A 115,343-nucleotide genomic window follows, 5' to 3' on the forward strand; every position below is an offset into this window, starting at 1 on the left:
ACGATAAGCGCTGGTCTACATAGGCCTTAATCAGATCTGGTGCCAAGACCTCCAGCGTACCGGAACCTTCTACATGTGGATACCCAGCGGCAGGTCTTCCACTCAGATCCAACAGATAGGTATGTCTTCCATCCGATGCGGAGGCAAGGCCGTTTTTGTAATTGCCTACTTCCCGATATACGAACTCCGTAAGCCTTCTGCCATTGGTATCTGCAATCGCGTATACAGAGCCAATATACGGCTGTTCGGGATTAATTGCTTGCCCCAGCGCATAACGATGCTCGCCTAGTTCGCGAATGTCATTAAACGCGGGTTGAATAATAAACGATCCTTCCGCATTAATGACACCATAGTTCGATTTGTAATCCTCCGCTGTATTAACAATCGCTTGGCCGCCGTTAAAAGGAAATGCCGATGAAAATTTGGGCTGAATACGAATATTCCCCCGTTCGTCGATGTAGCCATATTTGCCCGATACTTCTTTTTGAAAAGCCAACAGCCCATCCCCTAGTGGTCCCACATAGGCATATGGATATGTTGCTAGCCGATGTCCATTGCGATTAATGAGTGCATATTCATTGTCCTTAATCTGCACAACTGCTTTGCCATCTTGAAAATCATTCGCCGAAGCGAACTGTGCCGGAATCACCTCATTGCCCGACGCATCCAGATAACCGTACCGACTCATCGATCCATCTGCCTGACCAGGGTTTGAATCGTAAAACAACGCTCGGCCGTCGTTCATATTCGAGATATACGGGTACGCCCGTTTGGTCAGGACAGTACCTTGTTCATTAATCATCTTAAATCCTTGAGAATCAATTGTTATTGCGCGTTCTTCGGAAAAGGAATTGATGGAATCGTATACAGGTTGAACGACATATTGCCCCTGAAGATTAATAACGCCGGCACGACCATCCTTCACAACCACAGCCAATCCATTGGGCTGAAACTCTTGCGCGTCATCCAGTACAGGCTCAAGCCGAATGTGCCCTTGGGCATCCATATACCCCCAACGCGTCCCACTCGTGGTTCGAACGGAGACTGGATATAACCTTGTTGCTACCCTGGCATGGCTTATAGGGACCATCGCCTGCTCAATTTTCTTTTCCAGCTCTTGTAGTACTTCTCTGGAAGGATACGCTTCCGGGAAACTGAGTGCCTTCCGAACGGAAGCGAGTGCTGCAGGATACTGGCCCGCATGGTACTGAGCATCCGCAAGGTAATACCAGTAAAAGATATAATCAGGATATTGCTGGGTTAGTTGCTCGTAATATTGCACCACTTTTGGATAATAGGTTGCATATACGTCCGGTGCAGGAACCCATTTCCCATTCTGCCATCGGATAATCTCCACACGATAGGCTTCCCCTGTATCATGAATCCAGAGTGCAATCTCCACCTTGCCATCTCGACCATGTGTACCAGGCATATCTATAATCTCTGCATAGCTATAATATAGATCGTCAGGCGCCAGATCTTTGAGCCCTGATTCAGTCCACTCATATACAGCAAGCTTAGACCAAATAGAACCAATCCGCCAACCGATAATGAGATTGTTCCTTGCCGTTGAAGTTACAGGGGCAGCAGTCATTAAAGTCACCCCATACCCCAATCCCTTAATTAGTGCCATCTTGATCCAATGTCCTTGAACAAATTTCAGAATGAGCAAATACAGCTCACCATTCAACTGATAGACTGCAGCAATCTCCGGCATACCGTCACCGGTAAGATCTGCCGCATAGATCGCTGGATGTTGAACAGGTTTATCAATAGTGACGACCGTTGCACCAGCCGGAATATGTTGATTCACAATTTGCGTTAACAGCGGTTCGCTCATGGACATATCAGTTTCCTCCCTTATGACCGCATTCGCCTAATGGTATGCGTCATAAATCGGGATATGACATGTAATTCATTTTATATAAGTTTTACTATTTATATTATCTATCTTGCACAATCACTTTCTCTCCATTGAGTAGCAGGTAGCTCACATCGTTCACCGGAATGGTTGTAGGGGATATCCACTTAATGAGATCCTGATCCAGCTGGAGGAAACCAGATGCTCCAGACAACTTTGTACCATCCTTCAGGTGAACTTCAATACTCAAGTCCTCCACCGGAATCTTGCTCAGTGCCTCACCTGTAAGTGTGACGCCAACTGCGGAAAGGGTTACATTTGCCTGTGAGTCTCCATTTTCATCAAGCTGAACGTTTCCTGTTTTACTCAAAGCATTTTGACTTAAGTTAAAGGTCGTTTTCCATTTCCCTTGAACAACTTCACTAATACTCGTAAAACTGCCTTGAAGTCTCAGCTTATCTAAATCGTCAACAGCAGACAGATCATACACAAACTCCTCATAATCTCCTCCGTACCCGACCCCATCTTTCATGTAATGTCCATAGCTAACGGAATATTCAGGTATATCGAGCTTTTGACCTTGCTCATCCGTGAAGTAGAAATATCCATGATTATACTCGCCTATCTCATTATCCGGATTAATCTGAATGTGTAACTTGCCCTCCACAAAACCTATATTAGAAATATGCATCCAATCAATACCGGAAACGGGGACATTTGTTACATCTTGATGCAATACCGGAATTGGATCGGTTTCCATTTGAATATCAGTTTCACCTCCCCAGCCACTTATACGATCTCGATCCAGGATATCATAGCTATTGATTTGCTTTTCTTGTAGCAACTTCTCCCAGTCCACTTGTACGTTGTAACCATCTTGTCGAGATGTACCTGACATCAGCGTATTAATCTGAACGGTAATTCGATTTTTGCTGACTTTTCCTTGAATGAGGAATCGGACAATAGCCGTTTTATTAGCTTCATCATAATGAATAATCTGAGCGTTGTTTGCATTACCTCCGGTGACCCTGTAATCATATACATCCAGCGTCTCGTCAATAAGTTGACCCGTCAGATCTGACAAAGAAACATAGATTTCCGTTGTATCTCCGTCCCTGACAGCACCTATAACCTCCATTCGAATCCCTTGATCTTCACTCACCTGATGAACAGGCTGAAGAATGCCAATCCGATCTGCACCTAGAAAATGAAGAATAGAAGGCAGGTCAATGATGCCCACCGATGCAGCTGCACCCGTAACAAGACATAACGATAACGCAGCGGTTACAGGAATATAGATGGCTTTACGATACTTTCTTCCCCTATTCATGGACTTCTTGGTCTGTGCGGATGGATCGGATGGATATAATACAGGTGGATAAAAAGATGTATCTGAACTCGTAAGGGTCGGTGGTTCATTCATCGCCAATTTATCATAGAACAACTTTTTAATATTAAAGAGGTTCTGTTCAGTAAATTCTTTTTCGGATTTTCGCATTGGATCGCCTCCTTTATTTCCTGTTCATCCACCATGTCCTCAATCGTTGCCTGGAGCGATAAAGCTTGTTATGGACTTGCCTAACGTGTAGAGACAATGCTTCCGATATCTCATGGGGTCTCTGTCCTTCGTAAAACCGACGTTTCATAATCTCCCGTTCCGGTTCTGGAAAAGATTCAATCATGTGATTAAGTTCCGTATACGTCTCTTTAGTGATCACCTGAATCAACAAATCCTCCGTTTGCACCGAATGAATCTCCTCTTCATATGTAAGCTCAGATCTTCGATTAAGTTTCCGGTAGCGATCAATCGCTTTATGTTTCGTGATTGTTGCAAGGTAATTTTTCAGGCTACTTCGCCCAGACTGGAATGCATCCGGATTCTGCCAAAAAGCAAAAAATGTATCTGCTACGCATTCTTCAATCTCTTCTGTCGATGCATGATGTAGGATGGAATGAGCAATCTTCCATAACAAACCTGCGTAGTGGTTCATCACCCATTCCATGGCTTCAGGATCACGATTCGCTACTGCCTTCCGTATCTGTTCTTCTTCCACGATTAGATGTCCCCTCCCTTCCATGCTCATATCACGAATGTTTGTATTGATCCGTGCTACCTACCTATATTCGTTTAACAAATGACTTTTACTTACTCCACGATAAAAAAGATTTGCAGTGACCTTGTGGCCTGCTGCAAATCTTCTTATATTCTATAATACATCGTTATTTATTACATCATATCGCTTCATGTGCCTTCTCATGGAGTACTAACCATTATTACGCCTCTTCTTGCACACTGAGCTGTACATATTGGGTGAGACGACAATACTGAAATAACAGCAACTCTTCATTACTTTGTCCAAGAGCCACGCTACGCCCTTCCTTGATGAGGTGATTCAACAACTCATGCAGGAAACTCATCTGCAACCGCGAGGATTCCGCTGCGAGTTGCTCAAGTACCTCAATATCCCGGATCGTAAACTGGGATAACCCGCGCAGCAGCAACTCTTCTGACCAGCCGTTAATTCTCTGCATGAACTGATTATATTCTTCCAAGTCTGCCCATCCTCCCATTTCCGATATCCAGTTTCAGACTGAGCACCGTTTGGCCCTTCAGGAAACTAATTGGGCTAATCCGTTTTGGTTCCACACGCACAAAGGCATAGAAATGTTCAAGCGATTGGGAGCCATATCCTGACTCCAGTCTTTGGATCATCACCTGCCAGTCAGATGAATACGGGAGAGTGAGTGCCAATCGTTCTCCTTCGGTACTCTCAACCGTCAGGACAAGATCCTGCGTTTGTTTGACAAAGTTATGGTCCACAATTCGAGCAACTTTGATCACAACCAATCGTTCTTTGGGAGCAGCAAACAAGTCGAACGATCGCGATTCCTCTTGAAGTACAGACGTTACGTCTTGCATGGTTTTGCCCAGATTCAACGTTTCCACACCCGTTCGTGGCAAAATCGCAAGCTTGGCACCTTCCCCGGAAGAGATCCGGCGTTCTTCATTCACTTTAACTGAATGGAATTGAACTTCTTCACCGACGAACTGGCGAAAGGTCAGATTAGGCAGCCATGGTGTGAATGCACCATAATGCTCTGTATATGAGAACTGCTGATCATCATAATATACAGCACGTACATCGCTATAAGTGTAGATTTCCTCATCATCGAAACAATAGAAATAATAGGTGATTCCACGGAATGCGGATCGTGTCTCCCACGCATCAGCTCCCAGTCCATACAGGTGAAGTGAAGGAACCGTAAAGTATTTACTTCGAAAACTGCCAATGAGCTGACTCTGCTGAATGGCAGACACCTTTTCTTCTTCAAGAACCTGGAGTGCAAGATACAGCTTGCTTACCCGATCCAACATGGATTGCATGGAGAAACGTATATGTCTGTTGAAAAACAACTGTAGTTCCCCTTGAATCCCTCGTAAACTGCGTTCTATGTCAGGCAGGTTGCCACTATGAGCAGCGATTGCCAATGTCTCCAGTTGTGCCATATAGGACTGAGGAAGGCGGACCAGTCCCGTCTTCAACAATCCTGCCAGCATAACCCGACATTCCTGCACTGTCTGAAGAGAGAACTTGGCTTCGTACACCCGTCCACTTAATGCATCCGTATCATCCAGGCCTTTTAGGTTGCGGTACCGTAGCAAAGCTTCAAGCTTGGCCATTTTCCCAGCTGTCTGCTGCACCTTACATAGTGCTTTTGCAAGATTCGGTTCCTCAGTAAAAGACACCTCGATATTCTGGGTGGTCAGATGAACCGTAAGAAGTGAATCTTCAATGATCTTAATTTCCTCTGGGTATCTCAGTCGGAAGACAACTTCCTCAATCATGGAAGAACTATACGATTTAATTAACACGGTAAGGTCAGACTCAGTCATCCAGCGAAAACGAGACTCGATCTCACGAGAAACTGAATGCGGATCTTCGCTTGAATCATCCACATTTGATACTAAGTTTGATGCTGATTCTGTTACTGATACGTTTTTTGGTACGTCCAATGGATCATTATCCGATATCCCTGAGTCCTTATCCAGCGCATGCTTCTTGTCTGCATTCATTGAATCCTCTGCCGTATATTCCCGTTGATCATACAGAATTGCAATAAGCACATGCTTGCAGATATGATCGGCCGGGCAGGAGCATTCCCAATGATCCAGCGTATTTTCAAGCGTACATTGTGTCCCGTCACTGAGCTGACAACTCACAGATGATGCATTCCATGTGTACGTTACACTTACACCATTGTCCAACTCTTTCAAAGACCTTTTGTACAACCCCTTGTTGGCATACCGAATCAAATAATCCTCCGTACACTGCTTCGAAAAAATCCGGAATTTTTCCTTGAATCCATTCACGTCATCAACGCCCCGTTGCTCTCAGAATGTCGTAGATCGTTTCACTGAACACGCGACCTGGAACGTTTCCTAGAGCAATGGGTTTGTTGTCACCATAGTAATAATATTGCTTGTTATTCGGTTTGAAGAAATGAAGGGATTCCAGGGTAATGTCATCCAATCCCTCGTAATACGTGATGCTCGTACCGCTGAATTGCAATTCTGCAACAAGATCTCCGTACTCTTTATAAAATTCATGATACCAGCCGCCGTCCTGTGCCGGTCCTTTGATCCAACCGTATTTCTCCAGTGCTTTGGGGAAAGCCGTTGGTGAAAAATCAGACTCGGGCAGATGATCGTATTCATTCTTCGTTTTATCCTCATCTTCCGGCTGGTGAATCTCACGATTCAATTGCTCGAATGGCTGCTTGATCTCGTAATCCTCCAACTGCGTTGTCCAACCTTCAAGTGTCGCCTGATCCAGCTCCAACGGGTGTATAAGTCCCACTTGTGCACCTGAAGGCAGATCAACCTCGTCTTCATCCACGGAATTGAAGGTGCCGTCCTCCATATAACGGAACGTACTGATTAATGCGCCATCCTCATACGTTCCCCAGATCAGACCAACAGCAAATTTTTGCATGATTACATTTTGTACAAACAGTGCTTTCCACTCATCGGCAGACCACAGACGTTGCTTGGACAATGACTCTTCAAGACGCTGCGCCTGAATGTTAACCATGGATTTGAGATCTTTTTTCAGCTGTGTGAAACGTGCCTTGGACTGCGCTGCCAATTCAGGATCATCTTTCTGTGCAGGAGCAGGAAGACTCTTCACGGATTTTCCTGTTTCTTCATTTAAGACAACGACCTGTAAGTCTCCATTGACCTTAACCAGGAAGGAGCGCTCTCCGTAACTCAGCTGCATGGTTCCTTTTTCATCAAAACCAAGTGTAGTGACCAGCCGATCTTCGAGTTGTTCCGAGGTAAGTCCCATATTATCCGCTGCAAGCTGCAACGCTTCCTCGGCTGCACCTTTCACCTGACGGTTCTTCACCCCACGTTTGATTTTGTCAATCGCCATAAGAGCGGATGGATCTTTCAGATAAGCGAGCACTTTTACAGCATCTGCTGCAATCGCGCCACGACTGTTTTCTGTCCATTCCTTAATTTGCGGAGCCAAAATATTCACAATCTGAATATCACCAAAGAGTGCTGAAACATACATCACCCACTTTTCTTTCGCGGGGGCACCTTCTTGAATCCAGACCTGAAGCAATTCACTTGCAAAACGAGCGAGCGATGCCTCACTTACGTAATCTCGTAATTCATTCAACCGTTCATTAGGACCGGATGTATGATCCAATGATTGGACCAAAGCATACTGTTTAATCCGGTCATCTAAAGGCTGATTGTCTTCAATACGTATCAGTGAAGGGAGGTCTTTCAGAGACAACCAGCTTAATCTGGACAGCTTTTTGCTATCTGCCTGATCAGCGAGCGCAGCATGAGCATACTCCGGGCTCAGATCTGCGGTATCCAGCAGAATTTGGATCAAGCTCTTCCACTCATCGGACTTCTCTTTTTTCAAAAGCTCACCATACAGCTCCTTGCTGTTTTCCAAACTGCGGATCGCGGTCAAAGCCATCTCTTTGATCGCCACTTTTTTCTCCGAGAGGTATACGAGCGTATACAAGTCCTGATCCGGAATACGGTTGAATTCCGCTAACGCCACGCCGTTGGCCTTTTTGGAAGAATCCTGCAGTCCGGCACGAATCGCTTCAGCCAATATTTTCTTCGATAACTCATCACGCTGCTCAAAGGTTATCTCCAGAATTAAAATGCGCGTATCTGTTGGCAGTTTCTTGTACTGTGTCAGTGCATAGTCCAGATTCTGCTGAATGATTCGGCGGTATTCGTCATGCGGCATCGATTTGTATCTGTAGTCGGTCATGCCATTGAGTGAGATCAGGCTGGTTAGCAATTTCTCACGTTGCACCTCAGGGTCTTGCCCGTAACGTTGAAGCAGCTGCTCTCCACTAAAAGCGTATGAATTGTACATGTCCGAGATAATATCCAGTGTCCAATCGGGATGAGTGGTCAGGATTGCGAACCTGCGCATCGCCTCCGAATCCAAGGGCAGAAAACTAATACTAATGAGGTTGTGAACACGCTTCTTATCCCGATTCAGTTGATTAAACATCCCACGACTATTTGGGTCCTCCCAATATTCCTCCAGGGTGTTTTCCCCACTTAAGTATCTTGCAATCGCAAGTCCTTGACGTCCCCCGTCCAAAGGATGCCGAAGAGCGTTAAATACCGCTTGCTCCAGTGACCCCTCCGCATTAGGCAATGTCAATCCTTGATCCTCCATGAATTTCTGAATGCAGAGTTTGAGGAATGGCGGTTTGATAATCTCGTATGCTCGAATCGCTTGTTCAGGACGATTCGCGATCGCGGATTGTAACATGTTCCAAGATACCGTGTACGAATTAAGCTCGTCCCGCAACATTTCAACCAACTGATAAGGTTCATCCAGAGGCACAAGTCCAGCAAGCAGATCATTTGGACTCTTGGCTCTAGGGTCCATACTCAGCAAGTAACGGCGAACTTCAAGTGGATAAATCTCATGTAATTGATGTATTGTGTGAAGCAAAACATGTCCAATCTCACTGTTCGTATCAAGGAATCGTTGTTTACCTCCGCTAATGTTAATCAGGTACAACAAGGTACCACTCACAAGCACCATAGTTTGATGGAATACAGTGTGTGAACATTGCTCTTTTGAAGAGAAAGACGTATTGGGATACAGTTCAGCTATGAGCTGACTACGCTTCTCCTTGAGGAATTCATCCTTCAATTCTTGGAAAGATCCGTTATGTTTTCCTTGAATATTACTGACCACTACAGGTTCAATCAACGTATGTAGCTCGTCCCGCAACTTATCTGGATCATTAGCCATTACATGTTGAAACAACACTGGTAACGATTGAACAGAAGATTGAACCTCTGCAAGATGAGAAGCCGTGTCACTGAGTCTTGAATATAATTGCAGCAGCATTAATGCATTAATTACATCCCGGTAATCCCCTTGACTGTCCGCTTTTTTGGAATCAAAAAGCCACTGGGCACGCTTTAATTTACTCTTTAATTCAGTCAGAATTTCGTTCTCGCCTGCAAACTGTTTGATCTTCTCCAACCGGGCCAACAATCCATCCATGCGACCAGCGCTTTTACTCTTCCCGCTTAATCCGTAAGCTTCGGAGTCATTTCCCATACAGACAGTAAAGGCATCCGTTCTCCATGAATTTCTTTTGGAATAATTGGATTCCAGATATATCACAATAGCCCCGGCACGGTAAAAGATATCTCCATCGTCTTTTTTGGCAAGCTTCATGAGCAGATCAATCGTTTGATACACATAATGACTCGAATTTCCCATCATATCCGGGAACTTGTCTGTCGTTCCCAAGACGTAATCGATAATTTCGGAGCTGCGATCTGTTTTTAATGAATACTCGTTTGAACAGGTTACTGCGAATTTCTCCACCAAAGTTTCAACTGCGCGGTCTGCGGTAAGCATTACACATTCCTCCTTGAATTTAAGTGATGATCTCGCCAATCCAATCCGCGAGTTCGTTAGGCGTAATTGCGGCTACATGTGCGCCCATATTCGTTAACGTCTGTGCAGCATGTTTGTTATAGACTGAATCCCCGTTAAAATCGAGTGCAGTGAGAACCAGTAGCTTGCATCCTGTATCTATGATATCTTTACAGGCTTTGTACATTTGCGCGATCGGGTACCCTTCCTCCAGATCACTGACCAGAATAAAGATGGTTTTGCCTGGATTATCGATTAACGTCTCGCCATAACGCAGCGCTTTGGTAATATGTGTGCCCCCGCCGAGCTGTACATTCATGAGCACGTCTACGGGGTCTTCCAACCTGTCGCTCAGATCAACAACCTGCGTATCAAATATGAATAATTGGGTGCGCAGTGCATTCAAGCGATAGAAGATGCTGGCCATCACCGAACTGTAGATGACTGAATCCAGCATACTGCCACTCTCGTCCACACCAATGATGATGTTCCACTTGTTATGGGGCTGAATATTCCCATCGAAATACAGACGATCAATCACAAACCTGCGCTTGTTTTTATCGTAATTCTTCAAATTCTTGGTGATGGTTCGCTTGAAATTCAGATTGCGTAAGGATCGCACTGAACTGGAGGTATAGCGACTGCGCTTGCCCATGATACTCGCTCGGGTCTGAGATTCCAGCTTGCTGCGTAGCTCTTCAACCACGGTTCGCACAATATCCTTGGCGCTCTTTAACACCTCACCTTTCATCCGTCCTTTGAACTGCATAATGTTCTTGAGCAGATTCATGTTTGGTTCAAGGGATTCAAGCAGCTTTTTGTCCGTTAACAATTCTGTCAGCCCATAACGATCAAGCGCCTGTTTTTCCAATATTTCTACCGTTGGTTTGGGGAATAGATCCCTGACCTTGTGCAGCCATTTCGGTACAGTCAGGTTAGACGCACCGCGTCCTCCCTCTTTTCGATAACCTTGTTCTTCACCGTATTCACGGTTATAGAGATACCCCAGAATCTCATCGATTTCCGTATATTGAAATTCAGCCGAAGTGTATTGGTCTGTATTACACAACCCTTCTTCAGCGGATTCACCGAGAATCAGACGCCATCGATTTAAAGTTTCAGCAGAATGATGATCCCCTCGGTTTCTTCCATCCAGATTGGAGGGTTCATCTATTTCTCCGATTTCTTCCGTTGTCCGATTCGCTTCATTCATATTAGCTTCCATGCGGCAAACTCCTTTCGAAGCGCTTCGTCCCATGCTTTGGACTGGATCAGCATCTGCTCATCTACCGCAGGCCTCAACATTTCCTCTGGTTCAACCTGATGCAGACTCGCCACCCGCTCGGCAATCAAGCCCGTCTCCATGGGTGTAAAGTAGGTGAATGCCAGCCTTAATTCCGGTACCATACTGATGAAGTCGTCGTATGACAGCTGATCAATCAGATAGTTCAACTCGGACAACAGCTGATCTTCATACAAAAAAGCGTCACGTGCTACAGTGAATACTCCCTGTAAAAAAAGTGCCGTTTGACGGGTCTGATCCGGTGTACCATGGATATACCCACGAGCACGATCAACAATCTCATCCCTGGGCCTGTCACCGAGCCCTGAGGAAATAGCCACACACACACCCTCCAGCTGAGCCGGAAGCTGGTGATCCGACAGAAGCTCATTCAGATGTATTCGGAATGTCTCATCCTGAAAAGACCCCTCTGATGACTCCGCGAGCATGGCTAGCAGCTTCAATCCCTGAATAATGGCTTCATGTTCATCCGGATTGGCTCTGGAGAGCTGTAACAACTTGTCCACGGCGTTTCTATAAGCTTCGAATACCAGGTCAGGAAGATGTTGCTCGTCAAATAATCCCAGCAACCTGCGGTGTTGATGAATTCGGTTCAAGACATGCAGACTATTACATAGGGATAGAAAATTCCCGTCCGTTCTCAGCGCTGAGCGGACCTGTTCATAGAGTTTCATCGCTGTGTCCTGAAGCCCCATAAGTAACGCTTGAAGCATGAGTCGGGCAAGTTCACCGCTATGATGATCCGGTATTTCTTGCATCTGTTCTTCCATTTTGCGTGTAGCCGCTCCAGCAAGCGTTCCGCCATAGAGAGAGTTTTCTATCAATCTGGCTTCAATACGGGAGGAGTACATATAAATCCAGGTTTCGCGAACAAGATTCATATCACGCTCTGCGATCCAGTCCGGCCCCGATTGCCGTTTTGCGAATTCCGGAACCAGATAGGTGATGCACTGAATCAATTGACTTATCTGACGATGCTCCGGTTTTGCATACAGATCCAGCACTTTCTTGTGTTGTCCTGTTGTGCGGATCTGCAGTTTGTACTCTGTACAACGCGCCTTGAAGTCCTCCACGATGGGAATACTGAATGAATTGGGAGCCACGCTTCCAATGACGTCTCCTGTCAATAACTGCTGCAGCTCTTGCAGCGGTTTATCGGTCGCCAAGGTAAGTTCCCCCTTCACAAAGGAAGAGAGTGCTGCATCCATCAACTCATAGACGCCGCCTTCCCTTTTACCCCGAAGCCCGGCAAGACCTTGAATCATACTGTATGCCTCAATTGCATCACTGGTTGATACATGTTCGTGTCCGTCCCGTAATTGGCGCATCAGCCGGGATAACAAGTCCAGAGCTGTTAGATTATATGGTGTACTCTTTTTGCGAAGCAGCTGGTTCCAGATCTGATCGTAATAATTTACATAAGGCATGCCGCTCGCATATCCATTGAGCCGATCCGCTTCAGCAAAGGTATAGACCATCGGGTACATTTGTTGGTGAACCGTATCTGGATTCACCGCACTTTGTTGAGACGTACCTGGTTTACCTTGTCCATCCAAACGTTGGTCTGCATGCTGTTTATCCATTTCTGGCTGTTCCAATTGGGATTCATGTTTCTCTGACATCAACAGTCCATACGTATGAAATCCACCGGTAATGACAAGCACACGGTCATGTTCCTGCACCGCTTGATTAATATGTTGTTTCATATGTGATTCTCTTGCCAGATCACCTGAAGACTGTAATCGTTCCGTGGAATAACACATTCGGGATAAAGTACAATACGTGAATACATCCTGCACGAATTCCTCAGTAGATTTCTCCAGGCCACCGATCTCAAACATCTTTTCCCACAATTCATCAAAACTGCGGCAGTTTGTTTTTTGACACAACCGGTTAATGAAGTCAGACCCCGCAAGCAAGGTTTCGTCCTGGATGGAGATCTCCTTTTGTTCTGTCTGGCCGGATTTGGATGCACGAGTGGAGAAGTGTTGGTAGTCCAAGTCAATAAACTTCGCCGGAATATCCAACCGTTTTGCTTCTTTCAAAGCTACATATTCAGGCGAATACCGAAGCATCGGATAATAGCAGGCTTCTCTCTCCAATTCACTCTCGTAGGTATAGTACAGACTGACAGGAGGTAAGGTTGCCTCATCACTCAGCACCGGAATTAACGGATTGCCACTCTCTGGTCCTTCGATCAGAATGATATCCGGCTTGTACTCCCCGATTAATCGTAACAAGTGATATGAACATGCAGGGCTATGGTGTCGTATTGGATAATAAACCGTAGGATTACTCAGGTTATACACCTGGGATTCGAACAAGGATTGTAACTGCTCAACATCAGGGTCCAGAACTGCTGTTAACCGATCCATTTTCTCTCCTCATAATAGTCCTTCCACATTCCCTCTTCTCTGGAACGTTCTTTTACGACCTTGGAGAAGTAGGTTTTGAGAATGGACAGATCCTTGTCGTTTTCCTTCGCAATGGTGCCCAGCATGTTCTGCACCAACCGATCCAATGCAATAGCTTTATCTTCGTAATAATAGGAAGTCATCGCACTCTGAACATAGACAGACACTGCTTCCGCCGTACTCATGGATGCTTGAGGGGTGTCGAGCTTGTAGCCTTCCCGTGTCATGCCGGTGCGCAGTTCCATGAATGTTGTAGCCAGCAATTCAACTACGTCCGGGTTAATGTCAATATCAATTCCACTATGTAATAACAGGCTTCGTGCCTGGGACTCAATGATTTTGGCTTCCATCTTCACGTTATGAATGGGCTTGATCGTTTCGAAATTGAACCGCCGTTTCAATGCACCACTCATTTCGTTAACACCTTTATCCCGAATATTGGCTGTAGCAATGACGTTAAATCCCGGTTGGGCAAATAGTACACCACCATCCAGTTCAGGAATGCTCATGACCTTGTCACTGAGAATACTGATCAGACTATCCTGCGCTTCCGCGGGACAACGTGTAATCTCTTCAAAACGGGTAAGAATACCTTTCTTCATTCCGTTATATAACGGCGATGGTACAAGTGCGGCTTCCGAAGGGCCTTTATCAAGCAGCATGGCGTAATTCCAGGAATACTTGATCATATCCTCTGTTGTGCCTGCTGTACCTTGAATCGTGTTCAGACTGGTTCCGGAGATTGCTGCGGTCAGTAGTTCGCTAAGCATGGTCTTGGCTGTCCCGGGTTCTCCCACGAGCATTAATCCTCGATTGCCTGCCAGAGTAACCACTGCACGTTCAATTAACACGTCATTGCCATAGAATTTGCGGGTAATCGGGATCTCTTCTCCATTCAATAATGCAGGCTTATCCCTGCCTATAATAAAATCGCGCACATAGGCGGGAGATAACAGCCAGTTCGGGGGACGTTTGCCCTGATCTTCCTCTTGCAGCGCGCGTAATTCAACCTCGTATAATGTCTCGGCGGGTGGTTTAAGCATCTCCATCGTCAAGGTGTCTCCTCTCACATAAACAGATCGTATGTTCTTATTCCTATCATTTTATCACAGCACTCGAACAACTACCCGGTAAAACGATAAAAATGGTTGAAACGTCCTTCTTATCAGCACTCTTCCTAAGTCCATGGACATAGCCTCTAGCGCAAGTATGAAGGTGAACCATCCTTACAGCCGTGCCAACACATTGGTTTCGGATCCGATTCAGCATGCTTATTACCCATGTATACGCATTGTAGGCCATATGAGCTCAGGATTCATTACACTTTCGATCATGTGTTTCAACCAAATGAAGCCGAATATCACAAAGAAAACACAGGCCATTAGCTGCCTGTGTCTTCTTATATGTTCAAATTTCGCCCAACATCTATGAATTTTAATCGAAACTAACCAATCTCTCAGAAGTCTCTACTTACATTCTACGCCCACACGAAGCGGAATACAGCTTGTACCAATCATATCGGGTTAGCTCAACCTTTGTCGCGTCACGGCAGGCCAGAATCCGCTCTGGTCGAATTGAACCAATCACGGGCTGAATACCTGCTGGATGCTTCATTAACCAAGCCAATACGATGGATTCAGGTGTAACTCCACGCTCCTTAGCCATTCGATCAACCAATTGAGCCGTATGCTCAATCTCTGCGCGCTGTCCCTCAACCACCCTGCCAGTAAATCGCCCCTGAGCTAGTGGACCCCAAGCCTGCAGTTGAATATGCTCTGCCTGACAATATTCCATCGTGCCATAGGGAAAAATATTGTCTCTGGCTTGCGGCCGATTTACCGTCACACCAGCTTCTACGAATCCGATTTTGTCCAGACTCATCTCCAGCTGGTTCACAATCAGAGGTACTTTACTATGAAGCTGAAGAAGGCGAATCTGTTCAGAACCCATGTTGGACACACCAAAATGTCGTACTTTACCGGAATGATGCAGCTCAGCCAGTGCTTCTCCAATCTCTTGCGGATGCGCAAGTGGATCAGGACGGTGTAACAGCAAAATATCCAGATAATCGATCCCGAGCCGTTCCAGGATACCGTCCACACTCGCCAGGATATGTGCACCTGAGGTGTCATAACGCTGCGGTCCTTCATCATCACCTACAAGACGTATACCACACTTCGACTGTATAATGATCTGTTCACGCAAGCCGGGAGTTTCGGATAAAACTCGCCCCAAGACATGCTCTGCCTTACCACGTGTGTAAATATCAGCCAGATCAAAGTGATTAATGCCTATTTCGATAGCTGCTTCTACCGCTCGATGACCTTCTATTACAAGATCTGAAGTAATGGGGAGCCCATCCCATTCACCCCCAAACCGCATACACCCAAGAACAATTCGACTTGTCGGAATCTGGTGATGATGCAAAGGAAGTTGTGCGTAAGACATGTCAGCGTTCACCTCATTTTCATTTTTACCAAGCATAATAACCGATTCTCTCTACCATGTCTTCTTCCATCTTCCTCTATTTTCCTGCTCTATCATCCATATGAAGAAAAAACAAGGTTTCAAAAGCTTGTGTATTGAATATATAGAGGGTGCAGGTATTATGCAGGAATACGAGAGGAGATTTTGCATTTGAACCCGAATGAAGCCAACGAGTTCTCAAAGCCAGCTTTTTTCACGAAAGAATTCACGCATAACCCTTACCCTGTCTATGAAAAGTTAAGAAAAGATGAGCCCGTTTTCAGAATCATGTTTCCTCATGGCGAATTCGGCTGGATTATTACCCGATACGAGGACGCAGTCCAGATCCTGAAAGATCCTCGCTTCAGCAAAGACATGGTCCGACGTTACGGCGCTGAGAATCAAAGCATCTTCTCCAATAATATGTTGTTCTCCGATCCGCCGGATCATAAACGTCTTCGGGGACTTGTGCAGAAAGCATTCACACCCAAGCTGGTCGCAGACATGCGGAGCCATATTCAGGACATTGCTGATGAACTGCTGGACAACCTCCCGTCACAGGAAAAAATGAATCTGATCGATGACTTTGCCTTCCCGCTGCCCATCATTGTCATTAGTGAAATTCTGGGAGTCCCTCTTGAGGATCGTGACAAATTCCGCATCTGGTCCAATACGATTATTGATGCTTCCATAGCCGAGAGCGCCGAGCTGTTTGAGCAGCATGCCAGGGAGTTTACGGATTACCTGACGGCCTGGTTTGCGAAAGTTCGCCAAGATCCCGGCACTGATCTGATCAGCCAGCTCGTCATTGCGGAAGAATCCGGGCAGCAGTTAACTGAACAAGAACTGCTTGGCGTTGTCTCCTTATTAATTATTGCCGGTCATGAAACAACCGTGAATCTGATTGGAAATGGGATTCTCGCCCTGCTGGAGCATCCGGAGCAACGCGAACTGCTCATCAACCAGCCCGAGCTTATTCACAACGCCATTGAAGAGATGCTTCGCTATAACGGACCGGTGGAGTTCAGCACATCCCGCTGGGCTCTGGAAGATATTGAATTCCATGGACAACGTATCGCTCAAGGTGATCTTGTCATTGTTGCGCTTGATTCCGCGAACCGGGACGAACAGCAGTTTAAGGATGCTGATATTTTTGATATCACACGCGAGAAGAGTTCGCATCTGGCTTTTGGCAAAGGCATTCATCTCTGCCTGGGTGCACCGCTTGCTCGTCTGGAAGGTGAGATTGCAGTCAGCACACTTCTGAATCGTTTTCCAAATATACAGCTTCAGGCAGATGTGAATGAACTGGAATGGAGACCTGGTATGAATGTTCGTGGTGTCAAGGAAATCCCGGTTCAACTAAAATAATGGCTAAATATGAATAAATGAAAGTGAGGCACCTTACATCATGGAAATGAACACCTTGGTATGGATCGTTCTGCTGCTTCTTATCCTTGTGTTACTGGTCAGAGTCACCAGCCTGCAACGCCAATTGAATGAATTGAAAAGAGATGTGGAGCGTCTGGAGAACGGTTCAACCGCAGGCGCACGCTCCGACTTCAATTACACCTTGTCGCCGAAGGAAGCATCTCCTTCCCACACTAGCCAACCAGCCCAAACGGATCTGGATCAGGAACTGCTTACACTTATACAACAAGGGAAAAAAATTATGGCGATCAAACGACTGCGTGAAGCCAGAGGTCTTTCGTTGAAGGAAGCCAAAGACTATGTTGATTCCCTAGATCAGTAATATACAACTCACATAACTCTCGGGGGAAGTCACTCCAGACTTTCTGCTGTTAACACAGACGCAGTAGAAAGTATGGAATCTTCGTCCGAGAGTTTACTTTTCAAACGACATATGCTACTGTATTTCTATATTACTAGAAATAAGAAATAAAGACGAAAGGACCGATCATTATGCAATCAAACTCAAATGAGATTGAACAAGTCGTCAAAATTCATAAAGCGCTGGGCGAACAAACACGCTACAAAATCATTCAGATTTTATCGGGCGAAAGCAACCTGTGTCCCGCCGATCTGGAGAGCCGCCTTGTTACGGTTGCCCTATCGACTCTGTCTCATCACCTGAAACAGCTGTCCGATTGTGGTCTGCTTACATCGCAGAAGAAAGGTACCTATATCTACTACAGCCTAAACACGGAGACTGCACAAAAGTTTGTTCCCTATCTGCTAAATAAATAAAAAAATTTGAGTTATATTTCTATATAATTAGAAACATTGAAACAAGGCACAATATTTATTAGTAAAACTAGGTCACCTACGTTTACGCTTATAACAATATTCATTATCTAGGTTGTAGCATTACCATTCGCGCAGATGGGTTGCATTCAGAGCATTCATGTCTTGTTCTATCGTCTTTATTTCTATATTTCTAAAAATATAATAATTATAATCAGAAAGAGGTTATGTTTCCATGTCTTCTACGCTCAAAATCTATGTTCTTGCCTTGGTCAGTTTCCTTGTGGGAACGTCCGAATATGTCATTGCCGGTATTTTGGATCGTATTGCACATACGATGAATATCTCTTTAATCGCTGCCGGACAGCTCATTACGATTTTTTCACTCGTATATGCGCTCGGTACACCTGTCATTATTGCACTGACTTCGCGCTGGGACCGTCGCAAGCTGTTGCTGTACTTCCTTGGTCTATTCGTTGTGGCTAATGTTCTTGCCTACCTGTTGCCGGGTTATGGACTGTTCGTCGCAGCACGAGTATTGATGGCTTTGGGCGCGGGTGTTGTAGTTGTCACAGCATTAACGGTTGCTTCCCAAATAGCAGCGGAGGGCAAACAAGCTAGCGCAATCGCCACAGTAATCACTGGATTTACGGCTTCTTTGATCGTTGGCGTTCCGCTCGGAAGGCTTGTGGCTGCATCTTGGGATTGGAAGCTTGTTTTCGCCGGTATCGCCGTTCTTGGCATTCTCGCCATGCTGGTGATCGCGGCCGCCATTCCGCCTTCCAAAGCAGAAGCGCCTGTTCCACTGAAGAAACAACTGTCTTTGCTCAAACAGCCACGAATTGTATTGGCACTGCTGGTGACATTTTTCTGGTTAGGTGGGTATTCCATTGCCTACACGTATATTTCACCTTACCTTGTATCCGTTTCAGGAATGAGCGAAGCACTACTCAGTTCAGCTTTACTCGCATTTGGCATAGCAAGCCTGATCGGTTCAAAAGTTGGAGGATTCGGTGCTGACCGATGGGGTGTCAAACGAACGCTGATCACAGGCATGACTTTGCATATCGTGAGTCTGGTCCTATTGAATATAACGACAAGCTCTCATCTCGCTGTCTTCCTTGTTCTGATTTTGTGGTCTTTTGCCGCCTGGTCTTCGGGTCCAACTCAGCAATATAACCTGGTCACCATGGCTCCGGAATCCTCAGGCATTATGCTTAGCCTCAACAGTTCGGTGATGCAACTGGCGATGGCTGCCGGCGCAGGTATTGGCGGAATCGCGGTCAGCAGCGTTTCATTGTCATCCATTACCTGGATTGGCGCTGTCGGGGTCGCTGTTGCCGTCATCATCGTTATAGGCTCGTATCGTTCAGCATCTGTAAAAAGTATACAAACCAATACAACGCACAACGTTGCATAATATGCATTCCTAGTACAAAAAACAAACCAAAAAGAGAGGCACTGTATGTATACAGCAACCTCTCTTTAACCATTTTAACGGCTATTCTATTACCGATAAGCAAAACTCCTATTGGGCCGTAACTGCACCATCGATCGGATATACTGCACCATTGATATACGGCGCTTCATCTCCAAGCAGGAAGGAAACCAAATTCGCGATCTCTTCCGGTCTGCCCAGACGTCCGGATGGAATGCTATCAACGGTTGCCTTGAACACTTCAGGGTTGTCTTTACCGAACTGAATGACCATCGGTGTCTCAATTGTACCTGGGGCAATCGCATTTACACGAATGTTGTCCTTGCCATATTCAATCGCAGCTGTGCGGGTCAAGCCCACTACGCCATGTTTGGTTGCTGCGTAAGGTGCAACCGTGGGTACACCAACAATACCGGCTGTGGAGGCCGTGTTCAGAATGGAACCCCCACCTGTTTTGAGCATTTCAGTAATTACATACTTCAACCCGTAGAATACACTTCTCAGGTTAATATCAATAATCTGGTCAAACTGCTCAATTGTATGTTCAATCAGCTTAATACCAGGACCTGCAATACCTGCATTATTAAAGAACATGTCGATTCGTCCGAACTCTTCGACTGTTTTTTTTACATAATTCTCAACTTCAGGTGCTTTACTCACGTCTGCTTGTACAAAAATAGCTTTACTTCCCAGCTTCTCAATCTGCTTAACCGTTTCAAGACCTGTCTCTTCGACAAGATCCACAACGACAATGGATGCACCCTTCTCAGCCAGCTTCAGTGCTGCTGCTTGGCCCAATCCACTTCCTGCTCCAGTAATAATGGCTACTTTTCCTGCGTGACTCATTTTGATCTCCTCCATGTGTGTGTGTCATCTTGTGATTGGATCGATGAATACGATATGAAACGTACTTACATGTAATGATGCAATATGTAGGTCAAAAATGTCATAAAACCTTCCTGACTTTACCTATTCTAATAGACTTTCGACATAAAAACAAATCATATAATATGTATTAATACTATATAACCTGTCATATTTTCAGCATTTTTATTGAAGGAGCACACAACTATAACGTCTTGTTGCATGCTCCTCTTTTACATATACAATTTTTTTCAAGTCGGTATCTCTTCACTTCAAATGGTGCATATCTGCTTATCAAAACACTTTAACGCAGCAAATTGGTTTTTGCCAATTCAATAATTTCGTCACCGCGTCCGTTGAGCACGGCTTTCATCATCCATAAGGTGAATCCTTCCGCCTGTTTGATATCAATCTTCGGAGGTAAGGACAATTCCTGACGATTCACCACCACGTCAATCAACACAGGACCATCATGCTGAAGCGCACGCTGTACAGCTCCCTCCAGTTCATCCGGATCCTCAACCCGAATACCTTCCATGCCCATGGCTTGAGCAACCATCGCAAAGTTGGGATTGACAAGCTCTGTTCCAGATTCCAGGAATCCGGCAGCTTTCATCTCCAACTCAACAAAACCGAGCGCTCCATTATTAAACACCACAACTTTGATCGGCAGATTATGCTGTTTCAGTGTCAACAGATCACCCATCAGCATCGTAATACCGCCATCACCCGACAACGAGATGATTTGTCTGCCCGGATCAGCGACCTGAGCACCAATGGCCTGTGGCAAAGCGTTTGCCATCGTACCATGACTGAATGAACCGAGCAGCCTGCGATTACGAGACATCTCGATATAACGGGCCGCCCATACTGTCGGAGTTCCGACATCACAGGTGAAGATGGCATTTTCAGCTGCGACATCACTAATGACCTTGGTCAGGTACTGCGGATGGATGGGCTTTTTACCCGGTTTTCCAACGGCCAGCTCGTCCAGATCTTTGCGTACTTTCACATAACGATCCACACTTTTACGCAGATGTTTGTCACTGTGTTCCTCTGTCAGATAAGGAAGTAAAGTTTCAATGGTCGCTTTTACATCCCCACATACGCCGTAATCCAGCTTCGTGCGCCGACCCAGATGGGAAGATTGAATGTCGACCTGAAGGACTTTCGCATCTTCGGGATAGAATTGACGATATGGGAAATCCGTTCCCAGCATCAATAGTACATCACAGTCCATCATGGCATGATAACCGGATGAATACCCAATTAGACCCGTAAGACCCACGGAATAGGGGTTGTCATACTCCAAATATTCCTTGCCTCGTAGCGCAATAACCATCGGGGATTTCAAGCGATCACAGAGGAGCATAAGGGGTTCCCGAGCGCCTGCGCAGCCTGCACCGCACAATAACGTAATTTTCTTGCCTTGATTCAGATATTCCGCCAGTTTCACGAGTTCAGGCTCAGAAGGATGTACCACGGGATTGGTCGCATGATACACGTGCTCAGGCACAGGCAGATCGGCTGCTTCAAGTCCTGCTACATCCCCCGGCAATACAACCACAGACACACCTGAACGTGCAACTGCTGTCTGAATGGCCATCGTCAGAGAACGCGGCATCTGTTTTGCTGTTGTAATGACTTCACAATAATCACTACATTCCTGGAACAGATACTCCGGATGCGTCGCCTGAAAATATTCACTGCCAATCTCGTCACTTGGGATATGTGCAGCGATGGCGAGTACAGGAACACGATTGCGGTGACAGTCGTACAGACCATTAATCAGATGCATATTACCAGGACCACTGCTACCTGCGCAGACAGCGATACTTCCACTGACCTGAGCGTCCGCCCCAGCAGCAAATGCAGCTACTTCTTCATGACGTACATGAATCCATTCGATCTTGCCCGAACGACGAATGGAGTCGAGTACCGCATTCAAGGAGTCTCCAACAATGCCATATATGCGTTTGATGCCAGCGTTCAATAAGGATTCAACCAGAACGTCCGCGACTGTTTTTTTCATAAGTGATGGGTCTCCTTTAATTGCTCATTTTGATTATGTTTCCACTCTGTTAATATACCTATTCTTATACCCCAATCTTTCGAAAACCGAACCAACTCATATGTATGTCTGGATATATGAAACAAAACCGCACCCTTGAACCGTTATTTCATTGTTAGCAAAATGCCAAAAAATCCGTTTGTCGAATGACAAACGGATTACGGTTATACTCAGTTTATTCATTTTTATGCGAATTCCCGAATTCAAATCAGATACTAGATAGCAGGCATCACATTTCCGCCACTTACCGGGATATAGGCACCTGTGATAAATGAGGACAGATCCGAAGCGAGAAAAGCTACTGCATTGGCGATTTCCTGATCTTCACCCCTGCGCTTCAGCGGCACAGTACGCGTATATGCCTCATCATGTCCAGGCTCACTGGAACGATCACGTTCACTAATTGTCCATCCAGGTGCAACCTGGTTTACGGTAATCTGATACTCACCAACCTCCTTGGCAAGCACACGATATACACCATCCATTCCACGCTTGCCAGCGGTGTAGGCCGATTGGTGAGCGAAATTTTGCATTGCACATTCCGTATTAATACCAATGAACCGACCAGCTCTGATATCTTGCATATGTGGAATGAAAGCTTTGGCAAGATAGACACTCTGCATGACACAGGATTCGAACTGGCTCAAGTAATCTTCAGGAGACTGTTCCAACACCGTTGTCCATTCATATTGAATGACCGCATTGGCAACAACAATATCCACTCCGCCGAGGACAGGCTGAATTTCATCACGCATCCGCAATGCCGTATCCTGCTTTGTAATATCCCCCTGTACAATTACAGCCTTACGACCGAGTGCTTCAATCTCACCTTGAAGCTCCCGAGCCTTCGTATCATTATTTATGTAATGTAGAGCCAGATTGGCGCCACAGGCTGCCAACGTGCGGGCGATGACTCTCCCCAATTGTCCGGTTGCTCCTGTAACCAGAGCCGTTTTTCCTGAGAGATCCAATTGCATAACAGCGAAACCTCCTTGAATTCATTTGTTCGAAAACGATTTCGTAAATATGTTATTATCTCTCACAATTACGCATTATTCAGAGAGATATACAGCATTGTTCAATGCTGTATATGGTAGTTCAACTTTTTCCTATATGAGGAGACTATTAATTATGATGTTGAATAAGATCAATTTCCTGGAAGCGGCTGACTTCCTTTTCCCAACGCTCTTCTACATATTGACGGTGAACCGGGTGATTGTTATAGGCATCATACGCAGCCTGATCTGCAAAGACCATCGAGAAGCTGTAGTCAAACTCATTCTTCTCACTTACTTGTCTCAGAATCTGAAACTGCTCTACGCCAGGAATGACAGCCAGTGCATCCGAACTTTCCTTCAAAAAGGCTTCGGCCTCCGGTGTATCTTTACCCGCGTAAAGTGTAAACGTTACCATATGTGTGATGCTGCTCATCTCTATTTCCTCCTCCAATATGTTCGTACTCTGTTTCCTAGTGTACATCCGAATGTGTTGTAAGCGCAATAATTGGTTGAATTAATTTTTAATGTACACAAAAAAACCTCAGGACAAATCCCGAGGTTTTTTTGTAATGTATGGACAAACTTATTTGTTGATGTTGTATTTACGGTTAAATTTATCAACACGGCCACCGATATCCACGTTTCTTTGTTTACCAGTGAAGAACGGGTGGGATGCGGAACTAGTGTCCACACGGATTACTGGGTAAGAGTTACCGTCTTCCCATTCCATAGTTTCGTTAGAGAACTTCGTGGAAGAACTCAGGAATTTGAAATCAGCACTTGCATCGTAAAAAATTACGAGTTGTGTCTTTGGATGGATGTCAACTTTTGGCATAATCTATTTACACTCCTTTAATATGGGTACTTCTTTAGAATCAAACTACATTTTATTATACTCTTTTTTTGGACAAAGTACCAGCAGGATTTGAGGAATAGCTAAAAAAAATATGATATCTGTGATTTTGCACCTAATCAGGTGTCACGCCGTCCCTTTCTCCAGTACATTCAGCATGTACTCCAAAGCCTCAAGTTCATCCCTGCCCCTTGTCTGTAATCTGACAACACTACCATATCGAATGGGTAGTAACGCCATTCCAAGCAGGCTTTTGACATCTACACGATGCTCATGCTCAGACTCCATATACGACAAAATAATATCCGAGGAAAAACGTGACGCTTGAGAAGATACCGACATCAGATCATCCCGATGAAAATCAGCGTGTATCATAAATTCATGTACTCTCACAACCTTCAGTTCCTTTCGCTAAGTACTTATTCACCAATATGGTGTGTATCCATTTATATATTAAAATCTTCATGAATTATACCATGTTATGGGAGCTTGACCCATACTTTTTTGTGAAAAAAACAAAAAAAGAGTCCTGAACCGCAGGACTCTTTCCAGGTTGTTCTTACATACCGTTTGGATATACCATGACCTTCAGACTGCCGCTTTTATTGTGTAATGCGCGCTCCATCGCTTGCTGTGTCTCTTCGAGTGAATAACGATCTGTAATCAGGGAAATCACGTCATGCTGGCCGGAGCTCAGAAATTCAATTCCTGCCGGATACGTATTGGCATAACGGAATATGCCATAGATATCAACTTCATTGTCCGCAATAAAGGGAACATTGAGTGCGATCTCGTCCTGTGCAGGCAGGCCCACAATCGCAAGTTTGCCTCCACGTCGAAGTGAAAACAGAGCAGATTGTAGCGCCTTTGGATTCCCCGCTGTTTCCCATGCGGTATCAACACCCACGCCACCTGTTAACTCGCGAATCACAGCCAGCGCATCTTCATTCCGCACATTAATGGTATGCGTGGCACCCATGCGGCGAGCTGCTTCCAGCCTAACTTCCTCCAGATCCGTTACTATGATCTTCTCTACACCGAAAGATTTGGCAGCAGCCACGGCCATGAGTCCAACGGGACCCATGCCCATAATCGCCAGGGTTGTACCCGGAGCCAGTTTGCTGCGGCGTGCAGCGTGAATACCAACAGAGAATGGCTCGTTCATAGCTGCTTCCTCATAAGACAGATGATCCGGGATCGGGAATACCATATCCTCACGAATCACCATGTATTGTACAAATGCCCCATCCACCGGAGGGGTCGCCAGAAATTGTACATCCGGACACAGGTTATAACGACCTTCTTTGCATGCCGTGCAACGTCCGCAAGTCACCCCAGGCTCAATAGCAACCCGATCCCCTGTTGTGAGACGTGATACGTTTGAGCCAACAGCAGCAATGATCCCCGCACACTCATGACCCAGAATGATCGGTTTCTCCACCACAAATCTGCCAATGCGTCCATGTTCAAAATAATGTACATCCGAGCCACACACCCCGACAGCCATTACCTGGATTAACACCTCATCCGCTGCCGGTTGCGGGACGGGTTGTTCCTCAATAATAATGTGTCCTGGCTCTGTCATGACAGCGGCCTTCATGGTCTCAGGCAGTTGATATTGTCCCATACGGTTCTCCTCCTCATGTATGTCCATGCTGTCTATTGTACATCAAAGAAAACAAGGTATCTTCTTTCTTCACTTCACCAATCAATAGATTGTTCGACCTTGTTCATCCGCAATGCCGCTCTTGCGATAGAAGTACGTATTGATCATGTCCCGCCATTCCTTGGCATGTTCGGCCTGGTTGTCCTGTAATGAAGCAACTTTACTGAAAATAACCGGGTCGATTTTGCCCTCCAGCCCTCTCCATGTCTCGGCTAACGCCTCCGCCTGCGCAACACCTTCAAAGTGTGTATCATAAATATGCTGAATGACCGTTTTACCCGAATGCAGAACATGGGTGTACGGCACATGATGGAAAAATAAGATCAGCTCATCCGGACAGGTCTCTACGGACTCATAACGATCAGCATTCTCAGGGTGATACTGTGAAGTGTATCCTGTACCGCTCTTCACGGTTCGATCTACACCAATGCCATGACAATCGGCAAAGTGATACGTTCCCCATTTGGAATACTCGTATCCATCTACATTCGGTCCGTAATGATGTTCCGGATTAACCATCCAACCCACGCCGAGAGGCGCCGTATAATTCTCATAGATATCTAGTGAAGTCAAAAGCATGCCGGTAACCTGCCGCACAACTTCGTCTTCATGTCCAAATGTGAGTCTCACCCACTCATCGGCAATCTCTTCCGCGGACAGCTCCGGGTTCCACGCAAGTCTTCCGTATCCATATAGATTCGCCTGCGCGAGTGGATGTCCTGTCCAACAGGCATCTGCACCAATATTGGATACTGCGGCGAAGCCACTGTATGGTCGTTTATACAGAGAACCGTCCGCAATTCTCTTGATCTCTGAACCTTCACCTTTGGCGTATGTGTCAAAGTCCAATACTTCTTTCCACTGGGGAACCAGATAACAGAGATGACGCTGTTGCCCGGTATACTCCTGTGTAATCTGAAATTCAATCACCTGATTTGTATTTTCCATGGCCCCGAACAGCGGGGATACCGCCTCTCTTACCTGAAAGTCCATCGGCCCGTTTTTGATCTGCAAAATGACATTTTCGGCAAAACGCCCGTCCAGCGGCGTAAAGTGGTCATAGGCTGCCCGCGCACGGTCTGTGGAACGATCCCGCCAGTCCTGCTTGCAGTTATAGACAAAGCAACGCCAGATGACCAATCCACCGAATAGCCGAAGGGCTTCAGCCAGCATGTTCGCACCATCGGCATGATCACGGTTATACGTGAATGGTCCCGGACGATTCTCGGAGTCTGCCTTGATCAGGTAACCGCCAAAATCCGGAATCGCTGCGTACACCTTGGCCGTTTGAATGTTCCACCATTCCCGTACCTGCGCATCCAGCGGATCAGCCGTACGCAATCCACCAATCTCAATTGGACTTGCGTAGTTGGCGCTCAGGAACAATCGAATGCCATACGCTCTGAATTCAGCTGCAACTTTCGCCACATCACTAAGATAACGTTCCGTCAAAAACAGACTCTCACGGCGGTGTACATTGACGTTGTTGATCGATATGGCATTGATTCCCGTGGAAGCGAGTAAACGTGCGTAATCCCGGATCCGTCCCAAGTCCAGCGTGAATTCCCCGTTATCATAGAAAATGGATTCTCCTGCGTAACCACGCTCAATGCTGCCGTCCACGTTATCCCACTGATTAATCATCCGTAGCGCATTGGTTGGCTGCTCTCTAATGAAGCTCCACTTATTCACAGCGTCATCCGCCTCATGTGCACTTCCTTGATTCATTGTCAGCTCACGAAGCAGATGGAATGCACCATACAGCACACCTTGGGGGGTCTCTGATCCAATGACCAGCACACCTTCTGTCTCGTTCTCACGAATGATGTACCCTTCCCCTTGAACAGTTGAACGCTCTGTCTCACTGAACGACCCAGCCACGGAATCGCTCCCTGTCCAAGTGCCGATTTGTATTGCGGGAGCAGAGGCATAATTGTCCCGTTCACTTTCCTGAGCATCAGATAGATGGCTGACCGACGGTTTCACGCCATATAACCTCTCCAGTCCCCGTGAAAGTTCGGTCAGAGCTGTTGTGATCACTCCATGGTTCTCTTCCGCCAGTATCAGTTTGCTCCATGCAGGAGCCGTCTTTTGGTTAAACTCATTCGCTCTTGGCAATTCAGAGTGATACCCCAGCCACGCATCGTACTGTGGACCTGACAAGGCAGCTTGAACGACGGATTGGCTCATTGTACCGCCTCCTTGCTGGCATAGATCTGCGCAATGCGATTCCCTTTTCCTTCGAGTAGCCATAGGATCGAGGTTACACCACGCGGGTAGTACTTGCTGCCAACCGCTACACCAGACAGGATCTGGTCACTCCAGCACCAGTAGGATTCCTCCGGATGCAGCAGCCAGTTGACATGAGCCGCGTCTGCTGCCTTGCCTGTCTCATTCCATTCCACACCCAGCAGCTCTCTAGCAATAAACTGGGACAAATAGATTTTGCTCAGCCACGAGTTATTGCTTGTTGAGGACAGTTTCCAGCCTCCATCTTCGAACAGACATGTTCCCGGTACAAGAACCGTCTTCAGATGAGTTTGGAGTGCTTTCAGATAAGGTCCAAAACGACCATTGACATCCAGTGCTGCTTCACAGCCAGTAAAGTACGGGAACACCAAACCTTCAATCGCCGGAATGATTCGAGAATCATTATTTTCTGCAATAACAGCTGGAATGTAGCCGCCATCAGTCAACTGTGCAGCAATACTGGCAGCGCAGCGATCCGCTTGAAGCCCTGCTTGATGGGACAGATCTGCCAACTTCTCAGTTGCGAACAGCTTCTCCAATGCGACATAGACCGCCCAACATTTACCCGCCAGATAGATATTATTGCGAGACTGTCCAAGTGACACATCCAGGCTGTCGTAGGTTGTAATCTCCGCTCCACCTTGGGTACGGCTGCTATCGAGACCCATCAAACCGTTACGCTGCTCAGCGTCGGGATGGTCACGATTAAGCATGCTTTCGAAGCAATCCTGGATAACAGGCAACATGTTTTTCACAAAAGCTTGATCCTGTGTCTGTTCAATGTATACTGTCGCGCAGCAGAGCCAGTTCACCAGTTCCTCGTGGCTCATCTGTGAGAAGCAGTCGTCAATGCCAACCAGCTCATATGCCGAGTGTCCAGGGCGTGAGAAGACATTGGCAACACCAATATCATGGGTAAAGGTGATTCCGCCCGGATATAACTTCTCTTCCCCCGGGAAACGAACCTGATCCGTATAACTGTATCGTTTCACAAACCACTCCAGCTCATTACGCACCGTCCATGGATTCAAGGCAAGCTCGAAGTACAACTGATCAGCCGTCAGATCAAGTGTGTTCATCATCCGATACTCCCCTTCGTTCACCACCCAGAGTGGCTCACCATCGGCATCCAGCAATTGAGTACTGGCATAATAGCTGTGAATGGAATGAGCAAGCATGAATGATTGATCTTCGGTCAAAGCAGCCGATCCAAGGCGTTGTTCAACCTCTCCACAGGATGCGGTCAACTCACTGAAGCGTTGTAGTGCATACTCTCCTGCTGCCTGAATATCGGAGAAGTACCGCGTATACCAATACGTTGTGTCCATTCCGGTCGTCACAATGCCCCCGCGATAGAAACATACTGCGAATTGATACGTACGTTTCTCTCCAGCCGGAACCTCCATCAGTAGTGCAGCGGTTGAGCCAAGTCCAAATGCCAGATTCTCCCGATGTTTCTCCTGCAACAGTTTCTCCAGCGTAAATCCGCGTGCGGGCCACAGTCCGTCATCTGCAGACATAATTGCTGTAAGTCGACCTTGTCCCACACCTGTGATGGAACCACCTTCCGGTCCCCCAATCAGACGCATCGCAGAGTACGGATCATTGCCCTGATAGCCAAAGTAGGCTTTGCGGGATTGTTGACCTTCCGTATTGTCAATCGTCATCTCAACCAATACAGCTGGTACGAGCGCATCCATTAATTCTTCACGATCCCCATTCGTTGGATCAGGTACTGGACGTACAGGCGAGTAGATACGGAACGTCAGATCTCCAGCAGTCCACGTATCCGTACCTGAGGTAAATTCACGGGTAATATCTTCGTCGCGAAAAGCCGTAATAAGAGGTCGTGGAACTTGGGTCGTGTTTGTCGACGCCGGGTCCCCATTTCCCAACTTCTCTACATCATAGCGGCTGCTCTCATCCTCGGAAGCTTCATAAAAAGGAAGCGCCTGATAATGGTCGCCATCGCGAGATTGTAATCCAATATATACATTCTGGTCTGCCGGCTTGCCGAGTTCAAGACCCAGCCCGCCTTTGGCTCCTTTGTAACCCAGTGTAAAACTCGCAAAAGCACCAATCGGTGCGTGATGTGCATTATAAAAGATGGATTTGGATGTATTCATGAATCATAACCCCTCTCAGAATGGTATGCATACGTTTTCATTAGCCCCATCCTAACACGTGGTTCCACCTCCGACCATGATCAAATCAATCGGATATTTACCCAAATCAAGCTGATAGACTATAATGGATTAAAGCGGTTACAAAAAAACATTCCATTTGATATACGTGCGTAATCAAAATCACATTTTTAGAACAACCTCTAATAAAGGGGGATCTTCCATGTCTTCAACGTATTTACCTCCTACTTTGGGAGAAAGTGTCCATGAAGTTTTTTATCCAGATGTACAAACAACGGTCAATCTGTTCGCCATTCATTTACGAAGTGTTGGTATGGACTGGGATTATCCGGCGCATGAGCACCCTCAATATGAATTGAATTATGTGACGGAAGGCGAGCAACGCATGATGGTAAATGGTACCCTATACATTCAAAAGGCTGGCGAACTGCTCCTGATTCCTCCGGGAAGCATTCATTCCAGCCAGAGCCATAACGGCAAGGGATTCACGTATTTTTGCATGCATTTTGACATTGATGATCAGTTGTTCCTATCGTTGCTGGCGCGTATCAAACAAGTGCGATTCAGTGCAGATAGCCCGGTTACGCAGCAGATCGAGCCTGTTTTGCGCAAATTGATGTCATCTGCGGATGATGAAGTAGCAAATACGATGGTACAACGTATGCAGCTGCAATCTGCGGTATTTGAACTATTTGGCCATCTGTGGGAGGCAGTCTCGCAAGAGGCAGCGCAATGGTTTACCGACGGACACGAGAAGATCGAACTCGCCCACCAGATTCGTAATCGATTGCAAGGCCTGATGAGTCAGCAATTCAAACAGGGACACGAATCCAACGGTCACTATGGCATTGATGATATTGCAGCAGAGCTGGGCATCAGTTCTTCTCACTGTAATCGCGTGTTCAAGCAGGTGTTTGGTCAGTCTCCACGTGCTGTATTGTCCCAGTTGGTTTTGCATGAAGCGAAGCTTCTTCTGGGCAATCCGAAGCTGTCCGTTCAGAATATTGCCGTCATGCTTGGTTATAAGGATATTGCCCATTTCAGTCGTCAGTTCAAGCGCTGGTCTGGCATGTCACCATCCCGTTACCGACAGGAACAGCCTGCTCTGGAATAAGGTCCAGTAGCAGGCTGTTCATCTTTCTTATTTATTTCAACAAACGCTTAATCAGCTTCAGCTTGTTATCATACGGTGGATACAGAATCGGCAGATTCAATTTGGTGCTTTTTTTCAGTACACTTTTGAGATGAGAGAAGGTTTCGAAGCTGTACTGCCCATGATACGAGCCAACACCAGAATGACCAACACCGCCAAACGGCAGACGCGGATTCGCTACATGCGTGATGGTATCGTTAATGCAGCCGCCTCCAAAAGAAACTTCGCGCAGCACTTTGTCCTGAACCCGGGTGTCGGAAGTGAACAGATACAAGGCGAGTGGTTTCGGCCGCTTTACGATTTCTACAATGGCTTCATCAATGTTACGGTAGCTAATGATTGGCAGAATCGGTCCAAAAATCTCATCTTCCATCGTTGCTGCATCCCAGGACTCCGCATCAATCAGCGTAGGTTCTATAAAGCGATCTTCCTCATCCGAAGCTCCCCCATATATCACTTTGGCCTGATCCCGCTCAATCAAAGTTGTCAGACGTTTAAAATGTCCCTTGTTCACGATTCGCCCATAGTCCTTGTTGTACTGGATATCCGAACCAAAGAAGGACACGATCGCTGCTTTCATCTCTGTAATTAACGGTTCCTTCACACGCTCATGCACAAGTAAATAATCGGGTGCGATACAGGTCTGTCCTGTATTGAGCAGTTTGCCCCATATAATGCGTTCAGCCGCTACTTTGATATCCGCCTGTTCATCAACGATAACCGGACTTTTGCCTCCCAGTTCTAACGTAACGGGAACGAGATTTTTGGCAGCTGCCTCCATCACAATTTTGCCTACCGGCACACTGCCTGTAAAAAAGATATAGTCGAATGGCGCGTTAATCAGTGCTGTCGTTGTATCTTTTGCACCATCGAGCACTTGTACGTATGCGGGTTCGAATACGCTCGCAATCATTTCACGGACAACAGCGGACACCGCAGGTGTATTCTCTGACGCTTTAAGCACGGCTGTGTTGCCTGCCGCAATAGCACCTACCAATGGTTCGATTAAGAGTTGAAAAGGATAATTAAACGGTCCGATGATCAGAACCGCCCCGTAGGGTTCGGGTATGATATAACTTTTCGAACCCAGGAGCGCCATTTGCGTTTTCACTTTAACGGGTTTCACCCATTTATTCACTTTACGAATGGTGTGTGTGATGCTATCCATCATGAATCCGATCTCGGTTGTGTAGGATTCGAACTCACTTTTGCCCAAATCCTGATAGAGAGCTCCTGTCAGTCTGGATTCGTACTTTTGGATGGCCTGCTTGAGTTGGGTCAGACGTGCAATTCGAGCTTCTGCAGATCGTGTGGCCCCGGAACGAAAGAACTGTCGTTGCTGCTCCAAGATCTGTTCAACTTCCTGACTGGTTACTTCCTGTATAGTCGTTGTCATATATACACACCCCTCTATTTATTATTGATCAAGCGTTTAAACTTACGAACCTATAAGGCACATGCAAAAGCATGTTTTATTACTATTAATCTACAGACACTCTTCTTCCAGAGCAGCTACCAGTTCCTTCAACAGTTCCACCGATGCATTCAATGAAGCCGAATAATAGCGCTGTGTGCCTTTCTGTTCCACAGATATAAGTCCCTTCTCTAACAACAGCTTGAGATGATGAGATATGGCTGGCCGGGATAGGCTGGATTGTTCAGTAATTTCATTCACCGTCATTCTGCCCTTCTCGGTAAGTGTCAGCAAAATGGATTGACGATGGTTGTCACTTAACACCTGAAATAACGGGATACAGGTTTGAAAAACGCTAATTGCTTTTTGTCCCATGGTTTCACCTCTATACTATTTCTTCTTTATTATTTCTACGCATATTATTTTCTGTCTGATGTCTGTTCGTTTAAACATTCGAACCTAATAACTGAATTGTACTCTTTAATCACATGAACTGCAAGTGAACCATCAACTAAATTTAATATAATGCTGATAAAGCGCTTCCATACTACCATACAAGTATGGTAGTATGGCATTGAAGGAGTTGAAGTTGTGGAATATACCCCAAAGTTATCATCCAAAGCCGGTTTGTTGCCTGTTGCGAGCAATATGTCTTCCATGAATAATAAGCAATCTTACTCAACGCGAGATGTCGTTTACTTCACGCTGAAACAACTCATTTTGAGTTTGAAAATGCCTCCGGGAACAGCTATTTCTGAGAAGGAGATTTCGCTGGAATTCCAGGTAAGCCGGACACCTGTTCGAGAAAGTTTTGTAAGGCTTGCTCAGGAAGGTCTGCTAGAAGTGTATCCACAGCGTGGCACATACGTCTCTCTGATTCAGGTCGACCTCGTTGAGGAAGCACGGTTCATGCGTGAACAGCTCGAACGAGCCGTAATCAGGCTCGCCTGCGAGAACTTTCCGAACGAACAGATGGTAGCTCTTGAACAGAACCTTGCATGGCAACAGGAATGCAGGGTCAAACCGGATGATGAACGAATGTTCCAATTGGATGAGGAATTCCATAGCACTCTTTTTGCAGGCTGCAACAAAAGCAACACCTGGACTGTTATCCAGCAGATGAATGTACATTTGAATCGAAGTCGCATGTTACGCCTGTCCTCAGACCACCAGTGGGATCACCTGATTGAACAGCACCGGTCTATGGTCAAGGCCATTCAGCAGCATGATGCCGACACAGCAGAGCGACTGATGCAGGAACACTTGCATTTAACTGTCACCGATTTGGCTGTCCTGCAGGATACATATCCGTCCTATTTTCAATGACTGAATTTTTCTTCCTACTATTCATGATGAGGTGAACGTGATGAGAATGGTTTTTCGCTGGTTCGGCGAAGGCAATGATACGGTAACGCTGGATCATATCCGGCAGATTCCGGGTGTTGAAGGTATTGTGTGGGCACTGCACGATGTTCCTGCTGGCGAGGAATGGCCAATGGACAAAATACTCGCTGTCAAAACAGCAGCGGACAAGGCCGGGTTACATCTGGATGTCGTTGAGAGTGTGAACATCCATGAGGATATCAAGTTGGGCCTGCCATCAAGGGATAAATACATTGCGAACTATATTAAAACAATGGAGAAACTGGCTCAAGTTGGTGTGAAGGTCATCTGTTACAACTTTATGCCAATCTTCGACTGGCTTCGCACGGATATGCACAAGGAAATGGAGGATGGCTCAACTGCCCTCTTCTATGAGCACAGTAAACTCGCAGATATAGAACCTCTAGAACTCGTTCGACGCATTACGGAAAACTCCGCACTCACCATGCCAGGTTGGGAACCGGAACGATTGCAGTATCTAACAGGTCTGTTCGAAGCCTACAAGGATGTAACCGAGGATCATATGTGGGAGCACGCACGTTATTTCCTGCAAGAGATTATGCCTACAGCCGAACGGCTGGGGATTCGAATGGCCATCCATCCGGATGACCCGCCATGGCCAATCTTTGGATTACCAAAGATTATTACAAGTCAGGAGAATGTTCGGAAATATTTGAATCTTTATGACAGCCCTTACAACAGCGTGACACTATGCAGTGGCTCTTTGGGAGCGAATGCTGATAATGACATCATCGGGATGATACACGAGTTCAAGGATCGGATTCCATTTGCCCACATTCGTAATGTCAAAATCTACGATAATGGCGACTTTATCGAGACCTCACATCGCAGTCAGGATGGCAGTGTTGATATTGCAGGGGTTGTTGAGGCTTATCACGATATCGGTTATGAAGGGTATGCAAGACCCGACCACGGTCGCCATCTCTGGGGAGAACAGTGCCGACCTGGTTATGGACTCTATGACCGGGCTTTGGGGATCATGTATCTCTGGGGCGTCTGGGATTCCCTGCAAAGGAGGGCAAAAGCATGAGTGAACACCAATATGAACGCTCATCTCGTCTCAATGGCAGAACAGCTGTAATCACCGGAGGTGCTGGAGTACTGTGCCGCTCCATGGCGGAAGAACTCGCTCGACACGGCGCAAGTGTAGCTATCCTGAACCGCACTGTGTCCAAGGGGCAGGAAGTTGTAGCTGCGATTGAAGCTGCAGGTGGCAGAGCGATTGCTATTGCCTGTGACGTAACCCAGGCCGATAGTGTGCAAGCAGCGGCAGATGCGGTGCTGGAACAGCTCGGACCATGTGATATTCTGATCAATGGCGCAGGTGGCAATAACGCCAGTGCCAACACCACGAATGAAATTTTCAGATTGGAAGATCTGGAAAAGAGCGATGTAACTACATTTTTCGATGTAAGTGTAGAGGGATTTCGTCAAGTGATGGATCTGAATTTTGTCGGTTCTCTCATCCCCACTCAGATCTTTGCAAAACATATGATAGAGCGCGATGTTCCCGCTACTGTCATAAACATTTCTTCCATGAGCGCCCCATCGCCCATGACCAAAGTTCCAGCGTATAGTGCTGCCAAGGCAGCGATTAACAACTTCACGCAGTGGCTCGCCGTGCATCTGGCTGAATCCGGTATTCGTGTCAACGCCATTGCACCCGGGTTCTTCCTGACAGAACAGAACCGTAATCTATTGCTGCAACCAGATGGTTCTCCTACCGAACGTTCGAGTAAAATCATTGCCCATACTCCTATGCGCCGCTTTGGCAAACCGGAAGACCTGCTTGGCACATTGATGTGGCTTGCGGATGAAAGACAATCCGGCTTTGTCACTGGCACAGTCATTCCGGTAGATGGCGGATTTATGGCCTATTCTGGTGTATAACGATTAACGTGTAAATAATCAGTTCAACTAATATAGAGAATTTATAGAAACCGAAACTTGGGATACTTACCCAGGTTTCGGTTTTTTGCGTTCAAGCATAAGATCATCCAGTGTAGGAAAAGCTTGTTATAGTAACTATGCGAAGTGAAGTAAAGGAAGGTGATACATACATGATGGAAGAAACATGGGTTGTTGCCGTACGCTCTATTATTGCCTTTCTGACTCTGATCATCTACACAAGGGTGCTGGGCAAACAACAGATGGGTAACTTGACGTATTTTGATTATATTAACGGCATCACAATTGGTTCCATTGCAGGGACTTTTGCAACCGATCTCTCATCGAAAGCGTGGATTCATTTTGTGGCCTTGACCATTTTCACAATCATTACGATCATCTTTCAGTATATTACACTTAAAAATCGCACCATCTCCAAATTAATGGACTCTGATCCCACATTGATCATCCAGAACGGTAAAATTCTCGAACAGAACCTGAGTAAAATGCGAGTCAAAATTGACGAATTGACCATGATGCTGCGGCAAAAGGATGTATTTGATATCACAACGCTGGATTATGCCATTCTGGAACCGGACGGCAGCCTTTCAGTTGTATTGAAACCTGAGAATCAACCGGTAACCGCCAAAGACATGCATATGCACCCGCCCAAGAGCAAGCTAATGACCGAGATTATCATTGATGGCCTGCTGATTAAGCAAAATCTGGAGGAAAGAAACAAAGATATCAACTGGCTCAGCGAGCAGCTCAAGAAACAAAAGATCACGATACAGGATATTGCTTTTGCCGCCATATTGCCCAATGACAAATTGTATGTAGATCTGTTCAAGGATAACATCACTGAAAAAATAGATATGGGCGATTATGAGGGGCCTTTCTAAACTCTTCACATCAAGGAGGCGGTTGAATGAAAACGCGTTTCTGGCTGCTATATGTGCTTCCGATCTTCCTCATTCTTGTGTTCGTTGCAATTATGGCTAGCGGATCCTTTCTCAAAAAGCCCTTTGGCACCGATGATCGCTTGCTTGAATCTATACAAACGTTAGAGCAACAGGTTAAGGGTAATCAATGGACTGAAGCCAAGTCTCAAGTTAATTACGCAATGAAGGCCTGGGATAAAATCGTCAACCGCATTCAGTTCAGTGTGGAGCGTGAAACGATATATGATATTCTGGGCACCCTTGCTCGGATCAAGGGCGGCGTTGCGGCAGAGGATGATAAGGCGATTATGGAAGAGATTTATTACTTTTATGTCCTATGGGATAATCTTGGAGATTAGGTTCAATATCTTTAATATCAGACTCTAATATCAGATGTAAGTTCAATAACACAAGGCACTATCCTTTTATGAAGAAAGGAAGTGCCTTCTTTGCTTTATATAACTTACTATCCGTTACGCTCTTCGTAATCCCCGAGACCGTGACGGTCGCGAAGTGCCTTCTTTGCGGAAAAAGAGACTGAGTGCTCCCTTGGCACACCACAGTGCAAACAAAGCGAACAAAGTGCCCCAGAATAGCGCCGGAAGGAACGTCTGCTGAGCAAGATTCGCTGCATCCCCTGCCCGTGAAGGCTGAGTCCAGGACATTAATCCAACGTATACGGCACCAACGACCGACTCTTCCAGCGTAAGAAACGCCAGTAACAGATAATAGAACTTCACGATCTTGGCACCAAAAATCATAATGACAACGTTCAGTACGATAAACCCGGTCAGCCATAACATGCCAAACTCCCCTCTTACATATAACAGGAGCGACACCAGAGCGACAGCTGTCATAATACCGAGTCCCCACATGTGCAAGCCTTTGCGGTATAAGTAGAACAACAGCCAGGCGAACAGTGATGCACTGATATATCCCGCCAGAGAAACCAGGATCGATCTGCCTGGCGTCAGCATGGAAGAGTAAGTTACACCACTATGATCAGCGTACAATTCAATGCGCAGCACTTTACCGGACAATACCAGTGTCATTAGTGCATGACCGAATTCGTGAATCATCGTATCCAGGTTACGGAACAAGGACGAGAATGGGATGAATCGTGTAAGAAAGACGGAGCCTAGTAGAAAAAGTATCGTTTTGACCCACTTATTCAATCGTGTCATACCTCCTTCTCCTTTAAGTAAACAAGTCTATCTTCTATACTACGCTTTTTTCACTCGATTCGTTTCGGCTTCCAAAACTGTAGAGCACAGTGCTCCATCCACCAGCAGAAGCTCCGATTGTGTCCAATGAAAAAAGAAGATAGATCATAGCGGCCCTTTTCAGCCTCTAGCGTAACGAGCAGTCGATTCCGCATCCGACGGAGCGCGTAGTTCACGAATTGATCCGCAACTTCACTTTGCACAAGGGTAACATACGCATAGAGGGAATGATCGACAGGTTCATCAAGCGGACTCACCCCTGCACATGAAAATTCAGTCTTCACGCCCGCATTCCGAAGTATGGACAATGCGTTCACGAGCTCGGCATCCACTTCAACGCCATTCCATATCTCCGTTATCTTCGCAGATACTGTATGTTTGTCACGCTCCGTCCAGTTCATCAGCTCCAGCTTGCGCCGTCTCCACAGATGGGCTGGCTGTTCACTTAACAGCACTTCATGTTCTTCATATGAATTCATCTACTGCTTCCTCCTGTTCTCCTCAATCGGGTCACCTTAAACGAAGCAGAGAGCACATCACTGTGCTCTCTGCTTCGCAAAAAGGCAAAGGAATGGCACTCCATTCCTCAGCATGTTGTATTATTGTACCTTTTTCGGTGACAGGCATCAAATTGGTCTTTTATTATTCGTTCAGCGCCAGTTTCAGTGCCTCCAGATTCTGTCTCATCACACTGATGTAGTCCATTCCCGCCGCAATTTCTTCCTCGGTAAGTCCCTCAATCGGGTTCAATACAGCTGTCTTGGCCCCCACTTCACTTGCAATCGTCTCAGACACTTTGGATGAAACCAGTGTTTCGAAGAAAATCGTCTTCACCTGATGCTCTTTTGCAAAATCAATGACAGATGCCATCTGCGCTGCCGAAGGTTCCTGCTCAGGAGACAATCCTGCGATAGGCACCTGTTGCAATCCGTATTCCTGTGCCAGATAACCAAATGCAGCGTGTTGTGTGATGAAATCCTTGCGTTTACTTTCCGTCACAGCCGCCTTGAAGTCCTGATCCAGTGACTCCAGTTGAGCAACATAGGCATCTGCATTCTGCTTGAACTGTTCAGCGTGTTCCGGGGCAGCCTGCGCCAAACCTGCTTCAATATTGCGCACTTCTTTTACAGCCAATGCAGGTGACAGCCATACGTGGGGATCCAGTCCCCCGTGATCGTGATCATGTCCTGCTTCTGCCTCGGCGTCATGATCGTTGACGTGTTCTTCTGTAGTCACTTCATCTGCATGATCGTGGTCGTGATCATGTTCTTCTGTAGTCGCTTCATTCGCATGGTCATGATCGTGTTCATGTTCTGTTGCCTCTGAATCTTCATGATGGTGATCATGCTCTCCACCTTCAAGCAGGTTGATGCCCTTGCTTGCTTCCACCTGAATGAGTGAAGTGTTACTCAGACTTCCGGTGACCTGATCAATCCATGATTCCATACCCGCACCGTTGTATACAAGCACATCCGCTTTCTCAATACTGGCAATGTCCTGTGGTGTTGGCTCCCAATCATGAGGCTCCAAACCCGCTGGAACGAGCGTATGTACATCCGCTAGGTCGCCTGCTACATTTTTAGTGAATTCATACATGGGGTAGAAACTAACCTGCACGTCTAATTTTGCTACTTCATTCTCTGTGGAGACCGTATTAGAAGCACCCGTAGAACTTGTATTTGCATCAGAAGCGGATTTTTGTCCGCAGCCTGCGACGATAAGTGTAAGACTAAACAACAATCCGAGCGTAGCTTTTTTACTGAGTTTCATGTGATGTATTCCTCCTAGAATGGTTGACCAGAATGACGTGCTGTGATTTCGTTTCTTTGCGATGGCGCTTGCGGTTATATCGTGCAATCAGCTTTTGCGCTGATATTCCAGTCAATAGGATGACCAACAGGATGAGTGCAATTGTTCCTCCCGGTGGTGTATTTAGATGGTAAGATGCGGTGAGTCCGCTAAAAATACCGATTAAACCTGTAATTATCGCAACAATAATGGCTGTTGTAAAACTGCGAGACACTCTTAGTGCCAAGGCAGCGGGCAATACAATGAGAGCAGACACTAGTAGCACACCGACGATCGGCATGGCTGATGCTACAGTCATTCCTATCAGAATGGCAAATGCAAACGATAAACCTTTTACCTGGACGCCTCCAATGGAAGCAGTCTCTTCATCAAACGTAAAGTTATACAACGGTCTCCGGAGCAGGATGAAAAAAAGTAAACCCATGACACACACACCTGCCATCATCCACAACTGTATATCGCTAACCGCGACAATAGATCCAAATAAGTATGAGCTGAAGGTCTTGGACAGATTGGTTTTGAGACTCATCAACACTACAGCAAGAGCCAGCCCCGAAGTCATGATGATCGCCACAGGTACCTCGCTGTAGGTTCGGTAACTTCGCCGCAGTTGTTCAACCAGTAATGCACCGATAATGGCAACGGCAAATCCGCAGACCACCGGGTTAAGATTCATGACCGAACCGAGCGCCACCCCTGCGAGTGAGACATGGGATAACGTGTCTGCCATTAGGACCTGCCGCCTGAGCATCAGATAAACCCCAAGAATTGGAGCCATGACTCCAATCAGTCCACCTGCCCAGAAGGCACGTTGCATGAATTCGTACTCAAACACTTCCATTCCTCACTTTCTTGCCGTTCCAGAGTAATGGTTCGGTCCAATCGATCTCCCATCTCTTCCAGTCCATGAGTAACCATAATAATCGTTATCCCATGAGCATCAACATAGTGGCGCATCAGATTGTAAAATCCTTCACGGCTGTGGCGGTCCATTCCCGTTGTTGGCTCATCCAGTACCAGAACCTGCGGTTGCCCAGCCATAGCTCTTGCAATACAGATCCGCTGCTTCTGTCCGCCAGACAGCTCACCCACGCGTGTATTCCGATATTCCCACATGCCAACTTCACGCAGACTGCGTTCAACGATGGCATCCTGCTCTGCTGTGAATCTGCGGAATAATCCCAGCCTGGTGTAACACCCGGACCGGACCAGTTCGTTCACCGTACTGGGAAATCCACTATTAAACGATGCCACCTGCTGGGGCACATAACCGATATTGGACTTGGTCCCACGTTTCAACTGCGGATTCATATGTATCGTGCCGCTCCAGGGCTTCAATAGCCCTAGCAGCAGCTTTAACAGGGTCGTTTTGGCAGAACCGTTGGGACCTGCGATGCCTATGAACTCTCCCACATGAATATCCAGCGACAGTTGATCAATGATCGGCTCTTTGCCATATCCAAATACAACATCACGCATGGAGGATAATATCATGCCTTTCCCTCTTTTCGTAAATATTACTATTTAAAAATAACAAAAAAATTTTATCTGGTTTCCCGGTGGATCGTCATTTTCTTCAAGCGCGGGGAGTACTTCTTCATCTCAATTCTCTCTGGATGGTTACGTTTGTTCTTGGTTGTTGTATAGTTGCGGTCCCCGCACTCGGTGCAGGCTAAAGTTACAATGACTCTCATGGTTGTTGCCTCCTCTTATTTAATCGTAATTATTACTATTTAATGATATTAGTCTATAGCTTTTCTTTTGTCAACTCCACGCCGGAAAATGAACATTCAAGTTCACGCCAGTTCTACATATGGATGAAAAATCTTGATTAATCGTAAAAATGTTGATTAGAACATAGGAATGATGTATGTTGCTGCACGTACAAGCATATATTTTAGCAAAGTCCTAGTTGTGGAGGTCTGTTTCATGAAAATGGCAGCCAATTTGAAGCTCCTGTCCTTCCTGATCCCTTGTGCATTTCTTGTTCCCGTGTTGATCACAATGGCTCCAGACCTGAAGGAAGCATGGAACAGTGAAGCTTTGCAAAATATGAAAACCGTATTCATAGGTATTTTCCTTGAAGCCGCACCTTTTCTGCTCATGGGTGTACTATTGTCCTCACTCATGCAGTGGTTCGTATCCGAAGAAATGGTCCGCAAACTCACACCCAAGAATCCGATCGGCGGTGTGCTGGTTGCAGGACTACTCGGTATTATTTTTCCCATCTGCGAATGTGGCATGATCCCGGTAGTGAGAAGGTTGATGCACAAAGGCATGCCTTCCTATATCGCAGTGACATTCATCTTGAGTGGTCCCGTAGTCAATCCCATCGTATTTACCGCAACCTTGCTCGCCTTTCCCTCCCATCCTGAGATTACCATTGCCCGAATGGGACTGGCCTTTGCTGTAGCAGCTTCCATAGGCATGCTTGTGTATGTGTTCGTTCGTCGAAATCCCCTTCGGATGCCAAAAGTCGCAGTGACAGAGGTTAAGACGCATCCTGGTTTTAAAATGGCGCAACCTCACGCGCACGCAAATGCACATGATCATAACCATGTAAAAAACTGGCGCAACTTCTTCATTCATGCCGGAGATGAATTTGTCGATATGAGCAAATATCTGGTGATCGGTGCCTTGATTACAGCCTGCATCCAGACATTCATTAGCCGCAGCGATCTGATCTCACTTGGCAATGGTCCTGTCGCCTCCTATGTGTTTATGATGGGATTTGCTTATGTATTGTCTCTCTGCTCCACTTCAGATGCTTTTGTGGCTTCTGCGTTCTCACATACGTTTGCACTGGGGCCGCTGGTATCCTTCCTTGTGCTTGGTCCAATGCTGGATTTCAAAAGCACCCTGATGCTGCTCTCAACCTTCCGTACCCGGTTTGTTATTGGTCTAAGTCTAGCCATTATTACGCTCGTCTTCGCCGGCTCGTGGTTGATTAACCTGCTGGTATAAAGGTTGAGCAACATACTTCATGACCTGAATGGTTAATCCCATGAACTTTCATACTGACTATGAATAGAGATGAGGTGATGATTATGAACCACAATGTCTACATGATGACCAAGCCTCCTGTTCCAAGGTCACACGTCATCCAATGGCATAACCTGATCCGTGCAGGCTGGATCGGCGGGGTGGCAGTGTACATTATTCACTTGAATTCAAGTGATTCGCTTCATTATTATCTGGCGCCTACCATGCAAAAACTGCTGTTATGCTGCCCTGTTCCCTTAATGTTTATTGCAGTTATCATGGCCTGGCATGGACTGTTCGGCAGAAACGAGGTTCATTGCGACTGTGAACATCCACCTCCTTCCGGTTTCCTACGCAGCTCGTTGGTATATGGTCTGATTGCTATCCCCTTGTTGCTGGGGTTTCTGTTACCTGATCGGGCGCTCGGCAGCTCCATGGCTAGCCAGAAAGGCATGTCTCTCACCTATGCCCCTCCCGAGATTCGCCGGAAAGAGCCTTTACCTGATCCGGCAACGCAATTGAATGTACAAGATCTTACACAACAATCAACGACCGTTCAGCCTGCATCGGCTACCAAAGTACAATTCATTCCCCCAGACGAGTATAGCCGCGAATTCGCTGAACTGGCAGAGAAGTTGTATGCAGAACAGGTCATCCGAGTCTATCCTGAGATCTTCTCTGAAACACTCGGCACGATCGACATGTTCCAGCGACAATTTGCAGGCAAAGATATCTCCTTAACCGGATTCGTTTATCGGGACAAAAGTATGGATCATGAATCACATTTTGCACTGGGACGATTTCTCGTCATGTGTTGCCCGGCTGATGCTGCTCCCTTCGGCGTGATGATTCACATCCCAGAAGCGGATAGCTTCCCTACAGACAGCTGGGTGCAAATTGATGGCAGCATAGGCTCTGCACAGGTTAACGGTAAGGATACGATTGAGATTCGGGCCACAAAGGTGACACCTGTATCCGAGCCATCCACGCCTTATATTTATACCAATGCGGACTCGGTGATGGCGTATGAGAAAATAAAGAGCCCGTAGTTGCTCGTAGTAGTAGTAACTACCGGCACCTCAGCGACAAAAGCCCCAAAGCGATGGATTACATCGTTTTGGGGCTTTCATGTTCAGTCAGACATGAGATTACATCTCGTCTGCTCTGATTGTATTATTCCGTTACGATATCATGAACCAATACAGGAGCATCGGCATGATCCGCAATTGTAATGTTTTCTTTGATCTTCGCGATGACGTCTGCTACGTCTTCACGATTGGCATGAATCGTTACGAGGGACTCACCAGCTTTGACTGGGTCACCGACTTTTTTGTTCAACATCAGACCAACCGCGAGATCGATCTCGGACTCTTTTGTTGCACGGCCTGCGCCAAGCAGCATTGCTGCAGTTCCGATTTCGTCAGCGACGATTCCTGCAACATAGCCGTCTTTGTCTGCTGGGACTTCAACCAGATATTGTGCTTGTGGCAAACGATCTGGATGATCTACAACCGAAGCGTCTCCGCCTTGGTTTGCCAGGAAATCTTTGAATTTCTCCAGGGCTTTACCGTTCTGGATCACTTCTTTCAATTTCTCCTCAGCGTGCTCCAAGGAATCTGCCTTACCAGCAAGGAATACCATTTGACGTCCAAGAGCCAGACACAGTTCTTCCAGATCTTTTGGACCTTTACCTTGCAGGGTGAGGATGGCTTCTTTCACTTCAAGCGCGTTACCAATCGCCAGACCCAGTGGTTGGGACATATCGGAGATAACAGCCATCGTTTTACGGCCAACATTGTTACCGATGCTTACCATGGCATGTGCCAATTCTTTAGCATCTTCCGTTGTTTTCATGAATGCACCAGCACCCGTTTTAACATCCAATACGATTGCATCAGCACCTGCTGCAATTTTCTTGCTCATGATGGAGCTGGCGATCAGTGGAATGGAGTTAACGGTAGCTGTTACGTCACGCAGGGCATAGAGCTTTTTGTCTGCAGGCGTCAAGTTACCACTTTGTCCGATAACTGCAACCTTATGTTCGTTTACGAGACGAATGAACTCTTCTTTTTCAAGCTCTACGTGGAAACCAGCAACGGATTCCAGCTTGTCTGTTGTACCACCCGTGTGACCAAGTCCACGTCCGGACATTTTGGCAACAGGAACATCCAGCGCAGCAACAAGCGGAGCAAGTACCAGTGTTGTTGTATCGCCCACTCCTCCTGTGGAGTGCTTGTCTACTTTGATGCCTTCGATAGCGGACAGGTCGATCGTTTCACCGGAATTCACCATCGACATCGTCAGATCAGCGCGTTCCTTGTCTGTCATATCTTTGAAAAATACTGCCATCGCCCAAGCGCTGACTTGATAGTCCGGGATCTCTCCTTGTGTGTATCCTTGAACCACAAAATCAATCTCAGCTGTTGTCAGTTCTTTTCCGTCGCGTTTCTTAGCAATAATGTCTACCATTCTCATGATGATCTCTCCTCGGGTAAATGATTTGTATAGAACACTTTGTACTGGGACCGTTCCGGCTCCGGATCGTTCCTCCGATCGCTGTTGTCTCCAAGTTTTTTTGATCCATTTTGCAATGGGGAAAACTCGGAGACAAAGGCGAACGCTAACGCTTCTTCAGAATCGATTCCGGGTCCTTCACTCCGTGCTTAAAACAAAAGTTTCGATTAAAATCAAATGATTATGAATAACAATTACAGTGTGATTGCTGTGTCCAGGGCAACTACCATCATGTCATTGAACGTTTTTTGACGTTCTTCGGCAGATGTTTCTTCGCCTGTCAGCAAGTGGTCACTTACCGTCAGGATGGTCAGTGCGTTAACACCAAACTTGGCAGCGATGGTGTACAGTGCTGTTGTTTCCATCTCTACGCCGAGTACGCCGTGTTTCATCAACTTCTCGGTAACGGAACGGTCATCGCGGTAGAAAGAATCGGAGCTGAACACGTTACCGACATGAATCTTCATACCTTTAGCTGTTGCACGGTCATATGCTTCTTTCAGCAGGGAGAACGTAGCGATTGGTGAGAAGTCATATCCACCAAACACGTGTTTGTTCATGCTGGAATCTGTACATGCTGCTTGTGCAAGGATGACATCACGTACACGTACATGCTCCTGCATACCGCCACAAGTACCCACACGAATCAGGTTTTTTACGCCATATTCGCTGATCAATTCGTTAGCATAGATTGCGAAGGACGGAATACCCATTCCTGAACCTTGCACCGAAATCCGGTGTCCTTGATATGTACCTGTGTAACCGAGCATTCCACGAACTTCGTTGTAACATACAACATCTTCAAGGTACGTATCTGCGATATATTTAGCGCGCAAAGGGTCTCCTGGCAAAAGGATCGTTTCTGCGATATCTCCGGGTTTTGCTCCAATATGTGTACTCATGAATGAATCTCCTCCAGTTATATGTTTATCTCTATTACGATGAAAGGAACCGGAGCAGCCTCAACTACTCCGACATCCCTAATCCATTTTTGAAAGAAAACTTAAATCCCTAAAGTTTCGGTTACCTAAAATTAACTTATTTCAAATCCTTCAGGAAGCTGGTACCATATTCCGGCATTTTCACTCCAAAGTTCTCAGCTACGGTTGCGCCAAGGTCAGCAAATGTGCTGCGCAGATCAAGCTTTTTGCCCTCGCTGAAGCGCGGTGAGTAGGCAAGAAGTGGTACATATTCACGTGTATGGTCTGTACCTCGGTATGTTGGATCGTTACCATGGTCAGCTGTAATCAGCAGCAGATCATCATTGGTCATTTTGCCAAAAATCTCTGGCAGCCGTGCATCATAGTCTTCAAGTGCCTGAGCATAACCTTGTGGATCACGACGATGACCGTACAGGGCATCAAAATCAACCAGGTTCAGGAAGCTCAGTCCAGTGAACTCTTCATCCATCGTTTCGGACAACTTGTCCATGCCATCCATGTTAGAGACGGTACGAACAGCCTTGGTTACACCTTCGCCGTCATAGATATCTGCGATTTTACCCAAAGCAATCACATCAAATCCACCATCTTGCAGTTCATTCATAACCGTACGACCAAAAGGTTTGAGTGCATAGTCATGACGATTCGCAGTACGTTTCCAGTTACCCGCTTCACCTACAAATGGTCGTGCAATAATGCGGCCGAGCATGTACGGATCTTCAAGTGTAATTTCACGGCAGAACTCACAGATCTCATATAGTTCTTTCAGTGGAACAACGTCTTCATGTGCTGCAATTTGCAGAACCGAATCCGCGGATGTGTACACGATGAGCGCGCCAGTTTCAACATGCTCTGCACCCAGCTCATCCAGAATTTCCGTGCCGCTGGCCGGTTTGTTACCAATTACTTTGCGGCCCGTTTTCTCTTCAATGCGCTGAATCAACTCATCGGGAAAACCATTCTCGAACACACGGAAAGGGGTATCAATGTAAAGACCCATCAGCTCCCAGTGACCTGTCATTGTGTCTTTGCCTCTGGATGCTTCCTGCATCTTGGTGTAATACGCTTTAGGTGTATCCGCTACAGGGACACCCTCGATTTCTTTGATGTTGGACAGTCCGAGACTAGCCATATGAGGCATTTTCAGACCTCCGCGTTCACGTGCAATGTGACCGAAGGTATCGACATCAAAATCATCAAATTCTGCTGCATCCGGCGCTTCGCCGATCCCTACAGAATCCATAACAATCAGATGTACTCTTTTGAATGTTGACATAACTTAAGCACTCCTTCCAAATAATCCAGCTTACAAGAACAGTCCAGTAATGATCGCTGACAGCACGCTGACAAGCGAAGCACCGTAAAGCAGTTTCAGACCGAAGCGGGCGACCACATTACCTTGCTTCTCATGGAGTCCCTTCACCGCACCAGCAATGATACCGATGGAGGAGAAGTTGGCGAACGACACGAGGAAGACAGATACGATACCCGTTGTTCTGGCAGACATTGCAGTTTCCTTCAAATTAAGCATAGCTACGAATTCGTTGGATACCATTTTGGTTGCCATAATACTTCCTGCCTGAATCGCTTCTTTCCATGGAACACCCATGATGAAGGCAAATGGTGCAAACACATAACCAAGTAGCTCTTGGAACGAAATGCCAAGCACCGCGCTGAAAATTCCGTTAACAAGTGCAATCAAGGCAACAAAACCGATTAACATCGCAGCTACGATGATAGCAACTTTGAATCCATCCAGGATGTATTCGCCAAGCATTTCGAAGAAGGACTGTTTTTCCTCTTCCTGTACTTCCAATATATCTTCTTCCTCTGTAACCTCATAAGGATTCACAATCGAAGCAATGATAAAACCGCCAAACAGGTTCAGTACAAGAGCTGTAACCACATATTTCGGCTCGATCATGGTCATATAAGCACCAACAATCGACATCGATACCGTGGACATCGCCGAAGCACACAAGGTGTACAGCCGATGTTTTGGCAACAACCCAATTTGTTTTTTCACAGAAATGAACACTTCAGATTGCCCCAATACAGCCGAAGCAACCGCGTTATATGATTCCAGTCTGCCCATTCCGTTGATTTTGCTTAATACCAGACCAATATATTTTATAACAAAAGGCAAGATTCGGATATACTGCAATATACCGATAAGGGCGGAGATGACAACAATCGGCATCAATACGCTGAGGAAGAACGGTGCCCCCCCGCTTTCGGCACCTACGGTAGTCAAACCCCCAAATACAAATGCGATACCTTCATTCGCATAGTCGAGTAAACTTTTAAATACGGTCGCGAAACCGCCAATTAAAAAAGTACCCACTCCTGTATTCAACAGAGCATAAGCTAGTATAACTTGCAAAACAATCATGATAGCCAGCGGCCGGTAACGAATCTGCTTTTTGCCGTTGCTTGCGATATAAGCCAGTCCAAAAACAACGAGTAAGCCGATAATGGCAATTAGAAATTTCATTTGATTTCTCCTTTGAAGGTAGTTAAGCCGGATGTGAAAATTCAGCTCAAAGGGTTCTTAAGCATTTTTATCAGTAATCTTTCAGAAAACTTATGAAGCGCTTACAATAAGTTCCGTTAATTAAAATATAAGTGTAAGTTGTATTCCCTGTACCTGAGTCGAACGCCCAAGTACAGAGAATATAACATTACTTTTATTTATTAAGCTTTTTCTAAGATGCTTTTGCTTAATAAGAAGATGTAGACTGACCACCTTGCATAATCTTAACGCCAGAACTTGCACCGATCCGAGTAGCACCCGCTTCGATCATTTTCTGCATATCTTCCAGGCTACGTACGCCACCGGAAGCTTTAACGCCAACATCAGGACCTACCGTACGACGCATCAAAGCGATATCTTCTGGCGTTGCTCCACCTGTGGAGAAACCTGTAGAAGTTTTAACAAAATCAGCTCCAGCTCGCACAGCTGCCTGACAAGCACGTACTTTCTCTTCATCCGTCAACAGACAAGTTTCAATAATAACTTTCACCAAAGCTTTACCCGCAGCCGCTTCAACAACAGCACGAATATCTTGTTCAACGAAATCATCTTTGCCATCTTTCAAAGCACTGATGTTGATGACCATATCGACTTCAGTTGCACCTTTAGCAATCGCATCTTTCGTTTCGAAAGCTTTTGTCTCCGATGTAGATGCTCCCAGAGGGAAACCAATAACGGTGCAGATATCTACGCCAGAACCCTGCAACTGCTCAGCAGCATAAGCAACCCAGCCTGGGTTAACACATACGGAAGCAAACTGATATTGCTTTGCTTCTTCGGTTAACTTGGCCATTTCACTTTGCGTTGCGTCCGCACGAAGCAACGTATGGTCGATCATTTTAGCTAATTGTGGTGTAGTCAATTGAATCTCTCCCTTATCTGAACTAGTTATTTTCTATACCCTTACACTAACATGAACATATGTAAAAATCAACTTGAACTTTTGTTCACAGTTACACTTACATTTCTTCTTCGTTATATTTTCTTCCTAAAAAAGCAAAACATCCGCCCTTTTTACGTGGCAGATGTTGTCATCCATATCCATTTGAAATTAAATTTGAAATTAAAATCGAAGTAATGCCTGCGCTGTGTACTGGTCCGTGACCAGAATATTTGCGTAATGACCTTTGAGCGCGGCGTGAATGGCTTCAATTTTGCGTTGTCCCCCGGCAACAAGAATTGATTTTTCCTTATTTCTCAACTCTGCTAGATCAATTCCAACGGTTCTGCTGTTAATCTCTTCACTGATCAACTGACCTTCCGCGTCGAAAAAGCGTGAACATATGTCACCTGCACCGGAGTTCATCAGCAATTGTTGCTCTTCTTCATTAAAGTAACCGAGCCTGAACAATAATGCATCTTCCTTCACAGTACCCACGGTAAACAAAGCAATGTTGGCCTGTCTGCCAAGTTCCACGATTCTGCCGATATGTCGATCCGCTTCCACCATGTTTTTCACTTCAATGTTGTCGAAAATAACAGGCAGCGGCAAATACCTTGGTACCGTATGGAATGCCTCAGCGAACAAATGAACAATCTCAGCGGCATACGTATTGACATGGGAGTGGCTTACGCCCCCCTTCAATTGCACGACTTCGACACCTTTAACCTGTTTGGGACGAAGTTGGCGTGCTACAGCATGCATGGTTGTTCCCCAAGTCACCCCGATGATATCTGCATCCTGAACCGTCTCTTGAAGGTAGTCTGCTGCTCGTTTGCTGATATGCTTCTGTATTTCCTCATCACTCTTCAACGGGGCAAAACACACAAGTGCCGTATCCAGATCATATTTCGACTTAAGTTCTCCGGCAATGATGTCGATATCCTCCAGCGGGTCCATAATTTCAATCCGGACGTATCCACGATCTTTGGCGTACTGAAGTAACCTTGACACCGTTGGACGCGACACGCCCAACCTTGCGGCAATATCCTGCTGGCTATAATCGGACTGATAATACAATTTCGCTGCTTCAATGCTTAATCGTTGCTTCTCCAGGTCCATTCCCATGTGCGCTCATCTCACTCATCCTATTGTCTTTGGAAAATAAATACTCGTCCTATATATTATACATGGATTGAGTATCTGGTCACCATAAAGCATCCAGTTCAGTATCATGATCGATCCATTCATATCCCTTTCTGACGTATAAAACGGGGGAAACGATGCATACTACTGCGGTCGCTTCATCATTGCCAAGATTGCTTCACCCCATTAATCGCACAGAGAGGAAGAACTACATGTCTACCTTATTGTATATTACTGCCCATCCTCACGATCATGAAACCTCTTTCAGCATGGCTACAGGCAAAGCATTTATTGACGCGTATCGTGAAAATCACCCGTCTGATGAGGTTGTTCACCTCGATCTGTATCGTTCGGATATTCCGCATATCGATGCGGATGTCTTCAGTGGATGGGGAAAACTGCAATCGGGTAGTGACCTGACTGCCGAAGAGCAGACCAAAGTAAGTCGTTTGAATGAACTGTCGGATCAATTTGCCGCAGCAGATAAATATGTTTTTGTAACTCCGATGTGGAACTTCTCGTTCCCTCCTATTCTGAAGGCTTATGTGGACTCGATCTGCGTAGCTGGCAAAACATTTCGTTATACCGAACAAGGTCCTGTCGGACTGTTGTCTGACAAAAAAGCGTTGCATATTCAGGCTCGCGGTGGCATTTATTCCGAAGGTCCGGCTGCCCAGATGGAATCCGGTCATCGTTACTTAAGCATTATCATGTCTTTCCTCGGCGTGCCGAAGCTTGATGGCATTTTTGTCGAGGGGCACAATCAATATAAAGATCGTGCGGATGAGATCAAGCAACAAGCTATCGAGCAAGCAACTACTTTTGCAAAACAGTTTTAGAGAGGTAGTTCAAAAAGTAGAATAACAATCAAAACATAAACAAAACCCGCGTGCCACCTAGGGGATAATCCCAGGAAACACGCGGGTTTCAATGTATAATCAACCTAGAGCTTATTGATGTCCAGCGCTGGCACGGCTCATGGTTTCAAGTTTACGTGTGATCGCATGACGGTCTACTTTCAATCCCCAGATCATTTCAATAATCTGCTCTTTCTCCTCAGGACTGTCGGCATGCTTCAATTTCATTAACAGATCATGCATTTGTTCATTAATGCCTTCAAATTGAATCCATAAATCCTGTCTTACCTCTTTGGAATCCAGATGATGATTCGCATCGACTTCTTCCTTCAATGCTTGCAGAATAGCATCTTTCCATTCGTCATCACCTAGCTGTTTCGCAATGTTCAGGAGATCCAGATAATCGTCAACAAGAAGTGAGTTCAATTCAGCATGTGTTTTCATCGTTTATTGCATCCCCTTTTCGTCTATTTACCAAGTATTATACTCGGTATTTCAGGTTATGCAATAGTTGTCGAGAAAAATAGTGGATTGTTCAGTTTCATGTCATGTTTTGACGAATGGATAATCTCCGTTTAAGACTTGAGTTGTTGCAATAATTGCACACGGTAGGCTTCACTTTCAAGCGATTGAATTTCCTTATATTCTTCAGCAGTTAACACTTTGGGTTCTCCCGCTGCCTTGGCGATCATATATACTTTCGCGCTTTCTTCCACCACCTGGGTGCGGTAATAGGCTTCGCGGAGGTTTTTACCGGTCGTAACCAATCCGTGATTGACAAGAATGAGTGCCGTATGTTCGTCTACCTTTGCTGAGACTGCATCGGCAAGTAGTTTCGTCGTTGGCAGAACGTATGGAACAAATCCGATATCGCCCACCAAGGCGGACTGATCAGGGAACAAGTGTGGCAATTCATCGAAAACAAGACTAAGTGCGATCGTATATGCCGGATGCGTATGCACAATGGCTTGGATATCAGGATTCACACGATAACTATACAGATGCATTAATACTTCGGAAGACGGACGTGTTGATCCCGCACGAGTCTCTCCTGTCTCGATATCAATGGCGATCCATTCGTCCGGTTCCAGATCTTCAAGTGCATATCCGCTCGGAGACAACAACATCGTTCCCCCAGAGCGTGCGCTCAGATTCCCACCGGGTCCGACCACGAGCCCTTGGGCAACTGCTCTACGTGCATACTTCGTCAACTCTTCCCTTATTTGCTGTTCAGACATATTCCTAACCACTCCTCTTACTTTTCTTTTTAGCATTTTGCGTCAATGCTCATTGCATTGAATCTATTTATTACCTTTTGATTTGATTCAGACTTTGGTAGTTTTCATAAGCTTCCTGCCACAGCTCTGTATCCTCAGGCTCATAGGTCTCGGGGGAAAAGGAAGCAGCCATGACCTCCCGTACCTCGGCCAAGCTACTCACTTCTCCATGCGCAAGGAATTGCAGCATGCAATTCCCGGCTGAAGTCGCCTCTGCCGGGCCTGCCACCACCGGGACACCGGCTGCATTGGCTGTAAACTGGCACAATAGGCGATTATGTACACCACCACCAACCATATGAATGACACGAGGTCTTGCACCTGTAACCAACTGCAGTTCATCCAGCGTCTGCCTGAATTCCAGTGCAAGACTTTCCAGAATGCAGCGCACAATCGCTCCAGTCGTTTCGGGGACAGTCTGTCCGGTGAGACTGCATTGTTGGCGTATGCGTTCAGCCATATTCCCTGGCGCCAAATACACGCCATCTCCCGGCGATACATAACTTTGATGCGGCGTTGCCAAGGTAGCTAGCTGAATCAGTTCTTCATGTGTAAAAAGTTGATTCTCCCGCTCCCATTGCCGTTTGCATTCTTGTAGCAGCCACAGGCCTGAACGATTTTTCAGGGTGCGTACTTTCTCACGTACCGTCCCTTCATTGGTGAATCCTAATGCACGACTTCGGTCATCCAATACAGGTGTATCACGCTCCACCCCCATAAGTGACCAGGTACCACAGCTGATAAAAGCAAAATCCGAATCCATCGCAGGAATCGCTGCCAAGGCAGATGCCGTATCGTGTGAGCCCACAGAGACTACCTGCATCGGTCCAGTCCGTAACTCGGCGCACAACTCATTTGTTAAATTGCCCAGCACGGTACACGGTTGAACGAGCTTTGGAAATAATGTTTCCGGTATACCGAGACGCCCGATCAGATGGTAATTCCAACGCGCCTCGCCTGCATGCAACAGCCCACTGGTACTTGCAATCGTATACTCACAAGCCTGCTGACCGGATAGATAATAGTGAAATAAATCCGGCATAAATAACATGCGCACATCCGGACGCAAACCTTCGGCCTGCTCTCGTACACTGCCTAGCAGTTGAAAAACTGTATTGATCTGCTGCGGCAAAACGCCGGACATGGCATACAGTTCTTCTTCTTTCACCTTGTGCAGAACTTCTTCCATCCACTGTGCATTGCGTGCTTCCCGATAGTGACGAGGGTTCGAGCACAACCTTCCCGCACCATCCACCAGTCCATAGTCCACTCCCCACGTATCCACAGCTATAGAACGGACCGATGGAGAGATGCCTTGCGTCCCTTTCACAATGCCTTGTTTTAATTCATGAAAAAGTCGTAAGAAATCCCAATACAATCCGTCCCCCAGCTGAACGGGTTCATTGTTGAATCGATGCACTTCTTGTAACGAGAGTCTGTTTCCATCAAAAGAACCCCGGACTACGCGTCCACTACCGGCGCCGTAATCGGCAGCAAGCACATGTGTTGCTTGATTGCCCATTCTTTCAAGCCTCCTTAACTCTACGCGATAAGCCGTATTCGAGTTCTGAACACAGCTTTCAAGAGAACGCCATGTTACCTCATCTCACAAGGAACATGGCGTTTGACAGGAATGGAACTTTATTTTAACGATACAACGGGCCAAACACACTGCAAGCACGGTAGTCTGCACTCTCCGGCTCACTTGTGCCGAACAATCCCCATGCACGCGGACGGAAAATTTCCGTTTCAGGTACATTATGCATATTTACCGGAATGCGAAGCATGGAAGCGAGAGTAATCAGATCTGCACCAATATGTCCATACGAGATGGAGCCATGATTGGCGCCCCATTGATTCATGACCTCGTATACGGAAGTAAACGCTCCCGATCCGGTTAGAACAGGTGCAAACCAGGTGGATGGCCAGGTTGGGTCTGTCCGTCGATCCAGCGTATCATGCACATCTTCAGGCAGATCGACTGTATAACCCTGAGCGATTTGCAGTACGGGTCCCAGTCCTTTGACCAGATTCAGACGTGTCATCGTTACAGGCATGCCACCTTTGGTCAGGAAATCCGCTGAATAGCCGCCCCCGCGGAAATACTCTACGGATGCCGGTCTCCACGATGTTGCTTTTAGACAACCCTGAACTTCCTCATCTGTAATTTCCCAGAATGGCTTGAGTACAGGCTTACCATCTCTGGACTGTTGCCCAGTGCCATCCAAAGCTGCGGAACCGGAGTTAATCAGATGCAGGATGCCATCCTTCGCGTTTCCTTCCAACTGGTGCCCCGTCACACGCTGTACTGAATCCGGACTCCAATACGTACGCACATCAGCAAAGATCTGTGCCGTATGCGTGAGTAACGAGCCGAATAACATCGATACCCCGTTCAGGCTGTCATTCTCCGTTGCCACCAGATAAGGCGCACGTTTGCCATTCCAGTCAAAGGAAGAATTTAATATCGACTCCAGAAAATCTCCGTTCGGAGAATGATCCGTCCACTGCCGTTGTCCCTGGAAGCCGGATACAATCGCGTGGTGACCCATCGATTCCTCTGTAAAACCAAGCTCTGCCAATCTTGGGTTACCCGCCATCAAGTCACGCACGATTTGGGTCATTTTCACAACGGTTTCCCATTCGTACTCTTTGCGTTTGCGATCCGTTTGCAGATGGGCAGCGTTGTTGTCTGGACCTTCGTTACAATTCTCCTTCACCCAAGCCAGTGCGAGCTTATACTCCTCAGGATCATAGATTTCTTCTTCAATACGACGAGTGAGTTCGCTCATATCTACATATTCGTTCCTCATGCCCAGATACTCTTGGAAAAATGAATCGTTCACAATCGAACCTGCAATCCCCATGGATACTGATCCAATAGACAGATAGGCTTGCCCTTTCAAGGTCGCGGCTGCAAGACCTGCACGGCTGAACCGGAGCAATTTCTCACGCACGTCATCGGGAATCGTTGTATCTCCGCCGTCCTGAACATCCTCTCCATAGATCCCAAAGGCCGGAATCCCCTTCTGTGCATGGGCAGAGAGAACTGCCGCCAGATACACAGCACCAGGACGTTCAGTTCCGTTAAAACCCCAGATGGCTGTTGAAGTGGACGGCGACATATCCATCGTTTCCGTACCATAACACCAGCACGGTGTCACGGTGATCGTTACACCAACGTTCGAACGGCTGAACAGTTCTGCTGCTGCGGCCGCTTCGGCTACTCCGCCAATACAGGTCTCGGCCACAACACACTCCACCGCGGAGCCGTCAGGATAACGCAGTTCGGCTGCAAGCAGTTCCGCAACAGATGTAGCCATACGCATCGTTTGCTCTTCCAGTGACTCCCGAACGCCTTTGCGTCTTCCATCAATCGTGGGACGAATACCAATCTTGGGGAAAGCCTGTTTATAACGATAATCCTGATGTGTCATACTGGAATGTCCTCCTTCAATTCGTTTCATAGAATTTGGGTTGAATTGAGTAGCCTTCTGTCTGATCCATGTGCAGTGATTGGAATAAGATAATGACGGAGATATAACCGATACCCGAGTTGCACGCAAGAACTACATACACAGATTACCAAGAGCCTTGGTTGATATTGAATGCGTTTACATATTTTTAAAAATAACAATAAACCACTTCATTAATTAGCTATGAATGTAGTTCCTCTATTCAAGAAAATGGAACGTGCATGAGCGAATTCAGCGAAATGGTTTATGTAGTAAATACGTTCAGAACCCTTTAGGGTTATCGGTAACCCTAACATAGCACGAGCCTATCTTGCTGTCAATTGACATTATCCTATAGAATGGTAAGACTATGTTGCGGAAAGGTTAGATTATAATGATTACCATTTACGATATTGCCAAAAAAGCCAACGTCTCCGCCATGACAGTCTCCAAGGTCATTAATCATACAGGCCGTATAAGTTCCGCGACACGTGAACGTGTGCAACAGGTGATCGACGAACTGGGTTACATCCCGAACTCCAATGCACGCAGCCTTGTGCTTCAACGAACCCAGATGCTCTCCCTGCTTATTACGGATATTACCAACCCTTTTTATACAACACTGGCGCGTGGTGCTGAAGATGCAGCCCATCTTCGTGGGTACCGTCTTTTATTCGGCAATAGTGACGAGGATTACAAAAAGGAAAAGGATTATGTAGATGCGATTCTGTCTACTCGTGTGGATGGTGTACTCTTTGCCCCAGCGGGAGATCGTTCTCTCCAACATCTGAAACAGCTGCAGGAACGTCACATTCCGTTTGTCTTTCTGGACCGCACCGTACCTGGCATTACGTCAGATATCATTGCTGGAGATAGCCGGGAAGGCGCGATTGAACTGATCCGATATCTGGTGCAACTGGGGCACCGGCGCATTGCACTGGTCAATGGTTCTTCGGAGGTTTCTACCGCCAGACTGCGGGAGGAAGGTTATATAGCGGGTTTACGAGAGGCCGGAGCTGATATCGATCCCGAGCTTGTGCTTCGAACCGGGTACCGGGATTTCAGCGATGAAGAAGGACTGGATCGACTACTCTCTCAATCGGATCAACCAACAGCCATTTTTGCCGCCAACAACATGCTGGCGATTGGGGTCATTCGGCTTTTGCGCAAACGAGGACTGCGTGTACCAGAAGACATTTCTGTTGTGTGTTTCGACGATCTGGATCTGGCTTCTGCTTTTGATCCTTTCCTGACTGTAGCTGCACAGCCAGCATATGACTTTGGGTTTCAGGGCGTACAGATGCTGATTGACCGAATTGAGGGCAAGGCCCCTTCCGAAGCCCAAACCGTCATTCTACCATCAGAACTGCGCATACGGGCTTCAGCTACTGCCCCACGTGAACAAGAATAGAGTTAAGCGCAAGAGTTGACCAAATATTATCGTGTAAAAGATTAGTCCCACTTATCTAGATTAGGTCCTGTTCAAATTCGAAAAATGTACAACATAAAAAGGGTGCACCGGAGATTACGCTCTGGTTGCACCCTGTTTGATATTCATTCGTTAGATGACCTGTTCGTTCGAACCGGTCATTTCGTCAGGTTCATTCAGTTTCATTATGGTTCCATCCATACCGATATTCTACCGCTCCGACTGTAATGCAAGAGCGACCTCACGAACGAGTCCCGGGAACCAGTCCATCAGAGGTTCGAACGTATAACCTGCTTGTTCTGCCTTGGTCGTCTCCATCGTCCATGATTGCTCGATCCCGAAGGGTGACATGTCTTCTTTCACAGTTTCCTTAAGGATCTGGGACTGCATGCCCGTGACCGTCTCGATCAGATGCATCATGGCTGACAGCGTAATCGCACCCTTGGAAGCTGCATTCACCGGACCGGTAATGGACGAATGTCCAAGCCAAGCGAGAAATCTTGCCGCTTCTGTGGAATTGATGAATCCAATCTCTGCATCCGGATTTGGCATGCCGATCGGTTTTCCTTTTTGCACATGTTCAATATGAAAATGAAGTCTTCTCGTATAATCATCAATCCCGAGTACAATGGGAATACGCATCGCCACAACCGGGAAATCTGCTTCCTGGAAAAATACAGCCTCCGCAAGCCGTTTGCCTTCTCCATACGAAAAATCCTCCGCACTCCCATACTGCAATGGATATGTATACGGGTCAAAATCCGTTTCCTTAAATCCAGGTCGGGGATCACCGTATACCGAGAGTGTGGATGTCAGAACGTATCTTTTGGTGCGTCCTGCAAAAGCTTCACATGCCGCTTTCGCCGCATCCGGTGAATAACAGATATTATCGTACACAACATCCCACATGTCTGTCTGCGCAACCTCTGCCAGTGATTCCGGGTCTTCACGATCCATCTTGATTCGGTTCACTTCGGGTCCGAAGTCAACATCCGTTTTACCACGAGTTGCGACTGTAATCTGAGACTTCTCTTCCCACAGCAAGTGATCCACCAGACGTTTACCGAAAAAACGTGTACCCCCAAGTATAAGTACTTTATTCATCCAAAAAAACCTCCTATCTTGTTCGATTATGTTTAACAATTTGAAGCATGGTGTGAGCATTCCGTTGAAACTCGTATGAAGTTGGTTCTTCGGATACGATGCACCCACGCTCTTCGAGTATAAATTTTAATGCATCCATGTGTTTGTAACGTTCGCCAGACAGATCAACTGTTGGAAAAATGCGAACCTCTCGTTTGGTCACACGCAGTAGTTCCATTACGGTTGCAAGATGAAAATCAACATCCAATCGATCCGCATACGTAAACAGGAAATGGGCGGATAACGTCAGATCGAATTGTTCATCCGCAAAGGGTAGATCCGGGAGCACAGACGCTACATAACGGTCAGGAAACATTCTCATATCTGCAATGCAATCTGTGATGGCACGAGTTCGTTCTTCCTTTAACCCCTGGATTGATCCAAATTGGTCCCACACATATATGCCTTGCACCGATTCCATCTGTTTCATCGTATGCTCAATGTCCTGAAATCCCTTTACCTCAAGCTCGTCGATCTCGTATTCGTAGGCAATATCCAAGGCCATGGGGTCTGCACCCAACTTGCGCGCCTGGCTACTGAACGAACACGCTCCACCTGGACAATCCAGAATGGACTTGCCTGTAAGATCCTCCACCGTCAGGTTGAACATCTTCATATATTCCTCGAAGGTTCTTCCTATGAAAACGATCTGTGTCAGTTCCAAACCACCAGAATCATTAGACCGGTTGCTCTGCTCATCTCTGCTCATCTCGTCTCAGCTTCCTTTCCTGCGCTTGAATCAATCGTTAGGGAACACAAGCCCAATCTGCTTCCGAATCTGATCCATGACCTGCATCGTAACATCGGAGCGTTCATACGTGTTCATGTCAGACTCCTTTTTGCCTTCATGAACCAGATTCACAAACTCCTCCACTTCATAATACATCGCCGGATGGTTTTGTTCGACTGTGAGCTGCTCCACCGTACCGTCATTGTAACGTATCTCTGCATGTTCCGGTGAACCAATCTTGTCAATGATAATGCTGCCCAGTTCCCCCATAATTTCGCTTGGTAGATGAGAATTGGAGATTTTGGAGTATGTAACAACCGCATCCATCCCATCATAATCCAGCAGCACACTGCCTTGTCCATCCACGCCCGATTCCAGCATCATCGCTTGGGATTGAACCCGCTTAGGTGCACCGAACAATGTAATCAATGGATAGAGACAATACACACCGAGATCCATTAACGCTCCATTAGCTAGTTCAGGCTTGAACGCGTTCAGGACAATCCCCTCTTTGTACTTGTCATAACGCGAAGAATACTGAGAGTATCCTGCTACGTATTTACGGACAGGGCCGATTTTGTGCAGGTTCTTCTGCACCATTTTGAACTGGGGAACAAGGGTAGATTTCATCGCTTCCATGAGCAGAACTTGATGTTCTCGTGCTGTATCAATCATGCTCCGAACTTCGGCGCTATTTGCAGCCAGAGGTTTCTCGCACAATACATGTTTACCGTTTCTCAGAAAAAGCTCAGCCTGCTCCGCATGAACCGTATTCGGTGTTGCAATGTAGACTGCGTCGATTACATCACTTGCCGCCATGTCTTCCAGATCGGTGAAACGGTGTTCAACCTCATATTTATCTGCAAATGCGTTAGCCTTATCTTCAGTTCTTGAATACACGGCGGTTAATTTGAATCCTTCAACCTGTGTTGCGGCTTCCAGAAGCCTTTCTGTAATCCAGTTGGTACCCACTACGCCAAAACGAACCATGCTTACCTACCTCTTTCATCTATAAATTTCATTTGAGTTCTATATGAGTTCAACTAAAGAATATTTACACTTACACTCCGATGACAGAATAACCTTCCGATCGCTGTTATCCCCAGATTTTTTTAAATTCCCTTCTTCAAAGGGAAAATCCGGGGATAGCGTATGCTTCCGAAGTAGCTTTCTTTCAGAAAGCTTTTAGGCGAACGCTTCGCTTCTTCACGTTATTTCTGTCCTCTCCGTTCTCGTGTAGAAAGTTTAGTTGGACCTATATAACCTGTATACCATCCTGTATATTGTAGCTCATATTTCGTTCAGATTGAAGGAAGGTACTTTATCCCAGATATTGATATCTTGCTTTTTAAGTTGAAACTTCGTCAATCCCTTCGAATCAAGGGTATAATTAGAGATGAGGTGATCACCGTGGAAAGTCCAGATCAAGATCGCATACTGCCCAAATCTATAGATGGAAAATACTGGCATGCCATCATCCACAACGATAATTCTTATGATGGAACGTTCTTTTACGGTGTGCAAACAACGGGTATCTTTTGCCGACCTTCCTGTAAATCCAGAGCACCCAAAGCTGAAAATGTGCTGATATTTCAACATGTTGAAGAAGCATTGGCACGAAAGTTCAGACCCTGCAAACGTTGTAAACCTACAGGCGAGCGGGTACCTGATCAGGAGTGGATATACGGGATCACGGATTACATCGAACATCATTACGCCGAACCTCTAACCTTGGATGTCCTTGCAACTGTAAGTCATGGCAGTCCTTATCATCTGCATCGTGTGTTCAAGCGGATTACAGGCCGCACACCGGTTCAATATATTCAGGATAAACGAATCACCGAAGCCCGGAAGTTGCTTGAACATACCGGACTTACCGTCACCGATATTGGCCGCCATGTCGGTATACCTAACTCAGCTTATTTCATTACTGTATTTCGCAAACACACAGGTCTCACACCTGTACACTACCGCGAAAGGCATGAGAACTTATGAAGACAAATCTTACTTACAAAGTACCAAAAACGTTACTCAACAAGGGGACAGGGTTCCTTAATGGCTATACACATACGCTGAATCCTTACACAGGCTGCGCCTTCGGTTGTTCCTATTGTTATGTCAGACAGATGCCTGTTTCCTTATTTCGCAAAGAGGATTGGGGGAGCTGGGTGGATGTGAAACAGGAGGCTTCTCGAGTGTTCGCCAAAGAATTGCAGCGTGCCTTACAGAAAGGGAAGGTCACTCTGTTCATGTCCTCCAGTACCGATCCGTATCAACCCGCCGAATACAAGGAGTGTATCACGCGTTCATTACTTGAAACGATGGTACAGCATCCACCCGATTTTGTATTAGTCCAAACCCGCAGTCCACTCGTTACCCGTGATATAGATCTGTTACAACAGTTAGGTGACCGGGTTCGGGTCAGCATGACGGTGGAAACGGATCTGGACGATATGCGCAAGCATTTCAGCCCTTCCGCTCCCCCAATTGCAGGCCGATTACGCGCATTGGAACAGTTGAGGGATGCCGGAATACCGACACAGGTTGCGATTGCTCCCGTATTACCCAGCAGTGAACAGTTTGCAGCCATCTTGAGACCTCTGGTTCAGCGTGTATGCATTGACGATTATTTCATGGGTGATGGCAGTGAGGGCAAGCGCACCCGTCGACTCGGCATGGAGTCGCTCTATCAAGAAGTGGGGATGGAGCACTGGTACCATCCAGATGTTTATCAGACTGTTGTTCAGCGGATGAAAAACGTTTTTTCCGAGGATGAGATCTGGATCAGTCAGGCGGGATTTGAGCCCTAAATGGCTATATACGTTGAACTAAAGAATATTTACACTGGTCACTCCGATGACAAAACAACCTTCTGATCGCTTTTATCCCCAGATTTTTTTGATTTAATAAAAAACAGCCCCTTTCCTTGTTCGAAGGAAAAGGGCTTTTCGTCATGATATAAAGCATAATGACTATCTTATTTATCCAATGTATACAATGGCAGATCCACAGGCAATGCAGCCGGGCGCTGACAAGAGCTTTTCATCTGGTAGAACGTCTGCTCATCTGATGAATCGTGGAATGCCCACATGGCCTCAAGTACGTGGTATGCCAGTTCCCCACTCGCACGGTGTGCACGTCCATTATGTGCTGCATAGGCCATATCTGCCACACCGATGCCGCGTGTATTTTCCTGATATCCTGGGAGAAGCGGAACTTCCGTCCATTCATGTTCACCCAGCAAGCGGTAACGAACAGGACCACCGAAAGTGTTGGGGTCAGGTACCTGCAATGTACCATGCGTGCCATATATCTCAATCGGTGGCAGCGCACTTCCGCCAAATACATCAAAGCTTGTAATCAGTGTGCCAATGGCTCCCTGTTCAAACTGTAACAGACCGGTAACGTGAGTAGGAATTTCGACGGAAACCGTCTGGCCCCTCTTTTTCTCACTCGTAATCGTCCGTTCTTCCATGGCTTTACCTGTCATACCTGCAATCGATTTGATCGGGCCCATCAGTTGGACCAATGCGGTAAGATAGTATGGACCCATGTCAAACATTGGCCCACCACCTGATGCGTAATAAAACTCCGGATCTGGATGCCAGTGCTCATGACCACGACTCATCATAAATGCGGTCGCCGCCACCGGCTTGCCGATTACCCCTTCTTCCACCAATTGAAGTGAAGTCTGGATGCCTGAACCAAAGAACGTTTCTGGTGCACAACCCACGAGCAGTCCCTTACGCTTCGCTGTTTCGAGCACGGCCTGCCCTTCTTCACGGGTAACAGCGAGCGGTTTTTCTACATAAACATGTTTGCCAGATTCAAGCGCCCGCAAGCATACATCCGCATGAACGGAAGGAATCGTCAGGTTGATGATCAACTCAATCTCGGGATCAGCCAAAATTTCGTCGACGCTGTATACGTTAGGCACGTTATAGGCTGCTGCCTGCTCCTCGGCACGTTTCCGGTCGAGATCCGCAACAGCAACAAGTTCCAGCACCTCGAACCGATGACAGTTTTCCATATAAATACCGCTGATTTTACCGCAGCCAATAATGCCTACTTTCATTGTTTTCATACCTGGGGCTCCCTTCGCCGTGGATCAGAAATGGTTTATCCATTGAGGATGAATGGTTAACACTGAAGTTACGTTTGCAATCTAACTACAATCTCATTAGTTCTGGTTGTCCGCCATACCTGTGTACACTTCTGTTGATGCACTTACTCGACTCTTGGCAAGCTCTTTGCCTGCTGCTGTCCATTTGAATCCACTGCGCATCATTTCAGTCACGGGTTTCATGTCTACAATGTCTGCATGGTGTCCCAGGGAGTTGTAGAATACCCGCCCTGCGCCCCAGCGTTTCGTCCAGACAACAGGCATATCTACAGGGCCATTCGCCGCATGCGGGCCAGCCACCACTGGGAAACGAGTTGTTGCCAGCACTTCCACTGCCGGGTCTACGTGCAGGTAGTACTGTTCACTTTTCACCTGAAAATCTTCAATATGATCCAATAACGGGCTAGAGCCACGCTTCATGTTTACCATGTACTCCACACCATCATTGCCTGGATGAGCAACCCATTGTCCACCCGTCATAAACTGCCAGTCTACGTTATTTCGGAAGGCATCACACATCCCGCCATGAAGACCAGCCAAGCCTACACCGCTCTGAACAGCCGCTGATACGTTATTGACCAGCTCCTGCTCAATCTGTCCCATTGTCCACAAAGGCACGATCAAATCCAGACCCAGAAGCTTCTCTGCATCCGCATAAGACTCCAACGTATTTGAGACTTCAACCTCAAACTGTTCTTCCTTCAAAATACGTTCAAAAATCGCTGCTACCTGCTCCGGTTCATGTCCATCCCAGCCGCCCCATACAATCAGTGCTTTACTCATCGTTTATTCACTCGCTTTCGCCTAGTTTAGTTGTGTTCAACCCTATTCCTGACGTCACTGCCTTGCTTGCTCACATCTCTTCAAGCGTCACCCAACGCCGTTCTGTTACCGAACGTTCTACCGCTTCCAGTACAGCCTGACAGGCGACCCCGTCGTGGAAACTCGGTGATGGTTGTCGTCCTTCAGAGATCGCTGTCACCAGCTCCAGCATTTCATGTGTGAACGTGTGCTCGAATCCAATCGTATGTCCGGCAGGCCACCAGGCTTCGGAATATTTGTGTGCCGGATCAGTCGCCAGTACACGACGGAATCCCTGTACGTCCTCTTCATCCTTTGTAAAATAGACTTCCAGTTCATTCATCCGTTCAAAATCAAATCGTACGCTACCCAGACTACCGTTAATCTCAAACGAGTTCGTACTGCGATGACCTGCTGCAAAACGTGTAGCCTCGAAGCTTCCTAGCGCACCTCCTGCGAATCGTGCCAAGAAAAGCGTGGCATCATCAACAGTTACTTCTCCCTTCGGTGCATCTGCATTGGAACTGCCCTTTGCACTTAGTCCGGTCATCTCAGATGCAAGCGGTCGCTCTTTGATAAAGGTTTCGCTCATGCCGATGACTTCCTGGAATTCACCAACAAGGAAACGAGCCAGATCGATTAAGTGCGCCCCCAGATCCCCATGGGAACCGGAGCCAGCCACTTCTTTTTGCAAACGCCATACCAGCGGGAACGAAGGGTCCATGATCCAGTCCTGCAAGAAAAAAGCACGGAAATGATAGATCTTACCCAGTCGTCCGCTCTCCACCAGATCCTTCGCTAATTGCACCGCTGGTGAGAAACGGTAGTTGAACCCAACCATATGTGCGACTCCAGCATCCTCTGCTGCCTGAAGCATCTCACGCGAATCCGCAAGTGACAGGGCCAGTGGTTTCTCACAAAACAGATGTTTGCCCTGACGAGCTGCTTCCAACGCAATTTCCTTATGGGCATCACTTGGCGCGTTAATATCAATCAGATCGATATCATCCCGCTTCACCAGTTCGCGCCAATCCGTTACACTTTCGGACCAACCGAACTGGCTCGCCGCCTCTTGAACTCCCTGCTCGTTACGTCCACAGATCACAGACATCTCAGGCTGCAGCGGAGCAGACGGGAAAAACATCGGCAGACTGCGATAGGCATTACTGTGAGCCTTCCCCATAAACTTGTATCCAACCATTCCGACACGAAGACGATTTGACATGGTCATTTCCTCCTTTGGAATAATAAAAAGTCTTTCTATAGGTGTACCAATAAACTATTGACGAATAGAAGAAGCACGGATGATCAGTTCGGTAGGCAACAACGCTCTCGCTGATTCGGTTACCGTTACAACAGAGTTATTCGCTTTATGTGTGTCACCCACAGACTCGTGCATAAGCTTCGAAGCTGCAAGTTCACCCATCTCAAAAAATGGAACCCTGACGCTGCTCAGCGGCGGAACCGCCATCTCGGCGGCATCGGAGTCGTCATAACCCACAAATGCCGGAAAATCCGCAGGCCCTATTCCCCGCTCACGCAAACCATGCATGACCCCAATTGCCATCCGGTCATTGGCCGCAAATACAGCATCAATCTCATGTAGGCGATCTGCTACAATCGCTGCCGCCTCAGTGCCGCTTCGTCTACTATAATTCCCCTCAAGCAATAGACTCGGGTCCAGCTCCATACCTGCTTCTTGCAGGCCAAGACAGACACCTTCCATTCGCTCCTGGCTGTTGGAATAGCTGTCCGGACCATTGAGAAAAGCGATTTTGCGATACCCCTGATCCGTAAGATGACGTATGGCAATCCTGCTTCCTTCCACATGATCCGCATCCACTTCCGTGAACGATTGCCCCTCAAAATGCTGATTCATGACACAAAATGGGTGTCCTTCCTGGTGAAGCTGCTGCATGGCCGCCAGTTCTTCAGGATCATCTCTGGCACCAAGGATAATGCAGGCATCCACTTTCTGACGCCGGAACAGATCTGTATAATTCATCACTTCACCGGGTGTTCGGAACATAACCAACAGGTCCATGCCATTGTCTCTGGCTTTGCTCCCAATCCCACTCAGCATTTCCGAGAAAAAATACGCCGAGAACAGATGCGCCTTCGGAACATAAGGTAATACCACGCCAAGATTCCCGCTTTTACTTCTGGCAAAACTGCGAGCAAGAGCGCTGGGCACATAGCCTAACTGTTCGGAAGCTTCAAGAACCTTGCGGCGTGTCTCTTCTTTAATAGGACCTACCCCATTCAGCACCCGGGAGACCGTCGCCTCGGAAACACCCGCAAGATCAGCCACTTCTTTACGAGATGCCATGAATTTCACCCCCTTTTATATAAGTTGGACTAAAGATTATTTACACTGACACTACGATGACAGAACAACCTTCCAATCGCTGTTATCCCCAGATTTTTCGATTCCTTTTTTCTAAAGGGGAAAATCCGGGGATAAAGGCGAACGCTTTGCTTTTTCAGGTTTTTTCTGTCCTCTCCGTTATCGTGCAAATGATTAGTTCAACATATATAGCTCATCATTAAATCATAAAATGGTTAAAAATCGATATTTATGTACGCGCGTACATTTTCTCATGCTATGTAACCGTTGTCAATGCTTTTAACATAAAAAATAATGAGGGTTTGGGTTAATCCAAGCCCTCATTATTATCTTGCCAGAGATGGTATTTTCATTGAATTCGAGCACCTGTAATCTTAGGGGTTCAAGTTACTTATCAAACACACTACAACAATTACGGTTGATCCTATTTGTTCAATTATATGGAGTACAGCTCACAACGTCGTTGTAACGCCAAGATCAACGGAGGATTGGCTGAACTCAGCCTGCTCCTTTGTTTTCGCATGACTCGGAATGCGATCCGAGGGTTCTGGCGTGGATTGGAGCTGTCTTACTTTGTGCAGTACTTCTTTGTTCGGCAGGAAGTGTTGGGAACGAATAAACCGAATTGTTTTGGTTTTGGCACGCATAACAATCGAATCCGTCTCGGCGCGATCATCCGCAAGATACCGTACCCCTCCCAAGATCTCACCTGGCGTCACACCTGTTGCGGCAAAAATAACATCCTCCGTGCCGATCATATCCTTCATCGTTAACACTTTGTAAGGATTATCAATTCCCATCTGCAAGCAGCGCTGGAATTCGTCTGCGTTGGCAGGCATCAGACGACCTTGAATCTCACCCCCAAGGCAAGATAGCGCTGCGGCAGCCAGCACACCTTCTGGCGCTCCTCCAGATCCGACATACAGATCAATGCCCGCCTCCGGGAATGCAGGTGCCATCGCACCAGCAACATCACCGTCACTGAGGAACTTAATTCTCACGCCAACCTTGCGTAGCGTCTTGATGGTGCTCTCATGTCGTACACGATCCAGAATCATCACAGTGAGGTCCGAGATGTTTTTGTTCAATGCGGCAGCGGCTTTCTCCAGTGTGACTTCAACCGGGTCTTCAATGCTGACCTTGCCTACAAGCGCAGGCCCTACCGCCAGTTTCTCCATATACATGTCCGGTGCATGGAGCAGGTTACCTTTTCCCGCCACTGCAATAACCGATAGAGCGTTGTTTAGTCCTTTGGCTACGATTTCTGTACCTTCGAGCGGGTCTACAGCCACGTCAACCTCAGGGCCCTCAGCGTTGCCCACTTCCTCGCCGATGTACAACATGGGTGCTTCATCCATTTCTCCTTCACCGATTACCACCGTGCCGCGAATGGACACGGAATCGAACATGGCGCGCATCGCCAAAGTAGCCGCTTCATCTGCACTGTTCTTGTCGCCTCGTCCCATCCAGGGTGCTGAAGCTAACGCAGCCAATTCTGTTACTCTGACAATTTCCAACGCCAGTTCGCGTTCCATTTTTCCCACTTCCTTTCCAATTTCCAAAAGCATAACGTGAAAGCGGTACTAAATCCATCGCAAATCCATATGAAATTGATCTATAAAAGGCGTCGTAGCGCCTTTCGAAAGATTTAAACCTTATTTATCCAATTAATATGTTGGTTGATTCCGCTCCTTTTTTGGGCTGGTTTTAAGCGTCCAATCCACCTGATTTCTTACTTAAATATTAATTTTATTTTCCATTTTCCGCTCTAAAACAAAATAATTCAACATGGTGGATTAACACGTCCGTTTCGTGCGTAAAAAGTTCTTTTAACATGAGGTATATACAACTTATATTGTGACTATTAAGAACATAACGCTAGCTAACAAATTCCGAACGAAAACGATTTTAGGCTGACTGTCCAAACGTAGAAATAAACTAATAAATTGTAATGATGATCCTTGGGATCAGCTTATTACCTTCACGATTATTGAGCTAATTTATACCGACAATGATGTATTAATCAGGCCTTTAACTTTTGTCAAAGCCATAGATGCAGCTTATGGAGGTCATCGAAAATAATAAGTTTACATAATATTTATTATGTAATAATTATCTTCAATTTCTTCATTTTATTATTCAACGGTTCTGGCGAAACATAAAAAAAGTCCGAAAGAATTCTGCTCAATAGCATTTTTCTCCCAAGCTTTTCCCTCGATGATCTAGTTATAGTATCGTTTTGGTCATTATCAAATCAATCTGTTCCTCATCTCCCATAACAAAGGCATGGGCTCCAGTCTGAACAAACCCCATCTTTTCATAAAATGCGATGGCATTTTCATTTTTCTCCCACACGCCTAACCAAATATTCGTCTTGTGATGTTCTGCTGCCATCTCAATGGCTTTATGGAGCAGTACCTTACCCAGGCCATGTTTTTGGAATTCTTTTTTGATGTATACCCGCTCGATCTCAAGGGATTCCTCCCCCATCTTCTCAGATTGAGCATCATTGATATTCACCTTCATATAGCCAGCAACTTGATTATCGACATAAATAAAAAGAAATTGTGAATCCGCCATGGAAAGTTCGCTTTCTAATTGTTCCCGATTAAACGCCTTTTCCAGATAAGCTTTCATATTTTCGGGTGAATTTTGCGCTTTAAACGTTTCATTAAACGTCTCATAACTAATCTCCTGCAGTTCACACACCTGTTCGATGGTACATATCCCTATACGAATCGTCATCTATAATCACATTCCTTTATCAAGTTAATCATTTGTTGCAAATGCAATAAAAAAGTATTACATTGAATTTAACTCAATTTTGTTGTATTTGCAACATAATATAAAAGAAGAGGTTGAATGAATTGAAATATGTTCTTTTTGTCACAGGTATTCTAATCTTAACGCTTGGTATTTCCCTTACCATTCAATCTGAACTGGGTACTTCACCGTTTGACGCACTGCTGGTAGGGTTGTCACAACATGTAGGCCTAAGTGTAGGGAGCTGGGAAGTCATCCTTGCTTTCCTGTTAATCGGATGCAATTCGCTGTTGAAGCAGCAAAAACCCGAGTTTCTGGGACTCGTCACCGCATTCATTACTGGTGTGGGGATTGATATATGGCTTTATGTATCTGATTTCTTGATTACACCCGAAGTTTACTACACCAAATTGATGACTTTTGTCATTGGTTTAGTGATCATCAGTATCGGTACTGCAATCTATTTACAGACTAATTTCGCACCCATTCCGATTGACCGCTTAACATTAATCCTGCATGAACTCACTCGAACTCCTTTATTTATATCAAGAACATTCATTTACCTTGTATTTTTGATTCTGGCCTTTCTGCTCAGTGGACCGATCGGGCTTGGAACGTTGCTAACCGTATGTTTTGCGGGTCTACTTCTTCAGTTCATCATGGGCCATACGAAAAAGACAATAGATCACATATTAAGAGACATGGATACATCGTCGAGCACTTAACATGAGAAAGAACATTCGATCTAATGAGTGTACACCGTCTACAAAATAAAAAGCTGGATCAGAGGTTTCAACCCTGATCCAGCTCACTAAACGTTCTTTCTACCTTTTACGGCTCAATTCCCCATACCAGCTGGCCGTTCACATAACCGGTAACCTTATCATGGTTTGCGAACTGACTACCGGATGCCTTGAACGAGTAATCGTTAGTCTGTGTGTAATTCGTCCAATTGTTCTTGGAAAAACGTGCTTGAATCTCTGCGCTCTGGCCCGCATTCAGTGATCCCGCCGCACTTGTAAAGCCCACTTCAAGATAATGATCCGCTTCGGCAACTGGAGTCGCCAGTTTAACGAAATTGCTCGTTACATTTGCACTGCCCATACTGGCCCAGTCGGACCAGAAACTCTGAGCTTCCTCCCCGTCAATAGTATAGTAATACCGGAGTTTTACATCACTTAACGGAATAGCCGAATTACCTGAGTTGACCAATTTGAACTTGGGTGAAATTCCGTTGGCAGATGCACTTGTATTGCCGTTAAAAGCTTGAATCGTCAAATCCCCCGCAGGTACAGTAACCGTGCTGTCTACTACATTCACTGTAAGTTCAGCGTTATTGCCTCCATTAAAGTGAAATGTTAATACGTTCTCGCCCAGCGGCAGTGCAGCAAGGTAGGATTGGTTCAGAACAACAGCAGAGCTGGATGCTGTATAGTTCTGACCCGCTACAAGCGTAGCATTCCCCTTTGTGATGCTTGTAAGCTGACGGCCATTTAAGGTGAGAGATACGGAAATATCCTGTGACGGAGTCGTCGCTTTATCAAATGTTGCATTCACAGGAGAAATCACAGCATTTGTACCCGGTGTTGAATCCACAATTTTGACTTTTAACACAGGGTCCTGACCTTGATTAAAATCCAGAACAATCGAATGCTCACCAACTGGCAGGGTTGCCAGATAAGTTTTTTTCAACAGTAATGTGCTTCCGTTCAAGGTATAGTCTGTCGTTGCGGTCAACGCATTGTTGCCTGCCCGGAGAGCAGTCAGCGTATGACCGTTTGCATTCACAGTTACGGTTTTATCGCTTTGATTGGGTGTGTATTTGTCAAATTCAACGTTTCCAGGTGTAATGGATGCACTGGGGTTGGGATTGTTAACCTTTAGATTTGGCAGCTCATCCAACGTAATGACATAATCACTTTGATAAAGCGTTTTCAATGTTGCCGGGTAATTAAAAGCAGAACTCATCAGATGCTCGCCATACCAAGGGCAGAAGTACAGCCATCCTGATTTCTCCTCTGTCAGATTTTTCACACTTGGGATCGTATCGTTCTCCGTCATGGCTACCATTTTCGTACCATTCGTCAACTCAACAAGCTTATAGAAAATCGAGGTAATTGCATCCTCATTCGGCACGCCAGACAAACCGTCATAACGGTTGTAGATCGTATTGTATTTGTCGTATCCCACCAGATCTACCTGATCATCTCCCGGATACCAGGCAGGAGAAGTGCTGTATACGTAGCTGTTGTAGGTCCAGATCAGATTATGCAAACCATACGTCTCGGTCAATTCAGTATATAGCAGATCCCATAGCTCTTTGTACACTTCTGCACCTGCCGAAGCCCACCAGAACCATGCCCCTTCCCCGTTCAGCCCGCCGTTGCCTTCTGCTTCATGATACGGACGGAAAAGCACTGGCACGTTGTTGTCCTGCAAAATTAGCAGTTGTTCTGCCAGATCCTCGATGGTCATCATCACGTATTGATACTCTTTGGTACCGGGAATTACCGCATTTGCTGTATTAAAATTCGTTTCTGTTGGCTTGTAGGTCGCCTCTTTCCAATCCACAAAGTCCCCAAGCTCATACGTATTGAAATTACGAGGTACATTGATATGCCAGGAAGCTGTTGCAATACCTTCACGGTTATTCACCCAATCAATCATACGATCGGTTGTACCGTCCTCCCAACCATACAACGGATTATAGTTCATCAGATCAAAGCCACGGATTGCAGGATACTTTCCGGTCAGATCATGAATCCACTCGAATTCAAGCTCTGTATCTCCGTCATTCCCTCCTCCATAGATCTCTTGCTGACCAGAAATAATGTTGTTTCCGTATACCTCCGTTAAATAATTCATCAAAATTTGAGTTTCCGGTGTAGCTTCAGGATCAGTGAGAACTGGTTGTACATTCAAAGGGTCCAAATCCGCATGATCCACTGTAAAAGTATCAAAATACGCGAAGCCCCAGCCAGCCTTCAGCTCAATCGTGTTGGCACCCTGATTCAACTTGTGAAAGCCAAAATCGAAGTCTGACCATGTTGTCGTGTACGGAAGCATATACGAACCTTTGGTAACACCGTTTACGATTAAATTTTGTGACCTTCCATCTGCACTGAGCTCCTGCATATATCGTGTGGAGATCGCGTACATGCCGGTTTCCGGGACAGTCACTGTGAAGGTTAATGTGCCAGAGTTCTGCATCCAGACAAATCCGGCCCCTGAGAATCCGGGCTTGGGTTGTCCATAGATTGAAGTAACCACTTGAAGATCTGGGGTGAGCTGCGCATCTTCGCTCTCGATGGTGAACAATGGTGTGTCTGCATGAACGGGCGCTGTCATTAATCCAATCAGTAGGGCCAATGCCAGCATCATTGCGGTTGCCTTTTTGAGCAAATTTTTCATCAATTCCATCTTCCTTCCCAAGTGAAATATGATAATGAAATGTCAATGAACCCATTCATGATGGCGCTTTCATTTTAAACATAGCATGCACACCAATATTTGTAAATATATGGTGAATAAGAATGTTTGAAATTCTTTTGTACCAGTACTTTGAACGCCATTTGTCCATCGTTCCACCAATATTGAAGACAATTCGAAAACGGTTCATTATCTAATCAGTTTCGGGCCTAAACTTCGTCTCCCGTTTGATGAATGTACTTGGCAGAAAACCTACAAAAACAAAAAAAGCATTCCTGGATCGGATGCTTTTTCAAAGTGCGTTTCTTCAATTCATCTTTTTTTATGTCTACGTCCTGCGTCCCGACTCAACTAACGGATTCCTCGGGAGATGTTTCCTTTATCACACAGCGTTCCCCTGCCTTGCGTACCGCCCGAATAATGCCACCGTAGCCGGTACAACGACACAGATTCCCGCACAATCCCGTTTCAATCTGTTCTTGAGAAGGCTCAGGATGTGCATCCAGTAATGCCTTGGTTGAGATCACCATGCCCGGAGTACAATAGCCGCACTGAAAACCACCTTCCTCTACAAAAGCCTGTTGAATTGGATGCAGAGTGCCTTTCTCCTCGCCGTGCAGACCTTCAATCGTCATAATGTCACTGCCTTCACATTGATAAGCCATGACAAGACAGGAATTCACAGGCTCTCCATTCATCAGAACCATACATGCGCCGCAGCGACCAACTTCGCAGGATACTTTGGTACCCGTTAGCTGCAAATGAGTCCGAAGCACATCGACAAGTCGGGTCGTTTGTGCAATCTCCAGATGTTTCTGCTCGCCATTCACCACGGCTGTCCAGTGATTATCAATTGGCTTACTCATGATGGACTCACTCCTTCCTGCAAAGGTACATTTAAAGGTCTGACCAGTTGTTCCCTCGGTACAGGAAGACGGTTAACCCATACGCCTGTTGCCTGATGAATTGCAGCTGTTATGGCCGGCGCAAGCGCAACGGAGCCAATTTCACCGATCCCTCTAGGGCCAAACGTATCACCTTCTGGTAAGTCTTCAATTGCCTCAACCTCCAGATTGGTATGAATATCCTGAATGGTTGGGATCAGATACGTGTCGAGGTTGGTGGTTACATAACGGCTGTCCTGCATGACCGCATCCTCGGTTAACGTGAATCCAAGCGCCATGACACTGCCACCTTCAATCTGTCCGATATAACCCATAGGGTTGATAACCGGGCCTGCCGCTACAACATGGCGTGTATCAAGTAGCTTGGTTTCGCCGGTCAATGTATTTACTTCTACCTCTGCCGCAACCGCCGCATACGTATACAAATAATGCCCGCCTACCACGTTGTCTGGCGTAGTTGGGTAATCAAACTTTGTATCGAAAATCCATTCATCGGGCTCGCCCTGCATGACAAGCTCCGCATACGAAACCACAGCACATGAGCGAACTCCTTCTTTTGCTGCAGAATCGAACCCAGCTTCAGAATCTTGATCTACTCCCTTCAGCGCCTGCATTTCCTCCTTCTCGCTCGTTCCTGCCCCTTGCCCAGCTGTTTCCACTTCAGGAGTTTCACCAGGAAGCTGGTCTTTACGCCATACACCGCCAGGTCCTGTCACCAGTTGCTCTGCCGGAATGCCCGACATTTCAGACGCGACAGCGAGAACACGGGAACGAAATGGAGTCTGCAAGCGTTGAAGAGCCATCCCTGCCATCGTTGTTGAACGTGAAGCTGTACTTGATCCGCTGTGTGGCACACGATCCGTATCTCCGATAATAATACTGAGATCCGATGTACTGCATTGAAACAGATCACATAACATAATTTCCAGCGTTGCAATAAGCCCCTGACCAAATTCCTCGTAGCTGAACGCCACCTCAATCTTGCCTTCGTTGTTCAGGGACAGGCGGCCTCCCGCAGGGTCCGGAATACCGTAACCGAGCCCTGCACCGTGCATCGCGATGGCTGCTCCGACTCCGCGTTTGATCCACGGCGGCAGAGCAGGATCTGCCGGGGGATGCTGATGTTTTTGCCACAGTTCGGAGCGATCCAATGCCTCCCATACTTGGGACAGTCCATCCGTAACCAGAATGCGTTGATTCAGTGGTCCAGGATCATTCTTTTCCCTCATATTACGTCTGCGGAACTCCCAAGGGTCCATGTTCATGATTGCTGCAAGCCGATCCATCTGACCTTCCATGGCAAAAATCGCCTGATTCCCGCCAAATCCGCGAAACTCACCTGACAGCCCATTATTCGTGTATACAGATACACCTTCCACATCCACATTCGGAATAGCGTAGGGTCCAAGGCAATGTTCGGTGCAGAAGTTCAGCACGGGTGCACCAAGTGTGGCGTAGGCTCCCGTATCTGCTGTAATGCGGACACGATGCGCTTGTATGGTACCTTCTCGACTCATGCCCGTCTGCATTTCAATTTTCATCGGATGCCGCTTCAGCCCCGCACGGACGGATTCTTTGCGTGAATTATGCATTTTCACAGGACGACCGCATCTCAAGGCCAGCAATGCACCATAAGGCTGTACGTTTAGTTCATCTTTTCCGCCAAATGAACCACCAATCGGTGAAGACACCACCCGGATATCTTCTTCAGGACAACCAATGATGCGCGCAAGCTGCATCCGGTCTTTATAACCATGTTGCGTTGCCGCGTATACATTCAGCCTCCCCTCTTCATCCGGGACAAACAGGCCACCTTCTGTCTCCATGTACGCATGCATCTGACGAGGCGTATAATACGTCTCTGTCACGATATGATCACACGTGGCAAAAGCTTGCTCGGCATCTCCACGTTTGATCTCCGTGCGATGCAGCACATTGCCTGGACCATGCTCATGTAACTCTGGTGCACCTGGAGCCAAGGCAGCGTCTGTACTATTCAGAGGTGTGAGTTCCTCATACACTACACGGATCGTATCCAGTGCAAACGCCGCACGTTCCGGAGAATCCGCAGCAACCGCTGCAATGGCGTCACCGACATAACGCACAATATCCTCACAGAACACAGGCTGGTCCGGGGTCGCAATACCAAAACGATTCAGACCAGGCACATCTTTGGAGGTCAGAACCGCATAGACACCTTCCAACGCCTCAGCTTCCGAAGTATCTATAGACAGAATGCGAGCATGAGGATATTCACTTCGCAATACTCTGCCATGAATCATGTCAGGTAGCGTCATATCCGTCAGATATTGAAGCTGGCCTGTTACTTTGGGCGCCCCATCTGGCCGCAGGTGCCAACGTTTCCCGCTCTGTTTCCGGTTCAGCAGCATGATCCCTCTCCCCCTTTGTGTGATCGAAGTCTTCTATTCGTGAAGTGCCTCCCATAGCCCAGCACCAAGCATATTGCCTGCGGTCTGTTTGCGATATTGTTCTGTTGCAAATGCATCACCATACGTTGTAAACTCATCAGCCACAGCAGCTGAAAGAGTCGCGGCTTGCATGACAGAAGCTTCGCTACCAAGAAGCTGTTGTTCTGACTCCAGAAGTCGCATCGCCATGCCTGAGCCCCCGCCAGCCGCAATCGCAATCTTGGTCCAGCAGTTATCCGAGTCAATCTCACCGTATAACGCAACCGTCACCAGCGATGCACTGAACGTCTCCCGTCGACCCAGCTTGCGATAAAAGGAAACTGCTCGTGCAGCAGGTCTGTACTCACCTTCCACATCAAGCATAGAGGACGGTCTCATCGGAATATGAATCGAGATTAATACGTCCCCTGGATTACGGCTGCCATCCCGTCCACCCTGAAGCCAGGAAGACACACTGCGAATCTCTATTCCGTTGTCAGTCAACCAGTGCAGCTCCGCATCATATACAAGCAAAGCAGGCAACGTATCTCCTACTCCGGATACAATATTCCCGCCAATGGTTGCCACGTTTCGAATGGAAGGAGCAGCAATTGCATTCACCGCTTCTTGCAGGATCGGCAGTTGATGCAGCAACACTTGTGCAGCACATTCTTTTAATCGGGTCATGGCTCCAATGACCATCTCGTCTCCACGAGTAGATACACCGCTTATTTCAGGAATACGAGCCAGGCTAATCATGTGTTCAGGCGCTGGAACCAAGCCGCCCTCCCACTGGGTTCTTAGCAATGTTCCACCTGCCGTGTAACAACATATTCCCTTGAGTCTACTTCTCAACGTTTGCAGTTCTTGCAGATTCTCAGGCTGCCATACCGATGGCACGGCTCCAGAACCGTATGCCGGTGTTACCATCGCTGCACCCCCTTTCTCTCTCTTCCTTGGGCAGGAAATTCAACCGTCTGATCCAGATAATTCTTCAAATCATATGAGAGTTCAGCAGCAACGTCAATTACCTTTACATCGTTTTGGATAAATGTATAAAACCTGCGTTCTATTTGTGCTTGATGCATGATGATCTATCGAAAGCTAACACGGGTTCTCATTCAGAACATGTTAAAAGAAGACAAACAGGCCAACCAGACTGCCTGGCTGACCTGATCATGTTATTAAATTATACATAGTCATTAATCTTCTCCTGTTATTTAGTCTGTCTGCTGCGATTCATATACATGATTCAGAATGCGTTCCAATTCCGGTTCTGTATCCGCATCCCAGAAACTAGTCTCAGACAGTGGTACATGTACACCTGAATAGTTAGCGCTACGCATGATCTTGCGTGCCCCTTCATCTCCATGTAGAGACAACAGAGGCCCGAACATATGGGAGCGAAAAGCAACAGGAGGCTTGCCTCCCTCACCATCGGTAGCTGCGACATAGTCACACAGGTTGTGGGTAGCCAGTGCTCTGGTCACCCGATTGATATCCTGTGCTTGTAATAAAGGCTGATCGCCCAGTAACATGAGAATGCCCTCCGGTTTGTACTCCATGGCCGACAACACGCCAGAATGAAGAGAATTGGCCATGCCGCAGGCATAGTCAGCACAGACCACAATTCGAAGTCTTGCTGTGGGATGATAGGCATACGCGGCAGAATCAAACCATTTTACAGGCAGCCATGCCAACGAATCTTCCGGTTTGACCACACAAACCACTTGATCCAACTCCGAATTCAGCGCAGCTTCCAGTGACCATGCAGCCAGGGACCTCCCGTCAGGCATGATAACCGCGAGTTTATCCCGACCAAGACGACGACTCTTACCTGCTGCCAGAACTATGCCCGTCATTCGCATGTGCAACGCTCCCCTTCTGAACCTCAGAACTCAAGGAAGAGACCTTCTGTTTACATGCGATCAATTCCGCTGCAATGCTGATGGCGATCTGTTCGGGCCCATCTGCTCCGATGCTCAATCCAACGGGAGAATGCACACATTTCAACGGTGGTAAGCCATCCAGCAGACGGGCCGTTCGTGTTTTCGAACCCATGATGCCAAGATACGCGTACTCACAGTCCACTAACATCTCCAACAGTTCACGTTCGTGGGGATAATTATGACTCATTAAAATCAAATAATCTCCGTTGTGCACGTTTAACAAAGGCATAATCTCACACGGGAAACCCATTACCAGTTCAGCTTCAGGGAATCGTTCCGAGGTGCATAAGGACTCTCGCCAATCGGCAACTACAACACGGAATCCTGCAGACCCGGCGAGGCTGGCAACAGGAATAACATCATTCCCGGCTCCGACGATAATCAGGCGAGGCTTAGGAGCGTACAACGAAGTAAGTTGCTGCGGAAGCTCCCAGGGATTCGTTGAAATTCCGTCATTTGTCGGTATTTCAGCATCAGTATCAGAGATATGTTGTGAATCACCGGATAGATGGGAAGAGTGAGATTCGTTTGACGTAGCAGTTACCATTTCAGACACAAGCGTAAGGTGAGGTATATCGGGAGAATGTTGTGTTGATGCCGTATGTTCATGCTTGATATTACCACTACTGTACTGTTCATCAATCTGCAATGAAGCTGGATTATAATTCGCCACGCGATCATGAGGAGGGACGAGCGAAGGACGCATGATTGCGTGGCGCGGAGTACTCGTTAGTTCAATCCGTGTCCATCCATATTGAACCCTTGTGTAATCATCTTGGAACGTTCGGGTTAACGCTGTTGCAGCGCCGGATTGAAAACACTCTTGCATCTGCTGCAACGTATTTCGGAGTTCACCACACACAGGTTCAAGCAACACAACAACGAGTCCGCCGCAGCCAATCGTCTCCCCCCAGGACAGATCATCTTCGGGACGCATGTCGTACTCCGCGAATTCCATCTGGTTTGTATCCAGCACACGGCTCACCCGGGCCTGAAGATCACTCTCCAGACATCCCGGACTGATACTGCCAACCATTTTGCCATCCTCGGTCAACAGCATAGAGACTCCCTGCTTACGGTAAGCATGACCCTCTACCTTGATCGCTGTTGCGAGCACACAGCGCGTTTCACGGGCTGCGATTGCACACAGATCATGCATTTCCATAGCGGTCCCCATCCTTTCTGGAATTGCATAAACTTCCTTCGATCAGATACGTTTCATCAATCTCGCAATACTCTTATCCGACTCACGTAGCACAATGCCACGATCAATCGTCTGAATCTTACGATTCTTGAGCACGATACTTCCGTCAATAATAACGGTATCCACACAGCTACGTGTTGCGGAGTACACTACGCGGGAATAGACATCTGTCTCATAGGAAGGGTACGTGTGGAAATCATCCAGATCCAGCAGCAGCATATCTGCCTTTTTGCCCACTTCAAGACTGCCAATTTCCTTCGACAAGCCAAGCACCTCTGCACCACCCATGGTAGCCATACGCAATACAGTCCGGGCATCCATCACTGTTGGACCATGAGGAATCTTCTGCATCAGAGCTGTGAGGCGCATCTCCTGAAACATATCCAGATTGTTGTTGCATGCGGCACCATCGGCCCCAATCCCAACCGCGATCTGACGATTCAGCAGATCCGGAATATCGGCTACCCCGGAGGAAAGTTTCATATTTGATCCAGGGCAGTGAGTGACTTTGACACCGCGCTTGCGGATGATCTCTTTCTCTTCTTCACTCAGCCATACACAGTGTGCCAGCACCAATCTGGGGGTCGCCAGACCGATATGATCGAGGTATACGATGTTACGCATTCCGCGTTCGTGTTCGACCAGTTCAATCTCTCCGCGATTCTCGGAGGCATGGGTGTGGACTTTGACATGATATTTATTGGACAGGTCGCGCACTTCTATCAACAATTCCTCGGTACACGATACAACGAAACGTGGACAGAAAGCATATTGAATGCGTCCTCCGCCAAACCCGTTCCATTTCTCCAGCAGATCCACACTCTGTTGCAGCGAAGTCGCTGTATCCTCACGCAGGGGTTCCGGAACTTCGTCTCCATGATCCATCATCACCTTGCCGGAGATGACCCGGATGCCGCTCTGTGCCATCGCCTGAAACGCCGAGTCCGTGTGATGTACCGTCTCCATATCCAGAATGGTCGTCGTTCCGCTGGAGATTAATTCGCCAAGTCCAAGCATTGCCGAATAATAGACGGACTCCTCATCATGCGCTGCTTCCAGCGGCCAGATGCGTTGACGGAGCCAATCCATCAGTTCCAGATCATCCGCACGTCCACGGAACAAGGTCTGACACAGATGAATATGCGTCTGGATGAAACCTGGCAACAGCACTTTGCCACGAGCATCAATGACCTGGTCAGCTTGCACGTCTATGTGAGCTGCGATCTCCTTGATTTTGTTATCCTCGATCAACAGATCTCCGATGAACACTTCCTCTTCTGCATTCATCGTCACAAGCTGTGCGCCTTTCAGCAGGATCGTTCCCATGCCAATCTCCCCTATCTGTGTCTGTCTATAGTATTCATGTAGCTGTTACCATCCAATAGCCATACCGTCGCCTCTAGGGTCTGCTGCGCCGCTGATCATGCCGTCCTCCCGAATGACAATGCCTTGCGACTGTCCCATAATACCGTCCCACGGCGCTCTCGCTTCAACGTTATGTCCCCACTGGGCAAGGGTTGCACATACGTCATCATGATATCGGTTCTCCACACGCATCGTATCGCCTTCTTCACCCCAGGTACGTCCGTACACCCAACGGGGCAGGCTGATCGCTTCCTGGATATTGAGCCTGTAATCAAGCACTCCGGTAAGCACCGATAATTGTGTCTGCGGCTGGCCTTCTCCGCCCTGCGTGCCCACGAGCATATAAGGTTTGCCATCTCGTGTAACAAGGCCCGGCATGAGGGTATGGAATGAGCGTTTGTTCGGTTCCAGTACGTTGGCATCTCTCTGATCTAGGGAGAAAAACGACCCCCGGTTCTGCATGATAACCCCCGTATCCCCTGGGACATAGGCTGCACCAAAGTCAAAATACAGGCTTTGGATGAATGAAACGGCATTGCCTTCGCTATCCACAACCGCTGCATACGCCGTGTCCTGACCTATCGTTTTGGACAAAAACGGTTGTGCTACAGGTGGAGCAGACTGAATCTCATTCCACAATTGGTCTCCGTAACTCTTGGATAATAGAAGATCCAGCGGAATGTCCCTGAAATCCGGGTCCGTCAGATAACGGTCACGATCCCGAAATGCCTTTTTCACCACTTCCGCCATCAGATGATAGAATTCAGGTGAGGTACGTGCTACAGAGGACAGATCGGTATGCTCCAGCATATTTAACATCATCAGCATCGAGAATCCCTGCGAGTTGGGCGGCATCTGATGAACTTCATAGCCACGATACTCCGTGCTAACGGGTTTCACCCACTCGCCCCGATGCCCTGCAAAGTCTGCTGGTGCAAGCATGCCCCCATCCTCACGAATAGCCGAAGTCAGACGATCCGCGAGTTCTCCTGTATAAAAAGTATCTCGCCCTTCCGTCTGAATCAGACGAATGGAGGCAGCAAGATCAGGCTGGATCAGCAGCTCACCTTCCTGCAAAAGTGTACCCAAAGGCGCAAATACCGCTCGCAGCGGTGTATGCCCCATAATGAAATCTTCATCCCTTTCCATCCACAGGCGGAGATTCCGGGATACAGGGCATCCTTTTTCTGCATACTGCACCGCAGGTTCAAGCAACTGCTCCCACGGTAACTTACCGTACCGGGACCAGACTTCCCACCAGGCATCCACCATTCCCGGAACCGTGATGGCACTAAGCACACCACGCTGAGGGATGGCATTCATGCCCATCGCTTTGAACGTATCCGCATGAATGCCTGCGGCTGAGCGGCCACTTCCGTTATAGGCGGTAATCTCACCACTGGCTCCGTCATGAATCAGGAAGAAAGCATCCCCTCCAAGTCCGGTCATATGTGGATATACCACACCCAGTGTTGCACTGACCGCAACAGCAGCATCATAAGCATTCCCGCCCTTCTGGAGGATGGAGCTTCCCACTGCACTCGCCAGATAATGAGGAGAGGTGACCATGACCTCTCTGGAGATTGGCATCTGATTTAACATAAGGCGCCCTCCTTCCCTGCATACACATCCAATGCGGCCTGCACCGCTTCACCGGCAGGTAATACGTGACGATGACGGAGAAGAACAGCTTCCAGCGCTCCCAGCACATGAAGTACGTTCTTGCGTTGGCAGCTGAATCCCATTGTACCGATCCGCCAGATCTGCCCTTTTAACGGTCCAAATGAACTGGCAATCTCAATGCCGAAATCGTTCAGCAACATGCTGCGCACCGACTCACCATCAATCCCCTCCGGAATCGTGATACAAGTGACCACCGGAAGTTTGCTTGACATATCCCCGTACAGTTGCAGTCCCATTCCCTGAATTCCAGCGACCAACGCACGTTCATTTACCAGATGTCTCTGGAACCTGGCCTCCAATCCTTCTTGCAGCAGAATGCGTAATCCTTCGTGAAGACCGTAGAGCATGGAGGTAGCCTCCGTATGATGGTTCAACCGTGCCGAACTCCAGTAATCCTGCAATTGGCTCAGGTCAAAATAATTACTGGCAATCGTGCGGCCTTCTGCCCGCGCACTGGTTGCATCCCGCAGTCCGCGTTCAACTGTTTTGCGGCTCATCAGTTTCTGCTCCACACGACTGTTATACGTGAGAGGTGCCATTCCTGAAGGAACGGACAGGCATTTCTGCGTGCCACCCATCACCGCATCTAGATGCCAGGCATCCGTCTCCACCGGCGTTCCACCAATGGTAGCCACAGCATCCACGACGAGTAAAATATCAAGGTCGCGACAGGCTTTGCCAATCTCGGCAAGGGGCTGCATCTGACCGGTGGAAGTCTCACCGTGAACCATCGCAACCAGACTTGGTTTATGGGTATGGATCGCCTTGATCACCTCTTCCGGATCAAATACCGTTCCCCATTCCGTTTCAAAAAAGACAACCTCTGCACCGCAACGTTCCGATATTTCAACCAGCAGATGTCCGAATCGCCCGTAGATCGGAACGAGAACTTTGTCACCGGGCTGAATTAGGCTGACCAACACAGCTTCTATCCCTGAACGGGATGTACCATCAACTGGATAACACCACTCGTTATCAGTCATATATAACTCTCGTAGCATCGCCATTGTCTCGTTCATCAAAGATGTGAATTCCGGGTCAAACTGCCCTAGGATCGGAAAGGATAATGCTCTAAGTACACGTGGATCAACCTCAACGGGGCCCGGGGTCATAATGGTCCGCAAGGACGGAGATAACTCTTTATAGTTGGACATCTTCATTCAACTCCCGTAACCGTATTTATAGAGTAGCTGGACCAGAACCCGAAAACCGTGCATCAGGTCTGCTTCAGCTGTATATTCAAGTGGATTATGACTAATACCATCCTGGCTCGGCACAAAGATCATCGCTGTCGGACAAGCCGGCTGAAAAATCTGCGAATCATGTCCGGCACCGCTTGGCATGGGCCAGTAGGACAATTGCTCCTGCTCACAGATGTTTTGAATGTCCGAGATCATCTGCGCATTCATGGGGATGGGTGTGACAGATAGATGTTCTTCCCAGTCCAGTCCGAGCTGCTGCTCGGCTGCGATTCGACTAAAAGCCTGGAGCACCTCCTGCCAGCAGCGATCAATACTCTCCTGCCGGATATGACGAATATCCAATGAAAACACCGCCCGGGCTGCAACCACGTTCCCAACACCCGGATCGGCCGTGATTCGCCCAACCGTGGCTACGAGTGGTTCTCCTGCTTCCAATGCGATACTCCTTACCGCAGCAATCATCTCGGCTGCTCCGGCAAGTGCATCCTTGCGCCAGGACATCGGCGTCGTCCCCGCGTGATTCGCTTCACCGCTGACGGTAATACTGAACCTCTTCTGACCTACGATATCGGATACAACTCCAATTGAATGTCCAAGACGTTCCAGAACCTGACCTTGCTCAATGTGAAGCTCAATAAAGGCACCGTAATTTTTCGCGGCAGGTCTATATGCACTATCGGGTCCAAAGCCCGCATCGCGGATCGCTTGTGCAAAGGTAATGCCGTCTTGATCCTTCAAATGCTCTACGTCCTCGAAAACTGTCATTCCTGTTATACTGCGCGAACCCCAATACGCAAAAGGGAAACGACTTCCTTCTTCCTCACATAGGGATACCACTTGAAGTGTGCGTTTCGGTGCTCCAAAATGCTTTTGTAAATACTCCAATGCAAGAACTCCCGCCACCACACCGTAAGCACCATCATATTTACCACCGTATACCACGCTGTCAATATGTGATCCGGTCACAATCGGTAATTCTTCAGCACCAGTCGCTGATTCCTTACCCTCACTCTTGAGTGTGCCATACAGATTACCGGACTGGTCAAATTCGGGAGACAGCCCTTTCTCCTGCATTTTGGTTGCAAGGGCACCTTGTGCTTCACACCAAGCCGAGTCATACAACAGTCGTGTGACGCCACCTTGTGTATCCGCACCATATGTCGACAGCCAGTCAAGCATGGCTTGCAGCTCCACCTGTTCCACATCCGGCAATGGAAGAGGAGCATTATTTGTACCGGATGACCGGTATACTCCAGATTCCGTCATGTCGTCTCCTCCGTTCCCGCTTCGATGGGACTAGAAGAGTAAGCCGCAATGTGTCGCCCGAGAGGCACGGGAGATAATCCGGATTCCGAGTTGTAGACACGATGCCCACGGCAAAATACGTCTGCAATCTGACAGTTAAATGTACGTCCTACATAAGGGCTCTGTTTATGCGTGTAGAGCAGATCCTCCGTGTTCAGGGTTGTGCTCTTCTCCCAGTCAATCAGGACCAGATCTGCATCCTTGCCAATCGCAATCTCTCCTTTGCTCTCCAGACCAAGCCTTCTGGCAGGTTGCAAGGAGAGCACTCTTCCGAGCAACGGGAGGTCGATATTACGCTGAAGATGTCCATCCTCCAGCATGATTAGCAGTGTGCTTTGCGCCCCGGATATACCGCCCCAGATTTCGAAGAAGTTATCAGATTGTTTCATGGATGGCGGACATGGAGAATGGTCCGAGGCAATACCATCAATCAATCCCGAAGTCAGTGCATCCCATAACTGCTCCTGCTCGCAAGAGCTGCGAAGCGGTGGAGCACATTTCGCTACAGCACCTAATCGGACCACATCCTGATCGGTCAGCGTCAGATAATGAGGGCATGTCTCCGAAGTGACATCCTGCCCACGCCGTTTTGCTTCTGTAATCAGATCCAGTGCTTCCCGGGTGCTAATATGCACAAAATGCAGCGCACAACCGGTCAGTTCACCATACTTCAACGCCCGGGCAACCGCGACGACTTCAGCTTCCACAGGACGGGATCGGATATAATCCATCGGTTCAGTCTTTCCCTCCGCAATGCTTCTCGCAGCGAGTTCGGCAACGATGCCTTCGTCCTCTGCATGAAGTGCCAGCACACGGTTTAATTTGGCAAGCTCATGCATTCCGTCCAGCAATGTATGGTCATCGGCTCTGGCAAAGAGGTCTTCCCCATCTCCACCCGGCTCAGACATAAATGCCTTGAACCCGGCAGCACCCAACCCTGCCAGTGGAGCAAGTTCGCCACGATTGCCGGGAACCAAACCTCCCCAGAACGCATAATCAACATAAGATTGGTCTGCAGCTGCTTTCTTTTTCATCTCCCATGCTTCCGGCCTCGTGGTTGGTGGTACGCCGTTAAGTGGCATATCGACATAGGTTGTGATTCCCCCTGCGGCAAGGGCTGCCGAACCCGATCGAAATCCCTCCCAACTGGCGAGTCCAGGTTCATTGAAGTGTACATGAATGTCCACGACACCCGGCATCACTGTAAGGCCCTCAGCTTCTATGATCCAAGTCGCTTCACCAGCGGTCAGCCACGTGGATAGTTCCGTTATTTTCTCACCAGTAATGCCAATATCCAGTTGCTCTACCCGATCTTTCAGCACCACCCGGGCCCCCCGGATGATGGTATCAAATGTTGTCATGTGGATGACCCTCCCCCTGAATCAGAACCGGATGTGTGCATATTCAGCTTCCCCGGTATGTACTGTAACCTCCTGGAGCAATCAATAATGGAATATGGTAATGGCTTGAGGCATCAGATACGGCAAAACGAATCGGAACAATCGTCCATAATGCTTGGCCTAGCTCCTCCAACGAACGCTGTGCGTAATAACTCTCGACATGGAATTGAAGCTCATATATGGCTGACTCCAACTTGCCTCCATCCAGCAGCGGTGCATCCAAACGTCCATCCGCATTGGTCACCGACTCAGCCACTTTTAGCTTGCTTTCCTGTTCTCCATCCCTCTTCAGGGTATACAGCTCGATCCGAACACCCGCAGCAGGCACGCCTTTGGATGTATCCAGCACATGTGTTGTAATTCGTCCACCAGATATCGACATCAGACGTCACCTTCTTTCCCGGCGTTACGGCCGTCTGTTCCCAGATCATCCCTTGTCATCGAGAAACCCTGGAATCCATATGGTGGTCTCGGCTCGGTAAATACTTTGCCTTCTCCCTCTTTCACTTCCTCCAGCACTGTCTCCCAAGTCCGATTGTTGGACTCAAACGAAACCTCACTCAGTTGCTCAAATCGACTTAATAACCTTCGTCCAATCTGGTAGATCAGATGTTGAATGGAAGCGGATCGACACTCATGAAATACCGCAGCAGCCAAATCTCTGACCTGTTCCGCCGCTACATACCGTCCACGCTGATCGTCGATGCCATCTCTCGGATCTTCATAACGCCAATTGATGTTCAGGAAAATAAATAACGGTCGATCCCTTGTATCTGGAAGAGTGGTATATTCATCCTGCATAAATCCGGCAAATTCACTGCCTTTGACCTTGATCAGTCTCAGATCGGCTACACCACTGAAATGGTTGCTGAGTTCAATCGAGTCTCCTGATCGTTCTGCTTCCACGGCAGCTGTCGCACGATCATTCTGCGAATAACGAAATACGAGCGCACTCGGTCGATAACTTCCTTCTAATCCAATGGGTATATCTTCAAAAGGAATCTGGTCCGCTGTCATTTGAACCTTGCTCATCTGCGGATACGTCTCCAGAAAACGCCGACTTACCAGCGCAAGAAATCCTTCCATCGTCGCCCCTGTGTAGTCCGCTGCATGTTTGAGAATGAAATTTTTCATCGAATCGGTTGCCACCACCAGCGAATTATCCCCTTCTGCAAAAGAAGGCAAGAATTCATCACCCTGCACAGCGACCTTAATGTTCAATCCAAACAGAATATTACTGCGTCCCATGAACGGAGATTCCGGGATCGACTGTATACCCGTCAACGGTTTGGCGTAGGAACGATACATCCACACATCCCCTTTGCCGTAATACATGGTCCGCTGCTGCACTGCGGCTGGTTTGCTCACGAACTCATGTTCATGACCGATCTGTGCGAGCCACTGCTCCAAACGAATACCTGCAATTTTGAATACTTCCTTCAAGGCAGTCTCGAATTCTTCTTCCCTGCCTCGGCGATGACGTTGCCGCATGGATTCGAGGATGGAACTTGCGGTATGGCCTTTTACGGCCAAAATGAATGGAAAGCCAAATTGGCTTGTATATGCTTTGTTTAATTGTTGAAGTTCGTTGAATTGTTCCTGTGAAAGTGAATTTAGCCCTGCACCAGCCTGCTCCTGTACGGAATTGCTGCTCATGCTGATTCGTGCCCCAAGATCCGGGTGATTTCGAAGCAGTTGCAATTTCACCTGGTCATCCGATGCCTGAACCACACTCGTCATCACATGCATCATCTGTTCAAACGAATCGAAAGGTCGTGAAAGCCCGGAACGCTCAGCTACCCACGGTGATTCCTCAAATAAGCCGCCAAACGTATGCACGAACTGTGTGATAGACCAGTTGTTAACAAGTTTAATTAAGTCGCTCATGTTAGAACCTCCGGTCTGTTGTGGATTATTGTTCTTCATTCTAAGTGTCGTTCAATGTCGCGACAACAATATTTACGCAATTTTGTAATATAACATAACATCAGAGTTGTGATTTGTTTGCTGTGCACGGGAAGAGCAGCTTTTGTTACCCTTAAACATGAAAAAACCGCACTCCATCAACGGAATGCGGTTCTTGGGGGTCTAGCCCAGTAGCATTGTCATGTTGCACAATGTGCGGTCTAGAGTTGGACATTGTGCGGTCTTGCAACTGCTTTGTCCCGCACGAACTTGCGGAAGGTAAATACCAGCTTTAATTTAAGCAGATCATTCGTTTTCTTAAAGTCCATTTGCAGCAAGCTGCCAACTTTCTCCATCCGATAAGTGACCGTGTTGCGATGCACAAACAGTTGCTTGGCAGCTTCATTGATCAGTCCGTCATTCTCGATAAAGGACTCCAATGTATTCATCAGCACCTGATTGGGATCACCATCCCTGGCAAGTAGTGGTTCGAGTACTTTATTGCAGTAGTTCTCCATGATGTTATCCGGTACGTGTTGGAACACATAGGCAAATTCGAGCATTTCAAATTGCAACGCACGGTCTTTCATGCCGAATCGACGAGCCAGTTGTCGAGTATCCAGACACTCCTGGTATGCTTCACGGAGCGATTTGGGCTCATGTTTCATTTTGCTGATCCAGAAACGCGGAGCCGGTGCTCCTTTTGCTTCTTGCGCTGCCAGAACATCACCGAAACGGCTCAAGAGAAAACTTGACAGCTCCTCTCCATAATCTCGCCCTGTTGGACAGGTGTAGATGGACAGAATGCCATCCTCAATCTGAAAATGCTGCGAGGCCGTGAATTGCATCAGCGGATTATATTGTAATTCGCGATGAATCTGTTTAAGCAGCTTCCCCTCGGCAAATACAGTCGGCTCAAGTGTAATCAATACGCACTGATAAGTTCCCTGGAATAGATGTACACCTTTGTTTTCACTCATGGTGGTTAATTCCTGCACGGTCATTTTGTTATCCAGATACTGTGTAAGCAGCGTACGCATCTCATCTTGCACGGTCGGATTAATATGCTCACGATAAGTCATATCCATATAAAATGCCAGTACATCCGCAGCCTGCTGGAACAGCTCTTCCTCCGCTCGAAGGGATAAGGCTGAATCGGTAAACACAAGCAACGATCCGTATTCTTCATCATTTTGTTTAATCGGTACACGATGACAACTTCCCTGATTCCATTTCACTCGGTGCATGACGGATTTCCAAGGCCAGCCTTGGGTTACAGCATCCCCTGCGATGCCTTCACTACCGTACAGCACATGCCCTCGAGAACCAATGACGGCAAGCGGATAGTTCAGCACCGTGGCAAGTTCGGCAAACACATTCCGATGTGGTTGCTGTTGCAGTGCAAACTGCATTAATTTTTTCTGCTTTTGCACGACCTCATGCAGCAATCGGTTGCTACGTTCATGTTCAGCCTTGAACAAGGCATTCATCTGGTCCGAGAAAGTGAATTGAAAGGGGAGCTCAAGCAGCGGCAAACGAAGCCGATCAGCTTCCTCGACAATACCTTGGGGAATGGACTGCCAGAAACGTCCCAGCTTGATGCCGAGTCCTGCACAGCCGCGTTCATTCAAGCGCCGCATCAAACGTAATGCATCCGTCTCACTGTCTTTCATAATAAAAGCGGTGGTGAACAACATTTCTCCGGATTTGATCCAATCCGCGATATCAGGAGCGTCCATGACGTTAACGGATTTCATCATCCGTGAAGTCCCTTCCCCACCCGCAACCAGTTTGGCCTCTGACAACGGGTATACCTGTAAAGCCTCTTTAACCGTAAGTTGCATGGACACTACCTCCCATATATATAACACAATATAATGTCATTCTGGTTAACGAAACTAAATTTCGCATAATTTTTCTAATTAAATCCATCTTTATGCATTTAACTTTTATTTGTTGTTAAGTATTATAACATCAATTTTCTAAATAAAGCTTACACGGCAAAAAAATAAAACCTATGACCTAATTACAGCGCAATTTACTGTAATCGGCATAGGTTTTATAAGTTACTATGATCCACATAACGTTGAAGTAATCCATTTGCACGATAACGGAGAGGGCAGAAAAAACCTGAAAAAGCGAAGCGTTCGCCTTTATCCCCGGATTTTCCCCTTTGAAAAAGGGATCGAAAAAATCTGGGGATAACAGCGATTGGAGGGTTGTTCTGTCATCATAGTGTCAGTGTAAATAACTTCTAGTTCAACTACGATCAGATCTCCAATGTTTCGTGATTCATCCATAATTTCATGCGGGATAATACTTCTTTGATGTTCAGTGGTTTGCTGAGATAGTCCGAAGCACCTGCTGCAATACATTTTTCCCGATCCTCTTTCATGGCCTTGGCTGTTAGCGCAATAATCGGAAGCTGGGTCATCCCAAGTCGTTCACGGATCTGTCGAGTGGTCTCATAACCATCCAGTTCCGGCATCATGATATCCATCATGATGAGATCAGGCGTTACTCCTCCGCGTTCCAACAGTTCCAGACACTCGTATCCGTTCTGCGCTGAAATAACATGCATGCCGTATTGCTCAAGAGCGTTAGCTAGTGCGTATACATTTCGAATATCATCATCAACGACAAGCACTTGGCGTCCGCTGAGCAACGCTTCTTCCAGAGGTGTTAATAACACATCCGATGGAGCTGTGGTCAATGAAGGGAGTTTGTTGATCTCCGGAGTGGTGCTAGCCACCTCATTCAGGAACAACCGGGATGTGTGCATGGTCTCAGGCTCATCCATTCTCAGTGGCAGGAACAGCGTGAATACACTGCCATGCCCTTCACGGCTTGTCGCTGAGATAGAACCTCCCAGCAGAGTCGCAAGCGATTGAGAGATGGACAAGCCGAGTCCTGTCCCCCCATATTTACGAGCTGTTGCTCCGTCCGCCTGTTTGAATGCATCAAAGATCTGTAGAAGTTTGTTATCCGCAATGCCAATCCCTGTATCACTGACGGAGAAAGCAAACACGTCGGTCTCTTGGTCTTTGGCTACCGGATGAGTTAGACTCATGCTGGAGATCGTTAAGGCAACTTCACCCTCACTGGTGAACTTAAATGCGTTAGAGAGCAGATTTCGAAGAATTTGGTGCAATCTCATCTCATCTGTCACGATTGTTTCCGGCAAAGGACTTTGGAGCTGAATCCGGAAATCTATTTTTTTCTGTTCCGCTGTTTTCAGGAAATACTGGTTCATGACTTCAGGAACACTGCCCAGATAGACATCATCGAAATCCACTTCCATTTGTCCGGCTTCCACTTTGGATAGATCCAGAATATCATTGATCAGATTCAGCAGGTCTTTACCTGATTTGTGAATGACTGAAGCATAGTTCTGCTCCTCACTATTCAAGTGCTGGTTTTTATTCTCAGACAATATTTCGGATAAAATCAACATGCTGTTAAGCGGTGTCCGCAGTTCATGGGACATGTTCGCCAAGAATTCGGATTTGTACCCTGAGCTTGTTCGTAACTGATCTGCCACAACCGCAAGTTCATTGGCTGATGTCTCAGCAGCACTCTTCTGTATTTCCAGGCGATCATTAAGCATATGGAGCTCTTCGGTCTGCATTTGCAGTTCCTCCGTCTGAGACAACATCTCTTCGGTCTGAGCCTGAAGTTTCTCCGATTGTGCCTGTAATTCTTCATTCAGAACTTGTGACTCATCATATAATTGCTGTAATTCCATGCGAGTGACGGTCGAGTGTAGTGAAACACCAAAAATATCCGTCAGTTCCTGCATCAGCTTCATATCATTCTCTTGCAACGGCTTCATTGAAGCAAGCTCGATTACCGCAATCGTTCTGCCTTCGAACAGGACCGGGACTACAGTAAGTGATGTGGCAGATGTATACCCGAGACCCGAAGAGATTCGGATATAGTTCTGGGGCAGATCATTCATGCGTAGAACTCGCTTCTCCACAGCACTTTGACCTACAAGCCCCTCACCCGGGGCAAGCGACACTTTACCGAGCGAACGTTCTTTCTCTCCATCCCCAGCATATGAAGCCAGGCGCAGCAGTCGATTGTCTTTCCAGTAATATAAGACGCTATATGGAACTTCAAACAACATGGCAAGCTCGTTCAGGAACAAGCGAGACAATCCCTCCAGATTGGTCGGGTTCTGTAAAAGTGTGGCAATCCCTGTGATCTGGTCCTTGACCCGATTCTGTTCCTGTACTTCATCCAGTAATTTGTTGGTTTCGTGGCCCAGGTCTCCCACTTCATCATGTGTTCGAACCTGAATTCGCTGCTTCAGGTTTCCACCTTTGGAGATATCACTTATGGTTTGCATAACATCTCGCAACGTTTTGACGATATTTCCTGATATCACAATCGCGGCTGCAATGGATAATGCTGCGATAATACCCCACAGCGTGTACATAATCGTCAGCAGTGTGGAACTGCGTCTGGCAAGTTCAGTAACCCTCGCCTCGGTCAGAGCGATCTCTGTGTTACGGAAGGTTGTAAGTTGCGAGCGCAGTAGATCAATTTCAGTTTTACCCGGATCAGATTCAAAAAATGCAACAACTTTTGCTTGATCCCCTTGCTTTTTCAAGTCCACCGACGGCTCCCCAGCAATCTCAATCCAGCGTGTAATATGAGCTTTGATATTCTCCAGACTCTGCTGCTGTGAAGGGTTATCACTAATGAGAGCATTCAGCTGATCATAGTTGGAACTCCACTGGGATATGCCTTGGGAATAAGGCTCCAGGTAACTTTCATTGCCTGTAATCATGAATCCACGCTGTCCTGTCTCCATGTTCAAGACATTTTTTTCAATCGCGTTGGTCAGATTATGTACTTCCAGATCATGATGGGAGATAAAATCATTTTCCTTCTGTAACACATTAATTTGGGCCGTAAGCACTAGCAGAACAGCTCCAAACAAAAGCACAACCACAAGATAGCCCAATAAAATTTTGGAGCGTATCGTAAATCTTCTCGTTTTTGACAACGCGGAAACCTCCAAATATATACGAATCCCATAATTAAATTAAAACTGGTGCATATGTAGTTTATATGTATACGTATAGCCTGACAAGCTTTAAGTTCATCGATTTGCATTAGAAAAACGACCTGCTTGTGCAGGTCGTCCTCTTCAGTGATCTATATTGCTCATTTGGGCTGATTTTAGGCCTTTGGAGCGATCATTTTGGCCGGATCGACATATTGATCAAATTGCTCTTCGGTAAGCAGGCCCGTTTGTAACGTCGCCTGTTTCAAAGACAAGCCTTCTTTATGCGCAAGCTTCGCAATTTTGGCTGCATTCTCATAACCAATATGCGGATTAAGCGCTGTAACCAGCATAAGCGAGTTGTTCAGATTATGTTCAATCTGATCCAGGTTAGGCTCGATGCCTACGGCACACTTGTCATTAAACGCAATAATGGAGTCCGCCAGGAGTTGCACGGATTGCAGGAAGTTATAGATGATAACCGGTTTGAATACATTCAGCTCAAAATTACCCTGACTTGCCGCGAAACCAATCGCTGCATCATTACCCATGACCTGCGTAACCACCATAGTAATGGCCTCGCTCTGAGTTGGGTTGACTTTACCCGGCATAATGGAGCTGCCTGGCTCATTTTCCGGAATACGGATCTCGCCCAATCCACTACGAGGACCACTGGCTAACCAGCGAACATCATTGGCAATTTTCATCAAATCAGCTGCAAGCGCTTTAACCGCACCGTGTGCATATACAACTTCATCATGACTTGTAAGTGCGTGGAATTTGTTTGGTGCAGATACAAAATCTTTCCCCGTATGTTTGCCAATCTCCTTGGCAGTGAAGTCCCCAAAGTCCGGATGCGCATTAATGCCCGTTCCGACAGCTGTACCGCCAATCGCAAGCTCCTTCAGATACTGTACACTTTCACGGATCATGCGCTCACTCTTGCCCAGCATGGCTTCCCAACCACTGATCTCTTGACCAAGCGTAATTGGTGTTGCATCCTGGAGGTGGGTACGTCCAATCTTGATAATATCCTTGAATGCCTCAGACTTGTCTGCAAAAGTAGCTTTTAATACCGCAATGGCGGGCAAGAGTTGATCCTCAACAGCAAGAACACCTGCGACATGCAGAGCCGTTGGGAATGTATCGTTGGAGCTCTGAGACATATTCACGTCATCATTTGGATGCAGACGCTCTTCCTTGCCCTTTTGCTCCAGCAGTTGGTTCCCCAGATTGGCAATCACTTCATTCACGTTCATATTGGATTGTGTTCCGCTTCCCGTCTGCCATACTACCAGTGGGAAATGGTCATCAATTCGGCCTGCAATAATCTCGTCTGCTGCATAAGCAATAGCATCGGACTTAGCCGCAGATAATTTACCTAATTTATGGTTACTAGCCGCAGCACTTTTTTTCAAAATGGCAAGGGCACGGATAACTTCCATCGGCATATGTTCACTGCCAATCGGGAAGTTTTCCTTGCTACGCTGCGTCTGAGCTCCCCACAGCCTGTCGGCTGGTACTTTCATTTCGCCTAACGTATCTCTCTCAATGCGGTATTCCACTTGCTTGTCCTCCTCCAAAAAAATGGTTTGGGTCTCTACAAAGCTTGTGTATCTCGTCATATTATACATGATTTGTGAGCAGGTTTTCACCTTTTCGACAAAATTGTAAGCGTAGCGCAAAATGAGCGTGAATTATTTTTGTGACGCAATTGGATACAATCGGCTGCTCTGTTCGAATAGTTCACCTGGTTCCAAACCGATCAATCCGATTTCTTCTGCAGGTATGCCTTCAACATTAGGAGCGTTAACCAAGTTCATCTGTGGTTCAGGACAGAAGAATTCGCCACCCATGTTATTGTTCCAGATCATCCAGTGTTTGTACGAAGTACCCACATCGTATACCAGTTTGTCTCCAGTACGGTGATCCGTAAGTTCCATATAGTTACGTCCATTCTGCGGCTCCGCAGTGTAATGATTATCCATGGCAGCAAAGAACGGACTAACCCCGTCTTTTTTCAATTGTTCTTCCTCAGGTGTAAGCGGTTGAAATTGTCCTGTTGGCAGAGATCGCTCATTCAATTCACGACGTTGTCCAATTGTAACTTTGGCCGTGTAATCCGAGGCCTGACTGTCCGGTGCAAAAGGTACAGCAATCGCCGTGTGGAATGCAAACAAATTCGGCATATATTCAGTCCCGTTGTTGCGGACGATCAATTGTTGCTGAAGTCCTTGGCTGCTCAAAGAGTAACGAAGCGTCACTGTGAACGTAAAAGGCAGGTACTGATGGAATGTATGTCCTTCTTTCACGTCCTGGCTAAGCAACACATAACTCTCCAGCTGATCAGAACCGTATCCTTCAACCTTCCACTCGGCATCATGCAAAAATCCATGCAAATGGTTACCTGTAGCGGGTTCGTTCACAGGCAACTGATAAACTTTACCATTCCAAGGGAAACGTCCATCCTCATAACGGTTCGGTGGAGAAAGAATCGGAATTCCATAAACCGCAGGTGCTGCCATAAATTCATCCATCTGATCCTGATTCGGCTCTCTCAAGTAACGAAAACCCTTTTCTGTATCACGAAAAGCAACGAGGTTGGCACCCACGCTTGGAATAACTGCCGCTTCAAACTGATTAAAACGAAGCCAAATGGCTGGTATCCCTCCAAATTGTTCTTCAAATGCTGCATCTTGCTGTGTCATCGTTATATGTACCTCCTGCATACTAAGGTTATATTATACGGCTCGACTATATCATGCCCGAGCGCAAAATACCAATCTATGATAGAGAACAAATTCATAATAGAAAGACAAAAAAGACAGGAAAAAGACAGCTGCAATACGTTACGGCTGTCTCTGCTGTCTTTCATAGGATGGTTCAATTAATCCACATATTTGCCATGATCCGGCACAGTGCTCTCTTCAAAGTCCAGATCAAGCCGCTTCAAGGATTCACTCAGCATATCTCCGCTCAAGGCATGCCCATGCCCGGTAATTGCAAGTTTCGGCTCCAGATGCCTTATATGCTGGACAGATTGATGAGCAGCCTGCCAATCGGTTGTAAAATAGGAAGGTGGACCATGCAACTGTTTGTCCTGAAGCAATACACTCCACAGCGACTCCTGCTTCACTGTGATGATTGCGTCTCCCGCAATTAACAAACGGTCTGCTTCTCGAAAGAGCGACACATGTCCAGGCGTATGACCTGGCGTGTGCACCCACTCCCATCCTGATAGACCTGGAACGGAATGATCTTTGGGTAGACTGAATATCCGATCATCCAGATTGATCGCCTCATTGGGATATGCGAATGACAACCTGGACATTAAACCTCCACCTACAGAAGGGTCCGCTGGCGGGTAATCTTTTAATCCTGTTAAATACGGAATTTCAAGCGGATGAGCATACACTGGCACACCCCAGAATTGTTCCAGCTCAATAACGGTTCCTACATGGTCGAAGTGACCATGCGTCAATATGATCGCAGACGGCGGACCTTGAAATCGTTCTGTTGCAACCTGAACAATATGATCTGTGAACCTCGCCATTCCGGTGTCCACGAGGACCCAGTTCCTGCTTCCTGGCTCTCCGATGAACACGACATTAACGAATAGTGTACGTAGACTGAGAATATCGGGCGCGACTTCTTCAAGTCCCGTCAACCCTTCTGTAATCAGATTGTCAGATGCCATTCACGGTTACCTCCCATTAGGCGGATTGTCTCTCTGGTTCCATTCATCTCGTAGACTTCCCTTTTCTGGATCATCTATTCAACATTTCCAATAAAATAGACGGTATACACCCTGTTTCGGGCATACACCGTCTAGTATAGTCATCGACACAACACAATAGAACAAGAACATCTCGGCTAGTTAAGCCGGAAATGCCTCCAAAGCAGCATCGAGCAATTGATTGTACAGATCGTCATCATTTTCAAGCAACTCGTCCATACGCAGTAACTCTTCTTCATCACCGGATTGCTCCGTGAAATGCAAGCTATAGTCCCAATCTTTTCCGTTCTTGCTCATGAAGGTAATCTCATATACTGACTTTTCGCCTTCTGTGCGGTAAACGGTATTTCCCACGTATCCTTTTTCACCTTCACGGCGCATTTCAGCACTTATAATTTCAATATTCACAATCATTCTCTCCTTTAATCTTTCATCTACAGTCGGTCTCCAACATTTCTGGTAAACCTAGTTTGGTAATTATTATTGGTTAATTGTACAATATATAACGTAGCAACGTATACCTTATTCAATGAAGGAACCATTCTGAGTCCTTACATAGTTGTAATGAGGACTATAATAGCCAACAAGCTACGATATTATTATCACATTGGAGGAAAAAATAGCATGAATACTTTTGAAACGAATCTGCAGCAATATGCTGAACTGGCTGTACAAGTCGGTGTCAATGTCCATCCTGGACAGACACTCGTGGTTAACGCTCCAATCTCGGCAGCACATTTTGTACGACTGATTGTCAAAGCAGCTTACGGTAAAGGTGCGAAATTGGTCAAAGTAAACTGGAGCGATGAAACCGTTACACGTCTTCATTACGATCTTGCACCTGATGAAGCCTTCTCCATTGAACCGAAATGGTTTGCAGCTGAAATGACTGAACTCGTTGAAGAAGGTGCCGCTATTCTGCACGTCATCGCTGAAAATCCGGATCTGCTGAACGGTGTAGCGCAGGAACGCATTATTACCAGCCAAAAAGTGCGCGGCAAAGCGCTCGAAAAATATCGTGCTTATCAGATGGCTGACAAATTCAGCTGGTCTATCGTGGCCGTTCCTTCTCCGGAATGGGCAGCTAAAGTGTTCCCGGATCTTCCAGAAGCACAGCAAGTGGATCGCCTGTGGGACGTCATTTTCAAAACGGTACGGATCGGTGAGCAGGATGCTGTTGCCGAATGGAAAACCCATTTGCAAAACCTGGATTCCCGCGCTGATCTGCTGAACAACAAGAAATACAAAAAACTTCACTATACAGCTCCAGGCACAGACTTGACCATTGAACTTCCAGAAGGCCATATCTGGGTATCCGGTGGAAGTGTGAATGAGCAAGGACATGTCTTTATTGCCAATATGCCTACCGAAGAAGTATTCACGGCTCCGCTGAAAACAGGTGTTAACGGTACAGTGCGCAGCACGAAACCACTGAGCTACGGTGGCAACCTGATTGACGGATTCTCCCTTACGTTTGAGAACGGTCGAATCGTAGATTACACCGCTGATCAAGGTCTCGATGCACTCAAAAACCTGATCGAGATGGATGAAGGTGCACACTATCTGGGTGAAGTTGCTCTCGTTCCACATCAGTCCCCAATTTCGGATACGAATATTTTGTTCTACAATACACTCTTTGATGAAAATGCCTCCAACCATTTGGCGATTGGTAATGCCTATGCCTTCTGTCTGGAAGGTGGTAAAACGATGTCCAAAGAAGAGCTGATTGAACGTGGCATGAACTCCAGTCTCACTCATGTAGACTTCATGATTGGATCCGGAGAAATGAACATCCACGGTGTGACCTCCGAAGGCGCGGAAGAGCCGATCTTCCTGCAAGGAAACTGGGCATTTTAATAACCGTTTGATGTGATTTAGGAGAGAGGAGATTACTCCTCTCTTTTCCTGCGTCAACAGGTCGAAAATTCAACAATTGGAGGGAACTCATATGTTAAGTTTTGAACAAAAACTGGATCGTTACGCTGAACTGGCTGTAAGAGTAGGTGCTAACGTGCAACCAGGACAAGTATTTGTCATCTCTGCGATGATTGATACCGCTGAATTCGTACGTTTGCTGGTACGTAAGGGATATGAAGCTGGCGCCAAGCAGGTGATTGTAAAATACGGAGATGAAACCGTCAATCGATTGCGGTTTGAGATGGCCCCTGAGGAATCCTTCCAAGAGCCGCCGAAATGGCATGCAGCGGAGCTTGAAGAACTGGCGGCCAATAATGCAGCCTTTCTGACCGTATTGTCATCCAGCCCAGACCTGATGAAAGGGATTGACCCGGAGCGGATCTCGACCCATCAGCGTACATTTGGTCAGGCTATGGCCAAGTACCGTCAGTATCAACAGGCGGATAAAATGAGCTGGACGGGTGTGGCTTGTCCTTCCCCCGATTGGGCAGCCAAAGTATTTCCGGATCTCCCGGCAGCCGAGCAGGTTAGCCAGCTGTGGGAAGCCATTTTTGCTGCGGTGAGAGCCGATCTGGAGGACCCTGTAGCGGCTTGGGAACAGCATATTGAACGACTGGAGACCAAAGCCGTTGCCCTGAACAACAAGAAGTATCAAGCATTGCACTTCCTCTCCCCAGGGACGGATCTTACTGTCGAGCTTCCAGAAGGTCATATCTGGGCGCAGGCTGGTAGCGTGAATGAGCAAGGCACCCCTTTTGTCGCCAATATCCCGACAGAGGAAGTATTCACTGCTCCAGCCAAGCACGGTGTTAACGGCAAGGTGTCCAGCACCAAACCACTCAGTTATGGCGGCAGTATCATTGATCGTTTTTCACTCACATTTGAGAACGGACGTATCATTGATTTTCATGCTGAAGAAGGGCAGGATACGCTGGAAAGACTCATTTCCATGGATGAAGGCTCTCATTACCTCGGCGAAGTCGCTTTGGTTCCCTTCCATTCACCGATCTCTGAGAGTGGCATCCTGTATTACACTACATTGTATGATGAAAATGCGTCTTGCCATCTTGCGATTGGCAGTTCCTATGCATTCAATATCGAAGGTGGCAAATCGATGTCTCCTGAAGAGCTTGCAGCCCGTGGCATGAACACCAGCATCACCCATGTGGACTTCATGATGGGCTCACCCGAGACGGACATCTACGGTATCACGGCAAACGGCGAACGTGAAGCTATCTTCCTTAAGGGAGACTGGGCATTCTAACTGATTACGGAGAGTTATCTCCCTTAATGTATTTTCTCTGAACAGTCGAAAAGGCTGTCTTGCAACCATTTTTTCATGGTTGGCGAGACGGCCTTTTATTAATCTTAAGCAAACTTTCCCGCATGTTATACACACTTCTCTCATCTGGTTTTTCCCGGACCAACATCCCATTGTATCGTTTCCATATTATGTTGTAAAATGTAATGATACCAATGTTTGTGGATTGTTCACCAGAAAGGAGAACATCATGGCCAATCGGCTCCAGTTATTACTAGCCTCAGATTTCCATAATTTAGGCTCTGCACTTCAAGAAGAAGTGTATTATGAATATTATAATATGGTACATGGTCTTATCGTTTATATCATCAAGGAGCGTGCTGCAGCAGAAGATATTATTCAGGAAGCTTTTATCAAAATCATTAAAAACAAACCCATCTTTGAAGACGAGGTCAAACTGAAAGCCTGGCTCAAGGTTGTCACACGGAACACAGCTATTAATTATCTGAGAAAAAATAAAAATAACCGTAACCAATTGGATACGGATAGTGTTTTTATAGATATGGAGACGATGAATCAGACGGCAGCTTCCGTGGAAAGCATGGTAGAAACGCAGATGATGGAAGAGTCCATTGAATATTATCTCGGACAGCTCAAACCGGAATACCGTGTACTGGTGGAGTTACGGTGGAAAAAAGGTCTCTCTTACCGAGAGATGGCCGAACTGCTGGATACCTCCGAAGACATTGTGAAACAACGTTTGTTCAGAGCCCGTGGCAGTATCAAGAAGAAATTACATAAGGAATGGGGTGGAAGCATTGAGCAAAGGCAAGTCCGATAAGCACGTAGAGCCATTCGATTCAGAGCTGGAAGACGAATATTTCGACGCTGCGTTTGACCTGGCTTTTGATGAAGCTTTCCATCAGGCCGTCTCTGCCCCTTCCGCCTCCCATACCGAATCCATGCAGCAATCCTGGCAGAAGGTACACAGGGAAATTAACAGAATCGGTTTACGCAAAAAAAGAATTCGTACCTTACGACTTTCAGTTGTCGTAGCAGCGTCCGTGACCATCGGAGCCGTTATTTTCAGCCTGCCGTCCGGTACGCAAGCGGTATCCCCTTTTGTGCAATCCATCAAGGATTGGGGCAATGGCATGAAATCCATTATCATCGAGGATCGCACGACCCATCTGGGGGCTGATCCGTCAACAGCCAAAACACCTCCACCACCGGAAACCAGCTTAGACGACATTCTTAAAGTACAGGAAGAAGAAGCTCTTAATACACCTTCGTATGAGTTATCGAGCCACCTGCTTCGTCCAGTACTTGTTACGGAAGAGATCGCACGCGAAGGGTTCATGGGTGACTTTCTGTTATCCAATGCCATTCCCGAGAGATTCAACAAGGTTAAATTCGAACTCGTGCTTGATACTGAAAACCCTGTGAATCCAGACGATTATTATGAGTCCACACAAATGAGAGTTCAATATACCAGTGAAGGCAAGAGCATAGAGGATGAGATTATCCAGTTTGATTATGTCTATGTCATGCCTGGGGAGAAAATTGAAGGCGCCATGCTTCGTGATATGAGCACCGTTAAGCTGGCGGATGGATCGGAAGCACTGATGTATATCGGCCCACCCTATAACTCCTTTCAGTGGATGATGGGTTCCAACAATATGAGTCTGTTTGGCACCCTTTCGGAAGAAGAAATGACTGCTATTGCCAACGATTTCCAAGAGCAGAAGTTTCCCGGCAGCACCCGTTGATAAGATCAAAATAACACGGTGCCAGAGACATGTTTGCTTGTTTCCATGGTACTTCCATCATACGCTGTATGAATACTGGTAACCCGATAATAATATCCTGGCATAACGGTCCAATCCGATGTGGCATTCAGTAAGTTTGTATTCGTTGCATTGTTGGAATTGGTTTTGAAAGTTACCCATGCTGTTCCTGTCCAGCGCTCAAGTCGATAATCTACGGAAAGTGTCTTCATTGCTGTATATGTCATGGTCTTGGTATTGACGATAGCCGATAGTCCACCCCCAGGAATGACTGCACCGACCGCTTGATAGATATGTCCAAGTTCTCGAGTGTTAACAAGCGAATGGATGGATGGTTCCGGCGGCGGTGGGGGTGTAAGGGCACCAGAGGACACGTTGACCATCGGGCTTGCAACGGCTGGTTCGGACGTAGGTATAGCCAGGATTGTTGGCACCATTAACAAGGCAACAAGGGTTATTTTTAGCATAGATGCTGCACTCTTCGTTTTCATTTTCCGCATATTGATCCATCCTCCGCTTCCATACTTGATTTTGTGTAAGGGTATAAACGGACGGATCGGGTCACAGGTTTCAAAAAAAATTAGACGCTCCGATGTTTCTGTCGGCAGCGTTTTTTGTCTATGCATGCATCTCCAGCATGGTTGAAACCTAAATTATTCCAGCCCGTATGTATTGGGTAATGGATACACGAAACCATATGAACCAACCAGATTTGCAAATGAGGTGGTAACTTGAGTAAATTTCAATCCAAATCCAGAAGGCATCGTCACAGCTCCAACCCGAATGAACTACATATCGAAGTTTCCGGCTCGTTCAAACGTTGGCTTGTTATCTTGGTGAGTGCACTTACCGCAGGGACCTTAATATATATCTTGGCTACAGCTCGGGAAAGCTGGATAAGCATGGGGATTGACCGCTATGTATTGCCCTTTATGATCTGGGGACTTGTACTGTCCCCCATCCTTGCTTTTCTTTTCCTCAAGCAGAGCGGACGAACCCTTTCCCATGTCAAATTTTTTCGTGTTTTCGGGATTGCTTTCTGCCTTCTGCCTCTGGTACTTCTGTTTTATGTGTTACCCGTAACACTTGGCATGGTGAATGATCACCTGACCCAGTATAAGCAAACTCCGGTATTATCCACCACTAAGGTGGGGGACTTCAATTCTTACGAGGTTACTTTTGTCGATACGCCTATGTACGCCATCATCACCATTAAGACACCGACAACAACCCAATCCACTCAAAAAAAGCTGAATATCCAGCATGATCTGGCTCCGGGAGAGAATGTTTACGTCACTTATAAGCGAATTTCTATCGAGAATAGCTTGGTCACGGAGAATCGTTACGCCGATATTGTCATTCATGCACCCAAAGAATCATGAGCATGCAAAAAAGCTGTACGATGACATTACGTCACCATACAGCTTCATTTGTTACAATTGCGATCCGGCTACGCGCCTTCTTCTTCAACCAACAGTTCCAGCTTAATCACATTCACTCGGGAAATCCGCTTATGCTCTGTCTCTTGAATGACAAATACATACCCCCCATACTCAACCGATTGACCGACCTCAGGTGGAATAGCGTCTACTCTGGAGTATAACCAGCCCCCGATGGTATCGTAATCGGCACGATCCATCTCCAGTCCGAATCGTTCGCTGACTTCTTCAATCAGCATCAATCCATCAATGGAGTATTCCATCTCATCCACTTGCTCAATGACAGGACGCTCATGGTCGAATTCATCCTGAATCTCGCCTACGATCTCTTCCATGATATCTTCAAGTGTGACAAGCCCGGAGGTTCCGCCGTATTCATCAATCAGAATCGCAATCTGTGTCTTGCTACGCTGCATACGCTTGAGCAAATCACTGATCAGCGTGGTATCTGGCACAGCCAGGATGGGCCGGATTACGGAGATGGTATCCGTAAGTTGGGATCGCATCAGATCCTTGATGTGAATAAAGCCGATAATATGATCCTTGTCTCCGTTATATACCGGATACCTTGTTCGCATACTTTCACTGGCAATCTCCAGATTTTCCAGCATGGACTCATTGGCGTTCAGACAGATCATTTCCGTCCGCGGAATCATAATTTCACGGGCGGTTGTATCCGTAAAATCAAATATATTATCAACAAGTGCTAATTCAGTGTTATCAATTAAACCGCTCTTATTGCTTTCTTTCATCAGAATACGTATTTCATCTTCGCTATGTGCGGAGTCCATCTCCGAAGCTGGTGCCATTCGGAACAGTCTCAACAAGCCGTTAGCCATACCGTTCAGTGCCCATATGAATGGATACATTAACTTGTAGAAGAACGTTAGCAAAGCCGCAGACCACAATGTGATCGTCTCAGACTTTCGAATCGCCATCGTTTTGGGAGCAAGTTCTCCCAGTACAATGTGCAAGATCGTAATGATCACAAATGCAATGGCAATAGAGATTCCATGAACGTAGACTGGTCCCAGTCCAAATGCGGTAAACATGGGCTCTAACAGATGTGCAATTGCCGGTTCTCCCAGCCACCCGAGTCCCAATGAAGCCAAAGTTATACCTAGTTGGCAAGCTGACAGATATGCATCCAGATTACGTATGATATTGGAAGCATAGATGGCATTTTTGTTACCTGTTTCCACCAAAGCCTCAATCCGACTTCCACGAACCTTCACCATCGCGAATTCCGCCGACACAAAGAAACCATTCATTAATACAAGTAAACCAATTAATACTAAATTTAAAATACTCGGTAAGGGGTCACTCAAATTTTCATCCTATTCGCCGTCATTCTTCGGCAAATAGGTCCACCTCCTTCGAAAATGTAGGATATTTGCCATTCTGCCGCTCATATGCAATTTCAACTTCCCAATGCTTCCACCTCCACCTTGTTCTGTCGAATAACAAAGATATGCTTCTTTTATTATATAATTCTACACTACACAGTCAATCCGTGTCCTATGACAACGAAATGGCACAAACGCCTTTTTTCTTTAACAAAAGTAACGATTACGCTGTTTCCCGTAAAAAATTTTTACTCAATACGCCGTTATGCTTCCTATTTTCTCAGTTGTATTGATAAGTGATTAACTTTCAGATCATTAGAGAGTTAATCACTTATCATTATCTGTAATACGTGTGACTGCTCGAATTACAACATCAGGATAGTTATTTTGAATGATAATTTTGGCTTCAGCTATACTTTCAGCTCTCAATTCTCGAGTGTATATGATCCCATAAGAATCTTGGAATTCTACGGAATATTCGATTGCCTCTTGGTCCATTTTTATCACCTGCCCATTGTTATTGTGCTTTACATATCACATTATCAATAAGTTTATGCATTCGTAAAATACGTTGAGCGCTCCCTTCCACTAGTAGTTTATTCGATAGTCCTTTTCAAGATAAGCATATTCACTGTCCCTTGTTTGATACGTCCTTGGTCTGATAACTAATAATTCACTATCTGAGCCAGCCTTGCTAGACGAATTAATTTCGAGTTTCATCACTCGTTCAATGACTTGATGATCGATATGCTCATCATCTACATCTTCCTCGTCTACAAAGCGAACTGTTATGTCCTGTTTTATCCCTTTCCAATTTAGATGACTACTTTGATAACATAATTCCACATTAATCAATGCCTCATCACAATCTATTCTCGACTGTGTGTAAAACTCAATAAATACGTCTTTGTCTCGTGACACTAATTTTATTTCACCTGTTTCTGTTTCAAAATTCCCATTCAAATTTAATCCTCGATAAAGACCTTTTGGGAGGTGAATACGTAATATTGCATTTTCAGTTAAATTATTGGTATGGGTGAGCTCAATCCATAAATGATTCATTCCTTCTTCTTTTTCCATCTTTTTTTTAGCCAGCCGTAAATTAAGCATCATTAAATCCCCCCCCTTAAAACCTGTGAAACAGAATCAATTACCTTCTGTTTTAATTCGGCAGAAACTCGAGGACTTAATGTAATTGAAACATCATCTGTTATTGTTAGGGTTTCGTTTTCCAAGACACGGTCAGGACTATATAAACTCATCAATTGACCGATTTTTTCCACTTCCTCTAAAGAAAGAGGATTTAATTTTTCTTGGATGGATGCTAAGTTCTCACCAGTTCTTGATAAAGTTATAATTGCTCGAAAATAATGAATGTGTTTATCGGTGTACACTCTTTTATTTCCTACCAACTCTAACGGAGGAACCATACCTATTTGTGTATAGTACCGAACCGTCCTCAGATTCATCTTAGTATCATCTTCTTGAAGAATTTCTGAGATACGCTTTGCAGTGTACTGATTCATAACCTCACTCCTTTACACTTTAGTGTATACCTGTACAGTAAACTGTAATATATACAGTTTACTGTACAGGTATACATCTAGTCAAAAAACTATTAAAAAAGGAGAATATCATTTTGAGAAACACAACTAATTCTAACCAAACCAAAGAGAGCACCCTCGCTTATGCTTCCGCATGGCTGGATACTCTCTTGTTGTAATACTGTTATTTTCTCAAATTCTATCCGTTGATTACGATGTCGACTCAATCTCCACTACCGTCTCAGAAACGGGGTTCCAGCGCCACTTGGCTTGTTTCCCGCTTGCGTTATGCAATCCGCCGATCCAGAATTCATCCTGCTTCAGCAGTGCCCAATCGACTTCTCCATTCAACACCTGAATTCCGAGTTCCGTTAGTGACAGGACTACGTCACGGAATTTTTCATCATGCTGCTTGAAATTAGGGAAAGTGGTTGCATCGCTCATCTGAAGAAGGGCATGAGGTCCTTCTGTCATCCGCCTCAGATGGGCCCAGTATTCAAGATCACCCATCCCGAGAATATGCAGCTTGTCCCCTACCTCGCGAAATAATGGATACGGATGCTCCACACCCGCTCTAATGGTCTCCAGTGTTGTCTGCTCAATGAGCCCCAGACCATTCGATACAGATGGCAGACGGGACAAATGTGCCTTAAAGGCAGCTTCCACAAAGGGTAGCGCAGAAGTGTCTGCCTGCAAGTAATCCAGATGATGCCGGAAATCAGTCGACGTATAGGCTTCCCAGAACTGTGCACCGGCTTGTAACTCGTTTTTCTCAATCACATGCCAACTGCCGGACAGACGTTCAATCTGTGTGGAGGTAAGCTGTCCCAGTCCTCTAAAGTGCTCAATCTCTGGATACGAGTCAATGCACAGCAGATTCAGTTTCGTATTCTGGAGCGCTTGTCCGTTGAAATAATGCAATAGATACGATAACATCGTCTGATCATAGAGATCGTATTCGAACCATAAGACAATTTCCTTGTATTGTTGAAACGACTGCAACTTGTGTTCAAGTTCTTCAATCTTCAAGTATTCCGCCTGTGGAATGCCCAACTGCTGCTCTAAGACGGATGCACGATTCTTCCGCTTCTTTGTATCTCCCATCTCTTTGGCTACCGGGCCGTACGTATACAACTCTCTCCATACCAGGATGTCTCCCTGAATTCCACTCTCTCTTAAACGATTGGCAGCGTGATCCCCATTCATAATGTGTAACAATCCTTTTCCCCCTTCATACAAGTCACTGAATACAGAGACCAGATCCCTTACTGGCATAGAGCGCTTGAGTTTGGATCGGGCATCGAACAGTCTTTTCTTTAATGCAGGTACCTTCACCCCGAGGAAATCCGATATTTCCTTGAGCGAGTATCCTTCCAAATAAAACAGTTCAACAGCAATCCGCATCGATGATGGCAGTATTGCAATGGAATCACGAAGCGTACGATGCATTTCATTTTGCACCACTTGTTTTTCCGGATCATACGCCTGATCCTCTTCATGGAATACATGCTCCAGCTCCTGAACTGGAATCATGGTATGCTGCTTGCGTCTTAGCCAGCGATAACACTGCCTCTCCACGATTACCTTGAACCACCCGGGAAAAGCCTCAGGAGCTTCCAGCTTGGACAGATTGCCAAAGGCTTCAGTAAATGCTTCCTGTACGACATCTTCAGCCCAAAATGTATCTCCTAAACGATTGTAGGCAACAGCAAGTGCCATCCCGCGATATTGAGACATCAGTTGTGCGTAAGCTTCGGTTTCGCCCTTCATCGCTCCTTCAATCCATGAATTCAACGCTATGGACTCCCTTCATATAAGCATGCTGCTTGTTCTATTCATGTATAAGTGCCATGTTATCGCCAAAAGGTTACGTATGACTCTAAACCTATAGTAACCTTCGTATATATGTTTATGTAAAAAGCTGTCCTGTCTGCGGATTACCTCCACATTCAGGACAGCGAAGCAAATCAGTATGTGTTAGACATGTCAGTTATCAATCAAAATGATGAGGGCCAATGATTATCTGCTTGGAGCTTGCGGGTAATTGCCTACCACTCCTGGATATTGATACAACAACGGCTCATCAAATGTAGCATAGTCGAAGTTGACCATCAACAGCATGATTCGTCTTCCTGTCTTCGGGTCACTGATGATAATATGGTCACGGCCCGCTGCTTCAATGATACCTTGGAAAATACGAGCGTTCCATTCTTTGTTGCCTTCGTAAGTCATGTAGAATGTACCGAATTTACCAAGGTTCAGACGTAAAATATTCTCAATGTATGATTGCTCAAACTGTGGAGCCGTTGTTGTAATCACTGCACCCGTTGGTGTCATTGGGCTTCCACTGGATACGAGTGGGGGTACACTTGTGGAGCTTGGTGATACCATCCCTGGCATTGGTGACATGGCAGGCATTCCGTTACCAATTTTGTAAGACGTACCTTGAACCTGAGAATTGGCTTGTTGACCCAACACAGAATTCGCTTGCTGACCCAGTGTTTGAGTCGTTGGTTGATAAGGCTGATTAATCATGGTGATTCCTCCCAAAATTTAATATACTTCCGGACAGTCATCGCCTGTCGGACTGAAGAAACAATGCGCTTTGAAACGTCCTGTATTTGGCTGGTTATACCACGTTGGTGGGCAGTCGCCCACAGGTCGGAAAAACCACAATGAATTGCTCGCTGGCCAGATGCGCTCTCCATTGATCACCCGTTGTGCGAGACGAATCTCGGACTGTCTTGCCCGCTGGTAAAAGTACCCCTTCTGTGTTGACTCGTAGCCTCCTGGATTCTGGAATACCATACGATTGATATCGCGAATATCCTTGAAATCCAGACAATCCACAAGCACCCGGTTCACACCTACATTGCCTACAAGCAACATACCCTGTTCGCCGTCACCTTCAGCCTCTGCCCTCATGAGCCTAGCCAGCAGCTTGACGTCCTCTGAGTTGGCTTTAATAACAGCCATAGTCTGTTTCCTCCTTTGTTTCAGCTGTTCATCACCGTACATCGTATTGTGCAGGAGCCCATTCGGTGACACGATTCCATCTTTTTTCCATAAAAAAAAGCCCGGAACCTCACCCAAGGTGAAGTCCCGAAGCAACTCGTTTCTTATAATACTCGCCTGTTCAAGGCTTGGCTTCAATCCAATAATCATAGGCATGGACAATGTTGCCTTGGTAAGCCTGATGTTCGGCCAACAGATCCGGAAGCTTGGCAAGCTGAAGCTCCATCTCCGTTGCCCCTTTTTCATAAAAAGAAATATGAGGACCTTCGTGGTTCTGCTTCATTTCTACCGAAATCATCAACCTTTTACCCAAACGATCGGCAATCTCCATCTCCTGACTCACAACAGCAGCAATCCCATTGGAACCTTCGGCGTTGTTACGGAAAGCCATCAGCGACACATGATCGAGTGTACGGATCATAAATTCAGCCACTGATGTATCCTTTCCTGGCAACGCGAAGCTATCCAGCCATACAGCAAGGTCTGCGCTTGTTTCGAGATCACTGTCCTTCTTTGTTTCTTCCTGGAAAAATGTAATGTTGGCAGCCCATTCGGTCAACAGGGTGTCCCGACTATTCTCCCACTCTGGCAATGTGTAAGGCTCAATATCCAGATGGATGCCTTCAAATCGTTCATCCGGCTCGGATTCAGCATTATAGTTTTTCACATAATCAATCAAGCGCTTAATGCGTGGACGATTCTCCTTCTTGCCCCAGATCGGATGTCCACCCATCGCATGGATCTCAATGCCCTGCGCTTTTGCCCGTTTCACAAAACTGCGGTAACTGGAATAGGGTTGATCCAGGTCCAAACGGACATACAACCAGTTAATATTCTGCTCTCTAGCAAACGCTAGTATGTGCTCTCCCCCGTCATGCGTCACCTGAGAGGCCTCCCAGATATACGTTCCCCGAATCTCTGGCTGATTGGATGGAATCTCCGGTGATGGCAGTTCCGACGGCTCCAGTTGTCCCCAGTATACGATGTCATGTACAGCAGAACCTGCGTAAGAACTATGCTCGCTGAATGCGGAGGCAACTTCTTCAATAACACTCTCCAGTTGTGCTGCACCTTTACCGGCAAATGTCGTGAACTCCTCGCCAGGCATGGGCTTGGTGTTCAACCCAACCGTAACGCTCACATTGCTGGTATCGGCCCAGTTCATTTCCTGTTCAATTAAACGTATAATACCATTGTTGCCTTGCGCGTTATCACGGTAAGCGAGTAAAGTAACATGCTCCACTCGTTCAATGAACCAACGTGACAATGGTTCGTTATCTGCATCCTCAGAAACTCTATTTCCTGTGATGGTATAGGAATCCAGCCAAAATGGCAGGTCAATATTCACTGCAACTGCGCCATCCTGTCTCACTTGCTCAAATAACAGATTCATATTGGCTACCCATGATTGTACCAGTGGCTTGGCATCCTCTTTCCAGGCCGGTAACACATAGGGTTTGATATCCAGATGTATGGCATCAAATTGCTCGTTAGTCTCAACAGCTTGATTGTAATCACTTACCCACGACGCTAATCTGAGCATGGGGACTTCACGGCCACTGAGTGCCCAGGATGGATCGCCTCCCAGTGCTTCAACCGTAATACCCGCACGGCTGGCTTTGGCTATAAACGTCTGGTATACCTCTTTGGACAGCGTCATGTCTATATTCACGTACAGCCTGTTTATCTTATGTTTAGCTGCATTGGCCAACAGCTCATCTCCGTTGCTAACAGACTGCGCCTGCCATACCCAGGCCGCCCGTATATCTGCGCCGTCAGCTTCAGCAGGAGACTCATTCCCTATCATTATCATCCCTCCGATCAGCAGTAACAGCCAAAATACCTTCCGGGATTGTTTCCCGAACATATACTCCCTCCATTCCTCTACTGTTGTAAAATCACATTAATTATAGCAACCGAGTTATTAAAAACAAATAAGCCCAAGTGCTTAACTTGGGCTTATTGCTCTTAAGTTGGGACAGCTTAGGGCTCGCCCGGCTCAATCCCGGTTCTAGTCCTCATATATCATTTTTCGGGTCATGCCTCCATCAATAACGAGGTTGGTCCCTGTGACAAAGGTATTGCTTGGATCAGACAAATATAAACAAGCACGGGAGATATCCGAAGGAACACCCACACGACCGGAGGGATGCTGTTCATGATCCTCCTTTTTCAATTTCTCCACGTCACCTGTCTCAATCCATCCCGGACTGATACAATTGACCCGAATTTGGTCCTTGCCCAGTGAGACCGCCAGCGCATGCGTCAGAGCTACAATCGCTCCTTTGGATGCGGCATAAGCTTCTGTATCCGGCTCAGACATCAGCGCACGGGTAGAAGCCATGTTGATAATGGCACCCCCATGTTCATTGCTTTTCATATGTTTGGCTGCTTCCCGACTCGCCAAAAAGCAACTCCTCACATTGGTATTGAGTACATCGTCCCATTCTTCCAGCGTCAGCTCATAGGGTGACTTCCACTTGGCGAGTCCTGCATTATTCACCAACACATCAATTTGTTTGAATTCTTCCACGGTTGTACGAAAAAGATTCGTAATATCCTGCTCGCTCCGAACATCACATTGGACAAAGATGGCTTCTCCGCCTTCATTACGAATGGAAGCTGCAGCTGCCGCCCCTTCTGCTTCCTGGTAGTCGGCAAGTACAACTTTGGCCCCGGCGACTGCATAAGCCTCAGCCACACTCCGTCCTATTCCCTGAGCGGCCCCGGTTACAACAACGACCTGATCTGTATATGACATATTGATTGCCTCCTCTATTGTAATGATCCTTTGATCATAACCACATTAAGCCTCTTCTTATATAAAAACACGATAGGCCCATTAAGAAACGCTTGTCCAGCAAATAATCAAAAAAAGCTCACGCCCTTCTGGCGCAAGCTGCTCAGTTTAACCACGTAGGCGTTCAGAATATACGCGATTATATCGCTCGAAGCCTACATAACGCGTTCCTTTGAACGAGAGCCGTCCTTCATCCCCCTCGGCGCACAAACCATACTCTTCACCATTGACTTTGAATTCAAGCCGATCTCCACTTTCTACTTCAAAGGTGACGTAGTATAACGTTCGTGCTGTACTGCCCGGTTCAGATTGCGACTGACTCATCTTCATCCGTCTGCTGGTGATTCGTGAAGGCACGGTCAATAGCGGCTCCGAGTTGTTGCGTCCCCACCTCCATACCTCCTTTCCCATCGACAGAAGGACTATACCTATAATCAGAACAAATACAACCGGAAAGACGGTTCCAAACAAATCAAACATCCAGGATGATTCAATGCCCATGTCTCTCCCTCCGTTCATACAACTTAGGACAGCCGGAGTCTTGACCCGTCTCCAGTAATGTATATGCACGTAAATAAGGAACTTGTTATCCGGATTAAAATCGAACGGTGTGAAGGGGAAAATCCTCCGGCAGAATACCGAAGGGTTGCTTTATCCGAAAATAAGTACTATTTCATTATCTAATACCTTGTTTAACTAGCAGCCCTGTTTTATTTAAAGGTTGTTGCAAATCGTTGATCCGTCAATATAACCTGATTAACCTGTCCTTCTTTTGTCAGCATAAACGATGCACGATAGATAGCCAGATCATCTTTTTCCGCTTGCAGCGACTTCTCATCCAGGAATGTTTCCTTCTGAATATGATAGGCATAATCGATATTACGTTCAGATTCGACCAAAACATGTTCCTTGCCATACAGGTCGAGAATCTCTATGTGTCATCCCCGCCTCTGCCTCGCGAGCCGTCTTAAAGTACCCTTTCGAGTCCTTGTTCAAGATGATACTAACGACTTTGGCATCCCTATACCCAATCGTGATTCCATTATTGTATTGATAGGATTGACCCACACCAGTAGATGTTCCCTCACCGAGGATTTTCTCCGCCTCTTCCTGGCTCATTCCATACGTAATCTTATCCTCACTGTCGGTCTTCGTCACAGCCAGATCCTGTTCTGAAAATTCGTTTGGATTGAATTTGCTATTGCCGCAAGCCGTGATCATGATTAATAATAATGCCGCAACAATCCATGTTATTTTTCTCCAGTGTCCATTCCTCATGTACTCACCTCTGATGTTTTTCCAATATTTTTATCATATTAACAACTGAGAAAATAATTAGTAGTGACGTTTTCACCATTCCTCACAAATCAACAGGGGATCCGATATGTAGTTACTCCTGTACCATTATCCGCTCCAACTGAGATAACAGCCTCGGGTAAAGCACTGCTATCTCAGTTCAAGCAAACCCATATTACCATTGTAGATGCATATTTAATAAAGCAAAGGACAATTAGCCTAGGCTGTTAACGTACTCAAGCTAATTGTGTGATCACAAGATGTGCCGATACAGGTCTTGTTCCGCCCGCAAGTGGCGTGATTGTTAATGCTGTAGCATTACCAGCCGGGTTCCGTACGGTCAGAATAGAATTAATCACGGTTGTCTGCACTAAAGCCATACCCACAATCTGAGACGTTCCCGTTGCTCGCCCAACTACAGTAGGAGCCAAATCTGCCCCATTGAGAGTTAAGATTAATTGACCGGCTTCATTGATGCTCACCTGGAACAAAATCTGATACGTACCAATGGCTGCCAGATTGAATGAACTAGGCCCTGTGCGTGCGATCGTTATTCCACTTGTCGGCCCATCCTGAGGAAAGCTTACATCAGTACCGGGAGCAACCGTTGCTGCATTATCAGGTGGCATCAGTGCGAAAAAGTCCGCAAACCCCAGTACACTTCCGGCTGCTCCTGTTGCACCTGTAACTCCTGTGGCTCCAGCGGGACCAGCTACTCCAGTCGCACCTGTCGGACCTACTGCTCCAGCAGGACCTACCGCTCCTGTTGCGCCGACTGGTCCTGCCGATCCTACTGCTCCAGCAGAGCCTGCCGCTCCCGTTGCACCGACTGGTCCTGCCGGGCCTACTGCTCCAGCAGGGCCTATTGCTCCTGTTGCACCTGTTGGTCCTGCTGGGCCTACTGCTCCAGCGGGTCCGGGGAAACCTTGAGGTCCAATCGCTCCGGCAGGACCTGGATTACCTTGCGGACCTTGTGGCCCTACGGCCCCTGCTTCTCCCGGAATCCCCTGTGCTCCCATGGGTCCAGCAGGTCCGACCGGGCCTTGAGAGCCTACCGCTCCAGCAGGACCAGGCTGTCCCTGAGGTCCTTGTGGTCCAGGTGGCCCCCCTGCTGGTCCTTGAGCTCCTGGTGGTCCTTCAACCCCTTGTTTACCTGGAATACCCTGTACGCCCTGTACGCCTTGTATACCTTGTGG

Annotated in this window: 100 protein-coding genes (2 of these 100 cut by a window edge); 22 read left to right on the forward strand and 78 right to left on the reverse strand. The window is 46.8% G+C overall.

Annotation, left to right across the window (positions count from 1 at the left end; genetic code table 11):
* From MKZ13_RS17210 to MKZ13_RS17255, 10 genes are all read right to left on the reverse strand, one after another.
* Positions 1-1,846, reverse strand: partial view of a WG repeat-containing protein gene (locus tag MKZ13_RS17210; RefSeq protein WP_339176936.1) — the 5' portion only. It extends 662 nt beyond the left edge of the window; 1,846 of the gene's 2,508 nt are visible here — the first part of the coding sequence; the start codon lies at positions 1,844-1,846; the stop codon falls past the left edge of the window.
* A gap of 97 nt (positions 1,847-1,943) precedes the next feature.
* Entirely contained in the window at positions 1,944-3,359 is a 1,416-nt protein-coding gene (locus MKZ13_RS17215; RefSeq protein WP_339176937.1) for a hypothetical protein, read from the reverse strand.
* 13 nt (positions 3,360-3,372) lie between these two features.
* The gene (locus tag MKZ13_RS17220) at positions 3,373-3,915 is read right to left on the reverse strand and encodes a sigma-70 family RNA polymerase sigma factor (RefSeq protein WP_339176939.1); all 543 of its coding nucleotides are present in this window, start codon (positions 3,913-3,915) and stop codon (positions 3,373-3,375) included.
* Positions 3,916-4,135: 220 nt separating this feature from the next.
* On the reverse strand, positions 4,136-4,414 hold the full coding sequence (locus tag MKZ13_RS17225) for a hypothetical protein (protein WP_221821486.1): 279 nt from the start codon (positions 4,412-4,414) through the stop codon (positions 4,136-4,138).
* Entirely contained in the window at positions 4,401-6,233 is a 1,833-nt protein-coding gene (locus MKZ13_RS17230; protein ID WP_339176942.1) for a hypothetical protein, read from the reverse strand. The genes MKZ13_RS17225 and MKZ13_RS17230 overlap by 14 nt, the downstream gene beginning before the upstream one ends.
* 4 nt (positions 6,234-6,237) lie before the next feature.
* A complete protein-coding gene (locus MKZ13_RS17235) occupies positions 6,238-9,795 on the reverse strand; it encodes a DUF4132 domain-containing protein (protein ID WP_339176943.1) in 3,558 nt (1,185 codons plus the stop codon).
* 19 nt (positions 9,796-9,814) lie between these two features.
* Complete coding sequence (locus tag MKZ13_RS17240; RefSeq protein WP_339176944.1) at positions 9,815-11,038, reverse strand: VWA domain-containing protein; 1,224 nt, start codon at positions 11,036-11,038, stop codon at positions 9,815-9,817.
* Positions 11,023-13,491, reverse strand: coding sequence for a DUF5682 family protein (locus MKZ13_RS17245; protein WP_339176946.1), 2,469 nt, complete (start codon positions 13,489-13,491; stop codon positions 11,023-11,025). Before MKZ13_RS17245 ends, MKZ13_RS17240 begins: the two co-directional genes overlap by 16 nt.
* Positions 13,479-14,579: an AAA family ATPase gene (locus MKZ13_RS17250; RefSeq protein WP_339176948.1), complete on the reverse strand. Its 1,101-nt coding sequence runs from the start codon at positions 14,577-14,579 to the stop codon at positions 13,479-13,481. Before MKZ13_RS17250 ends, MKZ13_RS17245 begins: the two co-directional genes overlap by 13 nt.
* A gap of 421 nt (positions 14,580-15,000) precedes the next feature.
* Positions 15,001-15,978, reverse strand: a complete 978-nt coding sequence (locus tag MKZ13_RS17255) for an aldo/keto reductase (RefSeq protein ID WP_339176950.1) — start codon at positions 15,976-15,978, stop codon at positions 15,001-15,003.
* A 189-nt stretch (positions 15,979-16,167) separates the two neighbouring features.
* Here MKZ13_RS17255 and MKZ13_RS17260 point away from each other — a divergent pair, with 189 nt between their 5' ends.
* The 4 genes from MKZ13_RS17260 to MKZ13_RS17275 all read left to right on the forward strand — a co-directional run bounded on the left by MKZ13_RS17260 (position 16,168) and on the right by MKZ13_RS17275 (position 19,621).
* Positions 16,168-17,367 carry a cytochrome P450 gene (locus MKZ13_RS17260; RefSeq protein WP_339176951.1) on the forward strand — a complete coding sequence of 400 codons (1,200 nt, stop codon included), beginning with the start codon at positions 16,168-16,170 and terminating at the stop codon, positions 17,365-17,367.
* Between the two features lie 40 nt (positions 17,368-17,407).
* Complete coding sequence (locus MKZ13_RS17265) at positions 17,408-17,749, forward strand: ribosomal protein L7/L12 (RefSeq protein WP_237174968.1); 342 nt, start codon at positions 17,408-17,410, stop codon at positions 17,747-17,749.
* Positions 17,750-17,919: 170 nt separating this feature from the next.
* Positions 17,920-18,204: a metalloregulator ArsR/SmtB family transcription factor gene (locus MKZ13_RS17270; RefSeq protein WP_036613842.1), complete on the forward strand. Its 285-nt coding sequence runs from the start codon at positions 17,920-17,922 to the stop codon at positions 18,202-18,204.
* A gap of 232 nt (positions 18,205-18,436) precedes the next feature.
* Positions 18,437-19,621 (forward strand): MFS transporter, encoded by a 1,185-nt coding sequence (locus tag MKZ13_RS17275; RefSeq protein WP_339176952.1) that lies wholly within the window; start codon positions 18,437-18,439, stop codon positions 19,619-19,621.
* Between the two features lie 108 nt (positions 19,622-19,729).
* Here the strand turns inward: MKZ13_RS17275 and MKZ13_RS17280 are convergent, their stop codons facing one another.
* The 9 genes from MKZ13_RS17280 to MKZ13_RS17320 all read right to left on the reverse strand — a co-directional run bounded on the left by MKZ13_RS17280 (position 19,730) and on the right by MKZ13_RS17320 (position 30,467).
* Positions 19,730-20,485 (reverse strand): glucose 1-dehydrogenase, encoded by a 756-nt coding sequence (locus tag MKZ13_RS17280; protein WP_339176954.1) that lies wholly within the window; start codon positions 20,483-20,485, stop codon positions 19,730-19,732.
* 322 nt (positions 20,486-20,807) lie between these two features.
* A complete protein-coding gene (poxB, locus tag MKZ13_RS17285; RefSeq protein WP_339176956.1) occupies positions 20,808-22,535 on the reverse strand; it encodes a ubiquinone-dependent pyruvate dehydrogenase in 1,728 nt (575 codons plus the stop codon).
* Positions 22,536-22,789: 254 nt separating this feature from the next.
* Positions 22,790-23,551, reverse strand: coding sequence for an SDR family oxidoreductase (locus MKZ13_RS17290; RefSeq protein WP_339176958.1), 762 nt, complete (start codon positions 23,549-23,551; stop codon positions 22,790-22,792).
* A gap of 148 nt (positions 23,552-23,699) precedes the next feature.
* Positions 23,700-24,005, reverse strand: a complete 306-nt coding sequence (locus MKZ13_RS17295; protein ID WP_221821497.1) for a Dabb family protein — start codon at positions 24,003-24,005, stop codon at positions 23,700-23,702.
* A gap of 150 nt (positions 24,006-24,155) precedes the next feature.
* Positions 24,156-24,407, reverse strand: coding sequence for a type B 50S ribosomal protein L31 (locus MKZ13_RS17300; RefSeq protein WP_062834756.1), 252 nt, complete (start codon positions 24,405-24,407; stop codon positions 24,156-24,158).
* Positions 24,408-24,551: 144 nt separating this feature from the next.
* Positions 24,552-24,800, reverse strand: a complete 249-nt coding sequence (locus tag MKZ13_RS17305) for an HPr family phosphocarrier protein (RefSeq protein ID WP_017688214.1) — start codon at positions 24,798-24,800, stop codon at positions 24,552-24,554.
* Positions 24,801-24,984: 184 nt separating this feature from the next.
* On the reverse strand, positions 24,985-26,052 hold the full coding sequence (locus MKZ13_RS17310) for an NAD(P)-dependent alcohol dehydrogenase (protein ID WP_339176961.1): 1,068 nt from the start codon (positions 26,050-26,052) through the stop codon (positions 24,985-24,987).
* 81 nt (positions 26,053-26,133) lie between these two features.
* On the reverse strand, positions 26,134-28,281 hold the full coding sequence (locus MKZ13_RS17315; RefSeq protein WP_339176963.1) for an alpha-glucuronidase family glycosyl hydrolase: 2,148 nt from the start codon (positions 28,279-28,281) through the stop codon (positions 26,134-26,136).
* On the reverse strand, positions 28,278-30,467 hold the full coding sequence (locus tag MKZ13_RS17320) for a glycoside hydrolase family 52 protein (protein ID WP_339176965.1): 2,190 nt from the start codon (positions 30,465-30,467) through the stop codon (positions 28,278-28,280). The genes MKZ13_RS17315 and MKZ13_RS17320 overlap by 4 nt, the downstream gene beginning before the upstream one ends.
* 220 nt (positions 30,468-30,687) lie before the next feature.
* On the opposite strand from MKZ13_RS17320, the gene MKZ13_RS17325 reads away from it, so the two are divergent.
* Positions 30,688-31,599 (forward strand): AraC family transcriptional regulator, encoded by a 912-nt coding sequence (locus tag MKZ13_RS17325; RefSeq protein ID WP_339176967.1) that lies wholly within the window; start codon positions 30,688-30,690, stop codon positions 31,597-31,599.
* Positions 31,600-31,630: 31 nt separating this feature from the next.
* Here the strand turns inward: MKZ13_RS17325 and MKZ13_RS17330 are convergent, their stop codons facing one another.
* Entirely contained in the window at positions 31,631-33,034 is a 1,404-nt protein-coding gene (locus MKZ13_RS17330; RefSeq protein ID WP_339176968.1) for an aldehyde dehydrogenase, read from the reverse strand.
* 90 nt (positions 33,035-33,124) lie between these two features.
* Positions 33,125-33,427 (reverse strand): metalloregulator ArsR/SmtB family transcription factor, encoded by a 303-nt coding sequence (locus MKZ13_RS17335; protein ID WP_017688208.1) that lies wholly within the window; start codon positions 33,425-33,427, stop codon positions 33,125-33,127.
* Positions 33,428-33,700: 273 nt separating this feature from the next.
* Here MKZ13_RS17335 and MKZ13_RS17340 point away from each other — a divergent pair, with 273 nt between their 5' ends.
* The 5 genes from MKZ13_RS17340 to MKZ13_RS17360 all read left to right on the forward strand — a co-directional run bounded on the left by MKZ13_RS17340 (position 33,701) and on the right by MKZ13_RS17360 (position 37,643).
* Positions 33,701-34,378, forward strand: a complete 678-nt coding sequence (locus tag MKZ13_RS17340) for a GntR family transcriptional regulator (RefSeq protein WP_026081054.1) — start codon at positions 33,701-33,703, stop codon at positions 34,376-34,378.
* Positions 34,379-34,418: 40 nt separating this feature from the next.
* A complete protein-coding gene (gene uxuA, locus MKZ13_RS17345) occupies positions 34,419-35,486 on the forward strand; it encodes a mannonate dehydratase (RefSeq protein ID WP_036673719.1) in 1,068 nt (355 codons plus the stop codon).
* Complete coding sequence (locus MKZ13_RS17350; protein WP_124115137.1) at positions 35,483-36,346, forward strand: SDR family oxidoreductase; 864 nt, start codon at positions 35,483-35,485, stop codon at positions 36,344-36,346. Before uxuA ends, MKZ13_RS17350 begins: the two co-directional genes overlap by 4 nt.
* 170 nt (positions 36,347-36,516) lie before the next feature.
* Complete coding sequence (locus MKZ13_RS17355) at positions 36,517-37,245, forward strand: DUF421 domain-containing protein (protein ID WP_339176969.1); 729 nt, start codon at positions 36,517-36,519, stop codon at positions 37,243-37,245.
* Between the two features lie 26 nt (positions 37,246-37,271).
* On the forward strand, positions 37,272-37,643 hold the full coding sequence (locus MKZ13_RS17360) for a DUF4363 family protein (protein WP_237174956.1): 372 nt from the start codon (positions 37,272-37,274) through the stop codon (positions 37,641-37,643).
* Positions 37,644-37,757: 114 nt separating this feature from the next.
* On the opposite strand, the gene MKZ13_RS17365 is transcribed toward MKZ13_RS17360, so the two are convergent.
* The 6 genes from MKZ13_RS17365 to rpmG all read right to left on the reverse strand — a co-directional run bounded on the left by MKZ13_RS17365 (position 37,758) and on the right by rpmG (position 42,010).
* Positions 37,758-38,468, reverse strand: a complete 711-nt coding sequence (locus MKZ13_RS17365; RefSeq protein WP_339176970.1) for a M50 family metallopeptidase — start codon at positions 38,466-38,468, stop codon at positions 37,758-37,760.
* Positions 38,469-38,518: 50 nt separating this feature from the next.
* Positions 38,519-38,986, reverse strand: a complete 468-nt coding sequence (locus tag MKZ13_RS17370; protein ID WP_339176971.1) for a hypothetical protein — start codon at positions 38,984-38,986, stop codon at positions 38,519-38,521.
* A gap of 163 nt (positions 38,987-39,149) precedes the next feature.
* Entirely contained in the window at positions 39,150-40,277 is a 1,128-nt protein-coding gene (locus MKZ13_RS17375) for a metal ABC transporter substrate-binding protein (protein WP_339176972.1), read from the reverse strand.
* On the reverse strand, positions 40,264-41,157 hold the full coding sequence (locus tag MKZ13_RS17380; RefSeq protein WP_339176973.1) for a metal ABC transporter permease: 894 nt from the start codon (positions 41,155-41,157) through the stop codon (positions 40,264-40,266). Before MKZ13_RS17380 ends, MKZ13_RS17375 begins: the two co-directional genes overlap by 14 nt.
* Positions 41,103-41,810 (reverse strand): metal ABC transporter ATP-binding protein, encoded by a 708-nt coding sequence (locus MKZ13_RS17385; protein WP_339176974.1) that lies wholly within the window; start codon positions 41,808-41,810, stop codon positions 41,103-41,105. The genes MKZ13_RS17380 and MKZ13_RS17385 overlap by 55 nt, the downstream gene beginning before the upstream one ends.
* Before the next feature lie 50 nt (positions 41,811-41,860).
* Entirely contained in the window at positions 41,861-42,010 is a 150-nt protein-coding gene (rpmG, locus tag MKZ13_RS17390; RefSeq protein ID WP_339176975.1) for a 50S ribosomal protein L33, read from the reverse strand.
* A gap of 235 nt (positions 42,011-42,245) precedes the next feature.
* Here rpmG and MKZ13_RS17395 point away from each other — a divergent pair, with 235 nt between their 5' ends.
* Both MKZ13_RS17395 and MKZ13_RS17400 read left to right on the forward strand, forming a co-directional pair.
* On the forward strand, positions 42,246-43,280 hold the full coding sequence (locus MKZ13_RS17395; RefSeq protein WP_339176977.1) for a permease: 1,035 nt from the start codon (positions 42,246-42,248) through the stop codon (positions 43,278-43,280).
* Positions 43,281-43,381: 101 nt separating this feature from the next.
* Entirely contained in the window at positions 43,382-44,347 is a 966-nt protein-coding gene (locus MKZ13_RS17400; protein WP_339176978.1) for a TIGR03943 family protein, read from the forward strand.
* Positions 44,348-44,471: 124 nt separating this feature from the next.
* Here MKZ13_RS17400 and MKZ13_RS17405 read toward each other — a convergent pair whose 3' ends face one another.
* The 6 genes from MKZ13_RS17405 to MKZ13_RS17430 form a co-directional block, all read right to left on the reverse strand.
* The gene (locus MKZ13_RS17405) at positions 44,472-45,773 is read right to left on the reverse strand and encodes a pyrimidine-nucleoside phosphorylase (RefSeq protein WP_036613808.1); all 1,302 of its coding nucleotides are present in this window, start codon (positions 45,771-45,773) and stop codon (positions 44,472-44,474) included.
* A gap of 233 nt (positions 45,774-46,006) precedes the next feature.
* Entirely contained in the window at positions 46,007-46,714 is a 708-nt protein-coding gene (deoD, locus tag MKZ13_RS17410) for a purine-nucleoside phosphorylase (protein ID WP_017688193.1), read from the reverse strand.
* A gap of 136 nt (positions 46,715-46,850) precedes the next feature.
* Entirely contained in the window at positions 46,851-48,029 is a 1,179-nt protein-coding gene (gene deoB, locus MKZ13_RS17415; RefSeq protein WP_339176979.1) for a phosphopentomutase, read from the reverse strand.
* Positions 48,030-48,059: 30 nt separating this feature from the next.
* Positions 48,060-49,247 carry a NupC/NupG family nucleoside CNT transporter gene (locus MKZ13_RS17420; RefSeq protein ID WP_036613804.1) on the reverse strand — a complete coding sequence of 396 codons (1,188 nt, stop codon included), beginning with the start codon at positions 49,245-49,247 and terminating at the stop codon, positions 48,060-48,062.
* A gap of 226 nt (positions 49,248-49,473) precedes the next feature.
* Positions 49,474-50,124: a deoxyribose-phosphate aldolase gene (deoC, locus tag MKZ13_RS17425; RefSeq protein WP_076215422.1), complete on the reverse strand. Its 651-nt coding sequence runs from the start codon at positions 50,122-50,124 to the stop codon at positions 49,474-49,476.
* Positions 50,125-50,349: 225 nt separating this feature from the next.
* Complete coding sequence (locus tag MKZ13_RS17430; protein ID WP_062836066.1) at positions 50,350-51,288, reverse strand: sugar-binding transcriptional regulator; 939 nt, start codon at positions 51,286-51,288, stop codon at positions 50,350-50,352.
* Between the two features lie 236 nt (positions 51,289-51,524).
* Here MKZ13_RS17430 and MKZ13_RS17435 point away from each other — a divergent pair, with 236 nt between their 5' ends.
* Positions 51,525-52,151, forward strand: a complete 627-nt coding sequence (locus tag MKZ13_RS17435; protein ID WP_339176981.1) for an FMN-dependent NADH-azoreductase — start codon at positions 51,525-51,527, stop codon at positions 52,149-52,151.
* Positions 52,152-52,262: 111 nt separating this feature from the next.
* Here the strand turns inward: MKZ13_RS17435 and MKZ13_RS17440 are convergent, their stop codons facing one another.
* From MKZ13_RS17440 to MKZ13_RS17455, 4 genes are all read right to left on the reverse strand, one after another.
* Positions 52,263-52,613 (reverse strand): hypothetical protein, encoded by a 351-nt coding sequence (locus MKZ13_RS17440; RefSeq protein WP_339176982.1) that lies wholly within the window; start codon positions 52,611-52,613, stop codon positions 52,263-52,265.
* 131 nt (positions 52,614-52,744) lie between these two features.
* A complete protein-coding gene (locus MKZ13_RS17445; RefSeq protein ID WP_339176984.1) occupies positions 52,745-53,407 on the reverse strand; it encodes a class II aldolase/adducin family protein in 663 nt (220 codons plus the stop codon).
* A 70-nt stretch (positions 53,408-53,477) separates the two neighbouring features.
* A complete protein-coding gene (locus MKZ13_RS17450) occupies positions 53,478-54,968 on the reverse strand; it encodes a rhamnulokinase family protein (protein ID WP_221821521.1) in 1,491 nt (496 codons plus the stop codon).
* Positions 54,969-55,092: 124 nt separating this feature from the next.
* Complete coding sequence (locus MKZ13_RS17455; RefSeq protein WP_339176985.1) at positions 55,093-56,883, reverse strand: L-fucose isomerase; 1,791 nt, start codon at positions 56,881-56,883, stop codon at positions 55,093-55,095.
* A 412-nt stretch (positions 56,884-57,295) separates the two neighbouring features.
* Between MKZ13_RS17455 and MKZ13_RS17460 the strand changes: the two genes are divergently transcribed.
* The gene (locus tag MKZ13_RS17460) at positions 57,296-58,312 is read left to right on the forward strand and encodes a LacI family DNA-binding transcriptional regulator (protein WP_339176987.1); all 1,017 of its coding nucleotides are present in this window, start codon (positions 57,296-57,298) and stop codon (positions 58,310-58,312) included.
* A 228-nt stretch (positions 58,313-58,540) separates the two neighbouring features.
* On the opposite strand, the gene MKZ13_RS17465 is transcribed toward MKZ13_RS17460, so the two are convergent.
* The 3 genes from MKZ13_RS17465 to MKZ13_RS17475 are packed head-to-tail and all read right to left on the reverse strand — an operon-like array spanning position 58,541 to position 61,193.
* Entirely contained in the window at positions 58,541-59,434 is an 894-nt protein-coding gene (locus MKZ13_RS17465) for an NAD-dependent epimerase/dehydratase family protein (protein WP_339176988.1), read from the reverse strand.
* A 13-nt stretch (positions 59,435-59,447) separates the two neighbouring features.
* On the reverse strand, positions 59,448-60,182 hold the full coding sequence (locus MKZ13_RS17470; protein ID WP_339176989.1) for an SAM-dependent methyltransferase: 735 nt from the start codon (positions 60,180-60,182) through the stop codon (positions 59,448-59,450).
* Positions 60,183-60,212: 30 nt separating this feature from the next.
* Positions 60,213-61,193 carry a Gfo/Idh/MocA family oxidoreductase gene (locus MKZ13_RS17475; protein WP_339176990.1) on the reverse strand — a complete coding sequence of 327 codons (981 nt, stop codon included), beginning with the start codon at positions 61,191-61,193 and terminating at the stop codon, positions 60,213-60,215.
* Between the two features lie 420 nt (positions 61,194-61,613).
* On the opposite strand from MKZ13_RS17475, the gene MKZ13_RS17480 reads away from it, so the two are divergent.
* Together MKZ13_RS17480 and MKZ13_RS17485 are read left to right on the forward strand one after the other, a co-directional pair.
* Positions 61,614-62,198, forward strand: coding sequence for a bifunctional transcriptional activator/DNA repair enzyme AdaA (locus MKZ13_RS17480; protein ID WP_339176992.1), 585 nt, complete (start codon positions 61,614-61,616; stop codon positions 62,196-62,198).
* Positions 62,195-63,013, forward strand: coding sequence for a radical SAM protein (locus MKZ13_RS17485; RefSeq protein ID WP_339176994.1), 819 nt, complete (start codon positions 62,195-62,197; stop codon positions 63,011-63,013). Before MKZ13_RS17480 ends, MKZ13_RS17485 begins: the two co-directional genes overlap by 4 nt.
* Positions 63,014-63,180: 167 nt before the next feature.
* On the opposite strand, the gene MKZ13_RS17490 is transcribed toward MKZ13_RS17485, so the two are convergent.
* The 6 genes from MKZ13_RS17490 to MKZ13_RS17515 all read right to left on the reverse strand — a co-directional run bounded on the left by MKZ13_RS17490 (position 63,181) and on the right by MKZ13_RS17515 (position 70,219).
* The gene (locus MKZ13_RS17490; protein ID WP_339176996.1) at positions 63,181-64,287 is read right to left on the reverse strand and encodes a Gfo/Idh/MocA family oxidoreductase; all 1,107 of its coding nucleotides are present in this window, start codon (positions 64,285-64,287) and stop codon (positions 63,181-63,183) included.
* A gap of 96 nt (positions 64,288-64,383) precedes the next feature.
* A complete protein-coding gene (locus MKZ13_RS17495) occupies positions 64,384-65,109 on the reverse strand; it encodes a ThuA domain-containing protein (protein ID WP_339176998.1) in 726 nt (241 codons plus the stop codon).
* A gap of 70 nt (positions 65,110-65,179) precedes the next feature.
* A complete protein-coding gene (locus MKZ13_RS17500) occupies positions 65,180-66,352 on the reverse strand; it encodes a Gfo/Idh/MocA family oxidoreductase (RefSeq protein ID WP_339176999.1) in 1,173 nt (390 codons plus the stop codon).
* A 54-nt stretch (positions 66,353-66,406) separates the two neighbouring features.
* Entirely contained in the window at positions 66,407-67,456 is a 1,050-nt protein-coding gene (locus tag MKZ13_RS17505; protein ID WP_339177001.1) for a LacI family DNA-binding transcriptional regulator, read from the reverse strand.
* A gap of 470 nt (positions 67,457-67,926) precedes the next feature.
* The gene (gene glpX / locus MKZ13_RS17510; RefSeq protein WP_339177002.1) at positions 67,927-69,009 is read right to left on the reverse strand and encodes a class II fructose-bisphosphatase; all 1,083 of its coding nucleotides are present in this window, start codon (positions 69,007-69,009) and stop codon (positions 67,927-67,929) included.
* Between the two features lie 691 nt (positions 69,010-69,700).
* Positions 69,701-70,219 carry a GNAT family N-acetyltransferase gene (locus MKZ13_RS17515; RefSeq protein ID WP_339177004.1) on the reverse strand — a complete coding sequence of 173 codons (519 nt, stop codon included), beginning with the start codon at positions 70,217-70,219 and terminating at the stop codon, positions 69,701-69,703.
* Positions 70,220-70,341: 122 nt separating this feature from the next.
* Here MKZ13_RS17515 and MKZ13_RS17520 point away from each other — a divergent pair, with 122 nt between their 5' ends.
* Complete coding sequence (locus MKZ13_RS17520; RefSeq protein ID WP_339177006.1) at positions 70,342-70,962, forward strand: YitT family protein; 621 nt, start codon at positions 70,342-70,344, stop codon at positions 70,960-70,962.
* Positions 70,963-71,068: 106 nt separating this feature from the next.
* On the opposite strand, the gene MKZ13_RS17525 is transcribed toward MKZ13_RS17520, so the two are convergent.
* The 19 genes from MKZ13_RS17525 to MKZ13_RS17615 form a co-directional block, all read right to left on the reverse strand.
* Positions 71,069-73,648: a glycosyl hydrolase gene (locus MKZ13_RS17525; protein WP_339177007.1), complete on the reverse strand. Its 2,580-nt coding sequence runs from the start codon at positions 73,646-73,648 to the stop codon at positions 71,069-71,071.
* Positions 73,649-74,013: 365 nt separating this feature from the next.
* The gene (locus tag MKZ13_RS17530) at positions 74,014-74,532 is read right to left on the reverse strand and encodes a (2Fe-2S)-binding protein (protein ID WP_221821545.1); all 519 of its coding nucleotides are present in this window, start codon (positions 74,530-74,532) and stop codon (positions 74,014-74,016) included.
* Positions 74,529-76,961, reverse strand: coding sequence for a molybdopterin cofactor-binding domain-containing protein (locus MKZ13_RS17535; RefSeq protein WP_339177008.1), 2,433 nt, complete (start codon positions 76,959-76,961; stop codon positions 74,529-74,531). The genes MKZ13_RS17530 and MKZ13_RS17535 overlap by 4 nt, the downstream gene beginning before the upstream one ends.
* 33 nt (positions 76,962-76,994) lie before the next feature.
* On the reverse strand, positions 76,995-77,909 hold the full coding sequence (locus MKZ13_RS17540) for an FAD binding domain-containing protein (protein ID WP_339177009.1): 915 nt from the start codon (positions 77,907-77,909) through the stop codon (positions 76,995-76,997).
* Positions 77,910-78,199: 290 nt separating this feature from the next.
* Entirely contained in the window at positions 78,200-78,847 is a 648-nt protein-coding gene (locus MKZ13_RS17545; protein WP_339177010.1) for a nucleotidyltransferase family protein, read from the reverse strand.
* Positions 78,813-80,093 (reverse strand): XdhC family protein, encoded by a 1,281-nt coding sequence (locus MKZ13_RS17550; protein ID WP_339177012.1) that lies wholly within the window; start codon positions 80,091-80,093, stop codon positions 78,813-78,815. The genes MKZ13_RS17545 and MKZ13_RS17550 overlap by 35 nt, the downstream gene beginning before the upstream one ends.
* A gap of 42 nt (positions 80,094-80,135) precedes the next feature.
* The gene (locus MKZ13_RS17555) at positions 80,136-81,458 is read right to left on the reverse strand and encodes a 5'-deoxyadenosine deaminase (protein WP_091029542.1); all 1,323 of its coding nucleotides are present in this window, start codon (positions 81,456-81,458) and stop codon (positions 80,136-80,138) included.
* A gap of 45 nt (positions 81,459-81,503) precedes the next feature.
* Entirely contained in the window at positions 81,504-83,099 is a 1,596-nt protein-coding gene (ggt, locus tag MKZ13_RS17560; protein WP_339177015.1) for a gamma-glutamyltransferase, read from the reverse strand.
* On the reverse strand, positions 83,093-84,334 hold the full coding sequence (locus tag MKZ13_RS17565) for an alanine--glyoxylate aminotransferase family protein (protein ID WP_076217052.1): 1,242 nt from the start codon (positions 84,332-84,334) through the stop codon (positions 83,093-83,095). Before MKZ13_RS17565 ends, ggt begins: the two co-directional genes overlap by 7 nt.
* 6 nt (positions 84,335-84,340) lie before the next feature.
* Positions 84,341-85,648: a Zn-dependent hydrolase gene (locus tag MKZ13_RS17570; protein ID WP_339177016.1), complete on the reverse strand. Its 1,308-nt coding sequence runs from the start codon at positions 85,646-85,648 to the stop codon at positions 84,341-84,343.
* Positions 85,645-87,048: an allantoinase AllB gene (allB, locus tag MKZ13_RS17575; RefSeq protein WP_339177018.1), complete on the reverse strand. Its 1,404-nt coding sequence runs from the start codon at positions 87,046-87,048 to the stop codon at positions 85,645-85,647. Before allB ends, MKZ13_RS17570 begins: the two co-directional genes overlap by 4 nt.
* 43 nt (positions 87,049-87,091) lie before the next feature.
* Positions 87,092-87,469 (reverse strand): hydroxyisourate hydrolase, encoded by a 378-nt coding sequence (gene uraH, locus MKZ13_RS17580; RefSeq protein ID WP_221821561.1) that lies wholly within the window; start codon positions 87,467-87,469, stop codon positions 87,092-87,094.
* On the reverse strand, positions 87,469-88,974 hold the full coding sequence (gene pucL / locus MKZ13_RS17585; RefSeq protein ID WP_339177020.1) for a factor-independent urate hydroxylase: 1,506 nt from the start codon (positions 88,972-88,974) through the stop codon (positions 87,469-87,471). The genes uraH and pucL overlap by 1 nt, the downstream gene beginning before the upstream one ends.
* 239 nt (positions 88,975-89,213) lie before the next feature.
* Complete coding sequence (locus MKZ13_RS17590) at positions 89,214-90,836, reverse strand: PucR family transcriptional regulator ligand-binding domain-containing protein (protein WP_339177021.1); 1,623 nt, start codon at positions 90,834-90,836, stop codon at positions 89,214-89,216.
* A 425-nt stretch (positions 90,837-91,261) separates the two neighbouring features.
* Positions 91,262-94,006: a CHASE3 domain-containing protein gene (locus MKZ13_RS17595; protein WP_339177022.1), complete on the reverse strand. Its 2,745-nt coding sequence runs from the start codon at positions 94,004-94,006 to the stop codon at positions 91,262-91,264.
* 176 nt (positions 94,007-94,182) lie between these two features.
* On the reverse strand, positions 94,183-95,571 hold the full coding sequence (fumC, locus tag MKZ13_RS17600) for a class II fumarate hydratase (RefSeq protein ID WP_074095411.1): 1,389 nt from the start codon (positions 95,569-95,571) through the stop codon (positions 94,183-94,185).
* Between the two features lie 132 nt (positions 95,572-95,703).
* Positions 95,704-96,714: an aldose 1-epimerase gene (locus MKZ13_RS17605; RefSeq protein ID WP_339177023.1), complete on the reverse strand. Its 1,011-nt coding sequence runs from the start codon at positions 96,712-96,714 to the stop codon at positions 95,704-95,706.
* Positions 96,715-96,893: 179 nt separating this feature from the next.
* Positions 96,894-97,703 carry an MBL fold metallo-hydrolase gene (locus MKZ13_RS17610; RefSeq protein ID WP_036673769.1) on the reverse strand — a complete coding sequence of 270 codons (810 nt, stop codon included), beginning with the start codon at positions 97,701-97,703 and terminating at the stop codon, positions 96,894-96,896.
* A gap of 180 nt (positions 97,704-97,883) precedes the next feature.
* Positions 97,884-98,150 carry a hypothetical protein gene (locus tag MKZ13_RS17615; RefSeq protein ID WP_074095413.1) on the reverse strand — a complete coding sequence of 89 codons (267 nt, stop codon included), beginning with the start codon at positions 98,148-98,150 and terminating at the stop codon, positions 97,884-97,886.
* 216 nt (positions 98,151-98,366) lie between these two features.
* On the opposite strand from MKZ13_RS17615, the gene MKZ13_RS17620 reads away from it, so the two are divergent.
* The 4 genes from MKZ13_RS17620 (at position 98,367) to MKZ13_RS17635 (ending at position 102,689) form a co-directional block, all read left to right on the forward strand.
* On the forward strand, positions 98,367-99,599 hold the full coding sequence (locus MKZ13_RS17620; RefSeq protein WP_221821567.1) for an aminopeptidase: 1,233 nt from the start codon (positions 98,367-98,369) through the stop codon (positions 99,597-99,599).
* 91 nt (positions 99,600-99,690) lie between these two features.
* Complete coding sequence (locus MKZ13_RS17625) at positions 99,691-100,923, forward strand: aminopeptidase (protein WP_339177025.1); 1,233 nt, start codon at positions 99,691-99,693, stop codon at positions 100,921-100,923.
* A 247-nt stretch (positions 100,924-101,170) separates the two neighbouring features.
* Positions 101,171-101,761 (forward strand): sigma-70 family RNA polymerase sigma factor, encoded by a 591-nt coding sequence (locus MKZ13_RS17630; protein ID WP_074095416.1) that lies wholly within the window; start codon positions 101,171-101,173, stop codon positions 101,759-101,761.
* Positions 101,739-102,689 (forward strand): hypothetical protein, encoded by a 951-nt coding sequence (locus MKZ13_RS17635; protein ID WP_221821569.1) that lies wholly within the window; start codon positions 101,739-101,741, stop codon positions 102,687-102,689. The genes MKZ13_RS17630 and MKZ13_RS17635 overlap by 23 nt, the downstream gene beginning before the upstream one ends.
* Before the next feature lie 5 nt (positions 102,690-102,694).
* On the opposite strand, the gene MKZ13_RS17640 is transcribed toward MKZ13_RS17635, so the two are convergent.
* Positions 102,695-103,207 (reverse strand): hypothetical protein, encoded by a 513-nt coding sequence (locus MKZ13_RS17640; protein ID WP_339177026.1) that lies wholly within the window; start codon positions 103,205-103,207, stop codon positions 102,695-102,697.
* 231 nt (positions 103,208-103,438) lie between these two features.
* On the opposite strand from MKZ13_RS17640, the gene MKZ13_RS17645 reads away from it, so the two are divergent.
* The gene (locus MKZ13_RS17645) at positions 103,439-104,089 is read left to right on the forward strand and encodes a hypothetical protein (protein WP_339177028.1); all 651 of its coding nucleotides are present in this window, start codon (positions 103,439-103,441) and stop codon (positions 104,087-104,089) included.
* Between the two features lie 68 nt (positions 104,090-104,157).
* Here MKZ13_RS17645 and MKZ13_RS17650 read toward each other — a convergent pair whose 3' ends face one another.
* From MKZ13_RS17650 to MKZ13_RS17705, 12 genes are all read right to left on the reverse strand, one after another.
* Complete coding sequence (locus MKZ13_RS17650) at positions 104,158-105,474, reverse strand: hemolysin family protein (RefSeq protein WP_221821572.1); 1,317 nt, start codon at positions 105,472-105,474, stop codon at positions 104,158-104,160.
* Positions 105,475-106,080: 606 nt separating this feature from the next.
* Positions 106,081-106,605, reverse strand: coding sequence for a hypothetical protein (locus MKZ13_RS17655; protein ID WP_339177029.1), 525 nt, complete (start codon positions 106,603-106,605; stop codon positions 106,081-106,083).
* Entirely contained in the window at positions 106,605-107,018 is a 414-nt protein-coding gene (locus tag MKZ13_RS17660) for a MerR family transcriptional regulator (RefSeq protein WP_339177030.1), read from the reverse strand. The genes MKZ13_RS17655 and MKZ13_RS17660 overlap by 1 nt, the downstream gene beginning before the upstream one ends.
* A gap of 228 nt (positions 107,019-107,246) precedes the next feature.
* Positions 107,247-108,830, reverse strand: coding sequence for a sigma-70 family RNA polymerase sigma factor (locus MKZ13_RS17665; RefSeq protein WP_339177031.1), 1,584 nt, complete (start codon positions 108,828-108,830; stop codon positions 107,247-107,249).
* A 225-nt stretch (positions 108,831-109,055) separates the two neighbouring features.
* A complete protein-coding gene (gene gerQ / locus MKZ13_RS17670) occupies positions 109,056-109,454 on the reverse strand; it encodes a spore coat protein GerQ (protein WP_237175743.1) in 399 nt (132 codons plus the stop codon).
* Between the two features lie 135 nt (positions 109,455-109,589).
* Positions 109,590-110,012: a cell wall hydrolase gene (locus MKZ13_RS17675; RefSeq protein ID WP_221821779.1), complete on the reverse strand. Its 423-nt coding sequence runs from the start codon at positions 110,010-110,012 to the stop codon at positions 109,590-109,592.
* Positions 110,013-110,172: 160 nt separating this feature from the next.
* Positions 110,173-111,858 (reverse strand): hypothetical protein, encoded by a 1,686-nt coding sequence (locus MKZ13_RS17680; protein ID WP_339177032.1) that lies wholly within the window; start codon positions 111,856-111,858, stop codon positions 110,173-110,175.
* A 204-nt stretch (positions 111,859-112,062) separates the two neighbouring features.
* A complete protein-coding gene (locus tag MKZ13_RS17685; protein ID WP_076217071.1) occupies positions 112,063-112,812 on the reverse strand; it encodes a glucose 1-dehydrogenase in 750 nt (249 codons plus the stop codon).
* A 147-nt stretch (positions 112,813-112,959) separates the two neighbouring features.
* On the reverse strand, positions 112,960-113,352 hold the full coding sequence (locus tag MKZ13_RS17690; protein WP_017688132.1) for a DUF2500 domain-containing protein: 393 nt from the start codon (positions 113,350-113,352) through the stop codon (positions 112,960-112,962).
* A 209-nt stretch (positions 113,353-113,561) separates the two neighbouring features.
* A complete protein-coding gene (locus MKZ13_RS17695) occupies positions 113,562-113,750 on the reverse strand; it encodes a hypothetical protein (protein WP_339177033.1) in 189 nt (62 codons plus the stop codon).
* Positions 113,737-114,129 carry a hypothetical protein gene (locus MKZ13_RS17700; protein ID WP_339177035.1) on the reverse strand — a complete coding sequence of 131 codons (393 nt, stop codon included), beginning with the start codon at positions 114,127-114,129 and terminating at the stop codon, positions 113,737-113,739. Before MKZ13_RS17700 ends, MKZ13_RS17695 begins: the two co-directional genes overlap by 14 nt.
* Before the next feature lie 254 nt (positions 114,130-114,383).
* A protein-coding gene (locus MKZ13_RS17705) for a collagen-like protein (RefSeq protein ID WP_339177037.1) crosses the window boundary here: on the reverse strand, positions 114,384-115,343 show its 3' portion. It continues 171 nt past the right edge of the window; the window shows 960 of its 1,131 coding nt (coding positions 172-1,131); its start codon lies off the right edge, out of view — the gene reads right to left on this strand; it ends in the stop codon at positions 114,384-114,386.

The sequence above is a fragment of the Paenibacillus sp. FSL R5-0701 genome, from assembly GCF_037973995.1.
Taxonomy (GTDB): Bacteria; Bacillota; Bacilli; order Paenibacillales; family Paenibacillaceae; genus Paenibacillus.

Excerpts from the sequence above, each read along its gene's own strand:
- MKZ13_RS17215 (WP_339176937.1), bottom strand. The coding sequence starts at position 3,359 with ATGCGAAAATCCGAAAAAGAATTTACTGAACAGAACCTCTTTAATATT.
- MKZ13_RS17235 (WP_339176943.1), bottom strand. The coding sequence starts at position 9,795 with ATGCTTACCGCAGACCGCGCAGTTGAAACTTTGGTGGAGAAATTCGCA.
- MKZ13_RS17240 (WP_339176944.1), bottom strand. The coding sequence starts at position 11,038 with ATGGAAGCTAATATGAATGAAGCGAATCGGACAACGGAAGAAATCGGA.
- MKZ13_RS17245 (WP_339176946.1), bottom strand. The coding sequence starts at position 13,491 with ATGGATCGGTTAACAGCAGTTCTGGACCCTGATGTTGAGCAGTTACAA.
- MKZ13_RS17250 (WP_339176948.1), bottom strand. The coding sequence starts at position 14,579 with ATGGAGATGCTTAAACCACCCGCCGAGACATTATACGAGGTTGAATTA.
- MKZ13_RS17255 (WP_339176950.1), bottom strand. The coding sequence starts at position 15,978 with ATGTCTTACGCACAACTTCCTTTGCATCATCACCAGATTCCGACAAGT.
- MKZ13_RS17265 (WP_237174968.1), top strand. The coding sequence starts at position 17,408 with ATGGAAATGAACACCTTGGTATGGATCGTTCTGCTGCTTCTTATCCTT.
- MKZ13_RS17270 (WP_036613842.1), top strand. The coding sequence starts at position 17,920 with ATGCAATCAAACTCAAATGAGATTGAACAAGTCGTCAAAATTCATAAA.
- MKZ13_RS17275 (WP_339176952.1), top strand. The coding sequence starts at position 18,437 with ATGTCTTCTACGCTCAAAATCTATGTTCTTGCCTTGGTCAGTTTCCTT.
- MKZ13_RS17280 (WP_339176954.1), bottom strand. The coding sequence starts at position 20,485 with ATGAGTCACGCAGGAAAAGTAGCCATTATTACTGGAGCAGGAAGTGGA.
- poxB (WP_339176956.1), bottom strand. The coding sequence starts at position 22,535 with ATGAAAAAAACAGTCGCGGACGTTCTGGTTGAATCCTTATTGAACGCT.
- MKZ13_RS17290 (WP_339176958.1), bottom strand. The coding sequence starts at position 23,551 with ATGCAATTGGATCTCTCAGGAAAAACGGCTCTGGTTACAGGAGCAACC.
- MKZ13_RS17295 (WP_221821497.1), bottom strand. The coding sequence starts at position 24,005 with ATGAGCAGCATCACACATATGGTAACGTTTACACTTTACGCGGGTAAA.
- MKZ13_RS17300 (WP_062834756.1), bottom strand. The coding sequence starts at position 24,407 with ATGCCAAAAGTTGACATCCATCCAAAGACACAACTCGTAATTTTTTAC.
- MKZ13_RS17305 (WP_017688214.1), bottom strand. The coding sequence starts at position 24,800 with ATGATACACGCTGATTTTCATCGGGATGATCTGATGTCGGTATCTTCT.
- MKZ13_RS17310 (WP_339176961.1), bottom strand. The coding sequence starts at position 26,052 with ATGGGACAATATCAACTGCCTGAGACCATGAAGGCCGCTGTCATGACA.
- MKZ13_RS17315 (WP_339176963.1), bottom strand. The coding sequence starts at position 28,281 with ATGAGCCAATCCGTCGTTCAAGCTGCCTTGTCAGGTCCACAGTACGAT.
- MKZ13_RS17320 (WP_339176965.1), bottom strand. The coding sequence starts at position 30,467 with ATGAATACATCCAAATCCATCTTTTATAATGCACATCACGCACCGATT.
- MKZ13_RS17325 (WP_339176967.1), top strand. The coding sequence starts at position 30,688 with ATGTCTTCAACGTATTTACCTCCTACTTTGGGAGAAAGTGTCCATGAA.
- MKZ13_RS17330 (WP_339176968.1), bottom strand. The coding sequence starts at position 33,034 with ATGACAACGACTATACAGGAAGTAACCAGTCAGGAAGTTGAACAGATC.
- MKZ13_RS17335 (WP_017688208.1), bottom strand. The coding sequence starts at position 33,427 with ATGGGACAAAAAGCAATTAGCGTTTTTCAAACCTGTATCCCGTTATTT.
- MKZ13_RS17340 (WP_026081054.1), top strand. The coding sequence starts at position 33,701 with ATGTCTTCCATGAATAATAAGCAATCTTACTCAACGCGAGATGTCGTT.
- uxuA (WP_036673719.1), top strand. The coding sequence starts at position 34,419 with ATGAGAATGGTTTTTCGCTGGTTCGGCGAAGGCAATGATACGGTAACG.
- MKZ13_RS17350 (WP_124115137.1), top strand. The coding sequence starts at position 35,483 with ATGAGTGAACACCAATATGAACGCTCATCTCGTCTCAATGGCAGAACA.
- MKZ13_RS17355 (WP_339176969.1), top strand. The coding sequence starts at position 36,517 with ATGATGGAAGAAACATGGGTTGTTGCCGTACGCTCTATTATTGCCTTT.
- MKZ13_RS17360 (WP_237174956.1), top strand. The coding sequence starts at position 37,272 with ATGAAAACGCGTTTCTGGCTGCTATATGTGCTTCCGATCTTCCTCATT.
- MKZ13_RS17365 (WP_339176970.1), bottom strand. The coding sequence starts at position 38,468 with ATGACACGATTGAATAAGTGGGTCAAAACGATACTTTTTCTACTAGGC.
- MKZ13_RS17370 (WP_339176971.1), bottom strand. The coding sequence starts at position 38,986 with ATGAATTCATATGAAGAACATGAAGTGCTGTTAAGTGAACAGCCAGCC.
- MKZ13_RS17375 (WP_339176972.1), bottom strand. The coding sequence starts at position 40,277 with ATGAAACTCAGTAAAAAAGCTACGCTCGGATTGTTGTTTAGTCTTACA.
- MKZ13_RS17380 (WP_339176973.1), bottom strand. The coding sequence starts at position 41,157 with ATGGAAGTGTTTGAGTACGAATTCATGCAACGTGCCTTCTGGGCAGGT.
- MKZ13_RS17385 (WP_339176974.1), bottom strand. The coding sequence starts at position 41,810 with ATGATATTATCCTCCATGCGTGATGTTGTATTTGGATATGGCAAAGAG.
- rpmG (WP_339176975.1), bottom strand. The coding sequence starts at position 42,010 with ATGAGAGTCATTGTAACTTTAGCCTGCACCGAGTGCGGGGACCGCAAC.
- MKZ13_RS17395 (WP_339176977.1), top strand. The coding sequence starts at position 42,246 with ATGAAAATGGCAGCCAATTTGAAGCTCCTGTCCTTCCTGATCCCTTGT.
- MKZ13_RS17400 (WP_339176978.1), top strand. The coding sequence starts at position 43,382 with ATGATGACCAAGCCTCCTGTTCCAAGGTCACACGTCATCCAATGGCAT.
- MKZ13_RS17405 (WP_036613808.1), bottom strand. The coding sequence starts at position 45,773 with ATGAGAATGGTAGACATTATTGCTAAGAAACGCGACGGAAAAGAACTG.
- deoD (WP_017688193.1), bottom strand. The coding sequence starts at position 46,714 with ATGAGTACACATATTGGAGCAAAACCCGGAGATATCGCAGAAACGATC.
- deoB (WP_339176979.1), bottom strand. The coding sequence starts at position 48,029 with ATGTCAACATTCAAAAGAGTACATCTGATTGTTATGGATTCTGTAGGG.
- MKZ13_RS17420 (WP_036613804.1), bottom strand. The coding sequence starts at position 49,247 with ATGAAATTTCTAATTGCCATTATCGGCTTACTCGTTGTTTTTGGACTG.
- deoC (WP_076215422.1), bottom strand. The coding sequence starts at position 50,124 with ATGATCGACCATACGTTGCTTCGTGCGGACGCAACGCAAAGTGAAATG.
- MKZ13_RS17430 (WP_062836066.1), bottom strand. The coding sequence starts at position 51,288 with ATGGACCTGGAGAAGCAACGATTAAGCATTGAAGCAGCGAAATTGTAT.
- MKZ13_RS17435 (WP_339176981.1), top strand. The coding sequence starts at position 51,525 with ATGTCTACCTTATTGTATATTACTGCCCATCCTCACGATCATGAAACC.
- MKZ13_RS17440 (WP_339176982.1), bottom strand. The coding sequence starts at position 52,613 with ATGAAAACACATGCTGAATTGAACTCACTTCTTGTTGACGATTATCTG.
- MKZ13_RS17445 (WP_339176984.1), bottom strand. The coding sequence starts at position 53,407 with ATGTCTGAACAGCAAATAAGGGAAGAGTTGACGAAGTATGCACGTAGA.
- MKZ13_RS17450 (WP_221821521.1), bottom strand. The coding sequence starts at position 54,968 with ATGGGCAATCAAGCAACACATGTGCTTGCTGCCGATTACGGCGCCGGT.
- MKZ13_RS17455 (WP_339176985.1), bottom strand. The coding sequence starts at position 56,883 with ATGACACATCAGGATTATCGTTATAAACAGGCTTTCCCCAAGATTGGT.
- MKZ13_RS17460 (WP_339176987.1), top strand. The coding sequence starts at position 57,296 with ATGATTACCATTTACGATATTGCCAAAAAAGCCAACGTCTCCGCCATG.
- MKZ13_RS17465 (WP_339176988.1), bottom strand. The coding sequence starts at position 59,434 with ATGAATAAAGTACTTATACTTGGGGGTACACGTTTTTTCGGTAAACGT.
- MKZ13_RS17470 (WP_339176989.1), bottom strand. The coding sequence starts at position 60,182 with ATGAGCAGAGATGAGCAGAGCAACCGGTCTAATGATTCTGGTGGTTTG.
- MKZ13_RS17475 (WP_339176990.1), bottom strand. The coding sequence starts at position 61,193 with ATGGTTCGTTTTGGCGTAGTGGGTACCAACTGGATTACAGAAAGGCTT.
- MKZ13_RS17485 (WP_339176994.1), top strand. The coding sequence starts at position 62,195 with ATGAAGACAAATCTTACTTACAAAGTACCAAAAACGTTACTCAACAAG.
- MKZ13_RS17490 (WP_339176996.1), bottom strand. The coding sequence starts at position 64,287 with ATGAAAACAATGAAAGTAGGCATTATTGGCTGCGGTAAAATCAGCGGT.
- MKZ13_RS17495 (WP_339176998.1), bottom strand. The coding sequence starts at position 65,109 with ATGAGTAAAGCACTGATTGTATGGGGCGGCTGGGATGGACATGAACCG.
- MKZ13_RS17500 (WP_339176999.1), bottom strand. The coding sequence starts at position 66,352 with ATGTCAAATCGTCTTCGTGTCGGAATGGTTGGATACAAGTTTATGGGG.
- MKZ13_RS17505 (WP_339177001.1), bottom strand. The coding sequence starts at position 67,456 with ATGGCATCTCGTAAAGAAGTGGCTGATCTTGCGGGTGTTTCCGAGGCG.
- glpX (WP_339177002.1), bottom strand. The coding sequence starts at position 69,009 with ATGGAACGCGAACTGGCGTTGGAAATTGTCAGAGTAACAGAATTGGCT.
- MKZ13_RS17515 (WP_339177004.1), bottom strand. The coding sequence starts at position 70,219 with ATGACGATTCGTATAGGGATATGTACCATCGAACAGGTGTGTGAACTG.
- MKZ13_RS17525 (WP_339177007.1), bottom strand. The coding sequence starts at position 73,648 with ATGAAAAATTTGCTCAAAAAGGCAACCGCAATGATGCTGGCATTGGCC.
- MKZ13_RS17530 (WP_221821545.1), bottom strand. The coding sequence starts at position 74,532 with ATGAGTAAGCCAATTGATAATCACTGGACAGCCGTGGTGAATGGCGAG.
- MKZ13_RS17535 (WP_339177008.1), bottom strand. The coding sequence starts at position 76,961 with ATGCTGCTGAACCGGAAACAGAGCGGGAAACGTTGGCACCTGCGGCCA.
- MKZ13_RS17540 (WP_339177009.1), bottom strand. The coding sequence starts at position 77,909 with ATGGTAACACCGGCATACGGTTCTGGAGCCGTGCCATCGGTATGGCAG.
- MKZ13_RS17545 (WP_339177010.1), bottom strand. The coding sequence starts at position 78,847 with ATGCGAATGACGGGCATAGTTCTGGCAGCAGGTAAGAGTCGTCGTCTT.
- MKZ13_RS17550 (WP_339177012.1), bottom strand. The coding sequence starts at position 80,093 with ATGGAAATGCATGATCTGTGTGCAATCGCAGCCCGTGAAACGCGCTGT.
- MKZ13_RS17555 (WP_091029542.1), bottom strand. The coding sequence starts at position 81,458 with ATGGGAACGATCCTGCTGAAAGGCGCACAGCTTGTGACGATGAATGCA.
- ggt (WP_339177015.1), bottom strand. The coding sequence starts at position 83,099 with ATGTTAAATCAGATGCCAATCTCCAGAGAGGTCATGGTCACCTCTCCT.
- MKZ13_RS17565 (WP_076217052.1), bottom strand. The coding sequence starts at position 84,334 with ATGTCCAACTATAAAGAGTTATCTCCGTCCTTGCGGACCATTATGACC.
- MKZ13_RS17570 (WP_339177016.1), bottom strand. The coding sequence starts at position 85,648 with ATGACGGAATCTGGAGTATACCGGTCATCCGGTACAAATAATGCTCCT.
- allB (WP_339177018.1), bottom strand. The coding sequence starts at position 87,048 with ATGACAACATTTGATACCATCATCCGGGGGGCCCGGGTGGTGCTGAAA.
- uraH (WP_221821561.1), bottom strand. The coding sequence starts at position 87,469 with ATGTCGATATCTGGTGGACGAATTACAACACATGTGCTGGATACATCC.
- pucL (WP_339177020.1), bottom strand. The coding sequence starts at position 88,974 with ATGAGCGACTTAATTAAACTTGTTAACAACTGGTCTATCACACAGTTC.
- MKZ13_RS17590 (WP_339177021.1), bottom strand. The coding sequence starts at position 90,836 with ATGCAACTTACGGTTAAAGAGGCTTTACAGGTATACCCGTTGTCAGAG.
- MKZ13_RS17605 (WP_339177023.1), bottom strand. The coding sequence starts at position 96,714 with ATGACACAGCAAGATGCAGCATTTGAAGAACAATTTGGAGGGATACCA.
- MKZ13_RS17610 (WP_036673769.1), bottom strand. The coding sequence starts at position 97,703 with ATGGCATCTGACAATCTGATTACAGAAGGGTTGACGGGACTTGAAGAA.
- MKZ13_RS17620 (WP_221821567.1), top strand. The coding sequence starts at position 98,367 with ATGAATACTTTTGAAACGAATCTGCAGCAATATGCTGAACTGGCTGTA.
- MKZ13_RS17625 (WP_339177025.1), top strand. The coding sequence starts at position 99,691 with ATGTTAAGTTTTGAACAAAAACTGGATCGTTACGCTGAACTGGCTGTA.
- MKZ13_RS17630 (WP_074095416.1), top strand. The coding sequence starts at position 101,171 with ATGGCCAATCGGCTCCAGTTATTACTAGCCTCAGATTTCCATAATTTA.
- MKZ13_RS17640 (WP_339177026.1), bottom strand. The coding sequence starts at position 103,207 with ATGCGGAAAATGAAAACGAAGAGTGCAGCATCTATGCTAAAAATAACC.
- MKZ13_RS17655 (WP_339177029.1), bottom strand. The coding sequence starts at position 106,605 with ATGATGCTTAATTTACGGCTGGCTAAAAAAAAGATGGAAAAAGAAGAA.
- MKZ13_RS17660 (WP_339177030.1), bottom strand. The coding sequence starts at position 107,018 with ATGAATCAGTACACTGCAAAGCGTATCTCAGAAATTCTTCAAGAAGAT.
- gerQ (WP_237175743.1), bottom strand. The coding sequence starts at position 109,454 with ATGCCTGCCATGTCACCAATGCCAGGGATGGTATCACCAAGCTCCACA.
- MKZ13_RS17675 (WP_221821779.1), bottom strand. The coding sequence starts at position 110,012 with ATGGCTGTTATTAAAGCCAACTCAGAGGACGTCAAGCTGCTGGCTAGG.
- MKZ13_RS17680 (WP_339177032.1), bottom strand. The coding sequence starts at position 111,858 with ATGATAGGGAATGAGTCTCCTGCTGAAGCTGACGGCGCAGATATACGG.
- MKZ13_RS17685 (WP_076217071.1), bottom strand. The coding sequence starts at position 112,812 with ATGTCATATACAGATCAGGTCGTTGTTGTAACCGGGGCCGCTCAGGGA.
- MKZ13_RS17690 (WP_017688132.1), bottom strand. The coding sequence starts at position 113,352 with ATGGGCATTGAATCATCCTGGATGTTTGATTTGTTTGGAACCGTCTTT.
- MKZ13_RS17700 (WP_339177035.1), bottom strand. The coding sequence starts at position 114,129 with ATGAGGAATGGACACTGGAGAAAAATAACATGGATTGTTGCGGCATTA.